The 115,343-nt window shown below is 53.4% G+C and carries 83 protein-coding genes, 1 tRNA gene, 7 pseudogenes and 1 other annotated feature (2 of these 92 cut by a window edge); of the genes and pseudogenes, 49 read left to right on the forward strand and 42 right to left on the reverse strand.

What is annotated here, in order from left to right:
* Both fepA and entD read left to right on the forward strand, forming a co-directional pair.
* On the forward strand, positions 1–1,525 hold the 3' portion of the coding sequence (fepA, locus tag AACU94_RS14535; protein ID WP_135489650.1) for a siderophore enterobactin receptor FepA. Its footprint begins 716 nt before the window's first position; the window shows 1,525 of its 2,241 coding nt (coding positions 717–2,241); the start codon falls outside the window, past its left edge; the stop codon is at positions 1,523–1,525.
* A gap of 174 nt (positions 1,526–1,699) precedes the next feature.
* Positions 1,700–2,320 (forward strand): enterobactin synthase subunit EntD, encoded by a 621-nt coding sequence (gene entD / locus AACU94_RS14540; protein ID WP_135489651.1) that lies wholly within the window; start codon positions 1,700–1,702, stop codon positions 2,318–2,320.
* Positions 2,321–2,441: 121 nt separating this feature from the next.
* Here entD and hokE (AACU94_RS14545) read toward each other — a convergent pair whose 3' ends face one another.
* Positions 2,442–2,594, reverse strand: a complete 153-nt coding sequence (hokE, locus tag AACU94_RS14545) for a type I toxin-antitoxin system toxin HokE (protein WP_000956465.1) — start codon at positions 2,592–2,594, stop codon at positions 2,442–2,444.
* Here hokE (AACU94_RS14545) and AACU94_RS14550 point away from each other — a divergent pair.
* Positions 2,563–2,792 (forward strand): annotated as a pseudogene (locus AACU94_RS14550) (hypothetical protein). The gene hokE (AACU94_RS14545) and the pseudogene AACU94_RS14550 sit on opposite strands and share 32 nt — an antisense overlap.
* A 152-nt stretch (positions 2,793–2,944) precedes the next feature.
* Here the strand turns inward: AACU94_RS14550 and hokE (AACU94_RS14555) are convergent.
* Positions 2,945–3,097, reverse strand: coding sequence for a type I toxin-antitoxin system toxin HokE (gene hokE, locus AACU94_RS14555; RefSeq protein ID WP_000956455.1), 153 nt, complete (start codon positions 3,095–3,097; stop codon positions 2,945–2,947).
* Between hokE (AACU94_RS14555) and AACU94_RS14560 the strand changes: the two genes are divergently transcribed.
* Positions 3,066–3,341 carry a hypothetical protein gene (locus AACU94_RS14560; RefSeq protein ID WP_135381132.1) on the forward strand — a complete coding sequence of 92 codons (276 nt, stop codon included), beginning with the start codon at positions 3,066–3,068 and terminating at the stop codon, positions 3,339–3,341. The two genes, hokE (AACU94_RS14555) and AACU94_RS14560, sit on opposite strands and share 32 nt — an antisense overlap.
* Before the next feature lie 21 nt (positions 3,342–3,362).
* On the opposite strand, the gene AACU94_RS14565 is transcribed toward AACU94_RS14560, so the two are convergent.
* On the reverse strand, positions 3,363–3,491 hold the full coding sequence (locus AACU94_RS14565) for a hypothetical protein (protein WP_276319954.1): 129 nt from the start codon (positions 3,489–3,491) through the stop codon (positions 3,363–3,365).
* Between the two features lie 58 nt (positions 3,492–3,549).
* Between AACU94_RS14565 and AACU94_RS14570 the strand changes: the two genes are divergently transcribed.
* From AACU94_RS14570 to ybdG, 5 genes and pseudogenes are all read left to right on the forward strand, one after another.
* On the forward strand, positions 3,550–4,668 hold the full coding sequence (locus AACU94_RS14570; RefSeq protein ID WP_077039894.1) for a YbdK family carboxylate-amine ligase: 1,119 nt from the start codon (positions 3,550–3,552) through the stop codon (positions 4,666–4,668).
* A 65-nt stretch (positions 4,669–4,733) separates the two neighbouring features.
* Positions 4,734–4,982 (forward strand): DUF1158 domain-containing protein, encoded by a 249-nt coding sequence (locus AACU94_RS14575; protein ID WP_000682524.1) that lies wholly within the window; start codon positions 4,734–4,736, stop codon positions 4,980–4,982.
* Between the two features lie 64 nt (positions 4,983–5,046).
* Positions 5,047–5,415: an MmcQ/YjbR family DNA-binding protein gene (locus AACU94_RS14580; RefSeq protein WP_135404635.1), complete on the forward strand. Its 369-nt coding sequence runs from the start codon at positions 5,047–5,049 to the stop codon at positions 5,413–5,415.
* 93 nt (positions 5,416–5,508) lie between these two features.
* Positions 5,509–6,162 (forward strand): oxygen-insensitive NAD(P)H nitroreductase, encoded by a 654-nt coding sequence (gene nfsB / locus AACU94_RS14585; RefSeq protein ID WP_130223095.1) that lies wholly within the window; start codon positions 5,509–5,511, stop codon positions 6,160–6,162.
* Between the two features lie 228 nt (positions 6,163–6,390).
* Positions 6,391–7,637, forward strand: a pseudogene (ybdG, locus tag AACU94_RS14590) (mechanosensitive ion channel YbdG).
* An 86-nt stretch (positions 7,638–7,723) separates the two neighbouring features.
* Here the strand turns inward: ybdG and pheP are convergent.
* The 5 genes from pheP to cusC all read right to left on the reverse strand — a co-directional run bounded on the left by pheP (position 7,724) and on the right by cusC (position 15,340).
* Entirely contained in the window at positions 7,724–9,106 is a 1,383-nt protein-coding gene (pheP, locus tag AACU94_RS14595) for a phenylalanine transporter (protein ID WP_064529014.1), read from the reverse strand.
* A 101-nt stretch (positions 9,107–9,207) separates the two neighbouring features.
* Positions 9,208–12,351 carry a Cu(+)/Ag(+) efflux RND transporter permease subunit CusA gene (cusA, locus tag AACU94_RS14600; RefSeq protein ID WP_135489652.1) on the reverse strand — a complete coding sequence of 1,048 codons (3,144 nt, stop codon included), beginning with the start codon at positions 12,349–12,351 and terminating at the stop codon, positions 9,208–9,210.
* An 11-nt stretch (positions 12,352–12,362) separates the two neighbouring features.
* Positions 12,363–13,586, reverse strand: coding sequence for a Cu(+)/Ag(+) efflux RND transporter periplasmic adaptor subunit CusB (gene cusB / locus AACU94_RS14605; RefSeq protein ID WP_135489653.1), 1,224 nt, complete (start codon positions 13,584–13,586; stop codon positions 12,363–12,365).
* Positions 13,587–13,601: 15 nt separating this feature from the next.
* Positions 13,602–13,934 carry a Cu(+)/Ag(+) efflux RND transporter periplasmic metallochaperone CusF gene (gene cusF / locus AACU94_RS14610; protein ID WP_135489654.1) on the reverse strand — a complete coding sequence of 111 codons (333 nt, stop codon included), beginning with the start codon at positions 13,932–13,934 and terminating at the stop codon, positions 13,602–13,604.
* A 26-nt stretch (positions 13,935–13,960) separates the two neighbouring features.
* The gene (gene cusC / locus AACU94_RS14615) at positions 13,961–15,340 is read right to left on the reverse strand and encodes a Cu(+)/Ag(+) efflux RND transporter outer membrane channel CusC (RefSeq protein ID WP_135489655.1); all 1,380 of its coding nucleotides are present in this window, start codon (positions 15,338–15,340) and stop codon (positions 13,961–13,963) included.
* Positions 15,341–15,496: 156 nt separating this feature from the next.
* Here cusC and cusR point away from each other — a divergent pair, with 156 nt between their 5' ends.
* The 7 genes and pseudogenes from cusR (at position 15,497) to AACU94_RS14650 (ending at position 24,762) form a co-directional block, all read left to right on the forward strand.
* Positions 15,497–16,180 carry a copper response regulator transcription factor CusR gene (gene cusR, locus AACU94_RS14620; protein WP_000770953.1) on the forward strand — a complete coding sequence of 228 codons (684 nt, stop codon included), beginning with the start codon at positions 15,497–15,499 and terminating at the stop codon, positions 16,178–16,180.
* The gene (gene cusS / locus AACU94_RS14625) at positions 16,170–17,612 is read left to right on the forward strand and encodes a Cu(+)/Ag(+) sensor histidine kinase CusS (protein ID WP_135489656.1); all 1,443 of its coding nucleotides are present in this window, start codon (positions 16,170–16,172) and stop codon (positions 17,610–17,612) included. The genes cusR and cusS overlap by 11 nt, the downstream gene beginning before the upstream one ends.
* A 149-nt stretch (positions 17,613–17,761) precedes the next feature.
* Positions 17,762–19,998: pseudogene (nfrB, locus tag AACU94_RS14630) on the forward strand (cyclic di-3',5'-guanylate-activated glycosyltransferase NfrB).
* Positions 19,985–22,957 (forward strand): bacteriophage adsorption protein NfrA, encoded by a 2,973-nt coding sequence (nfrA, locus tag AACU94_RS14635; RefSeq protein ID WP_135489657.1) that lies wholly within the window; start codon positions 19,985–19,987, stop codon positions 22,955–22,957. Before nfrB ends, nfrA begins: the two are co-directional and overlap by 14 nt.
* A complete protein-coding gene (locus AACU94_RS14640; RefSeq protein ID WP_135489658.1) occupies positions 22,958–23,848 on the forward strand; it encodes a DUF4434 family protein in 891 nt (296 codons plus the stop codon).
* A gap of 235 nt (positions 23,849–24,083) precedes the next feature.
* A complete protein-coding gene (locus tag AACU94_RS14645; RefSeq protein WP_240726481.1) occupies positions 24,084–24,428 on the forward strand; it encodes a hypothetical protein in 345 nt (114 codons plus the stop codon).
* A 43-nt stretch (positions 24,429–24,471) separates the two neighbouring features.
* Positions 24,472–24,762, forward strand: coding sequence for a hypothetical protein (locus AACU94_RS14650; RefSeq protein ID WP_240726483.1), 291 nt, complete (start codon positions 24,472–24,474; stop codon positions 24,760–24,762).
* 103 nt (positions 24,763–24,865) lie between these two features.
* On the opposite strand, the gene emrE is transcribed toward AACU94_RS14650, so the two are convergent.
* Complete coding sequence (emrE, locus tag AACU94_RS14655) at positions 24,866–25,198, reverse strand: multidrug efflux SMR transporter EmrE (protein WP_001070440.1); 333 nt, start codon at positions 25,196–25,198, stop codon at positions 24,866–24,868.
* A gap of 94 nt (positions 25,199–25,292) precedes the next feature.
* Between emrE and AACU94_RS14660 the strand changes: the two are divergent.
* Positions 25,293–25,462, forward strand: a pseudogene (locus AACU94_RS14660) (integrase); the annotation flags it as partial.
* Between the two features lie 15 nt (positions 25,463–25,477).
* On the opposite strand, the gene AACU94_RS14665 reads toward AACU94_RS14660, so the two are convergent.
* Positions 25,478–25,554, reverse strand: a tRNA-Arg gene (locus AACU94_RS14665).
* Positions 25,555–25,927: 373 nt separating this feature from the next.
* Between AACU94_RS14665 and folD the strand changes: the two genes are divergently transcribed.
* The 3 genes from folD (at position 25,928) to AACU94_RS14680 (ending at position 27,637) form a co-directional block, all read left to right on the forward strand.
* Entirely contained in the window at positions 25,928–26,794 is an 867-nt protein-coding gene (folD, locus tag AACU94_RS14670) for a bifunctional methylenetetrahydrofolate dehydrogenase/methenyltetrahydrofolate cyclohydrolase FolD (RefSeq protein ID WP_064529024.1), read from the forward strand.
* Between the two features lies 1 nt (position 26,795).
* The gene (gene ybcJ, locus AACU94_RS14675; protein ID WP_130206373.1) at positions 26,796–27,008 is read left to right on the forward strand and encodes a ribosome-associated protein YbcJ; all 213 of its coding nucleotides are present in this window, start codon (positions 26,796–26,798) and stop codon (positions 27,006–27,008) included.
* Positions 27,009–27,115: 107 nt separating this feature from the next.
* Positions 27,116–27,637 (forward strand): metal-dependent hydrolase, encoded by a 522-nt coding sequence (locus tag AACU94_RS14680; protein ID WP_112036600.1) that lies wholly within the window; start codon positions 27,116–27,118, stop codon positions 27,635–27,637.
* Positions 27,638–27,672: 35 nt separating this feature from the next.
* On the opposite strand, the gene cysS is transcribed toward AACU94_RS14680, so the two are convergent.
* The gene (cysS, locus tag AACU94_RS14685) at positions 27,673–29,058 is read right to left on the reverse strand and encodes a cysteine--tRNA ligase (protein ID WP_000912345.1); all 1,386 of its coding nucleotides are present in this window, start codon (positions 29,056–29,058) and stop codon (positions 27,673–27,675) included.
* 173 nt (positions 29,059–29,231) lie between these two features.
* Between cysS and ppiB the strand changes: the two genes are divergently transcribed.
* From ppiB to purK, 4 genes are all read left to right on the forward strand, one after another.
* Entirely contained in the window at positions 29,232–29,726 is a 495-nt protein-coding gene (gene ppiB, locus AACU94_RS14690; protein WP_000256002.1) for a peptidylprolyl isomerase B, read from the forward strand.
* A 2-nt stretch (positions 29,727–29,728) separates the two neighbouring features.
* The gene (gene lpxH / locus AACU94_RS14695; RefSeq protein WP_135489659.1) at positions 29,729–30,451 is read left to right on the forward strand and encodes a UDP-2,3-diacylglucosamine diphosphatase; all 723 of its coding nucleotides are present in this window, start codon (positions 29,729–29,731) and stop codon (positions 30,449–30,451) included.
* 116 nt (positions 30,452–30,567) lie between these two features.
* Entirely contained in the window at positions 30,568–31,077 is a 510-nt protein-coding gene (gene purE / locus AACU94_RS14700) for a 5-(carboxyamino)imidazole ribonucleotide mutase (protein WP_135489660.1), read from the forward strand.
* The gene (gene purK / locus AACU94_RS14705; protein WP_130258570.1) at positions 31,074–32,141 is read left to right on the forward strand and encodes a 5-(carboxyamino)imidazole ribonucleotide synthase; all 1,068 of its coding nucleotides are present in this window, start codon (positions 31,074–31,076) and stop codon (positions 32,139–32,141) included. The genes purE and purK overlap by 4 nt, the downstream gene beginning before the upstream one ends.
* Before the next feature lie 36 nt (positions 32,142–32,177).
* Here the strand turns inward: purK and AACU94_RS14710 are convergent, their stop codons facing one another.
* The 5 genes from AACU94_RS14710 to allA form a co-directional block, all read right to left on the reverse strand.
* A complete protein-coding gene (locus AACU94_RS14710) occupies positions 32,178–33,479 on the reverse strand; it encodes a uracil/xanthine transporter (RefSeq protein WP_135489661.1) in 1,302 nt (433 codons plus the stop codon).
* A gap of 106 nt (positions 33,480–33,585) precedes the next feature.
* A complete protein-coding gene (gene hyi, locus AACU94_RS14715) occupies positions 33,586–34,362 on the reverse strand; it encodes a hydroxypyruvate isomerase (RefSeq protein ID WP_135489662.1) in 777 nt (258 codons plus the stop codon).
* Positions 34,363–34,374: 12 nt separating this feature from the next.
* Positions 34,375–36,156 (reverse strand): glyoxylate carboligase, encoded by a 1,782-nt coding sequence (gcl, locus tag AACU94_RS14720; protein ID WP_135489663.1) that lies wholly within the window; start codon positions 36,154–36,156, stop codon positions 34,375–34,377.
* Positions 36,157–36,245: 89 nt separating this feature from the next.
* Positions 36,246–37,061 carry an HTH-type transcriptional repressor AllR gene (allR, locus tag AACU94_RS14725; RefSeq protein WP_130223150.1) on the reverse strand — a complete coding sequence of 272 codons (816 nt, stop codon included), beginning with the start codon at positions 37,059–37,061 and terminating at the stop codon, positions 36,246–36,248.
* Positions 37,062–37,138: 77 nt separating this feature from the next.
* A complete protein-coding gene (gene allA, locus AACU94_RS14730; protein ID WP_130206359.1) occupies positions 37,139–37,621 on the reverse strand; it encodes an ureidoglycolate lyase in 483 nt (160 codons plus the stop codon).
* A gap of 229 nt (positions 37,622–37,850) precedes the next feature.
* Between allA and allS the strand changes: the two genes are divergently transcribed.
* Together allS and mnmH are read left to right on the forward strand one after the other, a co-directional pair.
* A complete protein-coding gene (gene allS, locus AACU94_RS14735; protein WP_135489664.1) occupies positions 37,851–38,777 on the forward strand; it encodes an HTH-type transcriptional activator AllS in 927 nt (308 codons plus the stop codon).
* A gap of 68 nt (positions 38,778–38,845) precedes the next feature.
* On the forward strand, positions 38,846–39,940 hold the full coding sequence (mnmH, locus tag AACU94_RS14740; protein ID WP_135489665.1) for a tRNA 2-selenouridine(34) synthase MnmH: 1,095 nt from the start codon (positions 38,846–38,848) through the stop codon (positions 39,938–39,940).
* Positions 39,941–40,283: 343 nt separating this feature from the next.
* Here mnmH and ybbP read toward each other — a convergent pair whose 3' ends face one another.
* Both ybbP and ybbA read right to left on the reverse strand, forming a co-directional pair.
* Positions 40,284–42,698: a putative ABC transporter permease subunit YbbP gene (gene ybbP, locus AACU94_RS14745; RefSeq protein ID WP_135489666.1), complete on the reverse strand. Its 2,415-nt coding sequence runs from the start codon at positions 42,696–42,698 to the stop codon at positions 40,284–40,286.
* Positions 42,695–43,381, reverse strand: a complete 687-nt coding sequence (ybbA, locus tag AACU94_RS14750) for a putative ABC transporter ATP-binding protein YbbA (RefSeq protein WP_032237096.1) — start codon at positions 43,379–43,381, stop codon at positions 42,695–42,697. Before ybbA ends, ybbP begins: the two co-directional genes overlap by 4 nt.
* On the opposite strand from ybbA, the gene tesA reads away from it, so the two are divergent.
* Genes tesA through cnoX form a run of 3 tightly spaced genes read left to right on the forward strand, consistent with a single transcriptional unit; the run spans position 43,352 to position 45,689 of the window.
* Positions 43,352–43,975 carry a multifunctional acyl-CoA thioesterase I/protease I/lysophospholipase L1 gene (tesA, locus tag AACU94_RS14755; protein WP_001295836.1) on the forward strand — a complete coding sequence of 208 codons (624 nt, stop codon included), beginning with the start codon at positions 43,352–43,354 and terminating at the stop codon, positions 43,973–43,975. The two genes, ybbA and tesA, sit on opposite strands and share 30 nt — an antisense overlap.
* Positions 43,965–44,774 (forward strand): NADP(+)-dependent aldehyde reductase, encoded by an 810-nt coding sequence (gene ybbO, locus AACU94_RS14760; RefSeq protein ID WP_135489667.1) that lies wholly within the window; start codon positions 43,965–43,967, stop codon positions 44,772–44,774. Before tesA ends, ybbO begins: the two co-directional genes overlap by 11 nt.
* 60 nt (positions 44,775–44,834) lie before the next feature.
* The gene (gene cnoX / locus AACU94_RS14765; RefSeq protein ID WP_001295322.1) at positions 44,835–45,689 is read left to right on the forward strand and encodes a chaperedoxin; all 855 of its coding nucleotides are present in this window, start codon (positions 44,835–44,837) and stop codon (positions 45,687–45,689) included.
* A 72-nt stretch (positions 45,690–45,761) separates the two neighbouring features.
* Here the strand turns inward: cnoX and fetB are convergent, their stop codons facing one another.
* A complete protein-coding gene (gene fetB / locus AACU94_RS14770) occupies positions 45,762–46,541 on the reverse strand; it encodes an iron efflux ABC transporter permease subunit FetB (protein ID WP_135489668.1) in 780 nt (259 codons plus the stop codon).
* Positions 46,528–47,205, reverse strand: a complete 678-nt coding sequence (gene fetA / locus AACU94_RS14775) for an iron efflux ABC transporter ATP-binding subunit FetA (RefSeq protein WP_130258563.1) — start codon at positions 47,203–47,205, stop codon at positions 46,528–46,530. Before fetA ends, fetB begins: the two co-directional genes overlap by 14 nt.
* Before the next feature lie 145 nt (positions 47,206–47,350).
* Between fetA and AACU94_RS14780 the strand changes: the two genes are divergently transcribed.
* A complete protein-coding gene (locus tag AACU94_RS14780) occupies positions 47,351–48,268 on the forward strand; it encodes an SPFH domain-containing protein (protein WP_000904498.1) in 918 nt (305 codons plus the stop codon).
* Positions 48,265–48,723: an NfeD family protein gene (locus tag AACU94_RS14785; RefSeq protein WP_130223170.1), complete on the forward strand. Its 459-nt coding sequence runs from the start codon at positions 48,265–48,267 to the stop codon at positions 48,721–48,723. The genes AACU94_RS14780 and AACU94_RS14785 overlap by 4 nt, the downstream gene beginning before the upstream one ends.
* Before the next feature lie 185 nt (positions 48,724–48,908).
* Here the strand turns inward: AACU94_RS14785 and AACU94_RS14790 are convergent, their stop codons facing one another.
* Complete coding sequence (locus AACU94_RS14790) at positions 48,909–49,271, reverse strand: hypothetical protein (protein WP_001001643.1); 363 nt, start codon at positions 49,269–49,271, stop codon at positions 48,909–48,911.
* 731 nt (positions 49,272–50,002) lie between these two features.
* Between AACU94_RS14790 and AACU94_RS14795 the strand changes: the two genes are divergently transcribed.
* Genes AACU94_RS14795 through AACU94_RS14805 form a run of 3 tightly spaced genes read left to right on the forward strand, consistent with a single transcriptional unit; the run spans position 50,003 to position 51,728 of the window.
* Entirely contained in the window at positions 50,003–51,052 is a 1,050-nt protein-coding gene (locus tag AACU94_RS14795) for a YadA-like family protein (RefSeq protein ID WP_240726486.1), read from the forward strand.
* A 53-nt stretch (positions 51,053–51,105) separates the two neighbouring features.
* Positions 51,106–51,528, forward strand: coding sequence for a hypothetical protein (locus tag AACU94_RS14800; RefSeq protein WP_130215525.1), 423 nt, complete (start codon positions 51,106–51,108; stop codon positions 51,526–51,528).
* On the forward strand, positions 51,525–51,728 hold the full coding sequence (locus AACU94_RS14805) for a hypothetical protein (protein ID WP_135489670.1): 204 nt from the start codon (positions 51,525–51,527) through the stop codon (positions 51,726–51,728). Before AACU94_RS14800 ends, AACU94_RS14805 begins: the two co-directional genes overlap by 4 nt.
* A gap of 3 nt (positions 51,729–51,731) precedes the next feature.
* Here the strand turns inward: AACU94_RS14805 and cueR are convergent, their stop codons facing one another.
* From cueR to glsA, 7 genes and pseudogenes are all read right to left on the reverse strand, one after another.
* Positions 51,732–52,139, reverse strand: coding sequence for a Cu(I)-responsive transcriptional regulator (gene cueR / locus AACU94_RS14810; protein ID WP_001026752.1), 408 nt, complete (start codon positions 52,137–52,139; stop codon positions 51,732–51,734).
* Positions 52,136–53,311: an HlyD family type I secretion periplasmic adaptor subunit gene (locus tag AACU94_RS14815; protein WP_130258561.1), complete on the reverse strand. Its 1,176-nt coding sequence runs from the start codon at positions 53,309–53,311 to the stop codon at positions 52,136–52,138. The genes cueR and AACU94_RS14815 overlap by 4 nt, the downstream gene beginning before the upstream one ends.
* Complete coding sequence (locus AACU94_RS14820) at positions 53,308–55,470, reverse strand: type I secretion system permease/ATPase (protein WP_135489671.1); 2,163 nt, start codon at positions 55,468–55,470, stop codon at positions 53,308–53,310. Before AACU94_RS14820 ends, AACU94_RS14815 begins: the two co-directional genes overlap by 4 nt.
* A 3-nt stretch (positions 55,471–55,473) precedes the next feature.
* The gene (locus AACU94_RS14825) at positions 55,474–77,142 is read right to left on the reverse strand and encodes an Ig-like domain-containing protein (protein WP_135489672.1); all 21,669 of its coding nucleotides are present in this window, start codon (positions 77,140–77,142) and stop codon (positions 55,474–55,476) included.
* Between the two features lie 108 nt (positions 77,143–77,250).
* Positions 77,251–78,605: pseudogene (locus AACU94_RS14830) on the reverse strand (TolC family outer membrane protein).
* 342 nt (positions 78,606–78,947) lie between these two features.
* Complete coding sequence (locus AACU94_RS14835) at positions 78,948–80,240, reverse strand: APC family permease (protein WP_130206329.1); 1,293 nt, start codon at positions 80,238–80,240, stop codon at positions 78,948–78,950.
* A 2-nt stretch (positions 80,241–80,242) separates the two neighbouring features.
* The gene (gene glsA, locus AACU94_RS14840; RefSeq protein WP_130215511.1) at positions 80,243–81,175 is read right to left on the reverse strand and encodes a glutaminase A; all 933 of its coding nucleotides are present in this window, start codon (positions 81,173–81,175) and stop codon (positions 80,243–80,245) included.
* A 261-nt stretch (positions 81,176–81,436) separates the two neighbouring features.
* On the opposite strand from glsA, the gene copA reads away from it, so the two are divergent.
* On the forward strand, positions 81,437–83,941 hold the full coding sequence (gene copA / locus AACU94_RS14845; protein WP_135489673.1) for a copper-exporting P-type ATPase CopA: 2,505 nt from the start codon (positions 81,437–81,439) through the stop codon (positions 83,939–83,941).
* A 113-nt stretch (positions 83,942–84,054) separates the two neighbouring features.
* On the opposite strand, the pseudogene AACU94_RS14850 reads toward copA, so the two are convergent.
* A pseudogene (locus AACU94_RS14850) lies at positions 84,055–84,132 on the reverse strand (HigA family addiction module antitoxin); the annotation flags it as partial.
* 49 nt (positions 84,133–84,181) lie between these two features.
* Between AACU94_RS14850 and AACU94_RS14855 the strand changes: the two are divergent.
* Together AACU94_RS14855 and ybaK are read left to right on the forward strand one after the other, a co-directional pair.
* The gene (locus tag AACU94_RS14855) at positions 84,182–84,976 is read left to right on the forward strand and encodes a TraB/GumN family protein (protein ID WP_130215507.1); all 795 of its coding nucleotides are present in this window, start codon (positions 84,182–84,184) and stop codon (positions 84,974–84,976) included.
* 202 nt (positions 84,977–85,178) lie between these two features.
* Positions 85,179–85,658 (forward strand): Cys-tRNA(Pro)/Cys-tRNA(Cys) deacylase YbaK, encoded by a 480-nt coding sequence (gene ybaK, locus AACU94_RS14860; RefSeq protein WP_135489674.1) that lies wholly within the window; start codon positions 85,179–85,181, stop codon positions 85,656–85,658.
* Between the two features lie 36 nt (positions 85,659–85,694).
* Here the strand turns inward: ybaK and ushA are convergent, their stop codons facing one another.
* Entirely contained in the window at positions 85,695–87,347 is a 1,653-nt protein-coding gene (ushA, locus tag AACU94_RS14865) for a bifunctional UDP-sugar hydrolase/5'-nucleotidase (RefSeq protein ID WP_135489675.1), read from the reverse strand.
* Between the two features lie 217 nt (positions 87,348–87,564).
* On the opposite strand from ushA, the gene fsr reads away from it, so the two are divergent.
* Positions 87,565–88,785 (forward strand): fosmidomycin MFS transporter, encoded by a 1,221-nt coding sequence (fsr, locus tag AACU94_RS14870; RefSeq protein WP_130223189.1) that lies wholly within the window; start codon positions 87,565–87,567, stop codon positions 88,783–88,785.
* A 238-nt stretch (positions 88,786–89,023) separates the two neighbouring features.
* Positions 89,024–90,699: pseudogene (ybaL, locus tag AACU94_RS14875) on the forward strand (YbaL family putative K(+) efflux transporter).
* A gap of 130 nt (positions 90,700–90,829) precedes the next feature.
* Here ybaL and gsk read toward each other — a convergent pair.
* Positions 90,830–92,134 (reverse strand): inosine/guanosine kinase, encoded by a 1,305-nt coding sequence (gene gsk, locus AACU94_RS14880; RefSeq protein WP_130215497.1) that lies wholly within the window; start codon positions 92,132–92,134, stop codon positions 90,830–90,832.
* A 151-nt stretch (positions 92,135–92,285) separates the two neighbouring features.
* Here gsk and aes point away from each other — a divergent pair, with 151 nt between their 5' ends.
* Complete coding sequence (aes, locus tag AACU94_RS14885) at positions 92,286–93,254, forward strand: acetyl esterase (RefSeq protein WP_130215495.1); 969 nt, start codon at positions 92,286–92,288, stop codon at positions 93,252–93,254.
* Here the strand turns inward: aes and hemH are convergent.
* From hemH to AACU94_RS14925, 8 genes are all read right to left on the reverse strand, one after another.
* Positions 93,229–94,191 carry a ferrochelatase gene (gene hemH, locus AACU94_RS14890; protein ID WP_135489676.1) on the reverse strand — a complete coding sequence of 321 codons (963 nt, stop codon included), beginning with the start codon at positions 94,189–94,191 and terminating at the stop codon, positions 93,229–93,231. The genes aes and hemH overlap by 26 nt on opposite strands.
* A 131-nt stretch (positions 94,192–94,322) precedes the next feature.
* Positions 94,323–94,967, reverse strand: a complete 645-nt coding sequence (adk, locus tag AACU94_RS14895) for an adenylate kinase (RefSeq protein WP_001313630.1) — start codon at positions 94,965–94,967, stop codon at positions 94,323–94,325.
* Between the two features lie 218 nt (positions 94,968–95,185).
* The gene (htpG, locus tag AACU94_RS14900; RefSeq protein ID WP_135489677.1) at positions 95,186–97,060 is read right to left on the reverse strand and encodes a molecular chaperone HtpG; all 1,875 of its coding nucleotides are present in this window, start codon (positions 97,058–97,060) and stop codon (positions 95,186–95,188) included.
* 109 nt (positions 97,061–97,169) lie between these two features.
* Positions 97,170–97,775 (reverse strand): recombination mediator RecR, encoded by a 606-nt coding sequence (gene recR / locus AACU94_RS14905; protein WP_130206305.1) that lies wholly within the window; start codon positions 97,773–97,775, stop codon positions 97,170–97,172.
* A complete protein-coding gene (locus AACU94_RS14910; RefSeq protein ID WP_001515903.1) occupies positions 97,775–98,104 on the reverse strand; it encodes a YbaB/EbfC family nucleoid-associated protein in 330 nt (109 codons plus the stop codon). Before AACU94_RS14910 ends, recR begins: the two co-directional genes overlap by 1 nt.
* 52 nt (positions 98,105–98,156) lie before the next feature.
* Positions 98,157–100,088, reverse strand: a complete 1,932-nt coding sequence (gene dnaX, locus AACU94_RS14915; RefSeq protein ID WP_130215491.1) for a DNA polymerase III subunit gamma/tau — start codon at positions 100,086–100,088, stop codon at positions 98,157–98,159.
* Positions 98,760–98,824 (reverse strand) — a sequence feature (DnaX frameshifting element). (Overlaps the previous gene by 65 nt.)
* Positions 100,089–100,206: 118 nt before the next feature.
* On the reverse strand, positions 100,207–100,758 hold the full coding sequence (gene apt / locus AACU94_RS14920; protein ID WP_064529079.1) for an adenine phosphoribosyltransferase: 552 nt from the start codon (positions 100,756–100,758) through the stop codon (positions 100,207–100,209).
* 161 nt (positions 100,759–100,919) lie between these two features.
* Complete coding sequence (locus tag AACU94_RS14925; RefSeq protein WP_135489703.1) at positions 100,920–101,288, reverse strand: DUF454 family protein; 369 nt, start codon at positions 101,286–101,288, stop codon at positions 100,920–100,922.
* 69 nt (positions 101,289–101,357) lie between these two features.
* On the opposite strand from AACU94_RS14925, the gene priC reads away from it, so the two are divergent.
* Both priC and rsmS read left to right on the forward strand, forming a co-directional pair.
* Positions 101,358–101,885 (forward strand): primosomal replication protein N'', encoded by a 528-nt coding sequence (priC, locus tag AACU94_RS14930; protein WP_135489678.1) that lies wholly within the window; start codon positions 101,358–101,360, stop codon positions 101,883–101,885.
* A gap of 13 nt (positions 101,886–101,898) precedes the next feature.
* The gene (rsmS, locus tag AACU94_RS14935) at positions 101,899–102,066 is read left to right on the forward strand and encodes a pleiotropic regulatory protein RsmS (protein WP_130206299.1); all 168 of its coding nucleotides are present in this window, start codon (positions 101,899–101,901) and stop codon (positions 102,064–102,066) included.
* A gap of 204 nt (positions 102,067–102,270) precedes the next feature.
* On the opposite strand, the gene mscK is transcribed toward rsmS, so the two are convergent.
* Positions 102,271–105,633 carry a mechanosensitive channel MscK gene (gene mscK / locus AACU94_RS14945; protein ID WP_135489679.1) on the reverse strand — a complete coding sequence of 1,121 codons (3,363 nt, stop codon included), beginning with the start codon at positions 105,631–105,633 and terminating at the stop codon, positions 102,271–102,273.
* Positions 105,634–105,754: 121 nt separating this feature from the next.
* Positions 105,755–106,408 carry a multidrug efflux transporter transcriptional repressor AcrR gene (gene acrR, locus AACU94_RS14950; protein WP_130206295.1) on the reverse strand — a complete coding sequence of 218 codons (654 nt, stop codon included), beginning with the start codon at positions 106,406–106,408 and terminating at the stop codon, positions 105,755–105,757.
* A gap of 141 nt (positions 106,409–106,549) precedes the next feature.
* Here acrR and acrA point away from each other — a divergent pair, with 141 nt between their 5' ends.
* The 7 genes from acrA to AACU94_RS14985 all read left to right on the forward strand — a co-directional run bounded on the left by acrA (position 106,550) and on the right by AACU94_RS14985 (position 115,111).
* Complete coding sequence (gene acrA, locus AACU94_RS14955; RefSeq protein ID WP_130215483.1) at positions 106,550–107,743, forward strand: multidrug efflux RND transporter periplasmic adaptor subunit AcrA; 1,194 nt, start codon at positions 106,550–106,552, stop codon at positions 107,741–107,743.
* A 22-nt stretch (positions 107,744–107,765) separates the two neighbouring features.
* Positions 107,766–110,915 carry an efflux RND transporter permease AcrB gene (acrB, locus tag AACU94_RS14960; RefSeq protein WP_130223199.1) on the forward strand — a complete coding sequence of 1,050 codons (3,150 nt, stop codon included), beginning with the start codon at positions 107,766–107,768 and terminating at the stop codon, positions 110,913–110,915.
* A gap of 557 nt (positions 110,916–111,472) precedes the next feature.
* A complete protein-coding gene (tomB, locus tag AACU94_RS14965) occupies positions 111,473–111,847 on the forward strand; it encodes an Hha toxicity modulator TomB (protein ID WP_000344800.1) in 375 nt (124 codons plus the stop codon).
* Positions 111,848–111,872: 25 nt separating this feature from the next.
* The gene (locus tag AACU94_RS14970) at positions 111,873–112,091 is read left to right on the forward strand and encodes an HHA domain-containing protein (protein ID WP_001280991.1); all 219 of its coding nucleotides are present in this window, start codon (positions 111,873–111,875) and stop codon (positions 112,089–112,091) included.
* A 171-nt stretch (positions 112,092–112,262) separates the two neighbouring features.
* Positions 112,263–112,814, forward strand: a complete 552-nt coding sequence (gene maa, locus AACU94_RS14975; protein WP_135489680.1) for a maltose O-acetyltransferase — start codon at positions 112,263–112,265, stop codon at positions 112,812–112,814.
* Between the two features lie 113 nt (positions 112,815–112,927).
* Entirely contained in the window at positions 112,928–113,398 is a 471-nt protein-coding gene (locus AACU94_RS14980) for a YlaC family protein (protein WP_130206287.1), read from the forward strand.
* 162 nt (positions 113,399–113,560) lie between these two features.
* Positions 113,561–115,111 (forward strand): EAL domain-containing protein, encoded by a 1,551-nt coding sequence (locus tag AACU94_RS14985; protein WP_135489681.1) that lies wholly within the window; start codon positions 113,561–113,563, stop codon positions 115,109–115,111.
* A gap of 37 nt (positions 115,112–115,148) precedes the next feature.
* Here the strand turns inward: AACU94_RS14985 and AACU94_RS14990 are convergent, their stop codons facing one another.
* Positions 115,149–115,343, reverse strand: partial view of a DUF1428 domain-containing protein gene (locus AACU94_RS14990; protein WP_064529090.1) — the 3' portion only. 159 nt of this gene lie beyond the right edge of the window; 195 of the gene's 354 nt are visible here — the last part of the coding sequence; the start codon falls outside the window, past its right edge; its stop codon occupies positions 115,149–115,151.

Consider the following 115,343-nt stretch of genomic DNA (forward strand, 5'->3'; position numbering starts at 1 on the left):
TGCGGATACGCTGCCCGCCGGGCGCGAAGGGGTGATCAACAAGGATATTAATGGCGTAGTTCGCTGGGACTTCGCGCCTCTGCAATCACTCGAACTGGAAGCAGGCTACAGCCGCCAGGGCAACCTGTATGCGGGCGACACACAGAACACCAACTCCGATTCCTATACCCGCTCAAAATATGGTGATGAAACTAACCGCTTGTATCGCCAGAACTACTCGCTGACCTGGAACGGCGGCTGGGATAACGGTGTGACCACCAGCAACTGGGTACAGTACGAACACACGCGTAACTCGCGTATTCCGGAAGGTCTGGCGGGCGGCACCGAAGGGAAATTTAACGAAAAAGCGACACAGGATTTCGTCGATATCGATGTTGATGACGTGATGTTGCACAGCGAAGTTAACCTGCCGATTGATTTCCTTGTTAACCAAACGCTGACGCTGGGTACGGAGTGGAATCAGCAGCGGATGAAGGACTTGAGTTCCAACACCCAGGCGCTGACCGGAACGAATACCGGTGGTGCTATTGATGGCGTGAGCGCCACCGACCGTAGCCCATATTCAAAAGCAGAAATTTTCTCGTTGTTTGCCGAAAACAACATGGAGCTGACTGACAGCACCATCGTAACGCCGGGGCTGCGTTTCGATCATCACAGCATTGTTGGCGATAACTGGAGTCCGGCGCTGAACATATCGCAAGGTTTAGGCGATGACTTCACGCTGAAAATGGGCATTGCCCGCGCCTATAAAGCGCCGAGCCTGTACCAGACTAACCCGAACTACATTCTCTACAGTAAAGGTCAGGGCTGTTACGCCAGCGCGGGCGGCTGCTATCTGCAGGGGAACGATGACCTGAAAGCGGAAACCAGTATCAACAAAGAGATTGGTCTGGAGTTCAAACGCGACGGCTGGCTGGCGGGTGTCACCTGGTTCCGTAACGATTATCGCAATAAGATTGAAGCGGGCTATGTGGCTGTAGGGCAAAACGCAGCCGGCACCGATCTCTACCAGTGGGATAACGTGCCGAAAGCAGTGGTTGAAGGTCTGGAAGGATCGTTAAACGTACCGGTTAGCGAAACGGTGATGTGGACCAATAACATCACTTATATGCTGAAGAGTGAAAACAAAACCACGGGCGACCGTTTGTCGATCATCCCGGAGTATACGTTGAACTCAACGCTGAGCTGGCAGGCACGGGAAGATTTGTCGATGCAAACGACCTTCACCTGGTACGGCAAGCAGCAGCCGAAGAAGTACAACTATAAAGGCCAGCCAGCGGTTGGACCGGAAACCAAAGAAATCAGTCCTTACAGCATTGTGGGTCTGAGCGCGACCTGGGATGTGACGAAGAATGTCAGTCTGACCGGCGGCGTGGACAACCTGTTCGACAAGCGTTTGTGGCGTGCGGGTAATGCCCAGACCACAGGCGATCTGGCAGGAGCCAACTATATCGCCGGAGCCGGGGCGTATACCTATAACGAGCCGGGACGTACGTGGTACATGAGCGTTAATACTCACTTCTAATGCTAACGTCAGATTGTTGACAAAGTGCGCGTCGTTCATGCCGGATGCGGCGTGAACGCCTTATCCGGCCTACAAAAATCTTGCCAATTCAATATATTGCAGGATCACGTAGGCCTGATAAGCGTAGCGCATCAGGCAGTTTTGCGTTTGTCATCAGTCTCAAATATGGTCGACATGAAAACTACGCATACCGCCCTCCCCTTTGCCGGACATACGCTGCATTTTGTTGAGTTTGATCCGGCGAGTTTTCGCGAGCAGGATTTACTCTGGCTGCCGCACTACGCGCAACTGCAAAACGCTGGGCGGAAACGCAAAGCCGAACATTTGGCCGGGCGGATCGCTACTGTTTATGCGTTGCGGGAATATGGCTATAAATGTGTACCCGCAATCGGCGAGCTACGCCAACCTGTGTGGCCTGCGGAGGTATACGGCAGTATTAGCCACTGCGGGACTACGGCATTAGCCGTGGTATCTCGTCAACCGATTGGCATTGATATTGAAGAAATTTTTTCTGCGCAAACAGCGGCAGAATTGACAGACAACATTATTACGCCAGCGGAACACGAGCGACTCGCAGACTGCGGTTTAGCCTTTTCTCTGGCGCTGACACTGGCATTTTCCGCCAAAGAGAGTGCATTTAAGGCAAACAAGATACAGGCCGCTCCAGGTTTTCTGGATTATCAGATAATTAGCTGGAATAAACAGCGGATCATCATTCGACTAGAGGATGAGCAGTTTGCTGTGCACTGGCAGCTTAAACAAAAGATAGTCATAACGCTGTGCCAACACGATTAATTGACAACATCTGGTACGGTTCGCCCGCAGCCATCACTGACCGCGGGCGAAAGTGTAAAGCAGGTGCCTTACCATCCTGACCTGACAACCGGATATGCGGGGATTACTCCCCGCACAACGGCTACTTCTTCGGTTCGTAAGCGAGAACAGCCTTAAACTCAATATTACGTTCCTTTACGGTGAACTCACACAGTGAGTCTCCGACCAGAAGCGTAAATCCCAGCACCGTTAAACACAGCACTATGACTGCCACAAGGGCATATTTCGTCAGCATGTTTATATTGCCTCCATGCGAAGAAGGGACTACCATCCGAGTTGTTGAGGTTCGGAGTGGCAGCCCCAGGGTTGATAGAAATATCTCCTGGGGCTTCATCTTTCCAGACCTCAGAGTAAACCTGAAACCGGAAAGCTTCAGGCACCCGCCGTTATCTTACCCTTCCTTAGCAAAATAGCTGTTTATTTATACAGTTAATCCTGTTTCGGACTTCTGTCGGCAAAACTGATCATTGCCCTTAAAACGAAATCGCCCGCAGCCATCACTGACCGCGGGCGAAAGTATAAAGCAGGTGCCTTACCACCCTGACCTGACAACCGGATATGCGGGGATTGCTCCCCGCACAACGGCTACTTCTTCGGTTCGTAAGCGAGAACAGCCTTAAACTCAATATTACGTTCCTTTACGGTGAACTCACACAGTGAGTCTCCGACCAGAAGCGTAAATCCCAGCACCGTTAAACACAGCACTATGACTGCCGCAAGGGCATATTTCGTCAGCATGTTTATATTGCCTCCATGCGAAGAAGGGACTACCATCCAAATTGTTCGGGTTTGGAGTGGCAGCCCCAGGGTTGATAGAAATATCGTCCTGGGGCTTCATCTTTCCAGACCTCAAAGTAAACCTGAAACCGGAAAGCTTCAGGCACCCGCCGTTATCTTACCCTTCCTTAGCAAAATAGCTGTTTATTTATACAGTAAATCCTGTTTCGGACTTCTCACTCCCCATTTGATCAACCGAAGCTGAACCCGTTTTTTTCTGCATGCCTCAATCGTCAAAATTCTTCGCCGCCAGCCAGCTATGACGCAACTGGTCACATTGCAAAAGTAGCCAAATTGCTTCAGTCACAATCAGTTCACCATCACCAAAGAAAGAAACATTCCAGAACTTCCGCATCTCGCCCAGCCGCTCCGACTTCTATACTGAATAGAAAACGCCAACATAAGAGAAACCTATGCCATTACCCGATTTTCATGTTTCTGAACCTTTTACCCTCGGTATTGAACTGGAAATGCAGGTGGTTAATCCGCCGGGCTATGACTTAAGCCAGGACTCTTCAATGCTGATTGACGCGGTTAAAAATAAGATCACGGCCGGAGAGGTAAAGCACGATATCACCGAAAGTATGCTGGAGCTGGCGACGGATGTTTGCCGTGATATCAACCAGGCTGCCGGGCAATTTTCAGCGATGCAGAAAGTCGTATTGCAGGCAGCCGCAGACCATCATCTGGAAATTTGCGGCGGTGGCACGCACCCGTTTCAGAAATGGCAGCGTCAGGAGGTATGCGATAACGAACGCTATCAACGAACGCTGGAAAACTTTGGCTATCTCATCCAGCAGGCGACCGTTTTTGGTCAGCATGTCCATGTTGGCTGCGCCAGTGGCGATGACGCCATTTATTTGCTGCACGGCTTGTCACGGTTTGTGCCGCACTTTATCGCCCTTTCCGCCGCGTCGCCGTATATGCAGGGAACGGATACGCGTTTTGCCTCCTCACGACCGAATATTTTTTCCGCCTTTCCCGATAATGGCCCGATGCCGTGGGTCAGTAACTGGCAACAATTTGAAGCCCTGTTTCGCTGCCTGAGTTACACCACGATGATCGACAGCATTAAAGATCTGCACTGGGATATTCGCCCCAGTCCTCATTTTGGCACGGTGGAGGTTCGGGTGATGGATACTCCGTTAACCCTTAGCCATGCGGTAAATATGGCGGGATTGATTCAGGCTACCGCCCACTGGTTACTGACGGAACGCCCGTTCAAACATCAGGAGAAAGATTACCTGCTGTATAAATTCAACCGTTTCCAGGCCTGTCGCTATGGGCTGGAAGGCGTCATTACCGATCCGCACACCGGCGATCGTCGACCGCTAACGGAAGATACCTTGCGATTGCTGGAAAAAATCGCCCCTTCCGCACATAAAATTGGTGCATCGAGCGCGATTGAGGCCCTGCATCGCCAGGTCGCCAGCGGTCTGAATGAAGCGCAGCTGATGCGTGATTTCGTCGCCGATGGCGGCTCGCTGATTGGGTTGGTGAAAAAGCATTGTGAGATCTGGGCCGGTGACTAAGCCGGGAATTGCCTTACAGAAGAATATCCCTGACAATGGTGTTTTAACTTACATTTAACAATGTTATGAAACACCCTTTAGAAACCTTGACCACCGCAGCAGGCATCTTGCTGATGGCTTTTCTCTCTTGCCTGCTGCTGCCCGCCCCCGCACTGGGGCTGACGCTGGCACAAAAACTGGTGACCACGTTCCATCTGATGGATCTTAGCCAGCTTTACACTTTATTGTTTTGCCTGTGGTTTTTAGTGCTGGGCGCTATTGAGTATTTTGTTCTGCGCTTTATCTGGCGACGCTGGTTCTCGCTGGCGGATTAAACGTCGATTATCGCCGTACTTCGCGGCATACTTTGCTTATTCTCCTTCGCCTAAAGGAACGTTTATGGATAAGCAATCACTGCACGAAACGGCGAAACGCCTGGCCCTTGAGTTACCCTTTGTCGAGCTTTGCTGGCCTTTTGGCCCGGAGTTCGATGTGTTTAAAATTGGCGGCAAGATTTTTATGCTGTCGTCGGAGCTGCGCGGTGTTCCCTTTATCAATTTGAAGTCCGATCCACAAAAATCCCTGTTAAATCAGCAAATATACCCAAGCATTAAGCCAGGGTATCACATGAATAAAAAGCACTGGATTTCGGTGTATCCCGGCGAGGAAATCTCCGAAGCGTTACTTTGCGATCTGATCAACGATTCGTGGAATCTGGTGGTTGATGGTCTGGCTAAACGCGATCAAAAAAGGCTGCGCCCTGGCTAAAGTGGAAATCTATAGCGCATTTTTCTCGCTTACCATTTCTCGTTGAACCTTGTAATCTGCTGGCACGCAAAATTACTTACACATGGAGTCTTTATGGATATCATTTCTGTCGCCTTAAAGCGTCATTCCACTAAGGCATTTGATGCCAGCAAAAAACTTACCCCGGAACAGGCCGAGCAGATCAAAACTCTCCTGCAATACAGCCCATCCAGCACCAACTCCCAGCCATGGCATTTTATTGTTGCCAGCACGGAAGAAGGTAAAGCGCGTGTTGCCAAATCCGCTGCCGGTAATTACGTGTTCAACGAGCGTAAAATGCTTGATGCCTCGCACGTCGTGGTGTTCTGTGCAAAAACTGCGATGGACGATGCCTGGCTGAAGCTGGTTGTTGACCAGGAAGATGCCGATGGCCGCTTTGCCACGCCGGAAGCGAAAGCCGCGAACGATAAAGGTCGCAAGTTCTTCGCCGATATGCACCGTAAAGATCTGCATGATGATGCAGAGTGGATGGCAAAACAGGTTTATCTCAACGTCGGTAATTTCCTGCTCGGCGTGGCGGCGCTGGGTCTGGACGCGGTACCCATCGAAGGTTTTGACGCCGCCATCCTCGATGCAGAATTTGGTTTGAAAGAGAAAGGCTACACCAGTCTGGTGGTTGTTCCGGTAGGTCATCACAGCGTTGAAGATTTTAACGCGACGCTGCCGAAATCTCGTCTGCCGCAAAGTATCACCTTAACCGAAGTGTAATTATCCTGACAGCCGGGACCCCATCCCGGCTCAGATTGCTGACAAAGTGCCTTATCCTGCCTACAAGTTCGTGCCAATTCATTCAAGGTAGGCATGATAAGCGTAGCGCATCAGGCAATTTTATATTTGCCATCAGCCCTCGCAGGAAATTCTTCCATCAGATTCTCCTGATTTGCATAACCCTGTTTCTGCCGTCATCATAGGCCGCTGTTGTATATAGGAGACGTTATGCAGGATTTAATATCCCAGGTTGAAGATTTAGCGGGTATTGAGTTTGATCACACCACCTCGATGGTGATGATTTTCGGTATTATTTTTCTGACCGCCGTTGTAGTGCATATTATTTTGCACTGGGTGGTACTACGTACCTTCGAAAAACGTGCCATCGCCAGCTCACGGCTGTGGCTGCAAATCATTACCCAAAATAAACTCTTCCACCGTTTAGCTTTTACCCTCCAGGGGATTATCGTCAATATTCAGGCGGTATTCTGGCTGCAAAAAGGCACCGAAGCGCTGATATTCTGACCACCTGCGCGCAGTTGTGGATCATGATGTATGCGCTGCTTTCTGTCTTCTCTCTGCTGGATGTTATTTTGAATCTGGCACAGAAATTCCCGGCGGCAAAACAGTTGCCGTTAAAAGGGATATTTCAGGGGATTAAACTGATCGGCGCGATTCTGGTCGGCATTTTGATGATCTCACTGCTGATTGGTCAGTCGCCAGCAATTCTGATCAGTGGTCTTGGCGCGATGGCCGCCGTGCTGATGTTGGTGTTTAAAGATCCGATTCTTGGTCTGGTTGCAGGCATTCAGCTTTCCGCAAACGATATGCTGAAACTGGGCGACTGGCTGGAAATGCCAAAATACGGCGCGGATGGCGCGGTGATCGATATCGGCTTAACCACCGTCAAAGTGCGCAACTGGGACAATACTATTACCACTATTCCCACCTGGTCGCTGGTATCTGACTCCTTTAAAAACTGGAGCGGGATGTCAGCCTCTGGCGGGCGACGTATTAAGCGCAGTATCAGTATTGATGTCACCAGTATTCGTTTTCTTGATGAAACTGAAATGCAGCGGCTGAATAAAGCGCATTTGTTAAAGCCTTATTTAACCAGCCGCCATCAGGAAATTAATGAGTGGAATCGCCAGCAAGGTTCTACGGAGTCGGTATTAAACCTGCGCCGAATGACCAATATTGGAACCTTTCGTGCCTATCTGAACGAATATCTGCGTAACCATCCGCGGATTCGTAAAGATATGACCTTAATGGTGCGCCAGTTAGCTCCGGGCGATAACGGTTTACCGCTCGAGATCTACGCGTTTACTAATACGGTGGTGTGGCTGGAATATGAAAGCATTCAGGCTGATATATTCGACCATATATTTGCGATCGTCGAAGAGTTTGGTCTGCGACTTCATCAGTCGCCAACCAGCAATGATATTCGCTCCCTGGCAGAAGCATTTAAGCAGTAATTAAAAAACCGCTCTCATCGAATGGATGAGAGCGGTTGTCATCGTGTTGTTGGATGCTGCGTGAATGCCTTATCCAACCTGCACTATTATTTCGCTTTCCGACGCAGCGTTTTAAACGCCACAAACAGGAATACAATCCACACCGGCAGCAGAATTGCCGACAAGCGCATATCATCCATCGTGCACATCAGCAGCAAAATCATGCCGAGGAAGGCGATGCAAAGATAGTTGCCGAACGGATAGAGCAGCGCCTTAAATTGTGTTTCACGCCCCTGACGTCGCATCGCTGCACGAAAACGCAGATGCGCCAGACAGATCATAATCCAGTTCAACAGCAACGTTGCTACCACCAGCGCCATCAGCAGACCAAACGCTTTTTGCGGCAGCAGATAGTTAATCAGCACCACCAGCGAAGTGATCGCTCCGGAAAGCATCAGCGAGTTGATCGGCACGCCGCGATGGCTAACACGGGTAAGAAACTTCGGCGCATTCCCCTGCACAGAAAGACCAAACAGCATCCGGCTGTTAGAGTAAACCCCGCTGTTGTACACCGATAATGATGCCACCAGAATAACGAAGTTCAGCGCAGAAGCCACCACGTTGCTGTCAAGATTATGGAAAATCATCACAAACGGGCTACTGTTGGATTTCACTTCCACCCACGGATAGAGTGCCAGTAAAACCACCAGTGAACCGATATAAAACAGCAGGATGCGATACACCACCTGATTCACTGCTTTCGGGATGCTTTTTTCCGGATCGCGTGCTTCTGCCGCAGTAATCCCAATCAGCTCCAGACCGCCGAAGGAGAACATAATTACCGCCAGCGACAAAATCAGCCCATTCCAGCCGGTGGCAAAAAAACCACCGTAGCGCCAGAGGTTGTCGATACTGGCTTTCTCGCCGCCGTGACCAGAAAACAGCAGCCACAGGCCAAAGCCGATCATACCGATGATCGCCAGCACTTTAATCAGCGCAAACCAGAACTCGGTTTCGCCATATAAGCGCACGTTCACCAGGTTAACGGCGTTGATGATAATAAAGAAGGCGGCAGCCCAAATCCACGTTGGAACATCCGGGAACCAGTACTGCATATAGATGCCCGCAGCGGTCAGCTCTGCCATTCCCACCAGCACGAACATCACCCAGTAGTTCCAGCCAGAGAGGAAGCCCGCAAACGGTCCCCAGTATTTATAGGCAAAGTGGGCAAATGAACCGGATACCGGCTCTTCGACCACCATCTCGCCGAGCTGGCGCATAATCAGGAAAGCGATGATCCCGGCGACGCCGTAGCCCAGCAATACAGCCGGACCCGCCATCTGAATCGCCGGGCCAATGCCAAGAAACAGACCAGTACCAATTGCGCCACCCAGCGCAATCAGTTGAATATGACGGTTATGTAATCCGCGATGAAGCGTCGGCTCTTGATTCGACGCAGTATCTTCCGATACGGTTGACGCGTTTTTCACGCCTTTCCCCTGTGTGTCTTTTTTGTTGAGGGGCACCTTTTAACATTTAGTGCCCATCGTCGCAAGACACAATCCACACGGTTAAACGGGGTATCCTGCTTTTATTTCCGTACCCGATGTCGGTGCAGCCACATCAGCTTATACGCTGCCGGGATAATAAACAGCGACAGCAAAGGTGCGGTGATCATGCCGCCAATCATCGGCGCGGCGATGCGACTCATCACCTCTGAACCTGCTCCCGTTCCCCACAGAATCGGCAGCAGACCAGCGATAATCACCGCCACCGTCATCGCTTTCGGGCGCACGCGCAGGACCGCGCCGTGATATAACGCTTCATCCAGCTTCTGCTCGCTGAATGTTTGCGGATTATTCAACGACGGCTCGGCCTCTATGGCGTGACGTAAATACATCAGCATCACCACGCCAAATTCGGCGGCGACCCCGGCAAGGGCAATAAAACCAGTGCCCGTCGCCACGGAAAGATGAAAGCCCATCCACCACAGCAACCAGATGCCGCCCACCAGCGCAAACGGTACGCTGCTGATAATCAGCAACGCTTCGCCCACCCGACGGAACGCCAGATACAACAACACGAAGATGATCATCAGCGTCATCGGCACCATGAGTTTCAGCTTATGGTTGGCGCGCTCCAGTAGCTCGAACTGCCCGGAGAATGCCACGCTGGTGCCCGGTTTTAACTGCACTTTCTCGGCAATCGCTTTTTGCAGATCGTGAACCACCGACACCATGTCACGATCGCGGGCGTCAATATAAATCCAGCTTGTCGGGCGCGCACTCTCGGTTTTCAGCATCGACGGTCCGGTAGAGACCTTAACGTCGGCCACGTCTGCCAGGGTGATTTGCTGCTTCATCGGCGTCAGGATCGGCAACTGGCGCAGCGCCTGCGGACTATCGCGCCAGCTTTGCGGATAACGCAGATTAATTGGATAACGGGCAATCCCTTCCACCGTTTCGCCAACCATCGCCCCGCCCACCGCAGATGTCACAAACAATTGCACATCCGCCACCGTCATACCGTAACGCGCGGCTTTTTCACGGTTAATCTCAACGTTGATATAGCGCCCACCTTCCAGACGCTCGGCAAGCGCAGAAGCCACGCCTGGCACCGTTCGCGCCACTTCTTCAATTTGCTCCGCCATCGCGTCGATATCCGCCAGCACAGTGCCGGAAACTTTAATGCCGATGGGGCTTTTAATGCCAGTTGAGAGCATATCGATACGGTTACGAATTGGCGGCACCCACAGATTCGCCAGCCCCGGCAGACGCACGGTGTTATCCAGTTCTTCAATGATTTTGTCCATCGTCATGCCAGGCCGCCACTGATCCTGCGGCTTAAGCTGGATGGTCGTTTCTACCATCTCCAGCGGAGCAGAATCGGTGGCGGTTTCCGCTTTCCCGGTTTTGCCAAATACCCGCGCCACTTCAGGTACGCTCATAATCAGCTTGTCGGTTTTTTGCAGCATACTCGCCGCCTCTGCTGCGGAAATCCCCGGCAGCGTCGATGGCATATACAACAAGTCGCCTTCATTGATCTGCGGTAAAAATTCCCCGCCAACTTTATTAAGCGGCCAGAGAACCGTCAGCACCGAAAGCGCCGCCACCAGCAGCGTGGTTTTCGGCCAGTGCAGTACTTTCAGCAACAGCGGATGATAAATACGAATCAAAAAGCGATTGAGCGGGTTACTGCTTTCCGGCGGAATTTTGCCACGGATCCAGTAGCCCATCAGGATCGGGATCACTACGATCGCCAGCAGCGCCGCGCCCGCCATCGCATAAGTTTTGGTGAACGCCAGCGGGCCAAACAGACGCCCTTCCTGCCCTTCCAGGGTGAAGCTCGGGATAAACGACAACGTGATAATCAGCAGACTGATAAACAGCGCCGGACCCACTTCAACAGATGCATCGGTGATCACCTGCCAGCGCGTTTTATTATCCAGCCTGGTGTCAGGATGCTGGTGCTGCCACTCTTCCAGCCGTTTATGCGCATTCTCGATCATGACGATGGCGGCATCGACCATCGCCCCGACGGCAATCGCAATGCCGCCCAGAGACATAATATTGGCGTTCAGTCCCTGAAAGTGCATGACAATGAAAGCAATACACAACCCCAGCGGCAACGAAATAATCGCCACCAGCGCCGAGCGCACATGCCAGAGAAACAGCGCGCAGACTACCGCCACCACAATAAACTCTTCCAGCAACTTGCCGCTGAGGTTGTCGATGGCGCGGTCAATGAGCTGGCTGCGATCGTATGTTGTCACTATCTCCACGCCTTCCGGCAGACTACTTGTCAGCGTTTCCAGTTTGTCCTTCACGGCGGCGATCACTTCACGGGCGTTTTTGCCGGAGCGCAGGATCACCACCCCGCCCGCCACTTCGCCTTCGCCATTCAGCTCGGCAATGCCCCGGCGCATTTCCGGGCCAATCTGGACCTTCGCAACATCACGCAGATAAACAGGCACGCCATTTTCACTGGCTTTTAAGACGATGTGATTAAAGTCGTCGAGCGTTTGCAGATAGCCGCTGGCGCGCACCATATATTCCGCTTCCGCCAGTTCGATCGACGAACCGCCCGCTTCCTGGTTTGAAGCATCCAGCGCGCTTTTTACTTCGGCGAGACTGATGCCATATTGCGCCAGGCGCTGGGGATCGATAACCACCTGATACTCTTTCACCACACCGCCCACCGACGCCACTTCCGCAACGTCAGGGATGGTTTTTAGCTCATATTTGAGAAACCAGTCCTGCAATGAGCGTAAATCGGCCAGATCGTGCTTACCGCTGCGATCCACCAGTGCATATTCATAGATCCAGCCAACACCCGTGGCATCTGGCCCCAGCTCGGCGCTGACTCCCGCAGGCAGCTTACCCTGTACCTGGTTGAGGTACTCCAGCACCCGCGAGCGCGCCCAGTACGGATCGGTGCCATCTTCGAAAATGACATACACATAAGAGTCGCCAAACTGCGAGAAACCGCGCACAGTCTTCGCGCCAGGCACCGACAACATGGTGGTGGTTAGCGGATAAGTCACCTGATTTTCAACGATTTGCGGTGCCTGACCGGGATAGCTGGTTTTAATAATCACCTGCACATCGGAGAGATCAGGCAGTGCATCCACTGGCGTGTTAATGATGGTCCAGGTGCCCCAGATGCTCAGAAACAACGCGCCCATCAGCACCAGAAAACGGTTCGCCACCGAGCGACGAATAATCCATTCAATCATTGGTTATTCCCTCAATGCGCATGGGTAGCACTTTCAGAGCGCATCCGCTCCAGTGCGCCAGAAATATTGGCTTCGGAATCAATCAGGAACAGGCCGCTGGAAACCACCTTTTCACCTTCCGCCAGACCAGAACGTAACGCGGTGACACCTTGCGATGCCTGGAAAACGGCAACGCGTTTCGGTACAAAGCGCCCGTCGGCATCAACGGTAATCACCCGCTGTTCGTTGCCGGTATCAATCAGCGCTTGTGACGGAATGAGCAGCATCGGTTCGCTGGCGGTATTGAGTTGCAACCAGGCGTTCATTCCCGGTTTTAGCGCCTCGTCGGCGTTGTCGACTTCCAGACGCAGCTGCAGCGTGCGGGTCGCGGCATCCACGCCGGGTAGCAGCGTCCATTTGCGGATGGTGAGTGTTTTATCAGGTCGTGCCGGAACGGTGAGCGTAAACTGCGAGGCATCTTTCACCAGCCAGGCGATAGACTCCGGGATCGCAGCAGTGACCCACACCGGGTCCATACCCTGAATTTTCGCGACCACGTTATCTTTGGCGATATTCATTCCCGCGCGCAGATCAAACGCGGTGATCACGCCATCAATGGGCGCTTTGAGCGTAAAGCGAGTCTGGATTTTTTGCGTGGCAATCAGGCGGCGAATATCCGCCTCCGGCATTCCCGCCAGTCTCAGCCGCTCAAGAATGCCTTCAGTCTGGGTCGCCGTACCGCCGGTTTCGCGCAGCAGTAAATACTCACTCTGCGCTTCCACCCAGTCGGGAATGGTCAGGTCGAGAAGCGGTGTGCCCTTTTGCACTTTATCGCCCACGGTAAGCGGATAAACCTTATCGATAAACCCGGCAGCGCGAGCCTGCACAATGGCATACTGATACTCGTTGTAACTGACATTCGCCGGAAAACTCTGGGCAAAAGTCAGCGGCCCGCGCGTGACGGTAGCCGTTTTCACCCCCAGATTCTGCGTCTGAGTCGGGTCAATGCGCACACCAGACGCAGAACTCTCTTCATCGGCATATTTCGGCACCAGATCCATATCCATAAACGGCGATTTACCTGGTTTATCGAACCGCGTATTGGGATACATCGGGTCGTACCAGAATAAGACTTTACGTTCTGCGGTCGGCGTTTTTTCTGCGGGCGGTTCAGCCTGTGCAAACCAGGTAAAACCTGCCGCAGAAATAATACCGCCCGCGATCATGCTGCCGATAATAAGCGCGATTTTTTTCATCTCATTAAACCTGGGTTACTGGCTGACTTTAATATCCTGTAATAAAGAAAGGTTGCCCTGCTGGACAAAATTAAACGCCACTTTGTCGCCGGTTTTAATTTCGCTCATTTTCGTCTGCGGGGTGATGGTAAAGCGCATGGTCATCTCCGGCCAGTTCACGGCAGCAATAGCATCGTGATGGATGGTGATTTTTTTGCTTTCCAGATCAATGCCTTTTACCACGCCGGTGGCGCTAATGACCTGTGGTTGTGCTTCGCTCATGGTTTCATGATGATGTTCGTTAGCCTGGGCATTAAAGCCAATAACGGCAAACAGACTGAACATTGCGACTTGCAGTGCTTTTTTCATTTATTCTCTCCTGGAGTTAAAAATTACTACTGCCAACCGCCACCAAGTGCGGTATATAAAGAAATTTCATTAACCTGACGGGTATAATTCAGGTCAAGTAAAGTTTGTCGGGTTGCAAATAAAGAACGCTCGGCATCCAGCACTTCCAGATAACTTACCGCGCCGTGCTGATATAATGCCCGCGCCCGCTGCAAAGTAATTTGCAGCGACGCCAGATAACGCTGCTGGGCGCTGATTTGATCATTCAGGCTTTGACGTAATGCCAGCGCATCTGCCACTTCTTTAAAGGCGTTCTGGATTTTCTGTTCATAATTCACCACCGACTGCTGCTGGCGAATTTCGGCGATATCCAGATTGGCCTGGTTGCGTCCGGCATTAAAAATGGGGATCTCAATTTTAGGAATAAAATTCCACATCCCGCTGCTGGCGTTAAATAATGACGACAGATCGCTGCTGGCGGTTGATATTCCGCTGGTCAGGCTTATAGATGGGAAAAATGCCGCACGCGCAGCACCAATATTGGCATTAGCCGCCATTAACGCGTGTTCAGCTTCCATAATATCCGGGCGCTGCAATAAGATTTGCGACGACAAGCCCGCCGGTAATTTAACGCTTTGCAGGCTGTCGCTGTTTACTGTCTGCGCTTGCGGCAGCTTGCCGTAGCTTCCCAATAACAGTTGCAATGCATTATTCGCCTGCGCCAGTTCCCCCTGACGTTTAGCGATGTCGCTGCGGGTACTTTCTATCACTCCTCGAGCCTGTTCCAGCGCCAGAACATTGCTGCTACCGGTCAACAGTTGTTTTTCGACAAACGCATATGACTGCTGATAATTACGCAGCGTTTCTTCGGCTATTTGCAATTGCGCATAAGCCAGCTGTTGATTGAAATAGCTTTGCGCGACATTAGAAACCAGCAGAATATGCACCGCGCGCTGAGCTTCCTCAGTGGCTAAATAATTTTGTCGCTCGGCTTCGCTCATATTCTTTAAGCGACCGAAAAAATCGAGGTCAAAGCTGGCGTTAAGGCCAGTCGAGAACTCCCGCGTCGTGGCTGAATCGCCTTTAAGATTGCCGCTCCAGCTGCCGCTGCCCTCGCCATTGAGCTGTGGGTAGCGGTCGGCATCGGTCAGACGATATTGCGCCCGTGCCTCCTGCACTTTCAGCGTCGCCATGCGCAAATCCCGGTTATTCACCAGCGCCTCGCTAATCAGCGTCTTCACCTGATTATCAACAAAAAAGGTGCGCCAGCCCGCGTTCTGGTAGTTATCTGCTGCGTTAACCAGGCCGTTCTGGTTGAGTGAGAACTGCTGCGGCACGGGCATTGCCGGGCGCTGATAATCCGGTGCCAGTGAACAACCGGTTAGCGCAAGGGCCACACAAAATGGCAGAAGTTTACAAGGAGACATAGGCGCATAATTTCTGGTGATTTTATGCCGCCAACTTTACTCGCCAGGCTCTGATTTTCCGGTGACAGGAAAATGACAAAATTGTCATTTTGCCAATAAGCGATTGCCATCTGATCCCGCTACTCTAGAATTGCCCGGGCAACATGCGGAGGAAATATGAAACTGTTGATTGTCGAAGATGAAAAGAAAACCGGAGAATACTTGACCAAAGGGTTAACCGAAGCCGGTTTTGTGGTCGATTTGGCCGACAACGGGCTGAATGGCTACCATCTGGCGATGACCGGTGATTATGACCTGATAATCCTCGATATTATGCTGCCGGACGTGAACGGCTGGGATATCGTGCGCATGTTGCGTTCCGCCAATAAGGGGATGCCGATTCTGTTGCTTACCGCGCTTGGCACCATTGAACATCGCGTCAAGGGGCTGGAGTTGGGGGCGGATGACTATCTGGTGAAGCCGTTCGCGTTTGCTGAACTGCTGGCGCGGGTGCGCACTCTACTGCGGCGCGGGGCGGCGGTAATTATCGAAAGTCAGTTTCAGGTTGCCGACCTGATGGTCGATCTCGTCAGCCGCAAAGTCACCCGCAGCGGCACGCGCATCACTTTGACCAGTAAAGAGTTTACTCTGCTGGAGTTTTTCCTTCGCCATCAGGGCGAAGTGCTGCCCCGCTCGCTTATCGCCTCGCAGGTGTGGGACATGAATTTTGACAGCGATACCAACGCCATTGATGTGGCGGTGAAGCGGCTGCGCGGCAAAATCGACAACGACTTTGAGCCAAAGCTGATTCAGACCGTGCGCGGCGTGGGTTACATGCTAGAGGTGCCGGATGGTCAGTAAGCCATTTCAGCGCCCGTTTTCGCTGGCAACACGCCTGACCTTTTTTATCAGCCTGGCCACCATCGCGGCGTTTTTCGCCTTTGCCTGGATCATGATCCACTCGGTAAAAGTGCATTTTGCCGAGCAGGATATTAATGATTTAAAAGAGATTAGCGCCACGCTCAAGCGCGTTCTTAATCACCCTGACGAGACACAAGCCCGACGCTTAATGACGCTGGAAGATATCGTCAGTGGTTATTCCAATGTGTTGATTTCCCTGGCAGATAGCCATGGTAAAACGGTGTATCACTCCCCTGGTGCGCCGGATATCCGCGAGTTTACGCGTGACGCCATACCCGATAAAGACGCGCAGGGCGGCGAGGTGTATCTCCTTTCCGGCCCGACGATTATGATGCCAGGCCACGGTCACGGGCATATGGAACACAGCAACTGGCGGATGATTAACTTGCCGGTTGGCCCGTTGGTGGACGGCAAACCGATTTATACGCTCTACATCGCGCTTTCGATCGATTTTCATCTTCATTACATAAATGATTTGATGAATAAACTTATTATGACCGCATCGATCATCAGCATCCTGATCGTCTTTATCGTGCTGTTGGCGGTACATAAAGGTCACGCGCCGATCCGCAGCGTCAGCCGTCAAATCCAGAATATCACCTCGAAAGATCTCGACGTTCGCCTCGACCCGCAGACCGTGCCGATTGAGCTGGAACAGTTGGTATTGTCGTTCAACCATATGATTGAGCGCATTGAGGATGTCTTTACCCGCCAGTCCAATTTCTCAGCGGATATCGCTCACGAAATTCGCACGCCGATTACTAATCTCATTACGCAAACGGAAATCGCCCTCAGCCAGTCGCGCAGCCAGAAAGAGCTGGAAGATGTGCTCTACTCTAATCTCGAAGAGCTGACGCGAATGGCGAAAATGGTCAGCGATATGCTGTTTCTCGCCCAGGCCGATAACAACCAGTTAATTCCCGAAAAGAAAATGCTCAACCTGGCGGATGAAGTCGGCAAAGTGTTCGATTTTTTCGAGGCGTTAGCGGAAGATCGCGGCGTGGAGCTGCGGTTTGTTGGCGACAAGTGTCAGGTTGCGGGCGATCCGCTGATGCTGCGTCGGGCGTTAAGCAACCTGCTTTCTAACGCCCTGCGTTATACGCCCGCCGGGGAGGCAATTGTAGTGCGCTGCCAGACGGTCGATCGCCAGGTGCAAGTTATCGTCGAAAACCCCGGTACGCCCATTGCGCCCGAACACTTACCGAGATTGTTTGACCGTTTCTACCGCGTTGACCCTTCCCGCCAGCGAAAAGGTGAAGGTAGCGGCATTGGTCTCGCGATAGTGAAATCGATTGTTGTCGCGCATAAAGGCACGGTTGCAGTAACGTCAGATGCGCGGGGGACAAGGTTTGTTATCACATTACCCGCTTAATCATTCAGCAAATGGCAGCTTTTATAACCAGTGTAAAAATAACGTGCCGCAATAATCCTACCTATTAATGATAAAAAGCTGTCACGATTCATAAAAAACCTTAATATACGCCACCCTAAACATAACCAGCGTTAATGTAAGGTTTTTGTGTGGACTGGCTTCTTGATGTTTTTGCTACCTGGCTCTACGGCTTAAAAGTAATCGCGATAACGTTAGCGGTCATTATGTTCATCAGCGGGCTGGACGATTTTTTCATTGATGTCGTCTACTGGGTACGCCGCATTAAGCGCAAGTTGAGTGTTTATCGCCGCTACCCGCGAATGAGTTACCGCGAACTGTATAAACCAGATGAAAAACCGTTAGCGATTATGGTTCCGGCGTGGAATGAGACTGGCGTCATCGGCAATATGGCCGAACTGGCGGCAACCACGCTCGACTACGAAAACTATCATATCTTTGTTGGCACTTACCCCAACGACCCCGATACTCAGCGTGATGTTGACGAAGTGTGCGCTCGCTTCCCGAACGTGCACAAGGTGGTCTGCGCACGTCCAGGCCCCACCAGTAAAGCAGACTGTCTGAACAATGTGCTGGATGCCATTACCCAGTTTGAACGTAGCGCCAATTTCGCCTTTGCTGGTTTTATCCTGCATGATGCTGAAGACGTGATTTCGCCAATGGAATTGCGACTGTTCAATTATCTGGTTGAGCGTAAAGATCTGATTCAGATCCCGGTGTATCCGTTCGAACGCGAATGGACGCACTTCACCAGCATGACCTATATCGATGAGTTTTCAGAACTGCATGGCAAAGATGTTCCGGTGCGTGAAGCTCTCGCCGGACAGGTGCCTAGCGCAGGCGTCGGTACCTGCTTCAGCCGCCGCGCCGTGACCGCGCTGTTAGCCGACGGTGACGGTATCGCTTTCGACGTGCAGAGTCTTACTGAAGATTACGACATTGGTTTCCGCCTGAAAGAGAAAGGTATGACGGAAATTTTTGTCCGTTTTCCGGTGGTGGACGAAGCCAAAGAACGCGAGCAGCGTAAATTTTTACAGCACGCGCGGACATCAAACATGATCTGCGTGCGCGAATATTTCCCCGATACCTTTTCGACTGCGGTTCGGCAAAAGTCTCGTTGGATCATCGGCATTGTTTTCCAGGGTTTTAAACCCACAAATGGACCTCCAGCCTGACGCTGAACTACTTTCTCTGGCGCGACCGCAAAGGGGCAATCAGTAACTTTGTCAGCTTCCTCGCGATGCTGGTAATGATCCAGCTTTTGCTGTTGCTGGCGTATGAAAGCTTGTGGCCTGATGCCTGGCATTTCCTTTCTATCTTCAGCGGCAGTGCATGGTTTATGACCCTGCTGTGGCTAAACTTTGGCTTGATGGTTAACCGCATTGTGCAGCGGGTGATTTTTGTCACCGGCTACTACGGTTTGACACAGGGCCTGCTTTCCATCCTGCGTCTGTTCTGGGGCAACCTGATTAACTTCATGGCCAACTGGCGAGCGTTAAAACAGGTACTTCAACACGGCGATCCACGTCGCGTCGCGTGGGATAAAACAACGCATGACTTCCCCAGCGTGACTGGCGATACCCGTTCGTTGCGCCCGTTAGGTCAAATTCTGCTGGAAAATCAGGTCATCACCGAAGAGCAACTCGATACAGCACTGCGTAATCGTGTCGAAGGTTTACGTCTCGGCGGTTCGATGCTAATGCAAGGATTGATCAGCGCCGAACAACTGGCGCAAGCGCTGGCTGAACAAAACGGCGTGGCGTGGGAATCCATCGATGCCTGGCAGATCCCTTCTTCGCTGATTGCCGCGATGCCGGCCTCCGTGGCTCTGCATTATGCAGTGCTGCCGCTGCGTCTGGAAAATGATGAATTAATTGTCGGCAGTGAAGATGGCATTGACCCGGTTTCTCTGGCGGCGCTGGCGCGTAAGGTCGGACGAAAAGTACGTTACGTCATTGTTCTGCGTGGACAAATTGTCACCGGATTACGTCACTGGTATGCACGTCGGCGCGGTCACGATCCACGGGCAATGTTGTACAATGCGGTTCAGCATCAGTGGCTCACGGAACAGCAGGCCGGTGAAATCTGGCGGCAATATGTGCCGCATCAGTTCCTGTTCGCCGAAATACTGACCACGCTCGGTCATATTAATCGTTCAGCAATTAACGTGTTGTTATTGCGCCATGAACGCAGCTCTCTGCCGCTCGGCAAGTTTTTGGTCACCGAAGGCGTTATCAGCCAGGAAACGCTGGATCGCGTACTGTCAATTCAACGCGAATTACAAGTTTCGATGCAATCATTATTACTCAAAGCAGGTTTAACCACCGAACAGGTTGCGCAACTGGAGTCCGAAAATGAAGGAGAATAACCTTAATCGCGTCATCGGATGGTCTGGTTTACTGCTGACGTCTTTATTGAGTACCAGCGCACTCGCAGACAATATCGGCACCAGCGCAAAAGAGCTGGGGCTGAGCGACTATCGCCATTTTGTTATTTATCCCCGTCTCGATAAGGCGCTGAAGGCACAGAAAAATAACGACGAAGCAACCGCCATCCGCGAATTTGAATATATATACCAGCAGGTGCCGGATAATATTCCGCTGACGTTATATCTGGCGGAAGCTTATCGCCATTTTGGTCATGATGACCGCGCGCGATTATTGCTTGAGGATCAACTGAAACGTCACCCAGGAGATGCCCGACTTGCGCGCAGTCTGGCAGCTATTCCGGTTGAAGTGAAAAGCGTCACGACTGTTGAAGAGCTGCTTGCCCAGCAAAAAGCGTGCGATGCTGCGCCGACCCTGCGTTGCCGCAGTGAAGTTGGGCAGAATGCGCTGCGGCTGGCGCAGTTGCCTGTCGCCAGATCGCAACTGGACGATGCAAAGTTTGCCGCGTCGCCGGAAGGGAGAACGTTGCGGACCGATCTGCTGCAACGAGCAATCTACCTGAAACAATGGTCGCAGGCAGATACGCTATACAATGAAGCACGCCAGCAGAATACATTAAGCGCGGCAGAGCGCCGTCAGTGGTTTGACGTGCTTCTTGCCGGGCAGCTGGATGATCGGATCCTTGCTCTGCAATCAGTGGGGATCTTCACCGATCCACAGTCGTACATTACTTACGCGACTGCGCTGGCTTATCGTGGCGAAAAAGCACGCCTCCAGCGTTATCTCGCTGAAAATACGCCGCTATTTACCACGGACACACAAGAGAAAAGCTGGCTCTATCTGTTATCGAAATACAGCGCCAACCCCATTCAGGCGTTGGCGAATTATACGGTAGAGTTTGCCGATAACCGCCAGTATGTTGTTGGCGTAACGCTACCGGTGCTGTTAAAAGAAGGTCAGTACGACGCGGCGCAAAGACTGCTCGCTACCCTCCCCGCCGATGAAATGCTTGAAGAGCGTTATGCCGTTAGCGTAGCGACCCGTAACAAGGCTGAAGCCCTGCGTCTGGCACGATTGTTGTATCAGCGAGAACCGGCAAATCTTACGCGTCTGGATCAACTGACCTGGCAACTGATGCAGAACGAGCAGTCACGCGAAGCTGCCGATTTATTATTGCAACGCTATCCTTTCCAGGGTGATGCGACCGTCAGCCATACTTTAATGGCGCGACTAGCGTCTCTGTTGGATCGTCATCCTTACCTGGCGACACCTGCAAAAGTGGCGATTTTATCGAAACCCTTGCCGCTGGCGGCGCAACGTCAGTGGCAAAGTCAGTTGCCGGGTATTGCAGATAATTGCCCAGCAATCGTTCGTTTGCTTGGGGATATGTCACCTTCTTACGATGCTGCCGCCTGGAACCGCCTGGCGAAGTGTTATCGGGAAACACTCCCCGGCGTGGCGTTATATGCATGGCTTCAGGCGGAAAAAAGGCAACCGAACGCCTGGCAACATCGCGCCGTGGCTTATCAGGCTTACCAGGTGGAAGATTACAGCACCGCCCTGGCAGCCTGGGAGAAAATCAGCCTTCACGAAATGAGCAATGAAGATCTACTTGCTGCCGCCAATACCGCTCAGGCGGCAGGAAATGGCGCGGCTCGCGATCGCTGGCTTCAACAGGCAGAACAACGTGGGCTGGGAAACAATGCCCAATACTGGTGGCTGCATGCGCAACGTTATATCCCAGCTCAGCCAGAACTCGCACTGAACGATCTCACTCGCTCAATCAATATTGCGCCTTCTGCCAACGCTTACGTCGCGCGGGCAACGATTTATCGGCAACGTCATAATGTCCCGGCCGCGGTGAGTGATTTGCGCGCCGCGCTTGAACTGGAGCCCAATAACAGCAACACCCAGGCGGCGCTCGGCTACGCCCTGTGGGATAGCGGTGATATCGCGCAGTCGCGGGAAATGCTGGAACAGGCGCATAAAGGGCTACCGGACGATCCGGCACTGATCCGACAACTGGCCTACGTGAATCAACGTCTGGATGATATGCCTGTGACGCAGCACTACGCCCGGCTGGTGATTGATGACATTGATAATCAGGCGCTGATTACACCGCTAACGCCGGAACAAAATCAACAACGCTTTAATTTCCGTCGTTTGCATGAGGATACCGGTCGCCGCTGGAGTTTTAATTTTGATTCCTCCATCGGGTTACGCTCAGGGGCAATGAGCTCGGCAAGCAATAATGTCGGCGGTTCGGCGCCAGGGAAAAGCTATCGTAGCTACGGGCAACTGGAAGCTGAGTACCGCATCGGGCGCAATATGCTGCTGGAAGGCGACCTGCTCTCGGTTTATAGCCGCGTCTTTGCCGATACCGGAGAAAACGGAGTGATGATGCCGGTGAAAAATCCGATGTCCGGCACCGGATTGCGCTGGAAGCCGCTGCGCGATCAGATCTTTTTCCTCGCCGTTGAACAGCAGTTCCCACTAAACGGGCAAAATGGCGCCTCCGACACCATGCTGCGTGCCAGCGCCTCGTTCTTTAACGGCGGAAAATACAGCGATGAGTGGCACCCGAACGGTTCTGGCTGGTTTGCGCAAAACCTGTATCTCGATGCGGCGCAATATTTTCGTCAGGATATTCAGGCGTGGACGGCAGATTATCGAGTGAGCTGGCACCAGAAGGTAGCGAACGGGCAGACTATTGAACCTTACGCTCACGTACAAGGTAACGGCTATCGGGATAAAGGTACTCAGGGCGCGCAGGTGGGCGGCGTCGGCGTTCGCTGGAACATCTGGACCGGCGAGACGCACTACGACGCCTGGCCGCACAAAGTCAGTCTCGGCGTCGAATATCAACATACCTTTAAGGCGATTAATCAACGTACAGGGGAGCGCAACAACGCGTTTCTCACCATTGGAGTGCACTGGTAAATGCGTAAGTTAATTTTCGTATTGCTGACACTTTTGTTGGTCAGTCCTTTTTCCTTTGCGATGAAAGGTATTATCTGGCAGCCACAAAACCGCGATAGTCAGGTCACCGACGCCCAGTGGCGTGGGCTGATGAGTCAGTTGCATTTGCAAGGATTCGACACCCTGATTATGCAATGGACCCGTTACGGCGATGCGTTCACCCAGCCAGAACAGCGGGCATTATTGTTTAAGCGTGCCGCAGCTGCGCAACAAGCTGGCCTGAAGCTGATTGTTGGTTTGCATGCCGATCCGGAATTTTTTCTGCATCAGAAGCAGTCGTCCGCGGCGCTGGAGAGCTATCTTAATCGCCTGCTGGTCGCCGATCTCCAGCAGGCCAGATTATGGAGCGCCGCACCCGGCGTTACGCCGGATGGCTGGTATATCAGCGCAGAAATTGACGACCTGAACTGGCGCAGCGAAGCCGCTCGCCAGCCATTGCTGAAGTGGTTAAACAACTCACAACGGCTGATCAGTGATGTTTCGGCAAAACCGGTTTATATCAGTAGCTTTTTCGCCGGAAACATGTCGCCCGATGGCTATCGGCAACTGCTGGAACAAGTGAAATCTACTGGCATCCACGTCTGGGTTCAGGATGGTAGCGGCGTCGATAAACTTACTGCCGAACAGCGTGAGCGTTATCTGCAGGCCAGTGCCGATTGCCAAACGTTCTCCCCCGCCAGCGGCGTTGTTTATGAACTGTTTGTCGCCGGTAAAGGTAAAACCTTTGAAGCAAAACCAAAACCGGATGCAGAAATTGCTTCGCTGTTAGCGAAACGTTCCTCCTGCGGCAAAGACACGCTCTATTTCTCCCTGCGCTATTTGCCTGTCGCTCACGGCATTCTTGAGTATTAATGATTTAAGGGAGCAACTTTGCTTGCTCCTTTCCTTTTCACTTTCCTGGTCAGAATCCTGTAAATATTAATTGGACACAAATAATCGGTGTAGCCACTACTCAGAGGCATTATATAATCATATTCATGCCACCATATAACTATTAAATAAGAACAATTATTCATCAGTTGCATTAATATCAGCTTATTCCTTTACACAGGAATAAAACCTTTTATTTAATAAACAAAGAGAGTTAATGATGAGTAAAATTACAGGCGTTTTAGTTGACAACCATATCTATGATATTAAAAATGATATGAAGAATGGTTACCATTTTCCTAACTGCTTGTTTCCAGGCGCCACCTTCAAGATGGTTATTGATAATGACCCGGTTAATAATGACAAGGTAAAATGGAGCTGTAGCACTGATGCAGACAATGATGTTCTGGCGGTCAGTCAGGATGGCACAGTAACTTTTCCTGACGTTGACGAAAAGTGTATTGGGAAGATTTTTGCTATTTTCGCCACTGATAAATCAACGAACAAATCTGCCGGTATTTATATTTTTACTGTGAGACGTTTTTTTCAAATACAGCATTGAAACTTATAAGTCAGTTAAAGATATTTTACCGTGGATTGAAAAAATGAGCGGAGAATTTCCTGAAGCGCATGATATTGATAGTTACGATTATAATGATCATAATTCAGGACATATTATCAAGCGAGAAGTTAACGCAGGACTTTACCAGGAATGGGGCAATGTAGCTAATAGTGGATGGAACACAAATAGTGAGGGTGCAGGTATTTGTAGAATTTACGCTTTGAATAAAGAAAGTAATACTTATTATTGGCTGGAAAATGAAGGGGTCAGACAGGAATTGAGCGGGGGTTTCCCCGCTCAGGCAGTTGCATCCTACGGTGAATCCATCGACTGATTGTGTTTTTTGTCCACTATCATTTGCATTATTGTAGCGTAAAAAAGCAGCCCGTATAAACATACGGGCTGATGCATTTTATTAAACTCGAACGAAACTATTTTTAATGTGGTGCACTTCGTGACAACAAATTAATCACCAACACTCCGGCACAAATCAACATCATGCCGATAATGGCTGGCAGATCCAACCGTTGGCCGAAAAATCCCCAGGAAAGTAAACTAATCAGGACGATACCGACTCCTGACCAGATAGCATAAGCAATCCCTGTAGGAATATAAGCCAGCGTCTGAGCTAATAACCAGAATGATGCACAGTAACAAATAATTGTACCAACAGAGGGCCATAACCGTGTAAAACCCTCTGAAAACTTCATTAAGGTTGTACCAATAACCTCTGCAAGTATTGCACCACCAAGATAAATATAAGGGTTCATAGCCTATTCTTTCCTGTTAATACCGAAGAGAATTGTACTACAGTTTGAACCTAACTCATCAGTTTCCTCCTGGTGCATTCATTGATGTTTTTCATCAGTGCTTCAGGAAATGGGCGGATGAGAATCCATAGAAATGGTGCGTAGATATGCTCACCTTGCGCCGAATCATTTGACGGAGCACGCGAGGAAAACAGACGACATTTTGGTAATGACGCCTCAAAGATGTTCCATTTCTGAAATTATGGGGAAATAAAGAAGGCGTAACTGATTGAATTGTAATGGCGCGCCCTGCAGGATTCGAACCTGCGGCCCACGACTTAGAAGGTCGTTGCTCTATCCAACTGAGCTAAGGGCGCATTACACCGCGAGATGCTGTAATCGCGTGAATTATACGGTCAACCCTTGCTGAGTCAATGGCTTTTGAACCGGTTGCTGAACAAGTGTACGGCGGTGTCTATTTATCTCACCATGAAAGCAAGGAAACACATATCCGCCCCCAGTCTGGAACAGGTAAACCTGTTTTTCATTTATAAAGAGTACTATTTTCTTACGTTACGAAAAATTGTGCGTTTATATGAGCCGGGTAACTATCAAACCAGCAACGCGCTGTTGCCCAAAAAAACAGCGGATTACAGATAGTCCAGAAAACGAAACCTGACAGCGCGCCCCGCTTCTGACAAAATAGGCGCATCCCCTTCGACCTACGTAACAGATGGAATCCTCTCTCTGATGGCAGCAAAGATTATAGATGGTAAAACGATTGCGCAGCAGGTGCGCTCTGAGGTTGCTCAAAAAGTTCAGGCGCGTATTGCGGCCGGACTGCGGGCGCCAGGACTGGCCGTTGTGCTGGTGGGTAGCAACCCTGCATCGCAAATTTATGTCGCAAGCAAACGCAAAGCTTGCGAAGAGGTGGGATTTATCTCCCGCTCATACGACCTTCCGGAAACCACCAGCGAAGCAGAGCTGCTGGAGCTTATCGATGTACTGAATGCCGACAACACCATCGATGGCATTCTGGTACAACTGCCATTACCGGCGGGTATTGATAACGTCAAAGTGCTGGAACGTATTCACCCGGACAAAGACGTGGACGGTTTCCATCCTTACAACGTCGGTCGTCTGTGCCAGCGTGCTCCGCGTCTGCGTCCTTGCACCCCGCGCGGTATCGTCACGCTGCTTGAGCGTTACAACATTGATACCTTCGGCCTCAACGCCGTGGTGATTGGCGCATCGAATATCGTTGGCCGCCCGATGAGCATGGAACTGTTGCTCGCAGGTTGCACCACCACCGTGACTCACCGCTTCACTAAAAATCTGCGTCATCATGTAGAAAACGCCGATCTGTTGATCGTTGCCGTCGGTAAGCCAGGCTTTATTCCTGGTGACTGGATCAAAGAAGGCGCAATTGTGATTGATGTCGGCATCAACCGTCTGGAAAATGGCAAAGTTGTGGGCGACGTCGTGTTTGAAGACGCGGCTAAACGCGCCTCATACATTACGCCTGTTCCGGGCGGCGTTGGCCCGATGACGGTTGCCACGCTGATTGAAAACACGCTACAGGCGTGCGTTGAATATCATGATCCACAGGGTGAGTAACATGGCGACATTTTCTTTAGGTAAACATCCGCACGTTGAGCTGTGCGACTTGCTGAAACTGGAAGGCTGGAGCGAAAGCGGCGCGCAGGCGAAAATCGCGATAGCCGAAGGCCAGGTAAAAGTTGACGGCGAAGTTGAAACGCGTAAACGCTGCAAAATCGTCGCCGGTCAGACAGTGAGTTTTGCAGGTCACAGCGTACAGGTTGTTGCCTGATCCCTTTCCCGGCCTGTATCAACAGGCCGGTTCTCTTTTCAGACTTTTGCCCTCTACGCCCCATTCATCCATGCTGATAGCATCGACATTTTGCCGAAGCGATCATCATGCCAACCGTTATTACGCACGCCGCCGTTCCCCTTTGCATTGGTTTAGGGTTGGGTTCGAAAGTCATCCCTCCGCGTCTGTTATTTGCCGGAATCGTCCTGGCGATGCTGCCTGATGCCGACGTATTGTCGTTTAAATTTGGCGTTGCTTACGGCAATGTTTTTGGTCATCGCGGGTTTACCCATTCGCTGGTGTTTGCGTTTGTTGTCCCGCTGTTATGTGTGCTGATTGGACGTCGATGGTTCAGGGCTGGGCTGATTCGCTGCTGGCTGTTTTTAACCGTCTCGTTGCTATCGCACAGCTTGCTGGATTCGGTAACCACTGGCGGTAAAGGTGTTGGCTGGCTGTGGCCGTGGTCAGATGAACGCTTTTTCGCTCCCTGGCAGGTGATTAAAGTCGCGCCGTTTGCGTTGTCGCGTTACACCACACCGTACGGGCATCAGGTGATAATTTCTGAATTGATGTGGGTATGGTTGCCGGGGATGGTGCTGATGGGAATGTTGTGGTGGCGCAGGCGATAACCGGATGCGAGAACTCGCATCCGGCAATAGAGCAATTACTTACGACGCCAGGTGGTCCCTTGCGGGCCATCTTCCAGCACGATCCCCATCTCGTTAAGACGGTCACGTGCCGCATCTGCCGCCGCCCAGTCTTTCGCTTTACGGGCATCCAGACGCTGTTGAATTAACGCTTCAATCTCAGCCACTTCACTGTCGTCTGCCTGCGCGCCGCTTTGCAGGAACGCTTCCGGTTCTTGCTCCAGCAGACCCAATACAGCGGAAAGTTTACGCAGGTGAGATGCCATTGCATTCGCCGCTGCCATATCTTCTGCTTTCAGACGGTTCACTTCACGTGCCATATCAAACAGCACGGAATAGGCTTCCGGGGTGTTGAAATCGTCGTCCATCGCTTCAATAAAGCGCGCTTCAAACGCTTCGCCACCGGCAGGAGCAACGGTTTTGTCTGTACCGCGCAGCGCAGTGTAGAGACGCTCCAGCGCCGCACGCGCCTGCTTCAGGTTCTCTTCGCTGTAGTTCAGCTGGCTGCGATAGTGGCCCGACATCAGGAAGTAACGCACGGTTTCCGCGTCGTAGTATTTCAGCACATCGCGCACAGTAAAGAAGTTACCCAGCGATTTGGACATCTTCTCGCGGTCAACCATCACCATCCCGGAGTGCATCCAGTAGTTCACATACTGACCATCATGCGCACAGGTGGACTGAGCGATTTCGTTCTCGTGGTGTGGAAACATCAGGTCAGAGCCGCCGCCGTGGATATCAAAGTGGTTACCCAGCTGTTTGCAGTTCATTGCTGAACACTCAATGTGCCAGCCTGGACGGCCCGCGCCCCACGGAGACGGCCAGCTCGGTTCGCCCTCTTTCGACATCTTCCACAGAACGAAGTCCATCGGGTTGCGTTTGTCGTCGACCACGTCAACGCGCGCGCCTGCCTGCAGCTGGTCGAGATCCTGACGCGACAGCACGCCATAAGTCGGATCGGTCGGGACGTCGAACATCACGTCGCCGTTGTCCGCCACATAAGCGTGACCTTTGGCGATCAGTTGTTCAGTGAGTTCAATAATTTCTGCGATATGGTGCGTCGCGCGCGGCTCCATATCCGGGCGTAGAATGTTCAAAGCATCAAAATCTTTGTGCATTTCGGCGATCATGCGATCCACCAGCGCTACAAAGCTTTCGCCATTTTCATTGGCGCGTTTGATGATTTTGTCGTCGATATCGGTAATGTTGCGCACATACTTCAGCTTATAGCCGAGGAAACGCAGATAGCGCGCAACCACGTCAAAAGCAACAAAGGTACGCCCGTGACCGATATGACAGAGATCGTAAACGGTGATTCCACACACGTACATGCCGACTTCCCCGGCGTGAATAGGCTTAAATTCCTCTTTTTGGCGTGTCAGAGTATTGAAGATTTTTAGCATCGAAGATTCCGTTTAGACATGTGTGGGTAATTGAGTTGCGTATAATACCCATATTTCCCGCGCGAATCAGCATACATTGCGAGATGATCCGATCGTGCGGTTATGCTATAACACCACCCTATATATGACCCGAACAGGGTTGAAGCACCAATCAAACGGAACAGGATGCAAAAATGGTTACTTTCCACACCAATCACGGCGATATTGTCATCAAAACTTTTGACGATAAAGCACCTGAAACAGTTAAAAACTTCCTGGACTACTGCCGCGAAGGTTTTTACAACAACACCATTTTCCACCGTGTTATCAACGGTTTTATGATTCAGGGCGGCGGTTTTGAACCGGGCATGAAACAAAAAGCCACCAAAGAACCGATCAAAAACGAAGCCAACAACGGTCTGAAAAACACTCGTGGTACGCTGGCAATGGCCCGTACTCAGGCTCCGCACTCTGCAACTGCCCAGTTCTTCATCAACGTGGTTGATAACGACTTCCTGAACTTCTCTGGCGAAAGCCTGCAAGGTTGGGGCTACTGCGTGTTTGCTGAAGTGGTTGAAGGCATGGACGTGGTAGACAAAATCAAAGGTGTTGCAACCGGTCGTAGCGGTATGCACCAGGACGTGCCAAAAGAAGACGTTATCATTGAAAGCGTGACCGTTAGCGAGTAATCGTGGCGACACTCTTTATTGCAGATCTTCATCTCTGCGTGGAAGAACCGGCGATCACCGCCGGTTTTCTGCGTTTTTTAGCGGGAGAAGCCCGCAACGCCGACGCGCTGTATATTCTTGGCGATCTGTTTGAAGCCTGGATTGGCGACGACGATCCCTGCCCGTTCCATCGCCAGATGGCCGCAGCGATCAAAGCGGTGTCCGATTCCGGCGTTCCCTGTTATTTCATTCATGGCAACCGTGATTTTCTGCTCGGCAAACGCTTTGCCCGTGAAAGCGGCATGACGTTATTGCCGGAAGAAAAGGTGCTCGAACTTTATGGTCGTCGGGTGCTGATTATGCATGGCGACACGCTGTGCACCGATGATGCGGGTTATCAGGCTTTCCGCGCCAAAGTCCACAAACCCTGGCTGCAAACGCTATTCCTCGCCCTGCCGTTGTTTGTGCGCAAACGTATTGCCGCGCGAATGCGCGCGAACAGTAAAGAAGCCAACAGCAGCAAATCGCTGGCGATCATGGACGTTAACCAAAACGCGGTGGTCAGTGCGATGGAAAAACATCAGGTGCAATGGCTGATCCACGGGCATACCCATCGCCCGGCGGTGCATGAACTTATCGCCAATCAGCAACCGGCTTTTCGCGTGGTACTGGGAGCCTGGCATACGGAAGGTTCGATGGTGAAAGTCACGGCGGATGACGTTGAGTTGATTCATTTTCCGTTTTAAATACCCGCGACTTTGCTGATTCCACAGCTACGCAACCGTTTTCCTTGCTCTCTTTCCGTGCTATTCTCTGTGCCCTCTAAAGCCGAGAGTTGTGCACCACAGGAGTTTTAAGACGCATGTCTTCCCGCAATAATCCGGCGCGTGTCGCCATCGTGATGGGGTCCAAAAGCGACTGGGCTACCATGCAGTTCGCCGCCGAAATCTTCGAAATCCTGAATGTCCCGCACCACGTTGAAGTGGTTTCTGCTCACCGCACCCCCGATAAACTGTTCAGCTTCGCCGAAAGCGCCGAAGAGAACGGTTATCAGGTGATTATTGCGGGCGCAGGCGGCGCAGCGCACCTGCCGGGCATGATTGCCGCCAAAACGCTGGTGCCGGTGCTGGGCGTGCCAGTACAGAGCGCCGCACTGAGCGGTGTCGATAGCCTATACTCTATCGTACAAATGCCGCGCGGCATTCCGGTGGGTACGCTGGCGATTGGTAAAGCTGGCGCGGCAAACGCGGCGTTACTGGCAGCACAAATTCTTGCAACTCACGATAAAGAACTTCACCAGCGTCTGAATGACTGGCGCAGAGCTCAAACCGACGAAGTGCTGGAAAACCCGGACCCGCGAGGTGCGGCATGAAACAGGTTTGCGTGCTCGGTAACGGGCAGTTAGGCCGAATGCTGCGTCAGGCAGGCGAACCGTTAGGTATTGCTGTCTGGCCGGTCGGACTGGATGCTGAACCGGCGGCGGTGCCTTTTCAACAAAGCGTGATTACCGCTGAGATCGAACGCTGGCCGGAAACCGCATTAACCCGCGAGCTGGCGCGCCATCCGGCCTTTGTGAACCGCGATGTGTTCCCGATTATTGCCGACCGTCTGACTCAGAAGCAGCTTTTCGACAAGCTCCACCTGCCGACCGCACCGTGGCAATTACTTGCTAATCGCAGCGAGTGGCCTGCGGTGTTTGATCGTTTAGGTGAGCTGGCGATTGTTAAGCGCCGCACTGGTGGTTATGACGGTCGCGGTCAATGGCGTTTACGCGCCAATGAAACCGAACAGTTGCCGGAAGAGTGTTACGGCGAATGTATTGTCGAGCAGGGCATTAACTTCTCTGGTGAAGTATCGCTGGTTGGCGCGCGCGGTTTTGATGGCAGCACCGTGTTTTATCCGCTGACGCATAACCTGCATCAGGACGGTATTTTGCGCACAAGCGTCGCTTTCCCGCAGGCCAATGCGCAGCAGCAAGCGCAAGCCGAAGAGATGCTGTCGGCGATTATGCAGGAGCTGGGCTATGTGGGCGTGATGGCGATGGAGTGTTTTGTCACCCCGCAAGGTCTGCTGATCAACGAACTGGCTCCGCGTGTGCATAACAGCGGTCACTGGACACAAAACGGTGCCAGCATCAGCCAGTTTGAGCTACATCTGCGGGCGATTACCGATCTGCCGTTACCGCAACCAGTAGTGAATAGTCCGTCGGTGATGATCAACCTGATTGGTAGCGATGTGAATTATGACTGGCTGAAACTGCCGCTGGTGCATCTGCACTGGTACGACAAAGAAGTCCGTCCGGGGCGTAAAGTGGGGCATTTGAATTTGACCGACAGCGACACATCGCGTCTGACCGCGACGCTGGAAGCATTAATCCCGCTGCTGCCGCCGGAGTATGCCAGCGGTGTGATGTGGGCGCAGAGTAAGTTCAGTTGAGCCATATCGGGTGGCTAATTCTCGTCACCCGTCACCTCATTTCAGCCGATGCCACGGAATCAGATTATCCATTAACACCGCCAACAAAATACTAACCAGCAATCCGTTACTTAATAATGGGCGAAGCGTTAATGGCAGATCCTGTAAATAGACCGGCGGTAATCCCATTAAAAAGATCCCAACAAATAACGGTAGTGCGAGTCGACAAACATTACGCGCCGTAAAGTTAATTTGTTGGCTAAAAAGTAGCGCAGAAAAGAGTAATGGCAAATAAGACACTAACATTACCGCACTCGTTACCGGCAGCGGAATACTGCTGAATAAGCGCGTCAGTGGCGGAGTCATCGCTACCAACAAACAAATCGCACTACCGTAGAGAAATGAACGACGTGTCGCATCGCCAGTTTGCGTTAATAAACCAATAGACGAAACGAACGGAGAAAAGGGAATAATAGCCATCGGCACCGTCACCAGCGTCATCACCCCTGTGACCACGAAACTTCGACGATAACGTCTGTTTCCCGCCCCTTGTTGTGGGTAAAAAATATCAGTACCCCGGACTGCACCATAAGTATTGCTGATATTAACCAGACCGGTAATTACCGCCGTCACAATAATCCCTGGGGATAACTTGCCTCCGCTCCCCAAGGGAAACCATTGCCAGTGCAGTTCAGAATGAATTATTGGCGATGAAGGAAAGCAGAAACGCCAAAGTAGCCAACCTAGTATTGTCCCCACCAATACCCCATAACGTGCCAAACGCTGGGGAAGAAAAATAATCATCGCCAGCACCAGACACATTACCGCTACCGACAGAGCAAACGCTGGAAACTGAATTTTAAAATTTGGGTCGGCAATACCAAACGGCAAACCTAACATTCCCTTAAAGAAGATAGTGGTAAGCTGCGCGCCCAGCATCAACATAAAAACGACCATCACGGTTGGGGTGAACAAGCGTGCCAGACGGTGACCTAACCCACTAATACCAATTAAAATAGTCAGTACGCCGGAAATCGCAATTCCTGCTACCAGACTATTGGCAATATCATTGAGCGGTGTACCTCGCGATGATTCACCCAACGTGATGGTGAGGATCGTTCCCCACCATAAACCTCCAGGCCCTTCCATAATAGCGCGGCGATGACCGAAAAATGCCTGAGCGATACAGGCTAATGCGGTTGCCAGAAATGCATATTGCGTCAGTGTCAGCAAACAGCTTTGCGGTAGCTGAAATGCCGAAAGCAACGTCGGCGGAACCACTACGGTGTTACAAAAAATGAAGAAAAACCACTGAAAACCAGACAACATATTTTCGCGGTTAAATGAAATATTAAACATAGGAACACCTGTTAAAATCGCGCCAACTGCTATCATTTATCGAATACAGATAACTTCATTCCCCACCAGCCAGGTATTAAAAACCTTGTCTGCAGCATATTTTAATTTAGCAGTAAGGGGTAATCCACGCTAATCCCTCTTCCGTAGTGGTCTTCGGTTTATATTCACATCCTACCCACCCATCGTAGTTTGATTGCGCAATTACCATAAAGAGATATTCGTAATTAATTTCTCCGGTCCCTGGTTCGCCGCGATGTGGATTATCGGCAATTTGCAGGTGACCAATTTTATCGGCCCATTGGGTCATGGTGTTGGTTAATTCACCTTCCATCCGCTGCATGTGATAAATGTCATACTGTATTTTCAAATTGCAGCAACCAACATCGTCAATCAGTTTCAGCGCCTGTTGAGTTCCGGTGAGATGGAAACCAGGAATATCGAAATGGTTGATAGGTTCAATCAGTAATAAAATATCTTCTTTCATCAACATATTCGCGGCATAACGCAGGTTTTCCACAAGCGTTGCGTGAATCTGTTCACTGCTGAAACCAGCCGGCGTTTTACCGACCAGACAGTTGATTTTTTTATTCCCCAACACACGGGCATAACGAATCGCTGCTGCTACGCCATCACGAAACTCGTCTTCACGGCCAGGAATACAGGCAATACCCCGCTCGCCTGCCGCCCAGTCACCCGCCGGTAAATTATGTAACGTATGCTCGAGTTTATTACTCGCCAGTACATGTTTTAATTCTTCAATGTCGTAGTCATAAGGAAACATAAATTCAACACCGCGAAAACCACACTGCGCGGCTTTCTCAAAACGGGCGAGAAAATCATATTCACCAAATAACATCGATAAATTAGCAGAGAAACGTAACATTATTTATCTCCCTTATTCATAGTGCATGAAGCAGGTTTCAGTTGGCGCGTCCGCTGCGCTATCAGCGATATCTTCAAATTCCATGACGTTATCCAGTTCACTGCCCATCGAAATATTGGTTACACGTTCCAGCATAATTTCCACCACCACCGGGACACGGTACTGCGCCATTAAGGCTTTCGCCTGTTCAAAGGCTGGAGCAATATCTTCCGGTTTGAAAACGCGGATAGCTTTACAACCTAAACCTTCCGCGACTTTCACGTGGTCAACGCCGTAACCGTTCACATCACTGGAGTTAATATTTTCGAACGCGAGCTGTACGCAGTAATCCATATCAAATGCGCGTTGCGACTGGCGAATCAGACCGAGATAGGCGTTATTGACCAGCACATGGATGTACGGAATGTTGAACTGTGCGCCAACGGCTAATTCTTCAATCAGGAACTGGAAGTCGAAGTCACCGGAAATCGCCACCACATTGCGCTCTGGATCAGCGGCACAAACCCCCAGCGCCGCCGGAATGGTCCAGCCCAGCGGGCCTGCCTGACCACAGTTGATCCAGTGACGGTCTTTAAAGACATGCAGCATTTGCGCCGCAGCGATTTGTGACAGGCCGATGGTGGTGACATAGCAAACATCACGTCCAAAGGCTTTGTTCATCTCTTCATACACGCGCTGCGGTTTCACTGGCACGTTGTCGAAGTGAGTTTTACGCAACAAAGTACGTTTGCGCTGCTGGCAGTCGGCGACCCATTCTTTACGACACGGCAGACGACCTGCTTTTTGCATCTCCTGGGCCACTTCAACCAGCAGCGTCAGCGCCGCTTTGGCGTCGGAGACAATGCCGAGATCCGGACACAGCACGCGGCCAATTTGCGTCGGTTCAATATCGATATGAACGATTTTGCGCCCTTCGGTGTATTTCTCTACCGAACCGGTATGACGGTTGGCAAAACGGTTACCGATACCAAATACCATGTCGGAAGCCAGCAGCGTTGCGTTACCGTAACGATGCGCGATTTGCAGACCCACCATCCCGGCCATCAGTTCGTGATCGTCCGGAATACAGCCCCAGCCCATCAGCGTTGGGATCACCGGAACGCTGGTCAGTTCGGCAAACTGTTGTAACAGCGCCGCGGCATCGGCGTTGATTACCCCGCCCCCGGCAACAATCACCGGACGTTCGGCCTGAATTAACATTTCTACCGCTTTTTCGATCTGCATACGGCTGGCAGCAGGTTTGTAAGCCGGCAGCGGTTCGTACATGTCAGGATCAAACTCGATTTCCGCAACCTGAACGTCGAACGGTAAATCCACCAGTACCGGACCCGGACGACCAGAACGCATCAGGTGAAATGCCTGTTGCAGCACACGAGGCACCAGTGCCGCTTCACGTACTGTAACCGCCATTTTACTGACCGGCTTGGCGATAGATTCGATATCTACGGCCTGGAAATCTTCTTTATGCAGACGGGCGCGCGGAGCCTGGCCGGTAATGCACAGAATAGGAATGGAATCAGCTGAAGCAGAATAGAGCGCGGTGATCATGTCAGTACCCGCCGGGCCTGAAGTCCCCAGACAAACGCCGATATTCCCAGCCGTTGCGCGGGTATAGCCTTCCGCCATGTGCGACGCACCTTCCACGTGACGCGCCAGAATGTGACGAATACCGCCGTGCTTACGCATCGCTGAATAGAAAGGATTGATTGCTGCTCCCGGAACGCCGAAGGCGGTGGTGATACCTTCTTTCTCCAGCACATACATTGCCGCGTCAACGGCTCTCATTTTTGCCATTTTATTCCTACCTCTATTAATTGGAAAAATTTTCCAACTTTCAAATTTTGTCAAAAAAACCCGCTCCGCAGAGCGGGATGCGACAGACACTATGGATGAGCTTTCAGTCCCAACGCCGTGCTGATATCGCGGGCGGTGTCTCTGACCAGCTCACCCTGACTGACAAAACGATCTTCTGTCAGTCTTGATGAAGGCCCGGAGATGGAGATAGCGGCAACAACACTACCTACATCATCGTAAATTGCTGAAGCTATGCAATTCAGGCCTACAACATGCTCTTCTTTATCTACGGTATAGCCCAGTTCACGCGCTTGTTCTAGGTCCTTCAGCAAGGTGGGCATATCCACAAGCGTAGTTGGCGTAAACTGCTGCAAACCCGTTTGCAGGATGATGCTCATCAGCTCATCTTCCGCCAGCGGATAAAGCAGCGCCTTGCCCGCACCGGAAGCATGCAGCGGCAGACGACTGCCCAGCGGCGCACACATCCTGACCATCGATTTACACTCTAACTGACCAATTAATACCGCTTCATTGCCGTTACGAATCGCGACATTGACCGTCTCGCCGGAAAGTAGCATCAGGCGGCGCATAAACGGCCCGGCGACGGAGAGGACATCACGGTTATGGATGTACGCCGCGCCGACGTTAAAGACACCTAATCCTATATGCCACCAGCCTAACTGACTGTCCTGATAGACAAAATCCGCTGCCTGTAAAACCTTTAACAGGCGAAAGGTCGTCGAGAGCGGCAAATCCAGATTGAGAGAAATATCGCTAACCGACGAACTTCCTCCACTTTTTTCCAGATATTGCAGAATCGCAATTCCCCGCTCTAACGCCTGTGCGCCCTTCTGTGCCACAGGCTCCGCCTGTCCTGGCCTGCCGCGCCGTCTAACTTCCGTCATACCTACGTTAACTCCGACCTACAAGTGAGCATAAACAATGAACAATTAGTTTATCTTATGCAAGTCGGTTGCAGGCGTCACGCAAAACAGAGTTCCTGTTCAGGAATACTTTCAACATCACAGTTGTCACTGCCGCCGCGATCGATGGTCAGAAAATCGGTGACGCGCTGCCAGGCGAAAAGCGGGTGATGCCAGACGTTACGATGATAATTCACCCCCTGCTCACCGTTGGTGATAAACGCCCGCAGCGTTGACAGGTCTGGTTTATCGTCACCTGACGCCACGACCACTACAAACACTTCACCTTTCATCGGGATAAAGGCCTGAGTACCCAGCGGATGACGTTCGAGTTCGTGGATGGTCAGCGGCAGATTCGCCGGTTGCGCGCGGTTAATGCTGATAAGCGTACGGTCTTGCTCAAGAATCTCAACCAGCGCCAAATCGTGATAGCGCTCCACCAGGCCATTGTTAATATGGAAAAAATCCCGTTGCTGCGTTTCGATAACGTCGCCATAAGCACAGAAGGCTTCCTGACTTAACGGTAATACCTGAAGTTTCATCTTTTTGTCCTTGTAACATAATTCCGTTCAACCAGCGCCGACCGGTCAGCTTGGTTTCAATAACAGGCAATCTAAAACCTAAAGAGAACAACATCAACACAAAAGTTGGAATATTTTTCCAAAACTAGATTTAGCCCACAAATCACGCAGGGTTATCATGTGAAAATACAGGTAAATCAAAGGACAGGAAAATCACGCAACCTGCGGATTTAAAAGGGGATACCTGAAGATGTTTGATCCAGAAACTTTGCGGACTTTCATTGCTGTTGCCGAAACGGGAAGTTTTTCAAAAGCGGCAGAACGATTATGTAAAACCACGGCGACCATCAGTTATCGCATTAAGCTTCTGGAAGAGAATACCGGAGTGGCGCTGTTTTTCCGCACCACCCGCAGCGTAACGTTGACAGCTGCTGGCGAACATCTGCTTTGTCAGGCCAGAGACTGGCTGAGCTGGCTGGAAAGCATGCCGAGCGAGCTACAACAGGTGAATGATGGCGTGGAGCGCCAGGTGAATATTGTCATCAACAACCTGCTCTACAATCCCCAGCCCGTCGCCCAACTGCTAGCGTGGCTGAATGAACGTTACCCGTTTACCCAGTTTCACATCTCCCGACAAATCTATATGGGCGTCTGGGATTCGCTACTTTACGAAGGTTTTTCACTGGCCATCGGCGTCACGGGAACCGAAGCACTGGCAAATACTTTTAGCCTTGATCCCTTAGGTTCGGTGCAATGGCGCTTTGTTATCGCGGCGGATCATCCACTGGCGAAGGTTGAAGAGCCGCTAACAGAAGCGCAGTTGCGGCGCTTTCCTGCGGTCAATATTGAAGACAGCGCCCGCACCTTAACCAAACGCGTCGCCTGGCGTTTGCCGGGGCAAAAGGAGATTATTGTTCCTGATATGGAAACGAAAATCGCCGCCCATCTGGCGGGCGTTGGCATTGGTTTTTTGCCAAAATCACTTTGCCAGTCGATGATTGATAATCAACAACTGGTCAGCCGGGTCATTCCAACGATGCGCCCGCCTTCGCCATTGAGTCTGGCATGGCGTAAATTTGGCAGCGGCAAAGCGGTGGAAGATATTGTGGCCTTGTTTACCCAGCGCAGGTCGGAAATCAGTGGATTTTTAGAAATTTTCGGCAACTCACACAGTTAAAAATCAAGTTTCCTTGCGCGTTGGCGCGTAAAATAGCGCGCAAGCTGATTTGAGGTTCACTTTTTACTATGCAAGAGAGACACACGGAACAGGACTATCGTGCCCTGCTGATTGCTGATACGCCCATTATTGATGTTCGCGCCCCCATCGAGTTTGAGCAAGGCGCAATGCCCGCCGCTATCAATCTGCCGTTAATGAATAATGATGAACGCGCCGCCGTTGGCACCTGCTATAAACAGCAAGGGTCTGACGCGGCGCTGGCGCTGGGGCATAAACTGGTGGCGGGTGAAATTCGTCAGCAGCGCATGGACGCCTGGCGGGCAGCGTGTCTGCAAAATCCGCAAGGTATTCTCTGCTGCGCCCGTGGCGGTCAACGTTCACATATTGTGCAACGCTGGCTGCATGAAGCGGGGATTGATTATCCGCTGGTGGAAGGCGGTTATAAGGCTCTGCGCCAGACCGCGATTCAGGCGACCATTGAACTGGCACAAAAACCGATAGTGCTGATTGGCGGTTGTACCGGCAGCGGCAAAACGCTGTTAGTGCAACAACAGCCGAACGGTGTTGATCTGGAAGGGCTGGCGCGCCATCGCGGTTCTGCTTTTGGTCGCACATTGCAGCCGCAACTTAGTCAGGCGAGTTTTGAAAACCTGCTGGCTGCCGAAATGCTAAAAACCGACGCCCGTCAGGAGCTGCGCCTGTGGGTGCTGGAAGATGAAAGCCGGATGATCGGTTCGAATCACCTGCCGGAATGCCTGCGCGAGCGAATGACTCAGGCGGCGATTGCGGTGGTAGAAGATCCGTTTGAGATCCGTCTTGAGCGCCTGAACGAAGAATATTTCTTGCGTATGCATCATGATTTTACCCATGCTTATGGCGACGAACAGGGCTGGCAGGAGTATTGCGAATACCTGCATCACGGACTTTCGGCTATTAAGCGTCGGCTGGGGCTACAGCGCTATAACGAACTGGCTGCAAGGCTGGATGCAGCGCTGACAACGCAACTCGCAACCAATAGCACCGACGGTCATCTGGCCTGGCTGGTGCCGTTACTTGAAGAATATTACGACCCGATGTATCGCTATCAGCTTGAGAAAAAAACGGAAAAAGTTGTCTTTCGCGGTGAGTGGGCGGAAGTGGCGGAATGGGTTAAGACGCAGTGATAGGCGATATTCTGAAACGGCGATTGTCGTGAGAACAGAATGGTTGCACCAGAATACAGATATAAAAAAACCGACATGACAGTCGGTTTTTTTATTTTTTCCGCCCAAGACTTGGTGGTTCCGGGCAGAAATGAAACAGTCCTCATCTAGCAAGTGAATTATAAGTCAGGATGCCTACATATTCAAACAGCTATGTTGGCGATACAATCCCGACGCTAGTAGCAAGACTGCCGGATGCGGCGTAAACGCCTTATCCGGCCTACACAATCTTGCAAAATCAATATATTGCACGCTCTTCGTAGGCCTGATAAGCGTAGCGCATCAGGCAATCTAACGCCTGTCATCACCCCGCAAACTGCCTGAACAGCGCCTTACCCTTAACCAGTCGCGCACCCAGCCAGCCGCCGCAAAGCGACAGCAGCAGTGCACCGCTGCACGGCAGCACAATCCACAATCGCCAGTCAGGTTCCCACGGGAAGTCGAACACTTTCGCCTGCAACACTGCCAGCGCCGTTTCCGCACCAATTGCGGCTACCAGGCCGGAAACAAACCCAAGCATGGCGAACTCACACCACAATGTCGTGCGCAGCAGTTTTTTCCCCGCGCCGAGTGTGCGCCACACCACCAGCTCCTGATGACGCTGACGCATTCCCACCTGCACCTGCGCCAGCAACAGCAACATACCGCAGGCGGTGACCAGCACAACCATCACTTCCAGCGCCCGACTTACCTGCTCCAGCACCTGGCCGACCTGTTTTAAAATCGCGCCAATGTCTAACAGGCTAATGGTCGGGAACTGGCGGTTGAGTTGCGTCAACATGCCGTTGCCGTTCTCCCAGCGGAAACTGGTAAGCCAGCTCTGCGGCTGCCCGTCCAATGCCCCTTCCGGGAAAATAAAATAGAAATTAGGCCGCAGACTTTCCCAGTCCACTTTGCGCAGGCTGGTCACTTTAGCGCGGAACTCTTGGGTATCGCCCATAAAAGTCACGGTATCGCCGAGAGCAACGTTTAAGCGTTTCGCCAGCCCCTCTTCCATCGACACTTCATCGGCTTTTGGCGGCCAGTTACCGGCGACAATCGGATTATGATCGGGCCGCGTATTTTGCCAGGTAAGATTGAGTTCGCGATTGAGCGCCTCATCTTCATTGCCTTCTGTCGGCTTATCGTTAATCGCCGTCAGCCGCGCCCGCACCACCGGATAAAACGATTCCGGGACTATCTGATGTTCCGCGAGGAACGTTTTTAGCGGCGTAACCTGTTCTGTGGCGATGTTGATTAAAAAGTAGTTCGGGGTTTCTGGCGGTAGCTGCTGCTGCCAGCGGTCGAGCAGATCGCCACGCAACACCAGCAGCAGTGCCAGCAGCATAAAGGAGAGCGAAAATGCCGAAAGCTGGCTTAACGTTGACCACGGCTGACGTAACAGGCGGCTAACCGCCAGGCGCAGAGGTAGCGATTTCAGCGTCATGCGGCGAAGTACATTCAGCAGCATCCAGCCCAGAACACCGCACAGCAAAGCCAGTACTACCGCGCCCGCCAACACCGCCCAGAGCAGCATACTGCCGCCCATTAATCCGGCGAGCAGCAGCACAACCACCACACTGACAATCGGCAGATAAAACTTCAGCGGCCAGACGTTCGCTACCACATCTTTACGTAACACACGTAAAGGCTGCGTTGCCAGCAACAGGCGGTACGGTCGTAGCCCCACCAGCAGCGAGATGACTGTCATGGTACCCAGCGCCCACAGCCACGGCCAGAGGCTGGCAGGCGGTAGTGCGGCAGGCAGAACGGGCTTGAGCAGTACCATCAATACGCTTTCGAACAACAGGCCAATCGCCCCGCCGGTAACGGCTGAAAGCACCAGAATCATCAACCACTGACCGACGATTAACTTACGCAGTTGCGCTCGCCCTGCCCCCAGCGTTTTGAGGATCGCCACCAGATCGTAGCGACTGCGACAGTAATGATTCATCGCCACCGCCACCGCAGCCACTGCCAGCAGCAAGGTCAGAAGCGCCGAAAGCAGCAGGAACTGTTGCGAGCGTTCCATCGAGCGCCCCAGCGCGCCTTCGTCCTGTTCCAGACCGTACCAGCGTTGTTCGGGTTTAAGCTGGGGTAACAGCCATTTCTCATAGCCGTCGAGCTGATTCTCGCTGCCACCAAATTTATAGCGCCAGGTGACCCGACTCCCCGGCTGCACGGCTCCGGTTTTATCGACATCCGCCAGATTCATCATCAGGCGTGGGGCTATCTGGAAGGGGTTAAAACCGGAATCCGGTTCCTGAATCACTTCTCCGGCAATCCGCAGTGTGGCATCGCCCACGTCGATGGTGTCGCCCGTTTTCAGGTTAAGCAGTGCCATCAGCCGTGGGGCCAGCAATACGCTGCCCGCCTGCGGTTTCAGGCCTGGGGGATTGGTTTGCAGATCGCCATACATCGGGTAGATATCATCCACCGCTTTGACGTTCGCCAGCTGCGGTGTGTCGCCTGCAAATGTCATGGTGGCGAAAGTCAGCTGCTTGCCGACTTTCAGGCCGCGCTTTTGCGCTTCCTCCAGCCATGCTTGCGGCACTTCGCGCGAACTGCGCAACGCCCGATCGCCCGCCATAAACTCACGGCTTTGCTGGCTTAAACCTTTCTCCATGCGATCGCTGATATTACCCAGCGCCAGCACGCAGGCCACCGCCAGGCTTAGCGCCAGCCAGACAATTAATAGCGACGGCGAGCGCCATTCGCGCCAGAACCAACGTGCAATCATGCTTCCTCCTGCAACTGCCCGTTCACCAGCCGTAAGCAGCGGTCGCAGCGTGCCGCCAGTTGCAGGTCGTGGGTCACCATAATCAACGTGGTGCCATGTTCACGGTTGAGGGAAAACAGCAGGTCGGCAATTTTATCGCCCGTCTGGCGGTCAAGGTTGCCAGTGGGTTCGTCGGCAAACAGCACATCAGGTCGACCGTTAAAGGCTCGCGCCAGCGCCACCCGTTGCTGTTCACCGCCGGAAAGCTGTGCCGGAAGATGATCAAGACGTTTACCCAGCCCTAACTGTTCGAGCAACGCTTTCGCCCCGTTACGACTTTCCGCGCTACTCTCACCGCGCAGCAGCGCCGGAAGCTCGACGTTTTCCAGCGCGTTAAGGGTAGGAATTAACATAAATGACTGAAAAACAAAGCCTACGTGCTTCGCGCGCAATTTTGCCCGCGCTTCTTCGTCCATATTATGTAGCGGTTGTCCTACCAGATTCACTTCGCCACTGCTACCGTCATCCAGCCCGGCGAGGATCGCCAGCAAGGTTGACTTACCCGATCCCGACTCGCCCACCAGCGCGATGGTCTCGCCACGTTTGACAACCAGCTCAACTCCGGTGAGGATGGAGAGTTCATGCTCCCCCTGACCGACGGACTTCTTAAGATGATGAACTTCAACAATGTTTTCCGCTGGCATTTGCCCTTCCTGTTCCTGGTCCTGTTAACCTTCCGTGCCGCCGCAGCGGACACGTTATTGATTCTGGGTGATAGCCTGAGCGCCGGGTATCGAATGTCTGCCAGCGCGGCCTGGCCTGCCTTGTTGAATGATAAGTGGCAGAGTAAAACGTCGGTAGTTAATGCCAGCATCAGCGGCGACACCTCGCAACAAGGGCTGGCGCGCCTTCCGGCTCTGCTGAAACAGCATCAGCCGCGCTGGGTGCTGGTTGAACTGGGCGGCAATGACGGTTTGCGTGGTTTTCAGCCGCAGCAAACGGAACAGACGCTGCGCCAGATTTTGCAGGATGTCAAAGCCGCCAACGCTGAACCATTGTTAATGCAAATACGTCTGCCTGCAAACTATGGTCGCCGTTATAATGAAGCCTTTAGCGCCATTTACCCCAAACTCGCCAAAGAGTTTGATGTTCCGCTGCTGCCCTTTTTTATGGAAGAGGTCTACCTCAAGCCACAATGGATGCAGGATGACGGTATTCATCCCAACCGCGACGCCCAGCCGTTTATTGCCGACTGGATGGCGAAGCAGTTGCAGCCTTTAGTAAATCATGACTCATAAAGCAACGGAGATCCTGACAGGTAAAGTTATGCAAAAATCGGTCTTAATTACCGGATGTTCCAGTGGAATTGGCCTGGAAAGCGCGCTCGAATTAAAACGCCAGGGTTTTCATGTGCTGGCAGGTTGCCGGAAACCGGATGATGTTGAGCGCATGAACAGCATGGGATTCACCGGTGTGTTGATCGATCTGGATTCGCCAGAAAGTGTTGATCGCGCAGCCGACGAAGTGATCGCCCTGACCGATAATTGTCTGTATGGGATCTTTAACAATGCCGGATTCGGCATGTATGGCCCCCTTTCCACCATCAGCCGTGCGCAGATGGAACAGCAGTTTTCCGCCAACTTTTTCGGCGCACACCAGCTAACCATGCGCCTGTTAACCGCCATGCTGCCGCACGGTGAAGGACGTATTGTGATGACCTCATCGGTGATGGGATTAATTTCCACACCGGGTCGCGGTGCCTATGCAGCCAGTAAATATGCGCTGGAGGCGTGGTCAGACGCACTGCGCATGGAGCTGCGCCACAGCGGAATTAAAGTTAGCCTGATCGAACCCGGTCCCATTCGTACCCGCTTCACCGACAACGTCAACCAGACGCAAAGCGATAAACCGGTCGAAAATCCCGGCATCGCCGCTCGCTTTACGTTGGGGCCAGAAGCGGTGGTCAACAAAGTGCGCCATGCTTTTATTAGCGAGAAACCGAAGATGCGCTATCCGGTGACGCTGGTGACCTGGGCAGTCATGGTGCTTAAGCGCCTGCTGCCGGGGCGCGTGATGGACAAAATATTGCAGGGGTGAGTTGAAGCGCGCGCTTAAGCCCCCATGTCATAGAAAATATCGACAACAGAGAGCGACTCCATGTCCGTAGAAAATATTGTCAACATTAACGAATCTAACCTGCAACAGGTTCTTGAACAGTCGATGACCACACCGGTGCTGTTCTATTTTTGGTCTGAACGTAGCCAGCACTGTTTGCAGTTAACCCCGATCCTGGAAAGCCTCGCGGCGCAGTACAACGGGCAATTTATTCTGGCGAAGCTGGACTGCGATGCGGAGCAGATGATTGCCGCCCAGTTTGGTCTGCGCGCGATTCCGACCGTATATCTGTTCCAGAACGGGCAACCGGTAGACGGCTTCCAGGGACCGCAACCGGAAGAAGCGATCCGCGCCCTGCTGGATAAAGTGCTGCCGCGCGAAGAAGAGCTGAAAGCGCAGCAGGCGATGCAACTGATGCAGGAAGGCAATTACACCGACGCCCTGCCATTGCTGAAAGACGCCTGGCAGTTGTCGAATCAGAACGGGGAAATCGGCCTGCTGCTGGCAGAAACGCTGATTGCGCTGAACCGTTCTGAAGATGCAGAAGCGGTGCTGAAAACCATTCCGTTGCAGGATCAGGACACCCGCTACCAGGGGCTGGTGGCGCAAATCGAACTGCTGAAGCAGGCGGCAGATACGCCGGAAATTCAACAGCTGCAACAGCAGGTGGCGGAGAACCCAGAAGATGCCGCACTGGCGACGCAACTGGCGCTGCAACTGCATCAGGTTGGGCGCAATGAAGAGGCGCTGGAGTTACTGTTCGGACATCTGCGTAAAGATCTCACCGCCGCAGACGGTCAGACACGTAAAACGTTCCAGGAGATCCTCGCTGCGCTGGGTACGGGTGATGCACTGGCGTCGAAGTATCGCCGCCAGCTGTATGCGTTGTTGTATTAATTTTCCGTTGAAATGCGATGCTGTGCAGGTTTGCAGACCTGATAAGACGTCAGCGTCGCATCAGGCATCGCATTATTTCTTCTTCAATTGCGTCACCACCAACTGGTGGCGCGAATTGTAAAACTTACGATAGGTTAAATAACAGGCAATAATGGTCGACAAGCTGGCGGTTGAGAGCAGCATAAAGGTCACCATAATCTGATATTTAATCGCCTTCACCGGATCAATCCCGGCAAATATCAGCCCGGACATCATTCCTGGTAAACTCACTAAGCCAACCGTTTTTGCTGAATCGACCGTCGGAATTAAAGCCGCGCGAATACTGTCGCGAATCAATATCGCTGAAGCCTGCTTCGGCGTCGCGCCAAGACTCAGTTTCTCCTGAATCTGTTGCTGTTCGCTAATGACCCGTTGCCCTAAATTGTTGTAACACAACCCCACCGCTACCATGGCGTTACCGGCAATCATCCCGGCGATAGGGATCACCTGCATCGGGATAAATTCAATCGACCCTGAGAGAATCAGCACCGCCAGGGTAATTCCCGCCCCGACCGTAATGGCAATAAACGATGAGATAAAAGCTTTAGCAATATATTTACTGCGCTTTTGCGCATTCCACGCCGCATTAAAGCAGATAAATAACACCATCAATAATGTCAGGCTGGCATCATCAACGCTGAAAATATACTTCAGCATATAGCCGACAATAATCAGCTGAATTATCGCGCGCCCCACACTCCAGAGAATATCTTTCTCCAGCGCCAGTTTTTCTTTATGGCTAATTAAGATTGCGACAATCACCAGCATTAATGCCAGTGCCAGTGACTCGTTGGTAATATTATGCGTGTTCATAGCGTGCTTCCTGCATTTCTCCGGCATGCGGTTGCAGCGTAATCACCTTATCCGCATGATTAATTTCGTCTTTATCGTGCGTCACCCACAACACCGCAATATTTTGCTCACGTACATAGCGGTGGATCATCTCATTGACGTTGCGTTTGTTGCTTTCATCCAGCGCACTGGTGATTTCGTCGAGCAATAAAACCTTCGGCATAAATTGTAGGTTACGAATCAATGAGATGCGTTGTTTTTCACCCCCGGATAGCTCGGCGATATTTTTCGTCAAAATGGTGTCCGGCAAGGAGAAACGTTCGAGAAAATCGAGAAAAATGGCCGGGTCAGGCTGCTGGTTACGGATCTGCCAGGGAAAGATCAGGTTATCGTAGACCGTGTCGCCAAACAGAGCCGGCGTCTGGGCGCAGTAAGAAACTTGTTGGCGATAGGTTTCTGGCTTTAGTGTGCTGACATCCTCACCTTCAAACAGTAACGTTCCACTGGTCGGGCTGATTAATGAAGCAACGATTTTTAGTAGCGTACTTTTACCGCAGCCGGAAGGGCCGGTAATTAACTTAAATTCGCCAGCACGCAGCGAAAAATTGATGTTATTGAGAATCTTCGTATCGCCCGCCTGATATCCAACATTTTGCAGTTGGAGCAAAAGACTATTTTCCTGCATTGCCCATCCCTTTTTCTGATTTTTACTAAAAACAGTTTATCCTCCGCAAGAATAAGGGGGAACTCTCTTTCAGTAATCAGGTATAATTTGTTTAATCAAGCAGCAATTTTGCTCTTTATGGACGGTACAACAGGAGGTTTTTCCGATGCTAATTTTTATCCCGATTCTCATTTTTGTCGCGCTGGTGATTGTTGGCGCGGGCGTCAAAATCGTGCCGCAGGGCTATCAGTGGACGGTAGAACGATTTGGTCGTTATACCAAAACATTACAGCCGGGGCTCAGTCTGGTGGTGCCGTTTATGGACCGCATTGGTCGTAAGATCAATATGATGGAGCAAGTGCTCGACATCCCATCCCAGGAAGTTATCTCGAAAGATAACGCCAACGTCACTATCGACGCCGTTTGCTTTATTCAGGTGATTGATGCCCCGCGTGCCGCTTATGAAGTCAGCAATCTGGAACTGGCGATCATCAACCTGACCATGACTAATATCCGTACCGTTCTGGGTTCAATGGAACTCGATGAAATGCTCTCTCAGCGCGACAGCATTAACTCGCGTCTGCTGCATATTGTCGATGAAGCCACTAATCCGTGGGGGATAAAAGTCACCCGTATTGAAATTCGCGATGTGCGCCCACCGGCTGAACTTATCTCTTCAATGAACGCGCAGATGAAAGCGGAACGTACCAAACGCGCTTACATCCTTGAAGCAGAAGGGATTCGTCAGGCGGAAATCCTCAAAGCCGAAGGTGAAAAACAGTCACAAATCCTGAAAGCGGAAGGTGAACGTCAGTCGGCATTCTTACAGGCTGAAGCGCGTGAACGTTCGGCTGAAGCAGAAGCACGCGCGACCCAAATGGTGTCTGAAGCCATTGCTTCTGGTGACATTCAGGCGGTGAATTACTTCGTGGCGCAGAAATACACCGAAGCGTTACAGCAGATTGGTTCCTCCAGTAACAGCAAAGTGGTGATGATGCCATTAGACGCTAGTAGCCTGATGGGGTCGATTGCCGGGATTGCTGAACTGGTGAAAGACAGCGCGAACGAGCGAAATAAATCATGATCGAGATGATAGCTATCCATCCGCATATTTTTTGGCTGAGTCTCGGCGGTCTGCTGCTGGCAGCCGAGATGCTGGGCGGCAATGGTTATCTACTGTGGAGCGGTGCCGCGGCGGTGATTACTGGCCTGGTGGTCTGGCTGCTGCCGCTGGGTTGGGAGTGGCAAGGGGTGATGTTTGCCGTCCTGACGCTGCTCGCCGCCTGGCTGTGGTGGAAATGGCTGGCACGAGGCGTGCGCGAACAAAAGCACAGTGACAGTCATTTAAACCAGCGCGGTCAACAGCTGATTGGCCGACGTTTTGTGCTGGAATCACCGTTAGTCAACGGGCGCGGTCATATGCGCGTCGGCGACAGTTCATGGCCCGTCAGCGCCAGCGAGGATCTCGGTGCAGGTACGCATGTTGAGGTGATTGCGATTGAAGGGATAACGCTGATCATCCGTGCGATCATCGCCTGATGCGACGCTGACGCGTCTTATCATGCCTACAAAACTGTGCCCGAACCGTAGGCCGGATAAGGCGTTTACGCCGCATCCGGCGGTTATGCACCGATGCCTGATGCGACGCGGGCGCGTCTTATCATGCCTGGAAGTCTGCGCCCGAATCGTAGGCCGCCTCCGCCATATTAACTGGCATTGGCAAATTACTCGTCACTACCTTTATTCATGTTTTTTTGGTCTTCATCCGGATAGTGTTTTTTTAGATATTCCAGGACGTTTTTATTGACCTTGTGTTGGGTATACACCCACCCTTTCCAGTAATCAGGCTGGTCCAGGTAAACTTCTGGCGGAATGGTGAAATCAGAAAGCGTTAACCATTCGGCTAACAGATCGGGGTTTCTCTTCTGGATCAACTGCAACAGCATGATCAGCGACATGGCAGAGGCAGGAGCCGTACTATCGCCGCTTAAATACTTCCACACCGTAGAGCGATTCGAACGAAAAAGGATGGGGAGCAGCGCCCTGTCCAGATTCATTTCATTAAAAATCTTCTCAAATTCATTCATTTAATTTTCCTGCCTGGCGTAAACCTCTTAAAAATTGAGATTTATCAAAGAAACGCATTCTAGCACACATCAGGAACCGCTTCACGTTTAGCCCAGAAACAACATTTATTTCGCTTATCAAAACAAGTCTTTACTCTTTTTTACATTGAAAGAGCACAAAATGATTTTCAATTTTATTTATATAAGAAACATTTTTTGTTTCTTATAGGCGATATTTACGCTTGCACAAGACAAAAACGCGCTTTACATCACACAAATGGCGGCGTAGATTTCGATTAAATTGCAACGCAAATTAATTCTTATAACAACGTTATACGTTGCTTATAGAAACAAACCTGTGACTTACTTTGAACGAGAAAAAATGCATGAAAACTGTAAAGCTGTCTTTACTGGCTGTCGTTGTTGCTACCGCGGTAAGTCCATCTGCGTTTGCGGGTGATACTGTTGAGGCAGCAGCGACAGAATTAGCGGCAATCCAGCCAGGAATGTCGCAAATGGAAATTGATCAGAAAATTGGTCGATTTTTAGAAAGGACAGGAAATAGTGCAGCCGCACAAAATTACCTGATTGCGCATGATTACAAAACTACAACGCCTCAGGAAGATACAACTGCTTCTCCCGTACAGCCTACCAGTACGCTGAACCCGATAACCAATCAAGCGCAGATCGACCGCGACAACGGGCAGGATACCGCCATTCAGAACGCGCAGCACACTGCCAACTGGGCATCGCTGAAAGCCGATGATGCGCATCATGCCATTATGGTGGCGCAGACGGATATTGATGCCAATAAAGCCGCCATCACCAACACTCGCAATGATGTCTCCGCCGTACAGTCAGACGTCAGCACCATAAAAGGCGATGTCGCACATGCCCAGTCAACGGCTGACCATGCCAACGCTAACGCCAACACCGCACTGCTGAACGGCGTCAAACTCTCCGCTGCCGTGACGGAAAATAAAAATAATATCGAACAGAACCGCAGCGATATTGCTGACCAGCAGCAACAGCTCGACGAAACCCAGAAAACCGTTGCTGCCACCGGTGATGTACAGACTGCTGCCCGATATCAGGGCATGATTGACGCCAGGCAGACAGCCGCTACCAACGCGCAGCAGGAACAAGCAGACACCCAGCAGCAACAAATTACCGATCAGCAGAAGCAAATCGACGCGACGCAAAAAACGGTTTCTGCACTTGGCGATGCCCAGACCAGCGCACATTATCAGCAGATGGTTAACGCCAGACTGACCGCACAAAATGATGCGAATGCGCGTATTGCAGCAGAACAAAAACAGAAAATTGATACCCTTGCGACTAACCAGGCAACTCAACAACATATCGATAGCGTGCAGTACGGGGAGCAAATTCAGCGTCTGGCGCAAGACTCAACGCAAACGCATGAACAAATTGACAGCCTGACACAAGACGCAACCCAAACACATCAGCAGTTAAGCAACACGCAAAAACGAGTAGCGGATAACAGCCAGCAGATTACGACGCTCAATAACAATTTCAGTTCGCTGAAAAACGAAGTTGAAGATAACCGTAAAGATGCTAATGCGGGGATCGCGTCAGCCATTGCCATTGCCTCACAGCCACAGGTGAAAACCGGTGATTTAATGATGGTGTCAGCGGGAGCAGGAACCTTCAACGGTGAATCTGCGGTGTCTGTCGGAACATCTTTTAATGCTGGAATTCATACGGTAATTAAAGCGGGAGTCTCAGCGGATACACAATCTGATTTCGGCGCAGGTGTCGGCGTGGGATATTCATTCTAATTTTAATAGCAATTTCTTATTCGCAATTTTCCGCACATTATTTAAGGTTAACAATGATGAATAGCACCATTAAATCGTTTTCCCTGCTGGCGGTGATATTACTGGCTGGCTGTAGTTCTCCCACTTCCCGCATCGCAGATTGCCAGGCGCAGGGCGTCAGTCATGACACCTGTTATCTCGCAGAACAACAGCGTCAGGCGGCTATTTTAAGTGCATCCGAGGCACAGGCATTTAAAAATGCAGAAGCCGCACAACATGCCCAGGCCGCTAAAAAATCCATTTATAAAGGATTTGGCGTCACTTTCAGAATGAGCAGTAAAAACTTTGCTTATCTCAATGATTCACTATGTGCCATAGATGAAGATAATACCGATGCTACGGTTTATCAGTCGGGTCTGTATAACGTCATTGTTTATCATCACACAGGAAAAGTCGCCTTAATGAAAGAAGGCCAGTTTGTGGGCTATTTAAAATGAAGGAGCAAAAGAAAATGGCCATGACGCATATTATGATTATCGGTGCGTTTATTTTTGCCTTCTTGCAAGTGGTGTTATTAGCCTCCCTGGTTCACGCTGTGAATGTTAACAACGAAATCCAGGAAGGCTTATTTCAGTCGGGGCGCATTATGGTAGAAAGTTTGCAGCATATTCTTTCGGTGCAAACGGGGATTAACTGATTTTCATCCCGCCCGATGATGACAGCAGCCGGAGAGATTTTCGATAATCGGGCAGTCGGCGCTGTCATCGCCAGGGCAGGCATTCGCCAGCGCCAGTAGCTGGTTGCGCATGGATTGCAGTTCTTCAATGTGGCGCTCGATCTCCGCCACCTTCTCCAGCGTACGACGTTTTACATCGGCGCTATGACGCTGCGGGTCGTTAAACAGATTCACCAGTTCGCCGCTTTCTTCCAGGTTAAAACCCACCTGGCGTGCCTGGCGCAGTAAGGTCAGTTCGTTGAGATGCTGCTGCGTGTAGGTACGATAACCGTTTTCGCTGCGCATCGGCGGTGTCACCAGTCCCTTCTCTTCATAGAAGCGAATGGCTTTGCTGGTCAGGCCGGTAATTTTTGCTACATCGCTAATGTTCATCGTTCGCGCAACGCCTCCTGTGCTTTGTTAAAGGGTTTCAACAGATAATCCAGCACGCTTTTTTTGCCGGTGCGGATATCGACCGTCGCCACCATACCGGGGAATATCGGAAACTGCTGTTTATGTTTATTTTCCAGATGGTTGCTGAAAGTGCGAATGTACACCCGATAGTAATAAACATCGCGCCGCACTTCATCCTGCACGGTATCCGGTGATATCACTGCCACTTCCCCCGGCAGGCCGCCATAGATGGAGTAATCGTAAGCGGTTATTTTCACCAGCGATTTTTGCCCCGGATGGATAAACGCCACATCGCGCGGGGAGATTTTTGCCTCAATCAGCAGTTGCTCATCCAGCGGCACGATGGTCATTAGTTTACCACCGGGGGCAATGACGCCGCCAACCGTGGTGACATCAATATCCTGAACAATGCCACGAACTGGCGCAGTAAAGTTGAGCCTGGTGAGGGAGTCTTCCCGTCCACGGATCACCGAACGCTGAGTTTCCACTTCCGCATTGGCTTTCGCTAACTCTTCCCGCGCCTGAACGTAGTATTGCGTGCGCACGTCGCTAAGTTTGTTTTCCAGTTCATTGGCCTGGCGTTGCAGGCGCAGCACTTCGACGCTGCTCGCAGCCCCTTGTTTCACCAGCGGCTGGGTCATAGCCAGTTCACGGTTGACCAGGCTAATCCCCTGCGTCAGCCCGGTGGTGGCTTTGTTCAGCCCGTCGCGGCGAGTGTTGTACAACGCCGTTTCCGACTCGATAAGTTCGGGGAATTTATTCAGTTCGTCAGGGAAGACCAGCGGTTTATTACTCACTTCCGCCCGCAGCCGCGCCGAGGTTGCCAGCGCCGCGTACAGCCGCGACATCGCTTCCTGGACGTCGGATTCCGTTTTGGTGCGGTTAAGCTGCGCCAGCGGCTGGCCCTGTTCGACAATATCGCCCACCTTGACGTCGAGATGATACAGAATTCCGCCTTCCAGCGACTGCACCACCTGTTCGCGCCCGGAGGGTTCTACCGTGCCGCTGCCGGTAGTGACTTCATCAAGCTGGAAATACCACGCCCAGCCGAGAAAACAGAGCAGCATGACGACAGTCACTCGTACCGCCAGCGCCGAGCGCGGCAGGCGGGGTTCAGTCAGGCCACGGTTATATTGCAGTTGTCCGTTCATGCGGCAGACCCCTTATTCTTCTCCTGCAACACCACCCGTCGCGCCGTGGGTTCGCCCTGTTCACGCAAAATGGCCTCTTTCGTGCCATCCATCACAATCCGCCCCTGATCCATCACGATGATTCTGTCGACCAGTTGCAGCATCGCCGTGCGGTGAGTGGCGATGACCAGCGTGCGATGCCCAATCCACTGTTTCAGTTGTTCGATTAAATGCGCTTCCGCCATTTCGTCCAGCGAGGCGCTGGGTTCATCGAGCAGCACAATATTGGGTTGAGAGATAAGTAGCCGCGCCAACAGCAGCGTTTGCCGCTGACCGCCAGAAAGACCAAATCCCCCTTCCTGAATCATGTAGTTGAGGCCGTTTTTCTGCTTCTGTACAAAGGGCAGCGCCCCGCTGAGGGTTAACGCGCGTTCGATATCTTCATCGCTGGCTTCCGGCATCCCCATGGTGAGGTTTTCCCGCAGCGAGCCGAAGAACAGTCGCCCGGTCTGGCTGAGCAGCCCCATGTCCCGGCGCAGATCTGCCGGATCAAGCTGCCCGATGCTGATGTTATCCAGCAGCACCTGTCCCTGCTGGGCGATACGCATTCCGGCGAGCATTTGCAGTAGCGTCGATTTACCCGCGCCGTTGCGCCCAAGAATGGCGATTTTCTCACCCGCCTGAATGTTAAGTTTGCCAATCGCCACATCGGCAATCTTCTCTTCTTCGTCGTAATAAAACACCGCGTTGCTGAACTGATAATTACCGTGCAGCACCGCTTTATGCACCAGTTTGCCGTGTTCCGGTTGATCCACCGGGCGCTTCATCAGTTCATCGAGGCCGTTACGCGCCACTTTCGCCTGCTGCCAGCGCGAGAGCACGCCGGATATCTGCGACAGCGGCGCGATGGTGCGCGAAGCCAGGATCGTCGTCCCGACCAGCGCACCGGTGGTCATGTCGCCGTTCATCACCATAAAGCAGCCCACCAACAGCACCACCACGTAGACGATGGACTGCACTTCCTGGGTCCAGGTGAGCAGCAGTCCGGTGAGAAAACGTTGCTTCATGCTGATGGACGAGGCCACATCGTTGGTGTGATTCCACTGATTCTGAAAACGCTGCTCGGCGCGCAACAGTTTAATGTCTTCAATCGACTGCACGGCTTCCACAAGCGTCGCGTTGCGCACCGCCGATTCGCGCATCCCTTCGTTCGCCAGCCGCGCCAGCGGGCGTTGCACCAGCAGGCCGGGGATCACTAATAAAGGCAGCGCCAGCAAAACCACCAGCACCAGCCAGCCGCCAATCATCCACAGAATAAAAACAAACAGCAGGAAGAACGGCAAGTCCGCCACCGCGCCGATGGTGGTGGAAGTAATAAGCTCCCGCACCGATTCCAGTTCGCGGATCTGCGAGATAAACGATCCGGTGGATTTCGAGCGCACGTTGTTTTTCAGCCGTAATGCGTGACCAAAAACGCGATCCGAAATACGCAGATCTGCCCGCTTGCCGATCACATCGGAAAGGTGCGTGCGCACCATGCGCATACAAAACTCAAACAGAATCGCCATCATCACCCCGGCGAACAGCACCCACAGCGTCGGGTACGATTGCGCCGGAACGACGCGGTCGTAAACCTGCATCGAAAAAATCATCGCCGCCAGCGCCAGCACGTTCGCCACCAGTGACGCCAGCATAATGTCGCCATAGCGCCGCCAGTCTTTCAGCGACAGACTCCAGAACCAGTTCGCCTGATACGGACGAATGTAGTCATCTACCCGCGCGTCAGGGATGGCGCTGAGCGGGCGCAGTAGCGCCAGTTCGACGATTTTATCCTCAACATCCGCGACGTTAAGCGTGGTTTCCAGCCCTTCGTCACCGCTGAACTGAACGCTGATATTGTCATGATTGTCGCGGCGGGTGATCACACCGACCTGTTGATTATCAAACACCGCGATCAACGGCAGCCGCCAGGGGTTGAGCGAATCGGCAGAAAACTCCACCAGCCGCAGCCCCATCCCCAACTGCCGCGCCATGTCGGTGAGCAACTCTTCCCGCTTGCTGTCGCGCTCCCAGTTGACGGTCGCGCGCACGTTCTCCTGAGAAAAATCGAGGCGGTAATAACGCGCCACGGCGATCATCGCCTCCAGCCAGGCTTCCACGGACTGGGCATTTTTTTTCATTATTTACACCACCATCAACTGATGATTCGCCAGCAATGTGGCGAGGTCGGTATGCACGCCCGTCAGCGTGACCACGTTAGTTGCCGCAAAAGTGCCGCCCGTGCCGTCGCGGTCGATCTGCACGATGGTGTCGCTGCCGCTCTGGGTGACTTTGACAAAATCACCGATGTTTCCGGCCTGCGCATCCAGCGTCGCCACGCCGTTGACGTAGCTGGCTTTGCCATTACCGGTATAGCCGCTGCCCTGTAACAGCTCGCGGATATCAATGCGATCGGTGTCGGCGGTGCCTTCCCATGTGCCTATCGTAAAGCCATTCACCACGTCCGAGCCATTGCCGCCAGTGGCATCGCTGGCGTTGAGCAGTTTATAGAGCAAGGTGTCATGGCCCCCGTTGCCGATGTTGATGGTGTCGTTTCCCCCGCGACCTTCCAGTTGGTTATCGCCCGTGCTGCCGGTCAGGGTATCGTTAAAATTAGATCCGGAAATGCCTTCGATATTGGTAAATGTCGAGGTGTTAAAGCCGGTCGCCTGGGCAGTGGTGGTGCTTAAGTTGGCGGTGATCCCCACTGTGGAGAGGCGGAAATCGACCACGTCCATCCCGCCGTTCGCCAGCCAGGTTCCGGTGCCGGAGCTGTACACCCAGCCGCCGGAACCGTCGTAGGTGTCGGTACCTGCGGTAGCGAAGAAGGTATCGTTATAGCCGGTACCAACGAACTTACCGTTGTTGCTCGCCGTGCCTGCTTCGGCGCTGAGATCGTAAGCGTGGGTAGCATCAGTGGCATGTAAACCGCCCCAACTGGTATTCACCGTCTGGTCGATATTGCTGGCAGTGGTGCCGGTGGATTTGATCAGCACCGCGTTGTAAGTTTCCCCGGCATTCAGTCCGTAGAAATTGACCAGCGCCGAGGTGTCGTTGACGCCCATCCCCGACTGCGGGTTGATGATTTGCGTGGCGACCAGCACTCCCGCCGAGTTGTAGAGTTTTACGGTATTACCGTAATAGACGTTAATGCCGTTGGGATCGGTGATACGCAGGTGCAGCGAGGTGCCGTAGCTCACCGTGTTGGTGTTACGGATGAGGAACACGCTGCCCGACTGTTTGGTCACCAGCACATCCACCGCGCCGTCCCAGTCGTAATCCATTGCCGCCACGCCGCTGGTGATGCCGCTCTGGCTGCCGCCGAGGGTAGATTGTGTCCAGTTACTGGCATTACTGACGTTAGTATAGAGGTACGACTGCCCGGTCTGAGCAATACGCGCGATATCCATTAACCCGTCATGATCCCAGTCCACTGCCACGCTGAACTGGCTGGCATAGGTTGTACCCGTTGCCCCCACCGCCACCGGATTCCCCAACACGCCGTTGGTATTGAATAACAGCGAGCCGTAGTTAGCTCTTCCCTGGCTGGCGGGCAGGAAGAGGTCCATATCACCGTCACCATCGAAATCGGCCCAGGTCATGGACACAGACGTCGAGTTACCACCACTGCCTGCAACACTGAGGAAGGTGTTGATGGTGTTCTGCCCCCAGACAAACGTACCGTTGCCCTGGCTGATGAGCGATGAAAGGGTGTAGTAGTTATTCAGGTTGAAGGTGTGCTGAACCAGGTCTACCCTGCCGTCATTGTTGAGATCGACGCCGGAACCTTCGTTAAGGGAAAGATAGCCATTTACTACCCCGCCGACCGTGGCGCTCCCTCCGTTGTTGGCGGTGGTGGAGTTGCCTACCAGAGTGCCTGCGTTATTCCACAGGAAGGTGTTGGAGTCCGGCCCGCCTGCGTCGCCAATCCAGAAATCGAGATAGCCGTCGCCCTCTTTATCAAACGCCACAATCGAGCCATACCACGTCAGCGTGCCGACGTTCACCTGAATCGCGCTGGAAAAGGTGCCGTCGCCGTTGTTGGTAAAACCGTTGATATAGCCCGTACCGTAGTCATCACGGGTGATAAACAGATCGCCCGTGCCGTTACGGTCATAATCGGCAATTGAACTGGTGGCGTAGTTGTTGCCGCTTTGCACCAGCGTCAGTGCGGTCTTCGACCAGGTGAGCGGATCGGTTGATTGCATAATTTGCTGGTTAGCCAGCACCGTCCACATCCCGTGGTTGTCGAGGCCGTAGGTCAGCCCCCAGGCCGTTGTTTTATTGGCAGTTGTCCAGGCTGGCGTGTAATCAATTGCCGCGTTGATCGTCACCGTGCCGTTGCTGACGTTAGCGGTGTTGCCGTTACCCGCCGAGCTTTTCACCTGCGCGGTGACGTTATAAGCGGTTGCGGAAGCCGCCAGCACATCGGTATCCGGCAGTTGCACATACCAGGTGTTATGCGCCGGATCGACTACCACCGCACCGCCCGGCTGCGAGGTGTAGGTTTTGCCATTGATGACCACTTCGACATACTGCCCGCTGGCGAGCGCGGCAGTGATCACCCCGCTGATAATCGGCGTAGTATCGCGCGTGGTCTGGCTGGTGATTTGCGCCAGCGTGGTCGGAATAGAGGTATCGACCGTCAGGATAAAATCGCTGGAGGAGGTGATATTTCCTGCCAGATCCACTACCCGCGCGCTGTAGGTGTACGCGCCGCTGACCAGCCCGCTGTCGCTGTATGTCCAGTTCAGCGCGCCGACCATCGTCACCGCGCCTAACAGCAGGCCATTACGGTAGAGGTAAACCACTTCACCGCTGGCCAGCGGTCCGGAGAGTACACCGTTCAGCAGCGGCGTGGTGTCGTCGGTGGCCTGAGAACTGTTTAACGTCCCCTGACGCTGCCCGACATCATCGGTATACGACACAATGGTCGGCGTGGCGGTGGGGTTAATCGTATCGACCACCACCGTTTTCGACACCACCGGGCCGGTATTTCCCGCCAGATCCAGCACCCGCACCTGATAAACGTAGCTGCCATCGGTCAATGTACGGCTGTCGGTGTAAGTCCACTGCGTGCCGTTGGTAGTGAGCGTGGTCCAGGTCGCACCGCCATCAAGGCTAATCTGCGCCACTTCGCCGCTGGCAAGCCCCGCCCCCAGCGAACCGGTCAGCGTGAGCGAGGTATCACTGGTGATAAAGTCGGTGGACGAACTCCCCGTGTCGGTGCTGATGCTGGCGATGGTCAACACCTGCGCCGGGTTAACGGTGTCAATCTGCGCCGACTGGCTGCCGGTTGCGCCAACGTTGCCCGCCAGATCGACAACTCGTACCTGCCAGGTCGTCGTGCCATTCGTTAGCGTGCGTCCGTCAACGTAACTCCAGTTCAGGCCGTCTGCCGCCAGCGTTACGTTCACCCAGGTTGCACCGTTGTCGGTGCTGATTTGCGCGAATTCATTAGTGCCGAGCGCCGCGCCCAGTACGCCGCGCACGGTAAGCGAGGTGTCGCTGGTAATAAAATCGCTGCTGCTGGCTCCGGTGTCATCGCTGATGCCGGTAATGGTGATGCTTTTCGCCGCTTCCGGGCTGGTGGTGTCGACCACCACGTTTTGCGTTGCGGTCTGCCCAACATTCCCCGCCAGATCCACCACCCGCACCGTGTAGTTCCAGGTGCCGTCGGTCAGTGAGCGACCATCGGCATAGCTCCAGCTGGTGCCGATAACGGTTAACGTGGTCCAGGTAATCCCGCCGTCGAGGCTGATTTGCGCTCGTTCATCAGCGGCCAGCGCCGCACCGAGCGTACCGCGCACGGTCAGCGTGGTGTCGCGAGTAACAAAATCGCTGCTGCTTAACCCGGTGTCATCGCTGATGCCCGCAATGGCGATGGTTTTACTCGCCAGCGGCGCGGTGGTGTCAACGGTGACAATCTGGCTGGCGGTCGCACCGATATTTCCGGCGGTGTCGATCACCCGCACCTGGTAGTTGTAGTTGCCATCGGTCAGCGTACGCCCGTCAAGGTACGTCCAGGTTAATCCGCTTACGGAAAGATTCTGCCAAGTGGTGCCGCCGTCGATGCTGATTTGCGCGAACTCACCGGCAGAAAGCGTCGCGCCCAGCGTGCCGCTCACCGCTAGCGTCGTGTCGCTGGTGACAAAATCATTAGTGATCAATCCGGTATCGGTGGTGATCGCGCTGATGGCGATGGTTTTCACTGCTGGATCTGGCGCGATGGTGTCGATCACCACGTTCTGGCTGTCGGTGGCCCCGACGTTGCCCGCCGCGTCAATCACCCGCACCTGATAGAGATAGTTGCCATCGGTCAGCGTGCGGCTGTCGTTATAGCGCCAGGCTGTGCCAGTAACGGTAAGCGTGGTCCAGGTTACGCCGCCGTCGATACTGATTTGCGCCGTCTCGTTACTGGCAAGCGCGGCGGTGAGCGAGCCGTTGACCACCACCGGGCTGACGCTGGTGATAAAGTCGCTGGCGCTAAGGCCAGTGTCGGCTTGCAGGGAATCGATATTAATGCCCATCGCCGGGGCGCTGAGATCGACGGTAATGGTGTGATTGCTGCTGCCGGTATTGCCAATGGCATTGCTCACCGAGGCGTTAATCACGTAGGCGTTGCCGTCCGCCAGCGCGGTGACATCGGCGCTGCCGAGGGTGTAGCTCCAGCTACCGCCCGTCTGCACCGTGGTGGTATAGGTTTTGCCGTTTAAGGTCAGAGTCAGCGTCTGACCAACTGGCGCGGTGGTGGTGCCGCTGATCACCAGCGACGAGCCGTGTTCTGCCGCGTTCACCACATCGTCGCCCGCAAAGGTGTTGATGGTGACGGTTGGCACGTCGCCATTGAGGGTCACGCCACGGCTGGCGCTGCCGGGGTTTCCGGCCTGATCGCTGACCGTCGCGCTGATGGTGTAGCTGCCGTCGCTTAATCCGGCAAACTGCTGCGCCGGAATAAATACCGACCAGTTTCCGCCGCTGCCGACCGTGGCGGTCCAGGTTTGCCCGTTAAAGGTAACGGTGACCGTCTGACCCACTTCGGCGGTGGTGGTGCCGCTGATGGTCTGCCCGGCAAGCTGCTCGGCGTTGTTGATAATATCGTCACCCGCCACGGTGGCGATGGTCACCGTTGGCGCAACGGTGTCAACGGTCAGAGCGTGCGTGGCCTGTCCGGGGTTGCCCGCGCGATCGTTCACGCTGGCGGTAATCGTCTGCGCACCCTGCCCGAGCGCTGCCAGATCCGCCGCAGGCACATTCAGCGCCCAGGTGCCATTGGCGGCAACCGTAGCGGTGTAAGTTTTGCCGCCAAAGGTCACGGTGACCGTCTGCCCCACTTCCGCGCTGGTCGAGCCGTTAAGGGTTAACGGCTGCTGCTGTTCAGCGGCGTTGAGTCGGTCGTCCGTCGAAACGGTGTTAATGCTGATAACCGGCGCGGTGAGATCCACCGCTACGCTGCGCGAGGCCGTGGCGCTGTTTCCGGCGCTGTCCTGCGCGGAGGCGCTGACCGTGTAGCTGGTGCCATCCGCCAGTGCCGCGACGTCCGCCGCAGGCACGTTCACGCTCCAGCTCCCGTTGCTCTGAATGGTGGCGCTGTAGCCTTTGCCGTTAAGCAACACGGTCACCACTGTACCTGCGGCAAAGTTCGTTCCGGTGCCGCTCAGGGTCAGCGCACTGCCTGCTTCGGCGGCGTTAATGAGATTATCGCCGCTGATGGTGCTGACCGAAAGCGACACCACCGCCGTGTTCACCTGCACGTTGTGCGTCTGCGTGCTGCTGTTGCCTGCGCTATCGGTGATGGTGGCGCTGATGGTCACCGTGCCGTCCGCAAGGCCGGAAATCACGCTGGCAGGCACGCCGACGCTCCAGTTGCCGCTGGCATCGGTGCTGGTAACGTACTGCTGCCCGGCGATGGTCACCACCAGGCGGTCGCCCGCGACCGCGCCCGTGGCGGTGCCGCTGATAATCTGCGCCTGAGTGTGTTCGACGTTGTTAATCACATCATCGCCCGCCACGGTGTTAAAACTGATCACCGGCGCAGTGGTATCGACGGTCACGCCTTTGCTGGCGCTGCCAGGGTTACCCGCCAGATCGCTGACCGTGGCGGTCAGGGTGTAGCCGTTATTGGCAAGCGCGGTTAAGTCGCTGGCGGGCAGCGTTAAACTCCAGCTGCCGTCTGCCTGCACCGTGGTCTGGTAGTTAGTACCGTTTAGCGTGACGGTGAGCGTTTGCCCCGCCTCCGCCGTACTGGTGCCGGACACCGTTACGCCCGCCGCCGCTTCGCTGGCGTTGATGATGTTATCGCCGGCAATGGTGTTGATGGTCACCGTTGGCGCGGCACTATCGACGCTGTATTCGTGCGTGGCCGTGGCGCTGTTGCCGTTGACGTTAGTCACCCGCACCTGGGTGCTGGCATCGCCATCACGCAGGGCCGCCATATCCGCCGCCGGAACAGTGGTGCTCCAGCTACCGTTTGCTGCCACCGTGGTGGTGTAGGTTTTGCCACCAAAGGTGACGGTAACGGTTTGCCCCGCTTCGACGCCGGACGTGCTGCCGGAAAGCGTTAGCGCCACGCCTTTTTCGGCGGCGTTAATCACATCATCGCTGGTGATGCTGTTCATGCTGATGGCGACGGCGGTGAGATCAACCGTGACCGGATGGGTAATGCTGGTTTGCGTTCCGGCACTGTTCGCGCCGCTAACGCTAATATTCAGCGTTCCCGCAGGCCAGTTGCTGACATCCGCAGCCGGAACGCCGACGCTCCAGGTGCCGTTCGCCAGCACTGTGGCGGCGTAAGTTTGGTTATTAATCACCACCGTCAATGCCGTCCCTGCCGCAAAGCCGGAGCTGCTGCCGGTAATCACCTGCGCCTGACTGTGTTCGATGATATTGACCACATCATCGCCCGCGACGGTATCCACCCGCAGGCCAGGCAGACTGGCATCGATGGTGATATCGCGCGTGCCGCTGCCGGTGTTGCCAACGGCGTTGGTCACCGAGGCGTTAACCGTTAACTCACCGTTACCTAACGCCTGCCAGTCGGCGGCTGGTACGCTCACGTTCCAGCTTGAATCAGCCTGGACGATGGCGGTGTAAGTTTTACCGCCCAGTTCAACGGTGACGGTACTGCCCGCCGCCGCCCCGGTTACCTGGCCGCTGATGGTTTGTGCGCTGCCCGCTTCGGCGGCATTGATAATATCGTCCGTCGCCACCGGATTAAGGGTGACGCCCGGCAGCGCGGTATTGACCTGCACGTTATGGCTGGCGGTGCTGCTGTTGCCCTGAGCATTGGTGACGCTCGCCGTCACGCTGTAGGTGGCTTCGCCCAGCGCACTGACCGCCGAGGCAGGCACGGTAACGCTCCAGTTGCCGGAGGCGTCGGTGGTGGCGCTGTAGTTTTGTCCGTTCAGCGTGACGGTGATCGCCGTACCCGCAGGCTGATCGCTGGTGCCGGAAAGCGCCAGATCAGATCCTTTTTCCGTCGCGTTGATCACATCATCGCCCGCGATGGTGTTGATGCTAATCACTGGCGCGCTGAGGCTGACGGTCACGGTGCGGCTGGCGTCGTCGCTGTTACCCGCCCGATCGCTGACGCTGGCGGTGATCGTCTGTGCGCCGCTACCCAGCGCCGTAACATCCGCCGCCGGTACACCGACGCTCCAGTTACCGGAGGCATCCAGGGTGGTGGTGTAGGTTTTGCCGTTGAGCACAACGCTCACCACATCGCCCGCTTCCCCGCCCGTGCTGGTGCCGGAAATCACCAGCGCCTGCCCGTGTTCGGCGTCGTTGATGATGTCATCGCCCGCCACGGTGTTAATGGTGAGAACCGGCGCGGTGGTGTCTACCGCCAGATTATGGCTGGCGCTGCCGGGGTTGCCCGCTTTGTCGTTGACCGTAGCGCTGACGGTGTAATTGCTTGCGGTCAGCGCGCCTAAGGCTGAAGTGGGAACGCTGACGCTCCAGCTACCGTCCGCCTGCACATTACCGCTGTAGGTTGCGCCATTAAGGGTGACGGTGACCGTCTGCCCGGTTTCGGCGGTGCTGGTGCCGCTGATGGTGAGCGGGCTTCCGGCCTCCGTGGCGTTAAGAATATCGTCGCTGGCGATAGTATTAATGGTGAGCGTCGGCGCGCTGGCGTCAACGCTATACGCATGGGTCGCCGAGGCACTGTTACCGCTCGCGCTGCTGACGCTGGCCTGCACGTTCGCCGCGCCGTCTGGCAGAGTTACCAGATCTGCCGCCGGAACGTTCACGCTCCAGCTTCCGTTGGCGGCGACGCTTGCGGTGTAGGTTTTGCCGCCAAAGGTGACGGTAACGGTTTGCCCGCTTTCAATCCCGCTGGTGCTGCCAGAAAGGGTCAGGTCGGTGCCTTTTTCGGCAGCGTTAATCACGTCGTCGCTGGCAACGGTGTTGATGCTGATTGCCACCGCCGTTAAATCGACGGTGAACGGATGGCTGACGCTGACCGGGTTTCCGGCGCTGCTCTGGCCTGCCACGTCAACGGCTAACGGCCCCGCAGGCCATGCGCTGACGTTTGCCGCCGGAATGCCGACACTCCAGTTCCCATCCGCCTGTACCGTGGCGGCATAGGCCACACCGTTGATGGTGACCGTCAGCGCTGCGCCTGCATTCAGGCCGCTACTGCCACCAGTGATTACCAGCGCCTGCCCGTGTTCGATACTGTTGACGATATCATCGCCCGCCACCGTATCCACCCGCAGCCCAGGCAGGTTGGCGTCAATGGTGATATCCCGCGTACCACTGCCAGTGTTGCCATTAGCGTTAGTGACCGAGGCGTGAATGGTCAAATCACCATTTCCCAGCGCCTGGAGATCGGCTGCCGGAACGCTGATACTCCAGCTTAAGTTGCCCTGTACCGTGGTGGTATAAGTATTGCCACCCAGCGTGACGGTAACCGTATCGCCAGCGGCGGCACGAGTGACCACCCCGCTGATGGTTTGATCGGCCCCGGCTTCGGCGGCGTTGATAATATCGTCGCCTGCCACGGTGTTAATGGTGACGCCCGGCAGGCCGCTGTCGACCAGTAAATTCGCCTGGCTGCTGGCGGTGTTACCCGCCGCACTGGTGGCGCTGGCGCTGACGGTATAGTTAGCCTGACCTAAGGCCGCCAGATCGCTGACCGGAACGGTTAAGGTCCAGTTGCCCGCCGCGTCGGTGGTAGCGCTGTAGTTATGACCGTTGAGCGTGATGGTGACCTGTGCGCCTGTCGCCAGCCCCGTACTGCTACCGCTGATGGTCAACGGCTGGCCTTTTTCATCGGCGTTCAGGACGTTATCGCCGCTGATGGCGTTAAAGGTAATGGTTGGTAGCCCGGTGTTGACTGTCACCTGATGGGTGGCGCTGCCGCTGTTTCCGGCGGCATCGGTGACGCTGGCGTTAATGGTCACCGTGCCGTTCGCCAGTGCCGAGACGACGCTTGCCGGGACGCCGACGCTCCAGTTACCGCTGGCGTCCAGCACCGTGGTGAAAGTGCTACTGCCAATAGTCACCGTCACAGTGCTACCGGTTGCCGCACCCGTGGCGGAGCCGCTGATAATCTGCGCCTGGGCGTGTTCCGTCGCGTTGATCACATCATCGCCCGCCACCGTGTTGAAGGTGACGACCGGAACGGAAGTATCCACCGTCAGGTTGTGATTAACCGAGGCCGGGTTTCCGGCTTTGTCGCTCACCGCCGCGCTAACGGTGTAGTTGCTGGCGGTCAGCGCGCTTAAGTCGGCTGGCGGCACGCTGACGCTCCAGCTGCCGTCCGTTTGAACCGTGCCGGTATAGTTTGCGCCATTGAGCGTGACGGTCACCGTCTGCCCCGCTTCCGCCGTGCTGCTGCCAGTGATGGTCAGCGCCGCACCGGCTTCGGCGGCATTAAGAATGTCGTCGCCCGCGATAGTGTTGATGGTCACCGTTGGCGCGCTGGCATCGACGCTGTAAGCGTGGGTAGTGGTGGCGCTGTTGCCGTTAACATTGCTGACGCTGGCCTGCGCGCTGGCATCACCATCACGCAGGGCTGCCATATCTGCCGCCGGAACCGTGGTGCTCCAGGAACCATTCGCCACGACGCTTGCTGTGTAGGTTTTGCCGCCAAAGGTGACGGTGACCGTTTGTCCGGCTTCGACACCAGAAGTGCTGCCGGAGAGCGTTAACGCCGCGCCTTTTTCAGCAGCGTTAATCACATCATCGGCGGTAATGGCGTTGATGCTGACGGCAATCGCCGAGAGATCGACAGTCACCGGATGCGTAACGCTGACCGGGTTTCCGGCGGTGGTGTTGCCGCTTGCCGTAATCGTGACCGTCCCCGCAGGCCAGGCGCTGACATCCACCGCCGGAACGCCGACGCTCCAGGTGCCATCCGCCAGTACCGCCGCAACATAGGTTTGCCCGTTAATGGTCAGCGTGACGTTGCTGCCCGCCGCCAGGCCGGAACTGCTGCCGGTAATCACCAGCGCCTGCCCGTGCTCGATGATATTGACCACATCATCGCCAGCGACAGTATCGACCCGCAGACCGGGAAGATTCGCGTCGATGGTAATTTCCCGCGTGCCATTTCCGGTATTGCCTACGCTGTTCGTCACCGAAGCCGAAATGGTCAGTTCGCCGTTGCCCAATGCCTGTAAAGCGGCTGCCGGAACATTGACGCTCCAGCTTAAATTCGCCTGCACCGTGGCGGTGTAAGTCGCCCCGCCGAGCGTGACGGTTACCGTGTCGCCTGCCGCCGCGCCCGTTACCTGCCCGCTGATGGTCTGGCCCGCGCCTGCTTCGGCGGCGTTAATGATATCGTCGCTCGCCACAACGTTAATAGTGACGCCCGGCAGCGCGGTATTGACCTGCACGTTATGGCTGGCGGAACCACTGTTGCCATCAACATCGGTTGCGGCGGCGGTTACGGTATAAGTCGCTTCACCGAGCGTACCGACCGCAGACGCCGGAACGGTCACGCTCCAGTTACCTGAGGCATCGGCTGTGGTGGTGTAATTTTGCCCGTTGAGCGTAACGGTTACCTGCGTACCCGCAGGCTGGTTGCTGCTGCCGGAAATCGCCAGATCCGCGCCTTTCTCCGTGGCGTTGATGATGTCGTCGACGGCGATGGTGTTAATGCCGAGTACCGGAGCGCCGAGCGCCACGCTGACAGTGTGCGAGGCTGTGCCGCTGTTGCCTGCGGAGTCGGTGACCGTGGCGGTAATGGTCACATCGCCCTGCGCCAGTGCGGTAATCACGCTGGCAGGCACGCCGATGCTCCAGTTGCCGTTGGCGTCCAGCACGGTGGTGTAGGTGTTCGTGCCAATCGTCACGGAAACCGTGTTACCGGTGGTCGCGCCCGTTGCCGAGCCGCTGATAATCTGCGCCTGAGCATGTTCCGTGGCGTTGATGATGTCATCGCCCGCCACCGTGTTAATGGTGACGACTGGGGCAACGAGATCTACCGTCAAATTATGCGTTGCCGAGGCCGGATTTCCGGCTTTGTCGCTGACCGCCGCGCTAACCGTATACGAGCTGGCGGTAAGGTTGGCTAAATCGCCAGTTGGTACGCTGACGCTCCAGCTTCCGTCTGCTTGTACGTTGCCGCTGTAATCGACGCCGTTTAGCGTCACGGTCACCGTCTGTCCGGCTTCCGCCGTGCTGGTGCCGCTGATGGTCAGCGCCGATCCCGCTTCCGCAGCATTAAGAATATCGTCGCTGGCAATGGTGTTGATGGTGATCGTTGGCGCGGTGGCATCAACGCTGTAAGCATGCGTTGCCTGGGCGATGTTGCCTGCGACGTTGCTGACGCTGGCTTGTACGTTTGTTGCGCCGTCCGGCAAGGTTGCGAGATCGGCGGCTGGGATCGTCAGCCCCCAGGTATTATCCGCGGCGACCGTGGTGGTGTAGCTTTTACCACCGAAAATAACGGTAATAGTCTGCCCCGCTTCCACGCCGGAGGTAGTGCCGGAGAGCTGCAAATCGCTGCCTTTTTCGGCGGCGTTAATGACATCGTCAGTGGAAAGGGTATTGATGGTAATCGCCACGGCAGCAAGATCGACCGTGACCGGATGGCTAATGCTGGTTGTGGTTCCAGCAGTATTAGTGCCAGAGACGGCAATATTGACCGTCCCCGCAGGCCAGTTACCCACGTCCGCCGCCGAAACGCCGACGCTCCAGGTGCCATCGGCGAGTACCGTTGCGCCGTAGGTGACATTGTTGATAACCACCGTCAACGCCGCCCCCGCCGCCAGTCCGGTGCTGCTACCGGTGACCACCAGTGCCTGCCCATGCTCGATAATATTGACCACATCATCGCCTGCCACGGTATCGACGCGCAGACCTGGCAAATTGGCGTCTATCACGATATTGTGCGTTGTGGTGCCGGTATTACCCACGCCATTAGTCACCGAGGCGCTGATGGTCAGTTCACCGTTGCCCAGCGCCTGCAAAACGTTCGCAGGCACGCTGACGCTCCAGCTTAAATCTGGCTGCACGGTGGCGACGTATTGGTTGCCGCCGAGCGTGACAGTGACCGTATCTCCTGCTGCTGCCGTTCCCGTCACCTGACCGCTGATGGTCTGCGCCACAGCGATTTCAGCGGCGTTGATAATGTCATCGCCTGCCACGGTATTAATGATCACCCCAGGCAGGAGCGATTCGACATTCACCGTATGGGTGGTGCTGCCGCTGTTGCCCGCGCTGTCGGTGGCGCTGGCGCTAATCTGGTACACCGCCTCGCCCAATGCGCCGACTGCCGAAGCAGGCACGGTAACGCTCCAGTTGCCGGAACTATCGGTAGTGGCGCTGTACGCCAGGCCATTCAACATCACGGTGACCGTGGTGCCTGTCGCCAGGCCGCTGGAGCCACCGCTGATGGTCAGATCCTGGGTTTTCTCGGTACTGTTAATAATGTCATCGCCGGAGACGATATTGATGGTCAGCGTCGGGCCGCTGAGATCAACGGTCACATCGTGAGTCGTGCTGTCGCTGTTGCCCGCGCGATCGCTCAGGCTGGCGGTGATGGTCTGGCTGCCGGTCGCCAGTGCCGTGACATCCGCCGCCGGAATACCGACGCTCCAGTTACCGGAAGCGTCCAGCGTGGTGGTGTAGTTTTTGCCGTTGAGCGTGACGGTGACCACATCGCCGGGTTCCGCGCCCGTGCTAGTGCCGCTCACCACCAGCGCCTGCCCGTGTTCGATGGCGTTAATAATGTCATCGCCCGCGACGGTGTTAATGGTGAGATCCGGCGCGGTGACGTCCACCGCCAGCGCATGGTCGGCGCTTGCCGGGTTGCCCGCTTTGTCGCTCACCGTCGCAGTCACGGTATAGCTGCTGGCGGTTAATCCGCTTAAATCCGTTGCCGGAACATTCACGCTCCAGGTGCCATCGGCCTGGACGGTGGTCTGGTAAGTGTTGTTATTGAGCGTAACGGTCAGCGTCTGCCCGGCCTGCGCCGTGGTGGTGCCGCTGATGGTGATCCCCGCGCCCGCTTCGCTCACGTTGAGAATATCGTCGCTGGCGATGGTGTTGATGGTCACAAGCGGCGCGGTGGCATCGACGCTGTACGCACGATCCGCCTGGGCGTTATTGCCGTTGATGTTGCTGACACTCGCCTGCACGTTGCCCGCGCTGTCCGGCAGCGCAGCGAGATCGGCAGGCGGCACATTCACCGTCCAGCTACCGTTGGCTTCAAGGGTGGTGGTGTAATTTTTGCCGCCCAAGGTGACGGTCACCGTCTGCCCGGCTTCAACACCGCTGGTGCTGCCGCTTACCACCAGCGTTTCGCCTTTTTCGACGGCGTTGATCACATCATCGCCAGAGAGTGTGTTAATGGTGATGGCGATCGCCGCCAGATCGACGGTAACCGAATGGGTAATGGTGGAGGTTGTTCCGGCGCTGTTAGTGCCGCTTACCGTAATATCCACCGTACCCGCAGGCCAGTTGCTGACGTCTGCCGCCGGAACGCCGAGGTTCCATGTGCCGTCGGCTAGCACCGTCGCGGCGTAAGTCACATTATTGATAACGACCGTTAACGCGGTTCCTGCCGTCAGTCCGGTGCTGCTCCCGGTGATCACCAGCGCCTGATTGTGCTCAATGCTGTTAATAACGTCATCACCCGCTACGGTATCGACACGCAGACCAGGCAGATTGGCGTCGATAGTGATATCGCGCGAGCCACTGCCCGTGTTGCCAACGCCGTTGGTGACCGAGGCGTTAACCGTCAGAGAACCGTTACCCAGCGCCTGAATATCCGCCGCCGGAACGTCCACACTCCAGCTTAAGTTGGCCTGCACCGTGGTGGTGTAGGTGTTGCCGCCCAGCGTAACGGTAACCGTATCCCCCGCCGCGGCACCCGTGACCTGGCCGCTGATAGTTTGCGCATTGCCCGCTTCGGCAGCGTTAATAATATCGTCGGTTGCCACCGCGTTAATGGTGACAGCAGGCAAGGCGCTGTTGACCAGCACGTTATGGCTGGCGGAATTGCTGTTGCCTGCCGTGTCGGTGACGTTTGCGGTTACCGTGTAGTTGGCCTCACCCAGCGCGCTAACCGCTGAGGCTGGCACCGTGGCGCTCCAGTTGCCGGAAGCATCTGTGGTGGCGGTGTAATTTTGCCCGTTCAGCGTCACCGTAATGGTGGTGCCTGCGGGCTGATTACTGGTGCCGGTAATTTGCAGATCCGCGCCTTTTTCCGTGGCGTTAATCACGTCATCGCTGGCGATAGTGTTGATGCCAATGGTTGGCGCGGTCAGATTCACAGTGACCGTGCGGCTGGCGTCATCGCTGTTGCCTGCCGCGTCGGTAATGGTGGCAGTGATGGTTTGCGGGCCGCTGCCCAGCGCAGTGACATCTGACAGCGGAACGCCGACGCTCCAGTTACCGGAGGCATCCAGCGTCGTGGTGTAGGTTTTACTATTTAACGTGACGGTGATGATATCGCCCGCTTCGCCGCCAGTGCTGGAACCGGAGATCACCAGCGCCTGCCCGTGTTCGGCGGCATTAATAATGTCATCGCCGGAGACGGTGTTAATGGTCAGCACTGGCACGGTGAGATCCACCGCCAGCCCGTGATTCGCGGTCGCCGGGTTACCCGCTTTGTCGTTTACCGAGGCGCTGACCGTGTACGGGCTGGCGGTCAGATTGCTGAGATCCGCTGTCGGTACGCTGACGCTCCAGCTTCCGTCCGCCTGGACGGTGCCGCTGTAAGTCACGCCATTAAGCGTGACGGTCACCGTCTGACCCGCTTCGGCGGTGCTGCTGCCGCTGATGGTTAACGGATTGCCCGCCTCGGCGGCGTTAAGAATATCGTCGGTGGCGATGGTATTAATGGCAAGCGTCGGGGCTGTGGCATCGACGCTGTAAGCGTGGGTTGCCGAAGCCGTGTTGCCGTTAATAGTGCTGACGCTCGCCTGTACCGTGGCGTCGCCGTCGCGTAATGCGGCGAGATCGGCGGCAGGCACGCTGGTTGTCCAGCTACCATCGCCCGCTACGGTGGCGGTGTAGGTTTTACCGCCAAAGGTGACGGTGACCATTTGCCCCGGTTCCACGCCGGAGGTGCTGCCGGAAAGGGTTAAATCTGCCCCTTTTTCGGCGGCGTTAATCACATCGTCGCCGGAAACGGTGTTAATGGAGATCGCAACCGCTGCCAGATCGACGGTGACCGGGTGGGTGATAGTGACCGGGTTTCCGGCGCTACTGGCACCTGAAACCGTGATATTCACCGTACCCGCAGGCCAGTTGCCCACATCTGCCGCCGGAACGCCAACGCTCCACGTGCCATCGGCTAATACTGTCGCAGCGTAAGTGACCGTGTTAATCACCACCGTCAGCGCCGCGCCCGCCGCCAGCCCGCTGCTGCTACCAGTTATCACCAGCGCCTGACCATGCTCGATGCTATTAACCACATCATCGCCCGCCACGGTATCAACGCGCAGACCTGGCAAATTAGCGTCGATAGTAATATCTCGCGAACCGCTGCCAGTATTGCCAACGCCGTTGGTCACCGAGGCATTAACCGTCAGCTCGCCATTACCGATGGCCTGAATATCCGCTGCCGGAACGTCCACGCTCCAGCTTAAATTGCCCTGCACGGTAGTGGTGTAGGTTTTCCCGCCTAGCGTCACGGTAACCGTATCGCCCGCCGCCGCGCCCGTCACCTGCCCGCTGATGGTCTGCGCCACGCCCGATTCGGCGGCGTTAATAATATCGTCAGTCGCTACCGGATTAAGGGTGACGCCCGGCAGCGCGGTATTCACCTGCACGTTATGGCTGGCAGAATTGCTGTTGCCCGCGCTGTCGGTGACGTTCGCCGTCACCGTGTAGCTGGCTTCGCCCAGCGCACTGACGGCGGAGGCTGGCACCGTGGTGCTCCAGTTGCCTGCGGCGTCCGTCGTGGCGGTGTAATTTTGCCCGTTAAGCGTCAGCGTAATTGTGGTTCCTGCTGGCTGATTACTGGTGCCGGAAATTTGCAGATCCGCGCCTTTTTCGCTGGCGTTAATCACGTCATCGGTGGCGATGGTGTTGATGCCAATGGTCGGCGCGGTAAGGTTAACGGTAACCGTGTGCGTCTCGTTATCGCTATTACCCGCCGCATCAGTCACCGTGGCGGTAACAGTTTGCGGGCCGCTGCCCAGCGCCGTGACATCCGCCGCCGGAACGCCGACGCTCCAGTTGCCGGAAGCATCCAGCGTCGTGGTGTAGGTTTTATTGTTTAGCGTGACGCTGACGACATCTCCCGCCTCTCCGCCTGTGCTGGAACCAGAAATCACCAGCGCCTGCCCGTGTTCGGCGGCGTTAATAATGTCATCGCCCGCAATGGTGTTGATGGTGAGTACCGGAACGGTGAGATCCACCGCCAGATTATGCGTGGTGCTCGCCGGGTTGCCCGCTTTGTCATTGACCGTCGCGGTCAGGGTGTGGCTGCCATCGGTCAATACCTCAAGATCTGCCGCCGGAATATTAATACTCCAGCTGCCGTCGGCCTGTACCGTTGCCTGATACGTCTGCACGGTCGGGCTATTGAGCGTTATCGTAACAATCTGCCGCGCTTCGGCGGTGGTGGTGCCGCTCACCGTCACGCCCGCATCAGCTTCGCTGGCGTTGACGATATTGTCGCTGGCGACGGTATTGATAATGATGGTTGGCGCGCTGCTGTCGACGCTGTAGCTATGCACCGCCGAGGCGCTATTGCCGTTGATATTGCTGACGCTGGCCTGCACGGAGGCGCTGCCATCGGTTAATGACGCCAGATCGGCGGCGGGAACGGTGGCGGTCCAGCTACCATCGCTCGCCACGGTAGCGGTGTAGTTTTTACCGCCAAAGGTGACGGTGACCGTTTGCCCGGCTTCTACATTCGTGGTGGTGCCGGAAAGCGTTAAATCAGCGCCTTTTTCTGCGGCGTTAATCACATCGTCCGTGGCGATAGTGTTGATGGTGATAGCCGCCGGAGTGAGATCCACCGTTACCGGATGCGTAATGCTTATCGGATTTCCGGCGCTACTTTCCCCGGACACGGCAATATTAACCGTCCCCGCAGGCCAGGCGCTAACCTGCGCCGCCGTGACGCCCACACTCCAGCTACCATCGGCCTGCACCGCAGTGGTGTAGTCCACATTATTAATTGTGACGGTAAGCGGCGTGCCTTCTGCCAGCCCCGAGCTGCTGCCGGTGACAACCAGCGCCTGCCCGTGTTCGATGATATTGACCACATCATCGCCCGCCACCATATCGACCCGCAGACCGGGCAGATTAGCGTCGATGGTGATATCCCGCGTGCCGCTACCGGTATTGCCGTTTTGATTGGTGACCGAGGCATTAACCGTTAAATCGCCATTACCCAGCGCCTGAATATCTGCCGCCGGAACGCTCACGCTCCAGCTTAAATTGGCCTGCACGGTGGTGGTGTAAGTATTGCCGCCCAGCGTAATCGTTACCGTGTCGCCAACGGCGGCTCCGGTAACCTGCCCGCTGATGGTTTGCGCAACACCCGCTTCCGCGGCGTTAATAATATCGTCGGTTGCCACCGGGTTAATGGTCACGCCGGGCAACGCGCTGTCGACCAGTACGTTATGGCTGGCGGTGGCGCTGTTGCCGATACTGCTGGTCACCGCCGCCGTTACCGTGTAGTTGGCCTGGCCTAATGCGGTTACTGCCGAGGCCGGAACCGTCACGCTCCAGTTGCCGGAGGCGTCGGTCGTGGTGGTGTAATTTTGCCCGTTCAGCATCACGGTGATGGCGGTATTGGCTGGCTGATCGCTGGTACCGGTAATTTGAACATCGGCCCCTTTTTCGCTGGCGTTTATCACATCATCGCCAGCAATGGTGTTAATACCAATTACTGGCGCGGCGGTATCGACCGTGACGGTCAGCGACTGGCTGCCCGTGTTTCCGGCACGATCAGTCACTGAAACATTGACAGGATAACTGCCGTCCACCAGCCCACTGACAACGGAAGCCGGAACGCCCAGACTCCAGTTGCCGGAAGCATCCACCACCGTGGTGTAATTCACATTATTCAGCGTCACAGTGACGATATCGCCCGCCTGTGCGCCAGTGACCGTGCCGCTGATAATTTGTGCCTGAGTGTGTTCCGGCGTGTTGATGACGTTATCGGTCGCCACCGGATTAATGGTCACCACGGGCGGCGTGGCATCCACCAGCGCCACACGTGAGACGCTGGTCGGGTTACCTGCGACATCGTTCACGCTGGCGGTGACCGTGGCGTTGCCGTCAGCCAGTGCGCCAACGTTGGCGGCAGGTACGGTCACACTCCAGGTGCCGTCTGCCTGCACGACGCCCTGATACGTCTGCCCATTCAGCGTGACGGTCACCGTCTGCCCCGGCTGGGCGTCAGTGGTGCCAGTGATTTGCAGATCCTGACCACTTTCGGCGGCGTTGATGACGTTATCGGCGGTCAGCGAATCGATACTTAAGGCTGGCGCCTGACTGTCGACGGTAATGGTGCGGGAGGTGTCGCCAGTGTTACCGCTGATATTAGTGACGGTCGCGGTGATTTCTGCTGCGCCATCGGGCAGACTGCTTACCGCGCTGGCGGGAACGGTCAGGCTCCAGCCGCCACCTGCCTGAACGGTGGTGGTAAAGGTCTGCCCGGCGAATTTCACTACCACGGTTTGCCCGGTTTCCACCAGCTGCGTGGTGCCAGTCAGCGTTAACGGCGCGCCTTTTTCTGCGGCATTAATAATGTCATCGCCAGAGACGGTATTGATGGTGATAAGCACCGCGCCCGGATTAACGTCCACGTTGCGATCGATGGAAACCGGGTTCCCGGCCGGGTCCGTTGCGCTGGCATTAACCACTATCGTCCCCGGCGTCAGCGCCTGTAAATCTGCCGCAGGCACGCCTACCTGCCAGTTGCCGTTGCTGTCGGTCACCCCCTGGTAGGTGTTGCCACCGAGCAAAACAGTGACCACTCTTCCAGCGGGAAGATTGGTACTGCTACCGGTGATGATCAGGTTTTGCTGCTGCTCAACGGCATTGATCACATCATCGCCCGCGATGGTGTCAATGCGCAGCCCCGGCAGCCCGGCACTGATAGTGATATCAAGCGCGCTGCTGCCCGTATTGCCATGTACGGTGGTAACCGAAGCATTAATGGTTAACGCACCGTCGCCCAGCGCCTGTAAATCTGCCGCCGGAACGTTCACGCTCCAGGTGAGATTGCTGCCCACCGTCGCCGTGTAAGTATTGCCGCCCAGCTCAATAGTTACCGTATCGCCCTGCGCGGCGCCCACCACGACGCCGCTCAGGGTTTGATCTGCCCCCGCTTCGGCGTTGTTGACAATGTTGTCGCCCGCAAAGGTGTTGATGATCACCTGTGGAAGCACCGTATCGACCAGTAAATTGCTCTGCGCGGTGCCGGTGTTGCCGGTCACATCTGTGGCGCTGGCAGTGACGGTGTAGTTGGTGTTCGCCAGATTGACAACATCGCTCACCGGAACATTCAGCGACCAGACGCCGCCGCTGACCTGAGCGCTATACGTGACATTATTCAGCGTCACGTTAACCGTGCCGCCGTCAGGTAAATTGCTGGTGCCACTTAACGTGAGCGGCTGCTGAGATTCCAGCGCATTCAGTACGTTATCACCGCTGATAGTATCTATTGCCACCTGCGGCGCGACGCCTGCCAGCGTGATGTTATGGGTCGCTGTACCGGTATTTCCAGCGGCATCAGTAACCGTGACGATGATGTCGTTAGGGCCACGCGCCAGAGTACGGGTTACCGCCGGATCAAGCGCTACGTTCCAGCTGCCGTCTGCCTGTACCACGCCTGTCAGAACTGTGGCTCCTAACTTCACGGTGACGATATCCCCCGGAGAAGCCCCACTGACCTGACCGGAAATAATCTGCGCCACAATCTGTTCAGCGGTGTTAAGAATATCGTCGCCAGCGATGGTGTTAACGCTAACCACTGGCGCACTGGTGTCTACCGCGAAATTCGCATTGTTACTGGTGGTATTTCCTGCCCGGTCACTGACGCTGGCATTTACGGCGTAGTTGCCATCGGCCAGCGCCTGCACTTCTGCGGCAGGCAGCGTCACTTGCCAGGTTCCGTCGCTACCGACGGTTGCTGTGTGGGTGACGCCGTTCAGGTTCAGGGTTACGGTTTGCCCCGCTTCCGCATTCGATGTACCGCTTAACACCAGCGCGGCGTTATGTTCCGCGGCACTGACAATGTTGTCCTGGGCGATGCTGTTGATAGCAAGTGTCGGCGGTTGGGTATCGACCGTTAACAGTTGCGCGCCAGTGACCGTATTGCCCGTGGCATCTTTCCCACTGACCAGCACCGCCTGATTCCCTTCGCCTAACGCTTGCGCATCGGCGGTCGGCACCTGCACGCTCCACCCACCGTTAGCCCCAACGGTGGTGGTGTAGGTTTTGCCATTTAGCGTGACGGTGAGTTCTGTTCCCTGTGCCAAATGGCTACTCGTGCCAGAAAGCGTAAATCCGGCGGCCTGTTCGCTGGCGTTAATGATGTTATCGCCTGCGGTGGTGGCGAGCTGTACGGCGGCCTGACTATTGTCGATGGTTAACGTTATCGAACCGGCGTTAGTAATGGTGCTACCGACGATTTGCACCACTGACCAGGTATGTTCGCCCGCGCTTTGCGTGGGCAAATCGACGCTCCAGCGTCCATCGCTACCGACCTGAGTACTGGCGATGGTGTCACCATTGCTGTCTTTAATCTGAATGGTTGCCCCCGCCTGCCCGCTGCCGCTAAAGGTTGGCGTAGTGTCATCGGTGGTATCGTTGGCGGAAAGAATACCGCGTTGATCGCCCTGATTATCGGTTACCAAAAACGATGGCGTGGCGTTGCCGGGTTCGGCTGGCGGTGGGTTGTTAACCACTTCAGTTTTTGAGTCATCATCGCCACCGCTTGCCAGTAAAGCGCCAAGCGCGCCGCCACCTACCGCCGCCCCCGCCAGCCATCCCCACGGGAAAGCCGTCGTCTGGCCGACGATATCAAGGTACGGCGCAATGCTTTCAATTGCGGTGGTCTGAGCGGTCAGCTCCACGGGCGCTAATCCACCTGCCGCGGTATCGGCAAATGTTACGTGGGTCAGTTGTTGACCCTCGGCAAACACCAGTTCGGATTGTTCGCTGGTATTTGCCGCTTGCAGGAAATAACCGTTGCAGCGGATCACCGTGCCGTCCTGCATATAGATCAACAAGTCATTTCCGTCACGAACATAACGCGCAACGGCAGATGCCTGAGCATGAACCTGCACCACAGAGGGCTCATAAATGACAACCGTAACGTCGCCAGGATTGATCAGCGTTTGTTTGACGGATGTTTTTCGCGAAATAACATCAATAATCAGGCTCATAATGGCATTCCTGATAAATGGCGCACATCCTTAGCGAGTCCATTTATCTAAATAAGACAAAGGTAATCACTCAACAACGATGCATACCTGATATTAATAATGGCAGGATTATTTCAAGTCGGGTAAGTCGTTGTATAAGCCCTGTTTAATTCCCGCTAATGGAATAAGGTTATTAACCGCAGCGGCATAATTCACTGCGGCGACCCAGCCATCATAATTGGCATTTATTTCAGCCGATTGCGCCTGAAAGACATCTTGCTCGACGGTTAATAGATCATTCAGGCTGCGTTTACCCAATTTATATTCATTTTGGTACACATCTCTCGTTTTGTGCGCACTTTCAGATTGCGCTAACCCAGCCTCTTCACGACCCCGTGCGCCAGTCCAGTTGGCATACGCCACCGACGCTCGTTGAAGCACGTCCAGTTTTGCCTGCTCAACCTGCGAAGCAGAGATTTTTTGTTGCCCTTCGGCCTGTTGCACCTGGCTGAAACCGCGCCGCCCTGATACAGCGGCGCGTTGACGTTCAGTTGTAACTGATCATCCCAATACGAGCGGTCGCTGGTCTGGTAGCGCGTTTTGCCGCCCTGAATACTGAGCGTAGGCCAGTATTGCGATTTAGTTTTTTCCACGCCGTACTGGGCAGACTGGCGTAAGTTTTCTGCCGCCAGTACCAGCGGGATGGACTGATAGTCGATATTTTTTAGCGACACTGGCTGTTCGGCTAATGCGGCTGGCGGCGAAGCTATCGCCTCCGGCTGTACGCCTGTGAGCACCGCCAGCTGTGCTTTGGCGCTTGTCATCTGTGCCTGATATTGTTCCAGCGTCGAGCGCATTCCCGCTATACGCGTTTGCGCCTGTAACTCATCGGATGATGAATTAAGCCCGGCGTTGGCGCGTAGTGCGGCCATGTTGTAGACGTTTTCCAGAGAGTGAATGTTACGTTGCGCTGCGTCGCACAAAGCCTGATAACGACTGACTTCCATATAGGTCGTCGCCGTCTTTTCGGCTACGTCGGTTAAGGTTGCCATCAATTTAAAGCGGTAGCTGTCACGAGCGGCAGTTTGCAGTTTGATATCGTTACTGGTTTTACCAAAGTCATACACCAGCTGCGTCAGGGTTATGCCATAAGAAACGTTGTTATCCAGCCTGCCGCTGGAGTCCGTTTGCCGGGAAGGCCCCGCATTACCCGTTAAACCGATGTGCGGATACCAGGCGCTTTTGGCTTCATCGATTTGCGCTTCACCAATACCTATCTGCGCCGCCTGTTGGGTGACGTCGGGGTTTCGCGCAAAGGCACGCAATATGCTTTCCTGTAACGATAAACTGGCAACCGGCGTAACCGCAGGAGCATTGGCCCATTGCGGTAATGGCGCAGCAAGCGCGTCTCCACCCATCACAATAAAACTGATTAAAAATATCAGACCTTTATTTTTACGGTTTTTTAATTGTAATCGCGCCATAGATAAGTCACTTCCTTCCAGGTCATTATTTTAACTGATCTTTATAACCAGCATCATTTTATTTAAGAAGGGTAATAACTTGTGCATCTCTTTTGTTTTTACTTCCCCCATTAAAAGAAATGCAGTGAAAAAGCTTATACGTTATTTATTAAGAATACACTACGACTTTTAGTTTACCATCATCCTCGTTAAGAATAATCCACGATAAGAAGTGATAGAAATCACAGTTTTATCGTCTATATATCTTTTTGGTGTGAATTATTTATTAAAAGCATAAGCAAGGGATTAAATTAAGGATAAAAAATAAAAGCGCAGTGCAGAAAGCACTGCGCACAAGAAGGTTTATACCGTTTTATTCCGTTTCATTACCATTGCCACAATAAGGCTTAGTAATAGTGCGCCTATAATCCACATCAGCGCACTGCTGCCCTGGGACCACAGGCTGTAAATAAAACCGATGATCACCAACAACATAACCAGCGTGCCAACGATGAGGATTGGCAACGAGGCGTGGATATCATGACGCAGGCGGATAGCGACCATAAACACCGCCAGGTAACAGACCAAAAAAGTGGCACTGGCGACGCTGGCGAGCGAGCCTAAATTCAACGCCGCCGTCATCAGCATGATCAACACCACCACGATGATGTTGCCCCATGTGCTCTGCCGCCACAGGGATTTATTCATTAGCTTCGGCAGTTCATGCTCGCTGCCCATGTTGTCCATGATATTAAATACCGCGAACAGGTTAGCGTTAATGGCTGAAGCCGTCGCCAGTAAAGCGCCGATCACCACAATCACATACCCCACATGCCCGAGCAGCGGAGAAGCGGCCTGCGCTACCGCGGTATCGGCATATTTTTCTAACTCTAATGCCGAAACATCGCTAAGCAGTACCAGCGCTAGTGCGATGTAAAGCAGCGTAGTAACGCCAATCGCCACCAGAAACGCCCGTGGCATAATGACCGCCGGATCTTTTACTTTATCCGCCGCGTTCGCCATCATGCCAAAGCCCGCGTAGGCAAGGAAGGTAATCCCAATACAAGAGAAGAACGCGCCGGAAGTGGGGGGCGCGGAGACAGAAATGTGCGCAGGTTGTAGCGACCAGACACCCGCAATGATCAACAACAACAGGATCATCATTTTGATGCCAACGAGGATAACTTCCAGTCGACCTACCGCGTGGTTGCTTAAAGAGTTGAAGAGCGTCATCAGCGCAATGATAGCCAGCGCGTACAGCAATATAAGATGCTCATCCTGGCTGCCTTCATGCAGAAACTGCACGGCATAAGCACCAAATGCGCGGGCAACCATAGCAATACTCACCGCCAGCGTCATCAGGTAAAGCAAGGATAATGCCAGTGAAAAGACGCCGTTCCCTAATCCCCGGCGAAAGAAGTCAATAATCCCGCCATTACTGGGATAACTCGCCCCAAGTCGCGCATAGGCATAACCGGAAAACATCGCCACTATGCCGCCAAAGGCAAAAGCGACCCAGGTTGAGGCTTCCATTAACAACGCCGCCTGCCCCAGCAGGGCAAAGATCCCTGCCCCCACCATTGCCCCGATGCCAATGGAAACGACATTCCATAGCCCGAGGGGTTTGTTACCGTTATCACCTTCCGCGTTCATCATGATCAGCCCTTAAACACGTTATAGCCGAGTTGGTTAGCAACAGATGCCACCATTTTCTGACCCCGAACACTGTTACCGTCTTCATCCAGCGGCGGGGAGAACGCGGCAATCCCCATCACGCCAGGTACGACCGCCAGAATGCCGCCGCCAACGCCGCTTTTTCCTGGCAAACCCACGCGATACGCCCAGTCACCGGAGCGGCCATACAGTCCTTCCATCATCATTTCTGCCAGAATGTATGGCACGTTGTCGGCCTGCAGAATGCGTTTTTGACTTAGCGGATTAACCCCGCCCGCCGCCAGCGTCGCGCCAAGCGTCGCCAGTTCCACGGTATTGATGAGCGTGGAACATTGGCGAGTGTAGACATCACAGGCTTCCATCGCATCGCAATAGAGATATCCGGCGGAGTACAGCAGCCAGGCAATAGCGCGGTTATGGAAGTTGGTTGTTTGTTCCGACTGGTTGACTTCGTCAGAGAGCGCGACTTGTTCTCCTGCAAGCTGTTGTTGAATATGTAAAATTCGCTGCCAGCGTTGTTCTGCATTCTCGGCTTTAATCAGACTGACAGCGGCGATCGCCCCCGCATTAACCAGCGGTGATAACGGTTTGCCACCATGAAGTTCTAAGGCAATGACCGAGTTAAAGGGAAGTCCGGTGGGATCTGCGCCAATTTTATCCTGTACAGCCTGCGGGCCGACATCTTCTAACGCGAGGGCTAGCGTACAGACTTTGGAGATGGATTCCAGCGCAAAGCGGTAATCACTGTCACCGGCACTATAGATATTGCCATCGCAGGTTACGATAGCGACGCTCGCCAGTTGGCTGGGGACATTCGCCAGAAAGGGGATGTAGTCGGCGTTTTGTCCGCCGCTAAGTGAGTGAAATTGGGTATACGCCTGATCCACTGCTTGTTGTAATTTGTTTGCATCTAACATCTTTTGTTAACTCCTTTTTATAGATGCGGGAGGTATTTCCTCACCCCGATGCCAGTTTTCAGGCATCCTGATTTAACTTAGCACCCGTACTTTAGATAAAGGAAAACAAAGAGATAAATATCTAATTCTGATGCTAATTGCGCCAATTTTTTAATCTCTGCCGACTTTTCATTTCGCTGATAAATAATTTCTTGACCTTCCCCTTGCTGGAAGGTTTACCCTTTATCACAGTCAGTCAACACTGTCTTAAAGGAGTACGTTATGTCACAAACTATCGACCTGACCCTGGACGGCCTGTCCTGCGGTCACTGCGTTAAACGCGTGAAAGAAAGTCTCGAACAGCGCCCGGACGTTGAGCAGGCGGATGTGTCTGTCACTGAAGCACACGTTACCGGCACTGCAAGTGCAGAACAGCTGATCGAAACCATCAAACAAGCGGGTTATGACGCATCTGTAAGCCACCCAAAGGCTAAACCGCTGGCGGAGTCATCAATCCCGTCGGAAGCACTGACAGCGGTTTCTGATGAGCTTCCGGCAGCGACCGCCGATGACGATGACAGCCAGCAGTTGCTGCTGAGCGGCATGAGCTGCGCCAGCTGTGTCACCCGCGTACAAAATGCGCTGCAAAGCGTACCGGGCGTCACCCAGGCACGGGTAAACCTGGCGGAGCGTACTGCGCTGGTGATGGGCAGTGCCTCCCCACAAGATTTAGTCCAGGCGGTGGAGAAAGCGGGCTACGGCGCGGAAGCGATTGAAGATGATGCTAAACGCCGTGAGCGCCAGCAGGAAACCGCCATCGCTACAATGAAGCGCTTCCGCTGGCAGGCGATTGTCGCCCTGGCGGTGGGTATCCCGGTGATGGTCTGGGGGATGATCGGCGATAACATGATGGTCACCGCTGACAACCGCAGCCTGTGGCTGGTTATCGGCCTGATAACCCTGGCGGTGATGGTTTTTGCCGGTGGGCATTTTTACCGCAGCGCATGGAAAAGCCTGCGCAACGGTGCGGCGACGATGGATACGCTGGTGGCGCTGGGTACGGGCGTGGCGTGGCTCTATTCGATGAGCGTCAACCTGTGGCCGCAGTGGTTCCCGATGGAAGCACGACATCTTTATTACGAAGCCAGCGCGATGATTATCGGTCTGATCAATCTCGGTCATATGCTGGAAGCACGCGCACGTCAGCGTTCTTCAAAGGCGCTGGAGAAATTACTCGATTTAACCCCGCCAACGGCGCGCCTGGTTACTGACGAAGGTGAAAAAAGCGTGCCGCTGGCGGAAGTTCAGCCAGGCATGCTACTGCGCCTGACGACGGGCGACCGCGTGCCGGTAGATGGTGAAATTACCCAAGGCGAAGCGTGGCTGGATGAAGCGATGCTGACGGGCGAACCTATCCCGCAGCAAAAGGGCGAAGGCGATAGCGTCCATGCCGGGACAGTGGTTCAGGACGGTAGCGTGCTGTTTCGCGCCAGTGCGGTTGGCAGCCATACCACGCTGTCGCGGATTATTCGTATGGTGCGCCAGGCCCAAAGCAGCAAGCCAGAAATCGGCCAGCTGGCGGATAAAATCTCTGCCGTATTTGTGCCGGTAGTGGTGGTTATTGCGCTGATCAGTGCGGCAATCTGGTATTTCTTTGGTCCGGCACCGCAGATTGTCTATACCCTGGTGATTGCCACCACAGTGCTGATTATCGCCTGTCCGTGTGCGCTGGGGCTGGCGACGCCGATGTCGATTATTTCCGGCGTCGGGCGGGCGGCTGAGTTTGGTGTGCTGGTGCGGGACGCCGACGCACTGCAACGCGCCAGTACGCTCGATACCGTAGTGTTCGATAAAACCGGGACGCTGACCGAAGGGAAGCCGCAGGTTGTCGCAGTGAAAACGTTTGCTGATGTTGATGAAGCGCAGGCATTGCGTCTGGCGGCGGCGCTGGAGCAAGGTTCCAGCCATCCGCTGGCACGAGCGATCCTTGATAAAGCAGGCGATATGCAGCTACCGCAGGTCAACGGTTTCCGCACATTGCGCGGGCTGGGCGTGAGCGGTGAAGCAGAAGGTCATGCGTTATTGCTGGGTAATCAGGCGTTGTTAAATGAGCAACAGGTTGATACCAAAGCTATCGAAGCGGAGATTACTGCTCAGGCATCGCAAGGCGCAACGCCTGTGCTGCTGGCGGTTGACGGGAAAGCGGTGGCCCTGCTGGCAGTACGCGATCCGTTGCGTAGTGATAGCGTGGCGGCGCTGCAACGCCTGCATAAAGCGGGATATCGTCTGGTGATGTTGACCGGGGATAACCCAACCACCGCCAATGCAATCGCCAAAGAAGCGGGAATTGATGAAGTGATTGCCGGGGTGCTGCCGGACGGTAAAGCCGAAGCGATCAAACGTCTGCAAAGTGAAGGACGTCAGGTGGCAATGGTGGGCGACGGCATTAACGACGCGCCAGCGCTGGCCCAGGCGGATGTCGGTATTGCGATGGGGGGCGGCAGTGATGTTGCCATTGAAACCGCGGCGATTACCCTGATGCGCCATAGCCTGATGGGCGTTGCGGATGCGCTCGCTATTTCCCGCGCAACGCTGCGCAACATGAAGCAGAACCTGCTCGGCGCGTTTATCTACAACAGTATCGGTATTCCGGTCGCCGCCGGTATTTTGTGGCCATTCACTGGAACACTGCTTAACCCGGTAGTTGCCGGAGCGGCAATGGCGCTCTCGTCGATTACCGTAGTGAGTAACGCCAACCGGTTGCTGCGGTTTAAACCGAAGGAATAAGTACGTCATTGCGGATGCGCTGCTTTAGGGCGGCGCATTTGGCATCGACGCATGACTGCCGGATGCGGCGTAAACGCCTTATCCGGCCTACGAGATGAAGCGATGTTTTAGCCTTACGCGATCTTTTTTGCACGCTCTTCACGGCGTGCCAAATATTCGGTCGCAGTTTCAATCCGTCTCAACTCCATTTGCGCCATCCCTCCCCGCGCGCTAGCATGATATTTCACAAAGGGAGGTCGTATGGATCTGTTGTACCGGGTAAAAACGCTTTGGGCCGCGCTGCGCGGTAATCATTACACCTGGCCTGCTATCGATATCTCTCTTCCCGGCAATCGCCATTTTCATCTGATTGGCAGTATTCATATGGGGAGTCACGATATGGCTCCCCTGCCCACCCGTTTGCTCAAAAAACTCAAAAACGCCGATGCGCTGATCGTCGAGGCGGATGTTTCCACCAGCGATACGCCTTTTGCTAATTTGCCTGCCTGCGAGGCGCTGGAAGCGCGCATTAGCGAAGAACAATTGCAAAATCTGCAGCACATTAGCCTGGAGATGGGCATTTCTCCCTCGCTGTTTTCTACCCAACCGCTGTGGCAAATCGCGATGGTTCTTCAGGCGACGCAGGCACAAAAGCTGGGGCTGCGGGCAGAATACGGTATCGATTACCAGTTATTGCAGGCGGCGAAGCAACAACATAAACCTGTAATTGAATTGGAAGGGGCAGAAAAGCAAATTGCCATGTTGCTCCAGCTTCCCGACAAAGGACAGGCGCTGCTGGACGATACGCTGACTCACTGGCATACCAATGCACGGTTGCTGCAACAAATGATGAGCTGGTGGCTGAATGCGCCGCCGCAAAATAATGAAATAACGCTGCCCAATACGTTTAGCCAGTCGCTGTATGATGTCCTGATGCACCAGCGCAATCTTGCCTGGCGGGATAAATTACGCGCCATGCCGCCGGGGCGCTATGTGGTCGCGGTCGGTGCACTACACCTGTATGGAGAAGGGAATTTGCCGCAGATGTTGCGCTAAAAAAATGGCCAATATCGCTATTGGCCCGTCAAAGAGGAATTTCATATTTTTATTATTATGCCGTCGCTTTAAACGACGGTGTAAGTCGATTGTCGCTCAATCTCACCATCCTGCCAATACTCTTAGGCAAGATGACACTTTTTTTTGGGCCGCCATCAGGCGTATGCTTTCTCCGTTTTTTGTTTGAGGCAGGAAAATTACGATGACACCCGCAGTTAAATTACTCGAAAAAAACAAAATTTCTTTTCAGGTTCATACCTACGAACACGATCCGGCTGAAACCAATTTTGGCGATGAAGTCGTCAAAAAATTAGGTTTGAATCCGGATCAGGTCTACAAAACGCTGCTGGTCGCAGTGAACGGCGATATGAAACACCTTGCCGTGGCCGTCACGCCAGTCGCAGGTCAATTAGATCTCAAAAAAGTAGCAAAGGCGCTGGGTGCCAAGAAAGTAGAGATGGCCGATCCGATGATCGCGCAGCGTTCAACGGGATATCTGGTTGGTGGAATTAGCCCACTAGGGCAGAAAAAACGTCTGCCGACGATTATCGACGCCCCCGCACAAGAATTTGCCACTATTTATGTTTCCGGCGGTAAACGCGGGCTGGATATCGAACTGGCGGCAAGCGATCTGGCGAAGATCCTCGATGCCAAATTTGCCGATATCGCTCGCCGCGATTAAGCATCGTGCCGGATGTGAGCATCCGGCACTTTCAGATTACTGCCAGCTCACCTCACCTTTCGGCTCATAAGCATTCGCATCCAGCGGCGAGTTTTTCTGGATATACGCTTTCAGCACTTCGGCATCAATAAAGCCGGTATTCACATATCCCGGTTTGTTATCAAGGCGCGGGTAACCATCACCGCCAGTAGCATTAAAGTTTAATGTTGCCATGCGGTAGGTTTTTGCCGGATCGACCGGTTCGCCTTTAATTTTCAGGTCGTTGAGTTTGCCGTCTTTCGCCACAAAGCTGACGTTGGCAAATTGCGGGTAGGCACCGGAATCCGGCTTCATCTGCGCGACGGCAGTCAGGTAATCAATCGCCTCTTTACCGGTCATGTCGGCATACACCACCACATTGCCGAACGGCTGCACTTTCAGCACGTTTTTATAGCTGATATTGCCTGCCTCGATAGAATCACGAATTCCGCCTCCGCTCATCACCGCGAAGTCGGCACCAGTACGATCCATTTGGGCTGCCAGAATCAATCGTCCCATATTAGTCTGTACAAAACGCACTTTGTCACGATCGCCTTCCAGACGACCATTGGTTTCGCCAATTTTCACTTCCAGCTGCGCTTTGCCTTTATTCTGGAACGGTGATAACAGCGAGATCATTTGCTGATTCTCGGCGATTTCCGGGGTGTACAGCACACGCTCGCTTTTCCCGTCTTCCCAGGTGACTTTTTTCTTCAGGTTCACCGGAATCAGTTGGTAGTTGACCATTTTCATTTCGCCGTTGCGAAACTCAAAGTCGGCCCGACCAACGTACTTGCCCCACTCATGCGCTTGTACAATCCAGATGCCGTTTTGTTGATCCGGTTTGCATGGTGTACCAGGAACGTAATCTACCTGCTTTTTATTTTCAGCTGCCATACAGACGGGATCTTGTGAATGTCCGCCGACAATCATCGCCAGCGATCCGGCCGGCAAACTGCGCGCCATCTCTACATCACCCGGCGCGTTAGAGCCGTGCTCACCGTTGTCGTAATGCCCCATATGGGTCGCCGCGATAATAATGTCCGGCTTTTCTGTCTGTTGCAGCTCCTGGATCACCAGTTTGGCTTCGTCGGCAGGTTTACGGAATTCAATGTCGGTGAAGTTTTCTGGGTTACCTAATTTCGCTGTTTCATCAGTTGTTAAACCGATAACGGCGATTTTCAGATCCTGGCGTTTAAACAGCGCCCAGGGTTTAAACAGGCGCTCGCCGGTACTTTTTTGATAGATATTGGCAGAGAGCAACGGGAACTTTGCCCACTTTTCCTGCTGGCGTAATACGGTGAGCGGGTTATCAAATTCATGATTACCAATCGCCATTGCATCATAGCCCACCAGATTCATGCCGCGAAAATCTGGCTCTGCGTCCTGCAAATCGGATTCCGGCACACCGGTATTAATGTCGCCACCAGAAAGTAGCAGCACGCTCCCGCCTTCAGCAGCGACCTCTTTACGAATACCGTCCACCAGCGTTTTTTGTGCCGCCAGACCGTATTCGCCATATTCATTGCGCCAGAAATGACCGTGATGGTCGTTGGTATGCAGAACCGTAATTTTATAGGTTTTATCCTGCTCATAGGCCAACGCAGTTTCACTCGCCAGTGACAATGTGGTTAACAGTGCTAATGCCACACTCCGCTGCAATAATTTCATACTTCTCTCCCTGACCAGATAATAACGTGTTGAAAATTAGTATGACGCGACATCATAGACAAGTCTGCGTTCGGTTACGATAAATCTACATCCAGATTGGAAATTCTGTTTTCCACATTGAGACTTCCTTCAAAAGGCACGTGCAGGTATGTTAGTCAGGTAATAATCACAATTAAGATAAATTTTCACATCGCAACTCTAAAAAAGTGACTTTCCTATGGCAATGAGTGAACAATCCCAGCCTGTGGCGGGCGCGACTGCGTCGGCCACTAAGGCCCGAACATCGTTTGGTATTTTAGGTGCTATCAGCCTCTCACATCTGCTGAACGACATGATCCAATCGCTGATTCTGGCGATTTATCCGCTATTACAGTCAGAGTTTTCCCTGACGTTTATGCAGATTGGGCTGATAACCCTCACCTTCCAGCTCGCCTCTTCGCTGCTGCAACCGGTCGTCGGCTACTGGACAGATAAATACCCAATGCCGTGGTCGTTGCCAATTGGCATGTGCTTTACCTTAAGCGGCCTGGTATTGCTGGCACTGGCGGGCAGTTTTGGCTCGGTGTTGCTGGCGGCGGCGCTGGTCGGTACCGGTTCGTCGGTCTTTCATCCAGAATCTTCCCGCGTGGCACGTATGGCGTCTGGCGGACGTCATGGTCTGGCGCAATCCATCTTCCAGGTCGGCGGTAACTTTGGCAGTTCGTTGGGGCCTTTGCTGGCGGCGGTGCTCATCGCCCCCTATGGCAAAGGCAACGTTGCATGGTTTGTACTGGCGGCACTGCTGGCAATCGTGGTGTTGGCGCAAATCAGCCGCTGGTACTCTGCGCAGCACCGAATGAGTAAAGGCAAGCCGAAAGCACCAATAATCAATCCGCTGCCACGAAATAAGGTCGTTCTGGCTGTTTGCGTACTGTTAGTGCTGATTTTCTCGAAATATTTCTATATGGCGAGCATCAGCAGCTATTACACCTTTTATCTGATGGAAAAATTCGGATTATCCATCCAGAATGCCCAACTTCATCTGTTTGCCTTCTTATTTGCCGTTGCGGCGGGGACGGTGATTGGCGGGCCTGTTGGCGATAAGATTGGGCGAAAATATGTAATTTGGGGCTCTATCCTCGGCGTTGCGCCTTTTACGCTTATTTTACCGTACGCAAGCCTGCACTGGACGGGGGTTTTGACGGTGATTATTGGATTTATCCTCGCCTCGGCGTTTTCTGCCATTCTGGTTTATGCACAAGAGCTGTTGCCGGGGCGTATCGGCATGGTTTCCGGGCTCTTTTTCGGTTTTGCTTTTGGCATGGGTGGCCTTGGAGCCGCAGTTCTGGGGCTTATCGCCGACCATACCAGTATCGAGTTAGTTTATAAAATATGTGCTTTCCTGCCGCTTCTTGGAATGTTGACCATATTCTTACCTGATAATCGGCATAAATCCTGAATTCCCGGCAGCCAAAGGTAAACTTTGGCTGCTTCATTTTGCAGTAACCATAAGCCTTTCCTCTTCATACACCTCATCACTTTTCCGATCCGTGCCTTTTTTGCGGCTAATTCCATTTTTCTGCAAAATTCAACAATTATTCATAAACATCATCTATGAAATTGTCATAAACTATTACCTGTAATTTTGGTTTTCCCGGCCAAAATATGGACAACCACCACCAGGAAAAGGAGACGGAATGCATCACGCCACCCCGCTTATCACCACAATTGTTGGCGGCCTTGTGCTTGCCTTTATCCTCGGCATGCTGGCCAATAAACTGCGTATTTCTCCTCTGGTGGGATATCTGTTAGCGGGTGTGCTGGCAGGCCCCTTTACCCCAGGTTTTGTTGCCGATACTAAACTGGCTCCGGAACTGGCGGAGCTGGGCGTCATTTTGCTGATGTTCGGCGTCGGCCTGCATTTTTCGCTCAAGGATTTGATGGCGGTAAAGTCTATCGCCATTCCCGGCGCAATTGCCCAGATAGCGTGGCGACGTTGCTGGGTATGGCTCTTTCTGCCGTGATCGGCTGGTCGTTGATGACCGGCATCGTGTTCGGTTTGTGTCTTTCCACCGCCAGTACCGTGGTACTACTGCGTGCGCTTGAAGAACGGCAGTTGATAGACAGCCAGCGCGGGCAAATCGCCATTGGCTGGCTGATTGTGGAAGACCTGGTGATGGTCCTGACGCTGGTGTTGCTACCAGCGGTAGCCGGAATGCTGGAACAGGGCGATGTGGGCTTTGCGACGCTGGCGCTGGATATGAGTATCACCATCGGCAAAGTGGTCGCGTTTATCGCCATTATGATGTTGGTAGGTCGCCGTCTGGTGCCGTGGATTATGGCACGCAGCGCAGCAACGGGTTCGCGCGAGTTGTTTACCTTGTCGGTGCTGGCGCTGGCGTTAGGGATTGCTTTTGGTGCGGTGGAGCTGTTTGACGTCTCCTTTGCGCTCGGCGCGTTCTTCGCCGGGATGGTGCTGAATGAGTCCGAACTTAGCCACCGTGCCGCTCACGATACGTTGCCATTGCGCGATGCGTTTGCAGTGTTGTTCTTCGTCTCTGTCGGGATGTTGTTTGATCCGTTAATCCTGATTCAACAGCCGTTGGCGGTGCTGGCTACGCTGGCGATTATTCTGTTTGGTAAATCGGTTGCGGCGCTCTTCCTCGTCCGGTTGTTTGGCCACTCCCAGCGTACGGCGTTGACCATCGCCGCCAGCCTGGCGCAGATTGGTGAGTTCGCCTTTATCCTGGCGGGACTGGGGATGGCATTGAATCTGCTGCCGCAGGCGGGGCAAAACCTGGTGCTGGCGGGGGCGATTTTGTCGATTATGCTCAACCCGGTGCTGTTCGCGCTGCTGGAGAAATACCTGGCGAAAACCGAAACGCTGGAAGAGCAGACGCTGGAGGAAGCTATCGAAGAAGAGAAGCAGATTCCGGTGGATATCTGCAACCATGCGCTGCTGGTAGGTTATGGTCGTGTGGGCAGCCTGCTGGGGGAGAAATTGCTCGCGTCTGATATTCCTTTAGTGGTGATTGAGACGTCACGTACTCGCGTCGACGAACTGCGTGAGCGCGGAGTCCGGGCGGTATTAGGCAACGCGGCTAACGAAGAGATCATGCAACTGGCGCATCTGGAATGCGCAAAATGGCTGATCCTGACGATTCCCAACGGTTACGAAGCAGGCGAGATTGTGGCGTCTGCTCGCGCGAAAAACCCGGATATTGAGATTATCGCCCGCGCCCATTATGACGACGAGGTGGCATATATCACCGAACGTGGCGCGAATCAGGTGGTGATGGGCGAGCGTGAAATTGCTCGTACTATGCTGGAACTGCTGGAAACGCCACCGGCGGGTGAAGTGGTGACGGGATAAACGGTGGTTGCCTGATAACGGGCGCGGATATGTAGGCCTGATAAGACGCGGCCAGCGTCGCATCAGGCATCGAGAGCCAAATGCCAGATGCGGCGTGAACGCCTTATCTGGCCTACGAACCGACGATAACTTAACGATCCCAGTAAGATTCTTCCAGGCTGTCTTCACGCTCCGGCAGCCCGCGCGTTAAGCGTGGAGAATGCTGGTTCAGTACCTGATAGCTCACACGGTTGGCGTATTTACACACCTGCGCTAATGACGAATACGTCAACCAGGTGAATTTATGCTTGCTGGAATTTGGTACGCTGCTACGGTGATAACTGTTAGCGGTAATGTCATGCAACAGCGCCGCCAGCGCCCCATCTCCGGCACCGTTAGTGTTCATGATTTTTTCTGGTCCGCCCATATACGGCGCAATGTGCGAATAGACGCGCAGCGGATTCTGGCAATCCTTGTGGCGCATGGCGCGGCTAAACTCATACTGGTTAAATTCCGCGATAGCGCCCGGCAGCAGCGGATGCTGGGTTTTGCGTTTCGCTTCGTCTTCAGTAAAGCCCGCCATATACAAACCGATTGGCCCGGCGGTGCACAGCACCAGATCCACCCAGTCCAGCGCCTTGTCAGACGCCAGCAGCGGATCGCTCTCTCCGGTCAACGCTTCGGCTTCTTCTTCGTTCATCGCAAGGATGGAAACGTGTTCTTTGAGGAATTGCTGCCACCACTGCGGATTCTCGGCGATGACAAATTTAGTCCCCAGCGTCAGCACCACCGGCACGTTATATTTTTTGGCGTACTCAATGGCTTTCATGGTCGCTTCCGGCATCGGTTCGCCCGGCTTGCAGCGCACCAGATATGAGGTGAGTACCAGCGCCGACGCTCCGGCAATCACATCTTCCGGAATGCTTTCTGCCCGTAGCTGGTTCATGTGGCCAGGGCTAATGGCAAAAGTGCGTTCGCCAGACTCGCCAATCAGCGTAAAACAGCGTCCAATCGGGCCGTCTACGCCTTGCAGATAGTTAAGATCGGTACGGCTGGAGGTATTACACAAATAACGATAGGCGTAGCTGCCAATTTCAATATTGCTGCACATCACGCCCAGAAGTACCGAGCGGTCATCCGCCAGTACCGAGTAGTTATGCATGGTGTTACCAATAGTGCCACCCGCAAACTGATGGGTAATCAGGTTTTTCTCTTTAAGTTCCTGATAGAGTGCTTCGGCAACGTCATCTTCAATCACCAGTGAATGCCCGGCACTTAATCCATAACGTTCAATGAACTCATCATCCACTTTCGCTTCTATATCAACCAGAGTCTGGTCGATACCCACTACCCAGGCGGCGCTGGTTTCGTTTTCTGGCTGGAACTGCTGAAGCAGCGGATCGCGTGCGTTTACGGGGAAGTAATGTTTGGATTTACGTTTACCGGGAAATTTCATGGTTGTTTTTACGGGTGGTTAACTGAGCGGCGAATGTTAACACAATCTCACGGGAACGCGCGAGATGCAGCCAGTTTCAATATCAGCAGACGAGATCGCATTATCATGGCAGAGCTTCCTTACAATGGCGTAATTTGAAAGGAGTTTTTCTATGAAGATGGAAAACAAATTACCCGCACTGGAACTGATTTCTGCCGAAATGAGGGCCGTTGTTAATACACTTCAGCCTGATTTACCGCCCTGGCCCGCAGAAGGAACACTTGCCGAGCAGCGTCAGCATTACACGCTCGAGCGGCGATTCTGGAATGCTGGCGCTCCAGAAATGGAAACCAGGGATTACGCAGTTCCGACAAAATATGGACAGGTGGAGGCCCGCTTATTTTGTCCAAATTCAGATAGCCCAGCGACGCTATTTTATCTTCACGGCGGTGGTTTTATTCTCGGCAATCTCGATACTCACGATCGCATCATGCGCCTGCTGGCAATCTACACTCAGTGTACGGTGATTGGCATTGATTACACCCTTTCGCCAGAAGCGCGTTTTCCGCAGGCGATAGAGGAAATCGTGGCCGCCTGTTGTCACTTCCACCAGCAGGCGGGCGATTATCAAATCAATATGTCACGTATTGGCTTTGCCGGTGATTCCGCTGGCGCAATGCTGGCGCTCGCCAGCGCCTTGTGGCTGCGGGATAAACAGATCGATTGCGGTAAGGTTGTGGGCGTTTTGCTGTGGTATGGACTTTATGGGTTACGGGATTCCGTGACTCGTCGCCTGCTGGGCGGTGCCTGGGATGGCTTAACGCAACAGGATTTGCAGATGTATGAAGAGGCATATTTAGGCAGCGAAGCGGATCGCGAGTCGCCGTATTACTGCCTGTTTAATAATGATCTCACTCGAAATGTGCCGCCCTGTTATATCGCCGGAGCGGAGTTCGATCCGCTGCTGGATGACAGTCGCCTGCTTTACCAGACGTTAGCGGCGCATCAGCAACCTTGTGAGTTCAAACTCTACTCCGGTACGCTGCACGCCTTTTTGCATTATTCACGGATGATGAAAACCGCCGACGATGCTCTACGCGACGGTGCTCGATTCTTTAGCGATAGGCTGCAACAAGATTAGCCATCATTTCGATATGTTCCGGTGTAGCATTAAGCGCCGGAATATATTCGTATTTTTTCCCGCCAGCGCCGAGGAAGACTTCACGGTTTTGCTCGGCAATCTCTTCCAGAGTCTCCAGACAATCCGCAGCAAAGCCCGGACACACCACCTGAATATGACCGACACCTTTTTCTCCGAGCATTTTCAACGTTTCGTCGGTATAAGGCATCAGCCAGGGTTCCCGACCAAAGCGCGACTGAAAGGTCATCATCACTTTTTCTGGTGCCATTCCCAGTGCGGAAGCCAGTTCACGAGTCGTTGTGCGGCAACGCTGCGGGTAATCATCACCTTCATCCGCGTAACGCTGAGGAATGCCATGATAAGAGAGCAGCAGCAGATCCGGCTCGCCATGTTTTTCGAAAGAGGCCCGCACGCTATTTGCCAGCGCATTAATGTAATCGTGGTTATCGGCGTAATCACGAATAAACGAAATCCCCGGAATGCTACGCTTGCGCGCGAGAATGCGTGCAAGTTCATCCCATACCGCACCGACCGTTGAACAGGAGTATTGCGGATAGAGCGGCAGCACCACAATATGATCAACATGTTCTGCCAGTAGTTCATCGACGGCGCTTTCCAGTGATGGCGAGCCGTAGCTCATGCCCAGCGCCACTGGCGTATCCGGTAAACGTTGTGCCAACGCCTGCTGTTGCTGGCGGCTGTAAACCATCAGTGGCGAGCCGCCTTCCATCCAGACCGAGGCGTACAACTTCGCCACGCGCGGTGAGCGCAGCGGCAAAATAACACCACGCAGCAACGGCCACCACAACAGCCGTGAGGTATCGACCACGCGTCTATCGCTTAAAAATTGTTTCAGATAGCGTTTTACCGCTTCAGGAGTGGGGGCATCGGGCGTCCCCAGGTTTGCCAGCAGGATACCGGTTTTAGTCTGACGCATTACCGCCTCTTATCGATTCAACTTGTTGATAATTGTAGCGGAAAAGTGAGGAAGAAGAACTAATTGCTGTGAAAGGCCTGGCCTGAGGAGGATACGCAGACCTGCCCGAGAGCAGATCTGCTGCGGCTTGATTAGCCGAGGATTTTTTCCAGAGCCGCGCGAACTTCAGCAACCGGTTTGGTGCCGTCAACTTTCGCGTATTTGGTGTTACCCGCTTCCGCTTCTTTGGAGTAGTAGCCAATCAGCGGTGCAGTCATCTGATGGTATTCAACCAGACGTTTACGTACGGTTTCTTCCTGATCGTCTTTACGGGTAGTCAGCTCTTCACCGGTCACGTCGTCTTTGCCTTCTACTTTCGGCGGATTGAATTTAACGTGATATACACGACCAGACGGCGCGTGAACGCGGCGACCGACGATACGATCAACAATCAGCTCGTCCGGTACGTCGAATTCCAGAACGTAATCAACATTGATGCCCGCTTCTTTCATCGCGTCTGCCTGCGGAATGGTGCGCGGGAAGCCGTCCAACAGGAAACCATTACGGCAATCTTCCTGAGCAATGCGCTCTTTAACCAGCGCGATCACCAGTTCATCGGTGACCAGTTTGCCAGCGTCCATAATGTCTTTAGCTTGTTTACCCAGCTCGGAGCCAGATTTGACTGCGGCACGCAGCATATCGCCAGTGGAGATTTGCGGAATACCATATTTCTCCATGATGAACTGAGCCTGAGTCCCTTTCCCCGCGCCCGGAGCGCCAAGCAGAATGATACGCATTGCGAAAATCCCCTTAAATTGTGTCGAATTTTTTGAAAAAGCGATAAACGATACCACCAACAGGCGATTGCCTCAAGAAAGGCGCCCGGGGCTGAAACGGTTAATGGTGAGATAATTTGCGGAAAGTGCAGAGGATGAAAAGAAAAATGCCGGATGACACGAAGGTCATCCGGCACCACATTCAGCTGTATGCCGGATAAAATTCATCCGGCATTACATCAGGAAACCAGTAACTGGTTCATACGACGAATAAACAGGTTCGGATCTTCCAGCGTACCGCGTTCTGCCAGCAGCGCCTGATCCAGCAGCAGTTCTACCCACTCGCTGAACTTGGCTTCATCTTCAATATCTGCCGCACGTTTCACCAGTACGTGATCCGGGTTCAGTTCGAAGATGTATTTCACTTCTGGCACTTTCTGGCCCGCTGCGGCAAACAGTTTCGCCATCTGGGTGCTCATTTCGTCCGCGTCGGTAGAAACGATCGCTGGCGTATCGGTCAGACGGTGGGTCAGACGGACATCTTTCACGCGCTCGCCAAGCAGTGCTTTCACGCGGTCGATGAACGGAGTCAGTGCTTTTTCCGCTTCTTTCGCACTTTCGTCGATTTCGTCAGCCAGTTTTTCCAGCGACTCGTCAACTTTAGACACAGACTGGAACGGTTTACCGTCGAACTCGGTCAGATAGTTCATCATCCACTCATCGATGCGGTCAGAAAGCAGCAGAACTTCGATGCCTTTCTTACGCAGCAGTTCCAGGTGCGGGCTGCTCTTCGCTGCCGCATAGCTGTCTGCGGTAATGTAGTAGATTTTCTCCTGCCCTTCTTTCATGCGGGAAACGTAGTCTTCCAGAGACACGGTCTGCGCAGAAGAATCGGTATGGGTAGACGCAAAACGCAGCAGTTTGGCGATCGCTTCCTGGTTAGCGAAATCTTCCGCCGGACCTTCTTTCAGTACCAGGCCAAACTGTTGCCAGAAGGTCTGGTATTTTTCCGCGTCGTCTTTCGCCAGTTTTTCCAGCATTTGCAGCACACGCTTGGTCAGCGCATTGCGCAGATTGCGGGTTACGGTGCTGTCCTGGAGGATTTCACGGGAAACGTTCAGCGGCAGATCGCTGGAGTCAATCAGACCACGGACAAAGCGCAGATAGTTCGGCATGAACTGTTCTGCGTCGTCCATGATGAACACGCGCTGGACGTACAGTTTCAGGCCGTGTTTATGATCGCGGTTCCACATATCCCACGGCGCCTGCGACGGGATGTACAGCAGGCTGGTGTATTCCTGCTTACCTTCGACACGGTTGTGGCTCCAGGTCAGCGGATCGTTAAAGTCGTGAGCGATGTGTTTGTAGAACTCTTTGTACTCTTCATCGGTGATTTCCGACTTGTTACGGGTCCACAGCGCCTGCGCTTTGTTGATTTTCTCCCAGGAGATAACGGTTTCGCCGTCTTTCTCTTCGCGTTTTTCGATCTCTACCGGCAGCGCGATATGGTCGGAGTATTTGCTGATGATGGAACGCACGCGCCAGTCATCGAGGAACTCGTCCTCGCCTTCACGCAGATGCAGGGTGATTTCAGTACCACGATCTTCTTTGGTGATGTCGGCAACGGTGTATTCACCTTCACCAGCCGATTCCCAGAAGACGCCGTTTTCTGGTTTTTCGCCCGCCGCACGAGTACGCACGGTCACTTTATCGGCCACGATAAACGCGGAGTAGAAACCAACACCGAACTGACCGATCAACTGGCTGTCTTTCGCCTGGTCAGAACCCAGGGATTCGAGGAATGATTTGGTGCCGGATTTAGCGATAGTACCCAAATGGTCAATCACTTCGTCGCGGGTCATCCCCACGCCGTTATCGGAAATGGTCAGCGTGCGCTTGTCTTTATCGAAAGAAACACGAACGCGCAGTTCGCCGTCACCTTCGTACAGATCCGGGTTAGAGAGCGCGCGGAAACGCAGCTTGTCCGCCGCATCGGAGGCGTTAGAGATAAGCTCACGCAGGAAGATTTCTTTATTGGAATAGAGAGAATGGATCATCAGGTGCAGAAGCTGCTTCACTTCTGACTGAAAACCACGAGTTTCTTGTCCTTTCATGTAGGTCTACCTCAATAATGCCATTTTAAGGTTAAAAACAGGATGAGGGGTAAATGGGGACAAGGAAGGATAATTTCAAGCGAGAGCAGGTGATCCTGCTCTCGTTTGCTTAAAAACGAATCTTATGACGCCCGGCAAGGGAGTGTGACAGCGTGGTGCCATCGACCATTTCCAGCTCGCCGCCAACCGGTACGCCATGAGCGATTCGGCTGGCTTCCACGTCATATTGCGCGCAAAGCTCGGCAATGTAGTTAGCGGTGGCTTCACCTTCGACCGTCGGGTTGGTGGCGAGGATCACTTCGGTGATTTTTTCTGCCGCCAGACGCTGTTCCAGTCGATCAAGTCCGATATCATCCGGGCCAATACCGTCCAGCGGTGACAGATGCCCCATCAACACAAAATAACGACCGGAAAACTGCCCCGTCTGCTCAATGGCGTAGATGTCCGCCGGACTCTCCACCACGCAGATTTGACCGTTTTCCTGACGACGCGGATTTGAACAGATGTTACAGACTTCCTGTTCAGTGAAGGTCCGACAATCGGCGCAGTGGCCGATTTCCGACATAGCCCGGGTGAGCGCCTGCGCCAGACGCATCCCGCCGCTACGATCGCGCTGAAGCAGCGTGAACGCCATACGCTGCGCCGACTTCGGGCCAACGCCCGGCAGACAGCGCAGTGCTTCCATAAGCTGTGTTAACAGCGGGCTGGTTTGCATCAGAACGGCATCTTAAAGCCTGGCGGCAGCTGCATTCCGGAGGAAACAGAGGCCATTTTTTCTTTCTGGGTTTCTTCGATGCGACGCGCTGCGTCGTTGAATGCCGCAGCGACCAAATCTTCCAGCATCTCTTTGTCGTCTTCCAGCAGGCTAGGGTCGATCTCTACGCGACGGCAGTTGTGGGCGCCATTGATGGTCACTTTCACCAGACCAGCACCGGATTCGCCAGTCACTTCCAGCTTCGCGATTTCTTCCTGCATCTGCTGCATTTTTTCTTGCATCTGCTGGGCTTGCTTCATCAGGTTGCCCAGACCGCCTTTACCAAACATAGGTTTCTCTCTCAATCACGTTAAGGATGACGATCGTAAGCAGTGCTTACGATCAAATGGGGCGGATACTTTCTTCATCCAGCTCCGCATCAAAGAATCGACGCAGGGTCTGAATATTATTATCCGCAATAATGGACTCGCGCGCCTGCGCAAGTTTTTCTTCGTATATCGCCTGACGCCACTCCAGCGGCGTGCGCACCGCGGGATTATCATCTTCAACGATAGTCAGTTCAACCGTTGAACCTTTTAACGTGCTCAACGCTTCAGCCAGTTTTTGCTGTGCGCCGCGGTTATTCAAATGCCGCTGGGAGGAGCGCAAATGCAGGCATACTGCGTTGTCGCTCTCCTCTTTCCAGGCATTTAACGCCACCTGCTCGACCAGTTTGGGTAGCGAAAGTTGGCTCACCTGTGCCGCCCACGGGTCGCGCTCAATGGCTTCTGCCGCCAGCTTCGCCGCCAGTTCCGGCGTTTTTTCATGCTCCAGCGCTTTTTTCAGCGCCTTCGGCGTGGCGACCACTTCTTTTTGCTGCATCACTGGGGTTGTAGCTTTCCAGCGATACGCTTCTTTTTTGGCTGGCGCTTTTTCCAGCGCCGATGGCACCGGACGCGACTGAACGCGATCGGTGACCGAAGCCAGTCTTTCCAGCGCAGCGTTATTCACCGGCCGCGCGCGGGTAGCGGCTGCCGGTTCACTCTTTTTTGCTTTGGTTGCTCCCTGAGCGCGCTGCAGTTGCTGACGCGCCGCCAGCACCTGGCTGGTGGTTTCTGAGAGCGGTACAGTCGGTGCCTGCTGCGGCGCTGGTTGCGGTTGCGGCGGCACCTGGGTTGGCGTCATTACCGCCGTTGGCGCGACGGGCGCAAAGGACTGGCGTGGCACTTCTGGCTCAGGCAGCGGCATACGCGGATGGAACGCCAGCGCGCGCAGCAGCGTCATCTCAACGCCCATGCGGCGGTCCGGCGCATACGGTAATTCTTTGCGACCAATCAACAGCGTCTGATAGTAAAGCTGAATATCCGTCGGCGGTATGGTGCGCGCCAGTTCACGCATCCGCAGCTCGATGGCGGCCATGTCGTTGCCAAGTGCAGCAGGCGAAAGTTGTACCATCGCAATACGATGCAACAGACCGAGCATTTCCACCAGCAACGCTTCCCACTCGATACCACGGGCAGCGGCTTCATTAATCAGCGCCATTACGCGCTCGCCGTTGGCCTCGACCATCGCTTCAACCAGCGACAGCGCCTGATCGTCGTCAAGCGTACCCAGCATCGCACTGACCGCCTGGGTTGAAACCTGGCCGTCACCGCTGGCAATTGCCTGGTCGGTCAGACTTAAGGCGTCTCGCAGGCTGCCTTCAGCGGCGCGCGCCAGCAGCTGCAACGCACGTGGCTCGTGGGCGATATGTTCTTCGTTGAGGATGTGCTCAAGCTGATGGCGAATTTGCTCGACATCCAGCGCCTTGAGATGGAATTGCAGACAGCGTGACAAAATCGTCACCGGCAATTTCTGCGGATCGGTCGTCGCCAGCAGGAACTTGACGTGCTCTGGCGGCTCTTCAAGGGTTTTTAACAGTGCGTTAAAGCTGTGACGCGACAGCATATGCACTTCGTCGATCAGATAGACTTTAAAACGACCACGCGCCGGAGCGTACTGAACGTTATCCAGCAGGTCGCGGGTATCTTCAACTTTAGTGCGCGAGGCGGCGTCGATTTCAATCAAATCGACAAAGCGCCCCTGCTCGATTTCACGGCAGTTATCGCATACGCCGCACGGCGTCGCGGTAATGCCGGTTTCGCAGTTTAGCCCCTTCGCCAGCAGTCGGGCGATAGAGGTTTTTCCGACGCCACGGGTGCCGGAAAAAAGATAAGCATGATGAATACGCCCTAACGACAAGCCGTTCGCCAGTGCGGTCAGCACATGTTCCTGGCCGACGACGTCAGCAAAGGTTTGTGGGCGCCATTTTCGGGCTAAGACCTGATAACTCATTGGCAGGCTCTGAAACGCTGGAAGGTGGATTCACGAAGGGGTAATGCTAACACAGCCCCGTCAGAACGGCGAGGCTGAATGTACAACTTGTGCTGCCCATGACGTGGGCTGGCGAAAATTAATGGCCCGGGAACGGGACAAGGCTATAACAGGTAATGCCCTGCTTTTCGAGGCGCTGTTCGCCGCCAAGATCGAACAGATTAATGATGAATGCAGCGTCAGTAACTTCACCACCTAAACGGCGGATCAGTTTAACCGTCGCTTCAATGGTGCCGCCTGTTGCCAGCAAATCATCAACCACCAGCACTTTGTCGCCAGGTTTAATGGCATCAACGTGGATTTCCAGCTTATCGGTGCCGTATTCCAGTTCGTAAGATTCGTTGATAGTTTCGCGCGGCAGTTTGCCTGGTTTACGTACCGGCACAAAACCAACGCCCAGACCCAGTGCTACCGGAGCGCCGAACAAGAAGCCACGAGCTTCAGTGCCGACAACTTTGGTAATGCCCGCATTTTTGTAACGCTCAACCAGTAAATCGATGCTGAGAGCGTAAGCTTTCGGGTCTTCCAGTAAGCTGGTGACATCGCGGAAAAGAATGCCGGGTTTCGGGTAGTCCTGAATGCTTTTGATGCTATTTTTGAGATACTCAAGCTGCTGTGCAGTCGCGGTCATAAGTGTATGCCTGCTTGTTACGGTGGTACTCACGGCGCGTTTTAAACGAGTCAAAAGTAACAGTTGTTTAACCTTTGACCGCCTGCGCCTGTGCTCGAAAACGCCAGAATGTACTGGCTGTGGGCGATAATTGCAACAGCGATTGTTGTGCTTTGCCGTTTTTATTGCTTTTCATCAATCACTGGGATTCGCCACATAAAAATCAGCAAACAGCCGAGGATCACCAATAACAGAATCCGCACCCACATCATATGTACGAACCAAAGTGAAATCGCAAAAGTCAGTAAAATAATGCATATCGCCCGAGGCTTTGCGCCGCGTGGCATTGCATGATATTTCTGCCAGAAGCGTAAATAGCTGCCAAACCATGAGCGGTACAGCAACCAGGCGTGGAAGCGCGGCGATGAACGGGCAAAGCACCAGGCGGCCAGCAGGATAAATGGCGTCGTCGGCAATACCGGTAATACCACGCCCAGCGTACCCAACACTACCGCCAGCCAGCCAATGATGATTAAAATGATTCGTTGCATATTATGTGTAGTCAGCATACAGAGTGGCTACTTTAGCATAACAATTATCATTTTCATTGAGGTCTTATCGTGAAAACTGCCCTGCTGCTGGAAAAACTGGAAGGTCAGCTCGCCACGCTGCGCCAGCGTTGTGCCCCGGTGGCGCAGTTCGCCACGTTAAGCGCCCGTTTCGACAGGCACCTTTTTCAGACCCGTGCGACAACGTTACAGGCGTACCTGAAAGAAGCGGGAGATAATTTGTCCGCGCTTCGCCATGCGGTTGAGCAACAGCAACTGCCGCAAGTCGCCTGGCTGGCAGAACATCTGGCGGCACAACTGGAAGCCATCGCGCGTGAAGCCGCAGCCTGGTCGCTACGCGAGTGGGATAGCGCACCACCCAAAATAGCCCGCTGGCAGCGTAAACGTATTCAGCATCAGGAGTTTGAACGACGGCTACGTGAAATGGTTGCCCAACGTAAAGCCCGTCTGGTGCGGGCGACCGATCTCGTGGAACAGCAGACGCTACATCGTGAAGCGGAAGCCTATGAAGCGCGCCTGGCGCGTTGCCGTCATGCGTTGGAAAAAATCGAAAACAGGTTAGCGCGTTTAACCCGCTAACAATGGAGAAAGTATGTCACTGGAAAATGCCCCTGACGATGTCAAACTGGCCGTAGATTTAATTGTGCTGCTGGAAGAAAATCAAATCCCTGCCAGTACCGTGCTGCGCGCGCTGGATATTGTAAAGCGTGATTATGAAAAGAAATTAACGCGCGATGATGAGGCGCAAAGTGATAAATAAATGGGGCCGCTAAATGTCCCCTAAGATTGCGGGCAAACGCAAAACTGCCTGATGCGCTACGCTTATCAGGCCTACACCGCTCCTGCAATATATTGAATTTTCGCGGTTTCGTAGGCCGGATAAGGCGGTCACGCCGCATCCGGCATGAACAACGCGCACTTTGTCAGCAATCTCGGGGGCAACTAAATGCCGCCCCTTTCGTTATTATCCTACCGCTGGCGTCGGATCGTCACCTTTGTAGTCACGTTTCACTTCCGTCACTTCATCGCCCTTCTCGTTATGCAAATGCACTTCAAGCTGGTTAAAGGCAATGTTGATGTCGTTTTCACGACATAACTGATCGATAGTACGGTTCAGTTCATCGACGGTGCGGCTACGGTCGCGCAGTTCACGAACATACAAGCGCAGTTCGTGATCCAGCGTGCTGGCGCCAAATGCAGTAAAGAAGACTTCTGGCATTGGCTCGTGCATCACCCTTGGATGCTCAGTCGCTGCCTGGAGCAGAACTCTGCGGACTTTTTCCAGATCGGAACCATAGGCCACGCCCAGGCGGATCACCAGACGCGTGGTGGTGTCAGTCAATGACCAGTTGATCAGACGCTCGGTAACAAACGCTTTGTTCGGGATGATCACTTCTTTGCGATCGAAATCGGTAATCGTTGTCGCACGAATACGGATCTTACTGACCGTCCCAGAGTAGGTACCAATGGTTACCGTATCGCCAATGCGCACCGGACGTTCGAACAGGATGATCAAACCGGAGACAAAGTTACCGAAGATCTCCTGTAAGCCAAAACCAAGACCTACGGATAATGCTGCTGCCAGCCACTGGAGTTTATCCCACGAGACGCCCAGCGATCCGAACACCGTCATCGCACCAACGGCAATGATGATGTAGTTAAGGATAGTAGTGATGGCATACGATGCCCCCTGGCGCATGTTCAGGCGCGACAGCACCAGCACTTCCAGCAAACCAGGCAGGTTGCGAATCAACGCCCAGGCCACCATTGAGGCGATAATCGCAAACAACAGACTGCCCATGGTGACGTTTTTCACCACCGCAGCGCCTGCTTCATTGCCGTTGTAATGCCAGAGCGTGATGCTGTCGAGATAGCTGAACACGGTGATCAAATCGGACCAAATTGCCCAGAACATGACACCGAACAGCGCAAACATCAGCAACATGGTAATACGCAGCGTCTGCTGGTTAACCTGCTCCAGCGCGATGGTGGGTTCTTCCGGCGGTTCGGCACCTTCAGCGCCCTCTTTCACCAGATTCTGCCGACGCGCCAGCGCACGACGCCAGGCGATACGTCGCGCCGCTACGCTTAAGCCGCGCAACACCGTCTGGTAGAGCAAGTTCCAGATGATCACCAGATAAACGGTTTCAATCCAACGCCCGGAGAGGCGCAGCGTGGTGTAGAAATAGCCCGTTGCAGTCAGCACCATCAGCGCAATCGGGATAATCGACAGCACAGTAATGGTGACCAGTCGCATGGTGTGCGACTCTTTATCACGCCAGCTTTCGCGGCACATCGGCCACACCAGGAAGGCAATCAGCAGCAGGTTGAAGAAAATCATCGCCTGCCCCAGCACATCATCCATCAGATGCAGCGGGGAGAGTTCTGCCACCACAGACCAGAAATGGATCGGCAGCAACGCGAGGCTGATGCGGACAATTTGCCGACGCCAGTGGCTGGTCTGCTGTTCCGGCATACCGAAGTGACGCACGGCAACACCGTTTTTCTCCAGCACTTTCCAGCACAGGCCAAACACCAGCCAGAAAATCGCCAGTTTTTTACAGAACGACCACAGCAGTTCGCTGATGTTGAGCTGCATGGTCAGCAAAATCAGGCCAACCGCGAGAATAATCAGGCACACCGGCAGCGCGCGGATCAGGTCAATAAGAATCGCTTTTGGCGTATTGAGCTGGCTATCGTTACGCAGGGAACCTACCGCCGAAGCCAGTTTTTGTTGATATGCTTTCAGCCAGCCTAAACGCCAGTGAATCAGCCCGGCAATCAACAGCAGCGGCAAACCGGCAAGGAAAGCGATAAATACGGCGGGCCAGGCTTTTTCCCAGTTCACCGTAATTTTCATCGATTTAAACTCATCTTTCAGGGTTTGCGGGAACGCTTTGATCCAGTCCCAGTCCATCGGACGGTTACTGTTCACCCAAAAAATTTGCTGAGTCAGGATGGATTTCAGGTTTTTCGATACGCTCATTAACTGCTGCTGGTTGATTTGCAGGTTAATGGCCATCATCAGCTGGTTACCCAACTGTTTGTTAAGCTGATCCAACAGTTCGCGACGCATATCAACCACTTGCAATAACGCATCGTGAACTTCGCTGTTGACTTCGTTGGCGTGACCTTCTTCCAGCTTGCTGACGAACGCATCGCTCTGGAACAGCGCGTCACGTTGCTGGTTGACTTCAAACTGTTCGAGACGCAAGTCCGCGATGCGGTTGGTCATATTTTCCAGTTCATCCGCCGAGGGCAGCGTTTGTTGTTGCTGATAAAGAATGCGTGAAAGCAGCAGACTGCCTTTCAGGACAGAAATCTGCTCTTTGATGTTACGTTCCGATTGCAGCGCCCGCTCCAGCCAGTTTTTGACTTTGATGTTTTGCTGCATCAGGACATTACCGTTTTCGGTAGCGGTAATCAGACGCTGGCTTAATTGCTGGTTTATTTCTAGCTCCTGCTTCACCAGCGGATTAGCCTGAATACGCGCAGCTTCATCCGGGGTAACGGCTTCCTGCGCCGTTTTTTCGGTTAATGTCAGGCGCTTGCTGTTCACCGCCTCCTGCAGCAGTTGTAGCTGATGTTCAAGTCGCGTACTGTTCGCCGTCACGTAATCACGCTGCTTTTGCAGGGTGTCCTGTAAGACAGTGTTCCCTTCCAGGCTTTTACGCTGTTGGTCAATCTCGGCATTCAGCAAAGCCAGCTGTGCCTGCATCAACACTTTCTGGCTGGGACGTAAGGCGGCTTCGCCGACCTCGGTTCCATCCAGGCGGCTGCGAATTTGTTGCAATTGCTGCGAGGCGGTATACATCGCATTTTGCACGCGTTCAGGCTGCGTCTGTAACGAAACTAACTGGCTGTTATAAGAAGCCAGATCATTTTGTGCATTCTGCAAATCGTCCAACGCCTGGGAGACGCGTAACTCCAACTGACGCAACGATAGCGTACTCAGAATTTTGCGGGTTTCTTCGTCGTTATCCACATCGTTGAGCGCAGTTAACGCTGCGGTCGCCTGGCGCATTTTCTCTGGCGCTTCGGCAACTTTTTGCCGTAATTGCACCGTTTCGTCTTTTACGCGATCGATTTTCTCGAGGGTGGCTAATGTGTCAGTAATATCTTGCTGCACCAGCTTGTCCTGGGCAGAAAGATCTTTTTGTTTATTAAGTGAGTCAAGTTGTGCCTGCAGGTCTGCTTTCGTCGGTAGATCACCATTCGATGACGCCCGCGCAAACGCCGTGTTCTGGCATAACAAGACAAGAACAAAAGCAATAAATGCTGAAAAAACAAAATGCCGTGATCGTTTGTAATACTGGAACATAGTCATGATGAATGAAGGTTTCTGAACCTGAAGAACGACCTGAACGAGTCGGGTGGCTAGAATATCACGGTGTAGAGAGCCAGAATAGCAACAGCGAAAATGTCCAGGATAAATCCTGGAGTCTGATTCAGGATTTTTCGTTGGCGGCGGGAGTACGAAGGGTCGGGCAAAGAAGATACATTTCCAACAAGATGGCTACGTAATCGCGGGCTTCTTTTTTTAGATCAAAAGATTGCGGTGCAAACAGCCAGTTTTCCATCAGGCCGGAAATATAACCGCGCATAATTATCGCCGCACGGCGCGTCATTAAATTGGTTGGTAATAATTTCTTTTCAATACAATGTCTTAACGTTTGCTCTATACGTTCATAACTTTCCAGACAGAGATTTCGTTGTGCCTGTTGGACAACCGCCATTTCTCCGACAAACTCGCATTTGTGGAAAATAATCTCCATCAATAATCGACGCCGTTCTTCTGTCACCGTCGATTCAAGCACATGAATTAGTATTTCTCTTAAAACTGAGAGTGGATCGTCAGGGAATTTTGCCTGATACTCAAGCTCTAGTTCACCAATATTGGACTCTGACAGCTCCCAGATCTCACTGAACAAATCCGACTTGTCTTTAAAATGCCAGTAGATTGCACCGCGCGTAACGCCTGCCGCTTTTGCAATCTCTCCCAGTGAGGTGGATGATACCCCCTGCTGTGAGAAAAGACGTAGCGCCACATCGAGGATGTGTTGACGCGTTTCTTGCGCTTCTTGTTTGGTTTTTCGTGCCATATGTTAGTGAATTTACAGGCGTTAGATTTACATACATTTATGAATGTATGTACCATAGCACGACGATAATATAAACGCAGCAATGGGTTTATCGACTTTTGACCATTGACCAATTTGAAATCGGACACTCGAGGTTTACATATGAACAAAAACAGAGGGTTTACGCCTCTGGCGATCGTTCTGATGCTCTCAGGCAGCTTAGCGCTTACAGGATGTGACGACAAACAGGCCCAACAAGGTGGCCAGCAGATGCCCGCCGTTGGGGTAGTAACAGTCAAAACTGAACCTCTGCAGATCACAACCGAGCTTCCGGGCCGCACCAGTGCTTACCGGATCGCAGAAGTTCGTCCTCAAGTTAGCGGGATTATCCTGAAGCGTAATTTCAAAGAGGGTAGCGACATCGAAGCAGGCGTCTCTCTTTATCAGATTGATCCTGCTACCTACCAGGCGGCGTACGACAGTGCAAAAGGCGATCTGGCGAAAGCGCAGGCGGCAGCCAATATCGCGCAACTGACTGTTAATCGTTACCAGAAACTGCTGGGTACTCAGTACATCAGTAAGCAAGAGTACGATCAGGCGCTGGCTGATGCGCAACAGGCAAATGCGGCTGTCACTGCGGCAAAAGCGGCTGTTGAAACCGCGCGGATCAATCTGGCTTACACCAAAGTCACCTCTCCGATTACTGGCCGTATTGGTAAATCGAACGTGACGGAAGGCGCCCTGGTGCAAAACGGTCAGGCGACTGCGCTGGCAACCGTGCAGCAACTTGATCCTATCTATGTGGATGTTACCCAGTCCAGCAACGACTTCCTGCGTCTGAAACAGGAACTGGCAAATGGCACGCTGAAGCAAGAGAACGGCAAGGCCAAAGTCTCGCTGATCACCAGCGACGGCATTAAGTTCCCGCAGGACGGTACGCTGGAGTTCTCTGACGTGACTGTCGATCAGACCACCGGTTCTATCACTTTACGCGCTATCTTCCCGAACCCGGATCACACTCTGCTGCCGGGCATGTTCGTACGCGCTCGTCTGGAAGAAGGGCTTAATCCTAACGCCATTTTAGTTCCGCAACAGGGTGTAACTCGTACACCACGCGGTGAGGCTACCGTTCTGGTGGTTGGCGCAGATGACAAAGTGGAAACCCGCCCAATCGTCGCAAGCCAGGCTATTGGCGATAAGTGGCTGGTGACAGAAGGTCTGAAAGCAGGCGATCGCGTAGTAATAAGTGGGCTGCAGAAAGTGCGTCCTGGTGTCCAGGTAAAAGCACAAGAAGTTACCGCTGATAATAACCAGCAAGCCGCAAGCGGTGCTCAGCCTGAACAGTCCAAGTCTTAACTTAAACAGGAGCCGTTAAGACATGCCTAATTTCTTTATCGATCGCCCGATTTTTGCGTGGGTGATCGCCATCATTATCATGTTGGCAGGGGGGCTGGCGATCCTCAAACTGCCGGTGGCGCAATATCCTACGATTGCACCGCCGGCGGTCACGATCTCCGCCTCCTACCCCGGCGCTGATGCGAAAACAGTGCAGGACACGGTGACACAGGTTATCGAACAGAATATGAACGGTATCGATAACCTGATGTATATGTCCTCTAACAGTGACTCCACAGGTACTGTGCAGATCACCCTGACCTTTGAGTCTGGTACTGATGCGGATATCGCGCAGGTTCAGGTGCAGAACAAACTGCAGCTGGCGATGCCGTTGCTGCCGCAAGAAGTACAGCAGCAAGGGGTGAGCGTTGAGAAATCTTCCAGTAGCTTCCTGATGGTTGTCGGCGTTATCAACACTGACGGCACCATGACGCAGGAAGATATCTCTGACTACGTAGCGGCAAATATGAAAGATGCCATTAGCCGTACGTCGGGCGTTGGTGACGTTCAGCTGTTCGGTTCACAGTACGCGATGCGTATCTGGATGAACCCGAATGAGTTGAACAAATACCAGCTAACGCCGGTTGATGTCATTACCGCTATCAAAGCACAGAACGCCCAGGTCGCAGCCGGTCAGCTCGGCGGTACACCGCCGGTGAAAGGCCAGCAGCTTAACGCCTCTATTATTGCTCAGACGCGTCTGACCTCTACTGAAGAGTTCGGCAAAATTCTGCTGAAAGTGAATCAGGATGGTTCCCGCGTGCTGCTGCGTGATGTGGCGAAGATTGAGCTGGGTGGTGAGAACTACGACATCATCGCGGAATTTAACGGACAACCGGCTTCTGGTCTGGGTATCAAGCTGGCAACCGGTGCGAACGCGCTGGAAACTGCTGCGGCAATCCGTGCTGAACTGGCGAAGATGGAACCATTCTTCCCGTCAGGTCTGAAAATCGTTTATCCGTACGACACGACGCCGTTCGTGAAAATCTCTATTCACGAAGTGGTTAAAACGCTGGTCGAAGCGATCATCCTCGTGTTCCTGGTTATGTATCTGTTCCTGCAGAACTTCCGCGCGACGTTGATTCCGACCATTGCCGTACCGGTGGTATTGCTGGGGACCTTTGCCGTCCTTGCCGCCTTTGGCTTCTCGATAAACACGCTAACGATGTTCGGGATGGTGCTCGCCATCGGCCTGTTGGTGGATGACGCCATCGTCGTGGTAGAAAACGTTGAGCGTGTGATGGCGGAAGAAGGTCTGCCGCCGAAAGAAGCCACACGTAAGTCGATGGGGCAGATTCAGGGCGCACTGGTGGGTATCGCGATGGTGCTGTCGGCGGTATTTATCCCGATGGCCTTCTTCGGCGGCTCTACTGGTGCAATCTATCGTCAGTTCTCCATTACCATTGTTTCGGCAATGGCGCTGTCAGTGCTGGTGGCGTTGATCCTGACTCCGGCACTTTGTGCCACTATGCTGAAACCTATCGCTAAAGGCGATCACGGCGAAGGCAAAAAAGGCTTCTTCGGCTGGTTTAACCGCATGTTCGAGAAGAGCACGCACCACTACACCGACAGCGTAGGCGGCATTCTGCGCAGTACGGGGCGTTATCTGGTGCTGTATCTGATCATTGTGGTCGGCATGGCTTATCTGTTTGTACGTCTGCCAAGTTCCTTCTTGCCAGATGAAGACCAGGGTGTATTTATGACCATGGTCCAACTGCCAGCGGGTGCGACGCAGGAACGTACGCAGAAAGTGCTCAATGAGGTGACGGATTACTATCTGACCAAAGAGAAGAACAACGTTGAGTCGGTATTCGCCGTTAACGGCTTCGGCTTTGCGGGACGTGGTCAGAACACTGGTATTGCGTTCGTTTCGTTGAAGGACTGGGCTGACCGTCCGGGTGATGAAAACAAAGTTGAAGCGATTACCATGCGTGCGACGCGCGCCTTCTCGCAAATTAAAGATGCGATGGTCTTCGCCTTTAACCTGCCTGCGATTGTGGAACTGGGTACGGCAACCGGCTTCGACTTTGAGCTGATTGACCAGGCTGGCCTCGGTCACGAAAAACTGACTCAAGCGCGTAACCAGCTGCTGGGCGAAGCGGCGAAACATCCGGATCTGTTGACCAGCGTGCGTCCGAACGGTCTGGAAGATACTCCGCAGTTCAAGATTGATATCGACCAGGAGAAAGCTCAGGCTCTGGGTGTTTCTATTAACGATATTAACACTACCCTGGGCGCTGCATGGGGCGGCAGCTACGTGAACGACTTTATCGACCGCGGTCGTGTGAAGAAAGTTTACGTCATGTCAGAAGCAAAATACCGCATGCTGCCGGAAGATATCGGTAACTGGTATGTGCGTGCTGCTGATGGCCAGATGGTGCCGTTCTCGGCATTCTCCTCTTCGCGTTGGGAGTACGGTTCGCCGCGTCTGGAACGTTACAACGGCCTGCCATCCATGGAGATCTTAGGCCAGGCGGCACCAGGTAAGAGTACCGGTGAAGCAATGGCGCTGATGGAACAACTGGCGAGCAAACTGCCTACCGGTGTTGGCTACGACTGGACGGGGATGTCCTATCAGGAACGTCTCTCCGGCAACCAGGCGCCGTCGCTGTATGCGATTTCGTTGATTGTCGTGTTCCTGTGTCTGGCGGCATTGTACGAGAGCTGGTCGATTCCGTTCTCCGTTATGCTGGTCGTTCCGCTGGGGGTTATCGGTGCGTTGCTGGCAGCAACCTTCCGCGGCCTGACCAACGACGTTTACTTCCAGGTGGGCCTGCTCACAACCATTGGGTTGTCGGCGAAGAACGCGATACTTATCGTCGAATTCGCCAAAGACTTGATGGATAAAGAAGGTAAAGGTCTGATTGAAGCAACTCTGGATGCGGTGCGGATGCGTTTACGCCCAATCCTGATGACTTCACTGGCATTTATCCTCGGTGTTATGCCGCTGGTTATCAGCACCGGTGCTGGTTCCGGCGCGCAGAACGCAGTAGGTACTGGTGTAATGGGCGGGATGGTGACCGCAACGGTACTGGCGATCTTCTTCGTTCCGGTGTTCTTCGTGGTGGTTCGCCGCCGCTTTAGCCGCAAAAATGAAGATATCGAACATAACCATACAGTCGATCATCACTGATTAACATCGTAATCACTAAGGCCGCGCAAGCGGCCTTTTTTATACGCGTAATCTTAATGTTGAAATGTTTATAGTTAATGATTTCAAACGTAAGTTAGTTTTAACGCCGCATAAAATTCATAAAAAATACTTATTGTTAGTTAATTTATATTAAGTCGTACTGATGGATTTAATAACCCCCAGGCATCTAGAGGCTATTCTTAATTATTTGCGGCAATTCTTTATTTGTTCATGTCAATTACATCATAATCAGAGTAATCTTGGGTATTAGTGTGACAAATCGTCAGACCATTTTATCACTCTCAAACATCCTGATTACATTATGTTATGAATAGCATCAGACAAAGTGCTTTAGCCATTACGTCGTCGGCGCTGGAATGAGGAAGAGGGTCTTTTCCCTCCCCTCCTCCTAATTGTAATTTTTCGTAATAATACGATGAAAACCGCCAAAGAGTAGCTTATAGTTAATCTAACAAGTGAGAGAGCAAGGCCAGGTCTGTAAGTTTTCCATCCCAAAAGGTGTCCGTTAGTTCAACCGCTAAGAAGGGGGACGCGTTATGGATGAATACTCACCAAAAAGACATGATATCGCGCAGCTTAAATTTCTCTGCGAAACCTTGTATCATGACTGTCTTGCAAATCTTGAAGAAAGTAACCATGGTTGGGTTAACGACCCTACCTCGGCCATCAATCTGCAGCTTAATGAACTCATTGAGCATATAGCAACCTTCGCACTTAATTACAAAATTAAGTATAATGAAGACAATAAGCTCATTGAGCAGATAGATGAATATCTGGACGACACCTTTATGTTGTTCAGTAGTTATGGTATTAATATGCAGGATCTCCAGAAATGGCGGAAGTCAGGTAACCGACTGTTCCGTTGTTTTGTGAATGCCACTAAAGAGAATCCTGCGAGTTTATCTTGTTAGAATTATTACAACCATGGGTAGAAGTATGTCCGATAAACCTTTAACGAAAACCGATTATTTGATGCGTCTGCGTCGTTGCCAGACAATTGACACGCTTGAGCGTGTTATCGAGAAAAATAAATACGAATTATCAGATAATGAACTGGCGGTATTTTACTCAGCCGCAGATCACCGCCTCGCAGAATTGACCATGAATAAACTGTACGACAAGATCCCCTCCTCTGTATGGAAATTTATTCGGTAATTAAATAGCAGACATTCGAAAATGTAACCGACTGTTTATTAACGTTATTATATTATTCGCAATGAAAGCATACTGCATGTGACATTCATCACACTCGGGAAACGGGAACGTTCTCTTAACTGACTATTCGCATTACCGTGTTGCCGCATTTTCAGCAACGGGAGGTCAGTAATGAGCACAGAAAAAGAAAAAATGATTGCTGGTGAGTTGTATCGCTCGGCAGATGAGGAGTTATCTCGCGATCGCCTGCGCGCTCGTCAGCTTATTCACCAATACAATCATTCCGCACCGGAAGAACAAACATTACGCCAGAAAATTCTCACCGATTTATTCGGTCAGGTAGCAGATGCTTATATTGAACCCTCTTTTCGCTGCGACTATGGCTATAACATTTTTTTGGGCAAAGGATTTTACGCCAACTTCGATTGCGTGATGCTCGATGTCTGCCCAATTCGTATCGGTGATAATTGCATGTTGGCACCAGGTGTTCACATTTATACCGCAACGCACCCTGTCGACCCAGCAGCCCGTAATAGTGGCGCTGAACTGGGGAAACCTGTGACTATCGGTAATAACGTCTGGATTGGCGGACGTGCTGTCATCAACCCTGGTGTAACCATTGGCGATAACGTCGTGGTGGCCTCTGGTGCCGTCGTCACAAAAGATGTTCCGGCTAACGTTGTCGTGGGCGGTAACCCGGCTACTGTCATTAAAAAACTGTAACCATGGTTGCAACTGTTATGCAAAATTGTGGTTAATCTGTTACTTTCATCATATGATTCCCACGTTAAAATAGGGTGTTCCCTGAAAAGTTGCAGATACCACAAAGGCAAAAGATGACTGAAATACAACGCCTGCTGACCGAAACAATTGATGCACTAAATGCACACGAAAAACGCGATAATAAACCTCGCTTTAGTATCAGTTTTATCCGTAAACATCCGGGGCTGTTTATCGGTATGTATGTCGCTTTTTTTGCCACTCTGGCTGTGATGTTACAGTCTGAAACGCTGGTTGGTTCAGTCTGGCTCCTGGTGGTATTGTTCATCCTGCTTAACGGTTTCTTCTTTTTTGACGTTTATCCGCGTTACCATTACGAAGATATCGACGTTCTGGATTTCCGGGTTTGCTACAACGGCGAATGGTACAATACACGCTTTGTTCCAACTGCATTGGTCGACGCTATTCTGAACTCGCCGCGTGTCGCGAACATCCACAAAGAACAGTTGCAGAAAATGATCGCTCGTAAAGGTGAGTTGTCCTTTTACGATATTTTCACTCTCGCCCGCACCGAAGCGACACCATAAGTTGGATCGCCCTCACCAGGCGTAAACATCCGCGCCTGGTGAATTGACAACAATCGTTGCCACAACGCATTTAACGAAACTCCCCCGCATCACTTATCTTTTGCATGCCCTTATTCGCTATCGGATATACTTTCCCTACACTGCGTAAATAAGGACATGCTGGTGAGAACACGACATCTGGTCAGCCTAATTTCAGGAGTACTGATCCTTTCCGTACTTCTACCAGTGGGCTTAAGCATCTGGCTGGCTCATCAACAGGTAGAAACGTCATTTGTTGAGGAGCTACATACCTACTCATCCCGCGTCGCTATTCGCGCCAACAAAGTGGCGTCGCAAGGGAAAGATGCACTACAAAAACTGGAAAAATGGCAAGGCGCAGCCTGTAGCGAGGCTCATCTAATGGAAATACGCCGGGTATCTTATAGTTATCGCTATATTCAGGAAGTGCTCTATGTCGATAACAACGTTCCTCAGTGCTCTTCTCTGGAACATGAAAGCCCGCCAGATACCTTCCCCGAGCCAGGTAAAATATCGAACGATGGTTATCGGGTATGGTTAACCTCGCACAACGATTTAGGTATTACCCGCTACATGGTCGCTATGGGAACTGCACATTACATAGTGATGATTGACCCCGCCTCATTTATAGATGTGATTCCTTATAGCTCGTGGCAAATTGATGCCGCGATTATTGGCAATGCGCATAACATTATCATTACCAGCAGTGACGAAATAGCCCAGGGAATTATTACCCAGCTGCAAAAAACACCGGGTGAACACATCGAAAAGAATGGAATCATTTACGATATCCTGCCTCTCCCCGCGATGAACATTTCCATAATCACCTGGTCTTCGACAAAAACGTTACAAAAAGATTGGTATCGGCAGGTCTTTATCTGGTTGCCTGTCGGATTGTTAATTGGCCTACTGGCGGCAATGTTCGTCTTGCGGATTTTACGCCGTATCCAGTCACCACATCATCGCCTGCAGGATGCTATCGAAAACCGCGATATTTGCGTGCACTATCAGCCTATTATCTCCTTATCGAATGGAAAGATTGTCGGAGCCGAAGCGCTGGCGCGCTGGCCGCAGACAGACGGTAGCTGGTTGTCACCGGATAGTTTTATCCCGCTGGCGCAACAAACGGGCCTGTCAGAATCTCTGACTCTGCTTATTATCAAAACGGTCTTTGAAGATATGGGCGACTGGCTGCGTCAGCATCCGCAGCAACATATTTCGATCAATCTTGAATCCACCGTGCTCACCTCGGAAAAAATCCCGCAATTGCTGCGTGAAATGATCAATCACTACCAGGTCAATCCCAGACAGATCGCTCTTGAACTCACTGAACGCGAGTTTGCCGATCCAAAAATCAGCGCCCCGGTAATCTCCCGATATCGACAGGTTGGTCATGAAATTTATCTTGATGATTTTGGTACCGGTTATTCGAGCTTAAGTTATTTGCAGGATCTGGATGTCGATATTCTGAAGATCGATAAATCCTTCGTTGATGCGCTGGAATATAAAAATGTCACACCGCATATCATCGAAATGGCAAAAACACTGAAACTTAAAATGGTGGCGGAAGGGATCGAAACCAGCAAACAGGAAGAGTGGCTACGCCAGCATGGCGTACATTACGGCCAAGGGTGGTTGTACAGCAAAGCATTACCGAAAGAAGAGTTTTTACGCTGGGCAGAACACCATCTGTGAATTTTGGGGCTGGCGGCACGCCGCACAGCCCGTCACGCTACTCGTCGATGATTGACTCGAACCCACCGTAGATCATTCGTTTACCATCAAACGGCATGGACTCGCCGAACTCTTTCATCCGTGGGTCCGACATCATCTTCTGATTGGCAGCGTCGCGGACCTCTTTTGAAGGGTATTCAATCCAGCTAAAAACCACTTCCTCATTCTCTTCCGCTTTGACCGCCATACGAAA

The sequence above is a fragment of the Escherichia sp. E4702 genome, assembly GCF_963883545.1.
GTDB lineage: Bacteria > Pseudomonadota > Gammaproteobacteria > Enterobacterales > Enterobacteriaceae > Escherichia.

Bases quoted from the DNA above. Each gene is read 5' to 3' on its own strand.
- entD (WP_135489651.1), top strand. From the start codon at position 1,700: ATGAAAACTACGCATACCGCCCTCCCCTTTGCCGGACATACGCTGCAT.
- hokE (WP_000956465.1), bottom strand. From the start codon at position 2,594: ATGCTGACGAAATATGCCCTTGTGGCAGTCATAGTGCTGTGTTTAACG.
- AACU94_RS14560 (WP_135381132.1), top strand. From the start codon at position 3,066: ATGACTGCCGCAAGGGCATATTTCGTCAGCATGTTTATATTGCCTCCA.
- hokE (WP_000956455.1), bottom strand. From the start codon at position 3,097: ATGCTGACGAAATATGCCCTTGCGGCAGTCATAGTGCTGTGTTTAACG.
- AACU94_RS14565 (WP_276319954.1), bottom strand. From the start codon at position 3,491: ATGCGGAAGTTCTGGAATGTTTCTTTCTTTGGTGATGGTGAACTGATT.
- AACU94_RS14570 (WP_077039894.1), top strand. From the start codon at position 3,550: ATGCCATTACCCGATTTTCATGTTTCTGAACCTTTTACCCTCGGTATT.
- AACU94_RS14575 (WP_000682524.1), top strand. From the start codon at position 4,734: ATGAAACACCCTTTAGAAACCTTGACCACCGCAGCAGGCATCTTGCTG.
- AACU94_RS14580 (WP_135404635.1), top strand. From the start codon at position 5,047: ATGGATAAGCAATCACTGCACGAAACGGCGAAACGCCTGGCCCTTGAG.
- nfsB (WP_130223095.1), top strand. From the start codon at position 5,509: ATGGATATCATTTCTGTCGCCTTAAAGCGTCATTCCACTAAGGCATTT.
- cusA (WP_135489652.1), bottom strand. From the start codon at position 12,351: ATGATTGAATGGATTATTCGTCGCTCGGTGGCGAACCGTTTTCTGGTG.
- cusB (WP_135489653.1), bottom strand. From the start codon at position 13,586: ATGAAAAAAATCGCGCTTATTATCGGCAGCATGATCGCGGGCGGTATT.
- cusF (WP_135489654.1), bottom strand. From the start codon at position 13,934: ATGAAAAAAGCACTGCAAGTCGCAATGTTCAGTCTGTTTGCCGTTATT.
- cusC (WP_135489655.1), bottom strand. From the start codon at position 15,340: ATGTCTCCTTGTAAACTTCTGCCATTTTGTGTGGCCCTTGCGCTAACC.
- cusR (WP_000770953.1), top strand. From the start codon at position 15,497: ATGAAACTGTTGATTGTCGAAGATGAAAAGAAAACCGGAGAATACTTG.
- cusS (WP_135489656.1), top strand. From the start codon at position 16,170: ATGGTCAGTAAGCCATTTCAGCGCCCGTTTTCGCTGGCAACACGCCTG.
- nfrA (WP_135489657.1), top strand. From the start codon at position 19,985: ATGAAGGAGAATAACCTTAATCGCGTCATCGGATGGTCTGGTTTACTG.
- AACU94_RS14640 (WP_135489658.1), top strand. From the start codon at position 22,958: ATGCGTAAGTTAATTTTCGTATTGCTGACACTTTTGTTGGTCAGTCCT.
- AACU94_RS14645 (WP_240726481.1), top strand. From the start codon at position 24,084: ATGATGAGTAAAATTACAGGCGTTTTAGTTGACAACCATATCTATGAT.
- AACU94_RS14650 (WP_240726483.1), top strand. From the start codon at position 24,472: ATGAGCGGAGAATTTCCTGAAGCGCATGATATTGATAGTTACGATTAT.
- emrE (WP_001070440.1), bottom strand. From the start codon at position 25,198: ATGAACCCTTATATTTATCTTGGTGGTGCAATACTTGCAGAGGTTATT.
- folD (WP_064529024.1), top strand. From the start codon at position 25,928: ATGGCAGCAAAGATTATAGATGGTAAAACGATTGCGCAGCAGGTGCGC.
- ybcJ (WP_130206373.1), top strand. From the start codon at position 26,796: ATGGCGACATTTTCTTTAGGTAAACATCCGCACGTTGAGCTGTGCGAC.
- AACU94_RS14680 (WP_112036600.1), top strand. From the start codon at position 27,116: ATGCCAACCGTTATTACGCACGCCGCCGTTCCCCTTTGCATTGGTTTA.
- cysS (WP_000912345.1), bottom strand. From the start codon at position 29,058: ATGCTAAAAATCTTCAATACTCTGACACGCCAAAAAGAGGAATTTAAG.
- ppiB (WP_000256002.1), top strand. From the start codon at position 29,232: ATGGTTACTTTCCACACCAATCACGGCGATATTGTCATCAAAACTTTT.
- purE (WP_135489660.1), top strand. From the start codon at position 30,568: ATGTCTTCCCGCAATAATCCGGCGCGTGTCGCCATCGTGATGGGGTCC.
- purK (WP_130258570.1), top strand. From the start codon at position 31,074: ATGAAACAGGTTTGCGTGCTCGGTAACGGGCAGTTAGGCCGAATGCTG.
- AACU94_RS14710 (WP_135489661.1), bottom strand. From the start codon at position 33,479: ATGTTTAATATTTCATTTAACCGCGAAAATATGTTGTCTGGTTTTCAG.
- hyi (WP_135489662.1), bottom strand. From the start codon at position 34,362: ATGTTACGTTTCTCTGCTAATTTATCGATGTTATTTGGTGAATATGAT.
- gcl (WP_135489663.1), bottom strand. From the start codon at position 36,156: ATGGCAAAAATGAGAGCCGTTGACGCGGCAATGTATGTGCTGGAGAAA.
- allR (WP_130223150.1), bottom strand. From the start codon at position 37,061: ATGACGGAAGTTAGACGGCGCGGCAGGCCAGGACAGGCGGAGCCTGTG.
- allA (WP_130206359.1), bottom strand. From the start codon at position 37,621: ATGAAACTTCAGGTATTACCGTTAAGTCAGGAAGCCTTCTGTGCTTAT.
- allS (WP_135489664.1), top strand. From the start codon at position 37,851: ATGTTTGATCCAGAAACTTTGCGGACTTTCATTGCTGTTGCCGAAACG.
- mnmH (WP_135489665.1), top strand. From the start codon at position 38,846: ATGCAAGAGAGACACACGGAACAGGACTATCGTGCCCTGCTGATTGCT.
- ybbP (WP_135489666.1), bottom strand. From the start codon at position 42,698: ATGATTGCACGTTGGTTCTGGCGCGAATGGCGCTCGCCGTCGCTATTA.
- tesA (WP_001295836.1), top strand. From the start codon at position 43,352: ATGAACTTCAACAATGTTTTCCGCTGGCATTTGCCCTTCCTGTTCCTG.
- ybbA (WP_032237096.1), bottom strand. From the start codon at position 43,381: ATGCCAGCGGAAAACATTGTTGAAGTTCATCATCTTAAGAAGTCCGTC.
- ybbO (WP_135489667.1), top strand. From the start codon at position 43,965: ATGACTCATAAAGCAACGGAGATCCTGACAGGTAAAGTTATGCAAAAA.
- cnoX (WP_001295322.1), top strand. From the start codon at position 44,835: ATGTCCGTAGAAAATATTGTCAACATTAACGAATCTAACCTGCAACAG.
- fetB (WP_135489668.1), bottom strand. From the start codon at position 46,541: ATGAACACGCATAATATTACCAACGAGTCACTGGCACTGGCATTAATG.
- fetA (WP_130258563.1), bottom strand. From the start codon at position 47,205: ATGCAGGAAAATAGTCTTTTGCTCCAACTGCAAAATGTTGGATATCAG.
- AACU94_RS14780 (WP_000904498.1), top strand. From the start codon at position 47,351: ATGCTAATTTTTATCCCGATTCTCATTTTTGTCGCGCTGGTGATTGTT.
- AACU94_RS14785 (WP_130223170.1), top strand. From the start codon at position 48,265: ATGATCGAGATGATAGCTATCCATCCGCATATTTTTTGGCTGAGTCTC.
- AACU94_RS14790 (WP_001001643.1), bottom strand. From the start codon at position 49,271: ATGAATGAATTTGAGAAGATTTTTAATGAAATGAATCTGGACAGGGCG.
- AACU94_RS14800 (WP_130215525.1), top strand. From the start codon at position 51,106: ATGATGAATAGCACCATTAAATCGTTTTCCCTGCTGGCGGTGATATTA.
- AACU94_RS14805 (WP_135489670.1), top strand. From the start codon at position 51,525: ATGAAGGAGCAAAAGAAAATGGCCATGACGCATATTATGATTATCGGT.
- cueR (WP_001026752.1), bottom strand. From the start codon at position 52,139: ATGAACATTAGCGATGTAGCAAAAATTACCGGCCTGACCAGCAAAGCC.
- AACU94_RS14815 (WP_130258561.1), bottom strand. From the start codon at position 53,311: ATGAACGGACAACTGCAATATAACCGTGGCCTGACTGAACCCCGCCTG.
- AACU94_RS14820 (WP_135489671.1), bottom strand. From the start codon at position 55,470: ATGAAAAAAAATGCCCAGTCCGTGGAAGCCTGGCTGGAGGCGATGATC.
- AACU94_RS14825 (WP_135489672.1), bottom strand. From the start codon at position 77,142: ATGAGCCTGATTATTGATGTTATTTCGCGAAAAACATCCGTCAAACAA.
- AACU94_RS14835 (WP_130206329.1), bottom strand. From the start codon at position 80,240: ATGATGAACGCGGAAGGTGATAACGGTAACAAACCCCTCGGGCTATGG.
- glsA (WP_130215511.1), bottom strand. From the start codon at position 81,175: ATGTTAGATGCAAACAAATTACAACAAGCAGTGGATCAGGCGTATACC.
- copA (WP_135489673.1), top strand. From the start codon at position 81,437: ATGTCACAAACTATCGACCTGACCCTGGACGGCCTGTCCTGCGGTCAC.
- AACU94_RS14855 (WP_130215507.1), top strand. From the start codon at position 84,182: ATGGATCTGTTGTACCGGGTAAAAACGCTTTGGGCCGCGCTGCGCGGT.
- ybaK (WP_135489674.1), top strand. From the start codon at position 85,179: ATGACACCCGCAGTTAAATTACTCGAAAAAAACAAAATTTCTTTTCAG.
- ushA (WP_135489675.1), bottom strand. From the start codon at position 87,347: ATGAAATTATTGCAGCGGAGTGTGGCATTAGCACTGTTAACCACATTG.
- fsr (WP_130223189.1), top strand. From the start codon at position 87,565: ATGGCAATGAGTGAACAATCCCAGCCTGTGGCGGGCGCGACTGCGTCG.
- gsk (WP_130215497.1), bottom strand. From the start codon at position 92,134: ATGAAATTTCCCGGTAAACGTAAATCCAAACATTACTTCCCCGTAAAC.
- aes (WP_130215495.1), top strand. From the start codon at position 92,286: ATGAAGATGGAAAACAAATTACCCGCACTGGAACTGATTTCTGCCGAA.
- hemH (WP_135489676.1), bottom strand. From the start codon at position 94,191: ATGCGTCAGACTAAAACCGGTATCCTGCTGGCAAACCTGGGGACGCCC.
- adk (WP_001313630.1), bottom strand. From the start codon at position 94,967: ATGCGTATCATTCTGCTTGGCGCTCCGGGCGCGGGGAAAGGGACTCAG.
- htpG (WP_135489677.1), bottom strand. From the start codon at position 97,060: ATGAAAGGACAAGAAACTCGTGGTTTTCAGTCAGAAGTGAAGCAGCTT.
- recR (WP_130206305.1), bottom strand. From the start codon at position 97,775: ATGCAAACCAGCCCGCTGTTAACACAGCTTATGGAAGCACTGCGCTGT.
- AACU94_RS14910 (WP_001515903.1), bottom strand. From the start codon at position 98,104: ATGTTTGGTAAAGGCGGTCTGGGCAACCTGATGAAGCAAGCCCAGCAG.
- dnaX (WP_130215491.1), bottom strand. From the start codon at position 100,088: ATGAGTTATCAGGTCTTAGCCCGAAAATGGCGCCCACAAACCTTTGCT.
- apt (WP_064529079.1), bottom strand. From the start codon at position 100,758: ATGACCGCGACTGCACAGCAGCTTGAGTATCTCAAAAATAGCATCAAA.
- AACU94_RS14925 (WP_135489703.1), bottom strand. From the start codon at position 101,288: ATGCAACGAATCATTTTAATCATCATTGGCTGGCTGGCGGTAGTGTTG.
- rsmS (WP_130206299.1), top strand. From the start codon at position 101,899: ATGTCACTGGAAAATGCCCCTGACGATGTCAAACTGGCCGTAGATTTA.
- mscK (WP_135489679.1), bottom strand. From the start codon at position 105,633: ATGACTATGTTCCAGTATTACAAACGATCACGGCATTTTGTTTTTTCA.
- acrR (WP_130206295.1), bottom strand. From the start codon at position 106,408: ATGGCACGAAAAACCAAACAAGAAGCGCAAGAAACGCGTCAACACATC.
- acrA (WP_130215483.1), top strand. From the start codon at position 106,550: ATGAACAAAAACAGAGGGTTTACGCCTCTGGCGATCGTTCTGATGCTC.
- acrB (WP_130223199.1), top strand. From the start codon at position 107,766: ATGCCTAATTTCTTTATCGATCGCCCGATTTTTGCGTGGGTGATCGCC.
- tomB (WP_000344800.1), top strand. From the start codon at position 111,473: ATGGATGAATACTCACCAAAAAGACATGATATCGCGCAGCTTAAATTT.
- AACU94_RS14970 (WP_001280991.1), top strand. From the start codon at position 111,873: ATGTCCGATAAACCTTTAACGAAAACCGATTATTTGATGCGTCTGCGT.
- maa (WP_135489680.1), top strand. From the start codon at position 112,263: ATGAGCACAGAAAAAGAAAAAATGATTGCTGGTGAGTTGTATCGCTCG.
- AACU94_RS14980 (WP_130206287.1), top strand. From the start codon at position 112,928: ATGACTGAAATACAACGCCTGCTGACCGAAACAATTGATGCACTAAAT.